At 50.1% G+C, this 115,343-nt stretch carries 102 protein-coding genes (2 of these 102 only partly in view); 16 read left to right on the top strand and 86 right to left on the bottom strand.

Annotation, left to right across the window (positions count from 1 at the left end; translation table 11 throughout):
- From fumC to AC0YNS_RS12245, 7 genes are all read right to left on the bottom strand, one after another.
- Positions 1–8 carry the start of a class II fumarate hydratase gene (gene fumC / locus AC0YNS_RS12275; RefSeq protein ID WP_475781273.1) on the bottom strand. It extends 1,372 nt beyond the left edge of the window, so 8 of the gene's 1,380 nt are visible here — the first part of the coding sequence; the start codon lies at positions 6–8; its stop codon lies beyond the left edge, outside the window.
- 209 nt (positions 9–217) lie between these two features.
- Positions 218–607, bottom strand: coding sequence for an acyl-CoA thioesterase (locus AC0YNS_RS12270; RefSeq protein ID WP_475781272.1), 390 nt, complete (start codon positions 605–607; stop codon positions 218–220).
- 329 nt (positions 608–936) lie between these two features.
- Positions 937–2,070: a galactonate dehydratase gene (dgoD, locus tag AC0YNS_RS12265; RefSeq protein ID WP_475781271.1), complete on the bottom strand. Its 1,134-nt coding sequence runs from the start codon at positions 2,068–2,070 to the stop codon at positions 937–939.
- Between the two features lie 58 nt (positions 2,071–2,128).
- Positions 2,129–2,902, bottom strand: coding sequence for an SDR family NAD(P)-dependent oxidoreductase (locus tag AC0YNS_RS12260; RefSeq protein ID WP_475781270.1), 774 nt, complete (start codon positions 2,900–2,902; stop codon positions 2,129–2,131).
- 9 nt (positions 2,903–2,911) lie between these two features.
- Positions 2,912–4,234, bottom strand: a complete 1,323-nt coding sequence (locus AC0YNS_RS12255; protein WP_475781269.1) for a carbohydrate ABC transporter permease — start codon at positions 4,232–4,234, stop codon at positions 2,912–2,914.
- Positions 4,235–4,307: 73 nt separating this feature from the next.
- Entirely contained in the window at positions 4,308–5,213 is a 906-nt protein-coding gene (locus AC0YNS_RS12250; protein ID WP_475781268.1) for a carbohydrate ABC transporter permease, read from the bottom strand.
- 80 nt (positions 5,214–5,293) lie between these two features.
- Positions 5,294–6,754, bottom strand: coding sequence for an extracellular solute-binding protein (locus AC0YNS_RS12245; RefSeq protein WP_475781267.1), 1,461 nt, complete (start codon positions 6,752–6,754; stop codon positions 5,294–5,296).
- A gap of 206 nt (positions 6,755–6,960) precedes the next feature.
- Between AC0YNS_RS12245 and AC0YNS_RS12240 the strand changes: the two genes are divergently transcribed.
- Positions 6,961–8,802, top strand: a complete 1,842-nt coding sequence (locus AC0YNS_RS12240) for a cache domain-containing sensor histidine kinase (RefSeq protein ID WP_475781873.1) — start codon at positions 6,961–6,963, stop codon at positions 8,800–8,802.
- Positions 8,780–10,375, top strand: coding sequence for a response regulator transcription factor (locus AC0YNS_RS12235; protein ID WP_475781266.1), 1,596 nt, complete (start codon positions 8,780–8,782; stop codon positions 10,373–10,375). Before AC0YNS_RS12240 ends, AC0YNS_RS12235 begins: the two co-directional genes overlap by 23 nt.
- Before the next feature lie 413 nt (positions 10,376–10,788).
- Here the strand turns inward: AC0YNS_RS12235 and AC0YNS_RS12230 are convergent, their stop codons facing one another.
- The 14 genes from AC0YNS_RS12230 to AC0YNS_RS12165 form a co-directional block, all read right to left on the bottom strand.
- Positions 10,789–11,526: a Bax inhibitor-1/YccA family protein gene (locus tag AC0YNS_RS12230; RefSeq protein ID WP_475781265.1), complete on the bottom strand. Its 738-nt coding sequence runs from the start codon at positions 11,524–11,526 to the stop codon at positions 10,789–10,791.
- 49 nt (positions 11,527–11,575) lie between these two features.
- Entirely contained in the window at positions 11,576–12,361 is a 786-nt protein-coding gene (locus tag AC0YNS_RS12225; protein ID WP_475781264.1) for a DeoR/GlpR family DNA-binding transcription regulator, read from the bottom strand.
- Positions 12,362–12,376: 15 nt separating this feature from the next.
- Entirely contained in the window at positions 12,377–13,477 is a 1,101-nt protein-coding gene (gene phnW, locus AC0YNS_RS12220) for a 2-aminoethylphosphonate--pyruvate transaminase (RefSeq protein ID WP_475781872.1), read from the bottom strand.
- Positions 13,478–13,488: 11 nt separating this feature from the next.
- Complete coding sequence (gene phnX, locus AC0YNS_RS12215; protein ID WP_475781263.1) at positions 13,489–14,289, bottom strand: phosphonoacetaldehyde hydrolase; 801 nt, start codon at positions 14,287–14,289, stop codon at positions 13,489–13,491.
- A 14-nt stretch (positions 14,290–14,303) separates the two neighbouring features.
- Positions 14,304–15,983: a putative 2-aminoethylphosphonate ABC transporter permease subunit gene (locus AC0YNS_RS12210; protein WP_475781262.1), complete on the bottom strand. Its 1,680-nt coding sequence runs from the start codon at positions 15,981–15,983 to the stop codon at positions 14,304–14,306.
- Positions 15,980–17,029, bottom strand: coding sequence for a putative 2-aminoethylphosphonate ABC transporter ATP-binding protein (locus tag AC0YNS_RS12205; RefSeq protein WP_475781261.1), 1,050 nt, complete (start codon positions 17,027–17,029; stop codon positions 15,980–15,982). The genes AC0YNS_RS12210 and AC0YNS_RS12205 overlap by 4 nt, the downstream gene beginning before the upstream one ends.
- Positions 17,030–17,115: 86 nt before the next feature.
- Entirely contained in the window at positions 17,116–18,219 is a 1,104-nt protein-coding gene (locus AC0YNS_RS12200; protein WP_475781260.1) for a putative 2-aminoethylphosphonate ABC transporter substrate-binding protein, read from the bottom strand.
- A 341-nt stretch (positions 18,220–18,560) separates the two neighbouring features.
- Positions 18,561–20,312, bottom strand: a complete 1,752-nt coding sequence (locus AC0YNS_RS12195; RefSeq protein WP_475781259.1) for a sensor histidine kinase — start codon at positions 20,310–20,312, stop codon at positions 18,561–18,563.
- Between the two features lie 141 nt (positions 20,313–20,453).
- Entirely contained in the window at positions 20,454–21,299 is an 846-nt protein-coding gene (locus AC0YNS_RS12190) for an NAD-dependent epimerase/dehydratase family protein (protein WP_475781258.1), read from the bottom strand.
- 12 nt (positions 21,300–21,311) lie between these two features.
- Positions 21,312–22,532 (bottom strand): enolase C-terminal domain-like protein, encoded by a 1,221-nt coding sequence (locus AC0YNS_RS12185; RefSeq protein WP_475781257.1) that lies wholly within the window; start codon positions 22,530–22,532, stop codon positions 21,312–21,314.
- Positions 22,533–22,576: 44 nt separating this feature from the next.
- Positions 22,577–25,267: a glycosyl hydrolase family 28-related protein gene (locus AC0YNS_RS12180; protein WP_475781256.1), complete on the bottom strand. Its 2,691-nt coding sequence runs from the start codon at positions 25,265–25,267 to the stop codon at positions 22,577–22,579.
- A 163-nt stretch (positions 25,268–25,430) separates the two neighbouring features.
- Positions 25,431–27,038: a DUF3502 domain-containing protein gene (locus AC0YNS_RS12175; protein ID WP_475781255.1), complete on the bottom strand. Its 1,608-nt coding sequence runs from the start codon at positions 27,036–27,038 to the stop codon at positions 25,431–25,433.
- A gap of 75 nt (positions 27,039–27,113) precedes the next feature.
- Positions 27,114–27,998, bottom strand: a complete 885-nt coding sequence (locus AC0YNS_RS12170) for a carbohydrate ABC transporter permease (protein WP_090977358.1) — start codon at positions 27,996–27,998, stop codon at positions 27,114–27,116.
- 32 nt (positions 27,999–28,030) lie between these two features.
- Positions 28,031–29,008: an ABC transporter permease gene (locus AC0YNS_RS12165; RefSeq protein ID WP_475781254.1), complete on the bottom strand. Its 978-nt coding sequence runs from the start codon at positions 29,006–29,008 to the stop codon at positions 28,031–28,033.
- Positions 29,009–29,416: 408 nt separating this feature from the next.
- Here AC0YNS_RS12165 and AC0YNS_RS12160 point away from each other — a divergent pair, with 408 nt between their 5' ends.
- The gene (locus AC0YNS_RS12160) at positions 29,417–29,761 is read left to right on the top strand and encodes a hypothetical protein (RefSeq protein ID WP_475781253.1); all 345 of its coding nucleotides are present in this window, start codon (positions 29,417–29,419) and stop codon (positions 29,759–29,761) included.
- A gap of 182 nt (positions 29,762–29,943) precedes the next feature.
- Here AC0YNS_RS12160 and AC0YNS_RS12155 read toward each other — a convergent pair whose 3' ends face one another.
- Both AC0YNS_RS12155 and AC0YNS_RS12150 read right to left on the bottom strand, forming a co-directional pair.
- Positions 29,944–31,731: a cache domain-containing sensor histidine kinase gene (locus tag AC0YNS_RS12155; protein WP_475781252.1), complete on the bottom strand. Its 1,788-nt coding sequence runs from the start codon at positions 31,729–31,731 to the stop codon at positions 29,944–29,946.
- Positions 31,724–33,367 carry a response regulator gene (locus tag AC0YNS_RS12150; protein WP_475781251.1) on the bottom strand — a complete coding sequence of 548 codons (1,644 nt, stop codon included), beginning with the start codon at positions 33,365–33,367 and terminating at the stop codon, positions 31,724–31,726. The genes AC0YNS_RS12155 and AC0YNS_RS12150 overlap by 8 nt, the downstream gene beginning before the upstream one ends.
- Positions 33,368–33,685: 318 nt before the next feature.
- On the opposite strand from AC0YNS_RS12150, the gene AC0YNS_RS12145 reads away from it, so the two are divergent.
- A complete protein-coding gene (locus tag AC0YNS_RS12145) occupies positions 33,686–34,759 on the top strand; it encodes a M42 family metallopeptidase (protein ID WP_475781250.1) in 1,074 nt (357 codons plus the stop codon).
- Between the two features lie 211 nt (positions 34,760–34,970).
- The gene (locus AC0YNS_RS12140; protein WP_475781249.1) at positions 34,971–35,504 is read left to right on the top strand and encodes a hypothetical protein; all 534 of its coding nucleotides are present in this window, start codon (positions 34,971–34,973) and stop codon (positions 35,502–35,504) included.
- 8 nt (positions 35,505–35,512) lie between these two features.
- Here AC0YNS_RS12140 and gntK read toward each other — a convergent pair whose 3' ends face one another.
- The 38 genes from gntK to ilvB form a co-directional block, all read right to left on the bottom strand.
- Positions 35,513–37,057: a gluconokinase gene (gene gntK, locus AC0YNS_RS12135; RefSeq protein ID WP_475781248.1), complete on the bottom strand. Its 1,545-nt coding sequence runs from the start codon at positions 37,055–37,057 to the stop codon at positions 35,513–35,515.
- Positions 37,058–37,259: 202 nt separating this feature from the next.
- Complete coding sequence (locus tag AC0YNS_RS12130; RefSeq protein WP_475781247.1) at positions 37,260–38,258, bottom strand: zinc-dependent alcohol dehydrogenase; 999 nt, start codon at positions 38,256–38,258, stop codon at positions 37,260–37,262.
- 93 nt (positions 38,259–38,351) lie between these two features.
- Positions 38,352–39,191, bottom strand: a complete 840-nt coding sequence (locus tag AC0YNS_RS12125; RefSeq protein ID WP_475781246.1) for a helix-turn-helix transcriptional regulator — start codon at positions 39,189–39,191, stop codon at positions 38,352–38,354.
- Between the two features lie 73 nt (positions 39,192–39,264).
- On the bottom strand, positions 39,265–39,972 hold the full coding sequence (locus AC0YNS_RS12120) for a hypothetical protein (RefSeq protein ID WP_475781245.1): 708 nt from the start codon (positions 39,970–39,972) through the stop codon (positions 39,265–39,267).
- Positions 39,973–39,975: 3 nt separating this feature from the next.
- Entirely contained in the window at positions 39,976–41,436 is a 1,461-nt protein-coding gene (locus tag AC0YNS_RS12115) for a serine hydrolase domain-containing protein (RefSeq protein ID WP_475781244.1), read from the bottom strand.
- A gap of 15 nt (positions 41,437–41,451) precedes the next feature.
- Positions 41,452–41,757 (bottom strand): hypothetical protein, encoded by a 306-nt coding sequence (locus AC0YNS_RS12110; RefSeq protein ID WP_475781243.1) that lies wholly within the window; start codon positions 41,755–41,757, stop codon positions 41,452–41,454.
- A gap of 234 nt (positions 41,758–41,991) precedes the next feature.
- Positions 41,992–42,186, bottom strand: a complete 195-nt coding sequence (locus tag AC0YNS_RS12105) for a hypothetical protein (protein WP_475781242.1) — start codon at positions 42,184–42,186, stop codon at positions 41,992–41,994.
- Between the two features lie 300 nt (positions 42,187–42,486).
- Positions 42,487–43,263: a DeoR/GlpR family DNA-binding transcription regulator gene (locus AC0YNS_RS12100; protein ID WP_475781241.1), complete on the bottom strand. Its 777-nt coding sequence runs from the start codon at positions 43,261–43,263 to the stop codon at positions 42,487–42,489.
- 47 nt (positions 43,264–43,310) lie between these two features.
- Complete coding sequence (gene pbfA, locus AC0YNS_RS12095) at positions 43,311–44,675, bottom strand: (R)-1-hydroxy-2-aminoethylphosphonate ammonia-lyase (protein ID WP_475781240.1); 1,365 nt, start codon at positions 44,673–44,675, stop codon at positions 43,311–43,313.
- Between the two features lie 29 nt (positions 44,676–44,704).
- Positions 44,705–45,811, bottom strand: coding sequence for an ABC transporter ATP-binding protein (locus AC0YNS_RS12090; protein ID WP_475781871.1), 1,107 nt, complete (start codon positions 45,809–45,811; stop codon positions 44,705–44,707).
- A 5-nt stretch (positions 45,812–45,816) separates the two neighbouring features.
- Positions 45,817–46,647, bottom strand: a complete 831-nt coding sequence (locus AC0YNS_RS12085; RefSeq protein WP_475781239.1) for a carbohydrate ABC transporter permease — start codon at positions 46,645–46,647, stop codon at positions 45,817–45,819.
- A 25-nt stretch (positions 46,648–46,672) separates the two neighbouring features.
- Positions 46,673–47,611 carry a carbohydrate ABC transporter permease gene (locus AC0YNS_RS12080; protein ID WP_475781238.1) on the bottom strand — a complete coding sequence of 313 codons (939 nt, stop codon included), beginning with the start codon at positions 47,609–47,611 and terminating at the stop codon, positions 46,673–46,675.
- Between the two features lie 190 nt (positions 47,612–47,801).
- Positions 47,802–49,190 (bottom strand): ABC transporter substrate-binding protein, encoded by a 1,389-nt coding sequence (locus AC0YNS_RS12075; protein WP_475781237.1) that lies wholly within the window; start codon positions 49,188–49,190, stop codon positions 47,802–47,804.
- A 132-nt stretch (positions 49,191–49,322) separates the two neighbouring features.
- The gene (locus AC0YNS_RS12070; protein WP_475781236.1) at positions 49,323–50,681 is read right to left on the bottom strand and encodes an aspartate aminotransferase family protein; all 1,359 of its coding nucleotides are present in this window, start codon (positions 50,679–50,681) and stop codon (positions 49,323–49,325) included.
- Positions 50,682–50,713: 32 nt separating this feature from the next.
- Positions 50,714–52,072, bottom strand: a complete 1,359-nt coding sequence (locus tag AC0YNS_RS12065) for an MATE family efflux transporter (RefSeq protein ID WP_475781235.1) — start codon at positions 52,070–52,072, stop codon at positions 50,714–50,716.
- A 9-nt stretch (positions 52,073–52,081) separates the two neighbouring features.
- A complete protein-coding gene (locus AC0YNS_RS12060) occupies positions 52,082–53,038 on the bottom strand; it encodes a CehA/McbA family metallohydrolase domain-containing protein (protein ID WP_475781234.1) in 957 nt (318 codons plus the stop codon).
- Positions 53,035–54,000, bottom strand: coding sequence for a PHP domain-containing protein (locus tag AC0YNS_RS12055; RefSeq protein ID WP_475781233.1), 966 nt, complete (start codon positions 53,998–54,000; stop codon positions 53,035–53,037). Before AC0YNS_RS12055 ends, AC0YNS_RS12060 begins: the two co-directional genes overlap by 4 nt.
- Positions 54,001–54,297: 297 nt before the next feature.
- Entirely contained in the window at positions 54,298–55,263 is a 966-nt protein-coding gene (locus AC0YNS_RS12050; protein ID WP_475781870.1) for an ABC transporter ATP-binding protein, read from the bottom strand.
- 1 nt (position 55,264) lies between these two features.
- Entirely contained in the window at positions 55,265–56,248 is a 984-nt protein-coding gene (locus AC0YNS_RS12045) for an ABC transporter ATP-binding protein (protein ID WP_475781232.1), read from the bottom strand.
- Between the two features lie 12 nt (positions 56,249–56,260).
- A complete protein-coding gene (gene opp4C / locus AC0YNS_RS12040) occupies positions 56,261–57,190 on the bottom strand; it encodes an oligopeptide ABC transporter permease (RefSeq protein WP_475781231.1) in 930 nt (309 codons plus the stop codon).
- A gap of 13 nt (positions 57,191–57,203) precedes the next feature.
- The gene (locus AC0YNS_RS12035) at positions 57,204–58,157 is read right to left on the bottom strand and encodes an ABC transporter permease (RefSeq protein ID WP_475781230.1); all 954 of its coding nucleotides are present in this window, start codon (positions 58,155–58,157) and stop codon (positions 57,204–57,206) included.
- Between the two features lie 67 nt (positions 58,158–58,224).
- Positions 58,225–59,961: an ABC transporter substrate-binding protein gene (locus AC0YNS_RS12030; RefSeq protein ID WP_475781229.1), complete on the bottom strand. Its 1,737-nt coding sequence runs from the start codon at positions 59,959–59,961 to the stop codon at positions 58,225–58,227.
- Between the two features lie 261 nt (positions 59,962–60,222).
- Positions 60,223–61,131, bottom strand: a complete 909-nt coding sequence (locus AC0YNS_RS12025) for an ArsR/SmtB family transcription factor (protein WP_475781228.1) — start codon at positions 61,129–61,131, stop codon at positions 60,223–60,225.
- Positions 61,132–61,284: 153 nt separating this feature from the next.
- On the bottom strand, positions 61,285–62,583 hold the full coding sequence (locus AC0YNS_RS12020) for an MFS transporter (protein WP_475781227.1): 1,299 nt from the start codon (positions 62,581–62,583) through the stop codon (positions 61,285–61,287).
- A gap of 56 nt (positions 62,584–62,639) precedes the next feature.
- On the bottom strand, positions 62,640–64,175 hold the full coding sequence (locus AC0YNS_RS12015; RefSeq protein ID WP_475781226.1) for a leucyl aminopeptidase: 1,536 nt from the start codon (positions 64,173–64,175) through the stop codon (positions 62,640–62,642).
- A gap of 178 nt (positions 64,176–64,353) precedes the next feature.
- On the bottom strand, positions 64,354–65,727 hold the full coding sequence (locus AC0YNS_RS12010; RefSeq protein ID WP_475781225.1) for an ATP-binding protein: 1,374 nt from the start codon (positions 65,725–65,727) through the stop codon (positions 64,354–64,356).
- A gap of 4 nt (positions 65,728–65,731) precedes the next feature.
- The gene (locus tag AC0YNS_RS12005) at positions 65,732–66,130 is read right to left on the bottom strand and encodes an ATP-binding protein (RefSeq protein WP_475781224.1); all 399 of its coding nucleotides are present in this window, start codon (positions 66,128–66,130) and stop codon (positions 65,732–65,734) included.
- A 183-nt stretch (positions 66,131–66,313) separates the two neighbouring features.
- Positions 66,314–67,909 (bottom strand): anti-sigma factor domain-containing protein, encoded by a 1,596-nt coding sequence (locus AC0YNS_RS12000; RefSeq protein ID WP_475781223.1) that lies wholly within the window; start codon positions 67,907–67,909, stop codon positions 66,314–66,316.
- Positions 67,906–68,727 carry an RNA polymerase sigma factor SigI gene (sigI, locus tag AC0YNS_RS11995; protein ID WP_475781222.1) on the bottom strand — a complete coding sequence of 274 codons (822 nt, stop codon included), beginning with the start codon at positions 68,725–68,727 and terminating at the stop codon, positions 67,906–67,908. Before sigI ends, AC0YNS_RS12000 begins: the two co-directional genes overlap by 4 nt.
- 109 nt (positions 68,728–68,836) lie before the next feature.
- Positions 68,837–69,262, bottom strand: coding sequence for a hypothetical protein (locus AC0YNS_RS11990; protein ID WP_475781221.1), 426 nt, complete (start codon positions 69,260–69,262; stop codon positions 68,837–68,839).
- A 168-nt stretch (positions 69,263–69,430) separates the two neighbouring features.
- Positions 69,431–69,979 (bottom strand): peroxiredoxin, encoded by a 549-nt coding sequence (locus AC0YNS_RS11985; RefSeq protein WP_475781220.1) that lies wholly within the window; start codon positions 69,977–69,979, stop codon positions 69,431–69,433.
- 19 nt (positions 69,980–69,998) lie between these two features.
- The gene (leuB, locus tag AC0YNS_RS11980) at positions 69,999–71,078 is read right to left on the bottom strand and encodes a 3-isopropylmalate dehydrogenase (protein ID WP_475781219.1); all 1,080 of its coding nucleotides are present in this window, start codon (positions 71,076–71,078) and stop codon (positions 69,999–70,001) included.
- Positions 71,079–71,300: 222 nt separating this feature from the next.
- Positions 71,301–71,960, bottom strand: a complete 660-nt coding sequence (locus tag AC0YNS_RS11975; protein ID WP_475781218.1) for a response regulator — start codon at positions 71,958–71,960, stop codon at positions 71,301–71,303.
- Complete coding sequence (locus AC0YNS_RS11970) at positions 71,957–73,327, bottom strand: sensor histidine kinase (RefSeq protein ID WP_475781217.1); 1,371 nt, start codon at positions 73,325–73,327, stop codon at positions 71,957–71,959. The genes AC0YNS_RS11975 and AC0YNS_RS11970 overlap by 4 nt, the downstream gene beginning before the upstream one ends.
- Positions 73,328–73,516: 189 nt before the next feature.
- Positions 73,517–75,061, bottom strand: a complete 1,545-nt coding sequence (locus AC0YNS_RS11965) for a 2-isopropylmalate synthase (RefSeq protein ID WP_475781216.1) — start codon at positions 75,059–75,061, stop codon at positions 73,517–73,519.
- Between the two features lie 187 nt (positions 75,062–75,248).
- Positions 75,249–76,241, bottom strand: coding sequence for a ketol-acid reductoisomerase (gene ilvC / locus AC0YNS_RS11960; RefSeq protein ID WP_475781215.1), 993 nt, complete (start codon positions 76,239–76,241; stop codon positions 75,249–75,251).
- A 179-nt stretch (positions 76,242–76,420) separates the two neighbouring features.
- Positions 76,421–76,909, bottom strand: coding sequence for an acetolactate synthase small subunit (gene ilvN / locus AC0YNS_RS11955; RefSeq protein ID WP_475781214.1), 489 nt, complete (start codon positions 76,907–76,909; stop codon positions 76,421–76,423).
- Positions 76,906–78,651, bottom strand: a complete 1,746-nt coding sequence (ilvB, locus tag AC0YNS_RS11950) for a biosynthetic-type acetolactate synthase large subunit (RefSeq protein ID WP_475781213.1) — start codon at positions 78,649–78,651, stop codon at positions 76,906–76,908. Before ilvB ends, ilvN begins: the two co-directional genes overlap by 4 nt.
- A gap of 562 nt (positions 78,652–79,213) precedes the next feature.
- Between ilvB and AC0YNS_RS11945 the strand changes: the two genes are divergently transcribed.
- Positions 79,214–79,663: a GNAT family N-acetyltransferase gene (locus AC0YNS_RS11945; protein ID WP_475781212.1), complete on the top strand. Its 450-nt coding sequence runs from the start codon at positions 79,214–79,216 to the stop codon at positions 79,661–79,663.
- A 36-nt stretch (positions 79,664–79,699) separates the two neighbouring features.
- On the opposite strand, the gene AC0YNS_RS11940 is transcribed toward AC0YNS_RS11945, so the two are convergent.
- The 6 genes from AC0YNS_RS11940 to AC0YNS_RS11915 form a co-directional block, all read right to left on the bottom strand.
- Entirely contained in the window at positions 79,700–80,101 is a 402-nt protein-coding gene (locus tag AC0YNS_RS11940; RefSeq protein ID WP_475781211.1) for a hypothetical protein, read from the bottom strand.
- Between the two features lie 221 nt (positions 80,102–80,322).
- Entirely contained in the window at positions 80,323–80,682 is a 360-nt protein-coding gene (gene rplT, locus AC0YNS_RS11935) for a 50S ribosomal protein L20 (RefSeq protein WP_475781210.1), read from the bottom strand.
- Between the two features lie 47 nt (positions 80,683–80,729).
- The gene (rpmI, locus tag AC0YNS_RS11930) at positions 80,730–80,933 is read right to left on the bottom strand and encodes a 50S ribosomal protein L35 (protein WP_090576365.1); all 204 of its coding nucleotides are present in this window, start codon (positions 80,931–80,933) and stop codon (positions 80,730–80,732) included.
- A 25-nt stretch (positions 80,934–80,958) separates the two neighbouring features.
- Complete coding sequence (gene infC / locus AC0YNS_RS11925) at positions 80,959–81,501, bottom strand: translation initiation factor IF-3 (protein WP_475781869.1); 543 nt, start codon at positions 81,499–81,501, stop codon at positions 80,959–80,961.
- A 267-nt stretch (positions 81,502–81,768) separates the two neighbouring features.
- The gene (locus AC0YNS_RS11920; protein ID WP_475781209.1) at positions 81,769–83,007 is read right to left on the bottom strand and encodes a glycosyltransferase family 2 protein; all 1,239 of its coding nucleotides are present in this window, start codon (positions 83,005–83,007) and stop codon (positions 81,769–81,771) included.
- 310 nt (positions 83,008–83,317) lie between these two features.
- Positions 83,318–84,496: a glycosyltransferase family 4 protein gene (locus AC0YNS_RS11915; RefSeq protein WP_475781208.1), complete on the bottom strand. Its 1,179-nt coding sequence runs from the start codon at positions 84,494–84,496 to the stop codon at positions 83,318–83,320.
- A 283-nt stretch (positions 84,497–84,779) separates the two neighbouring features.
- Here AC0YNS_RS11915 and AC0YNS_RS11910 point away from each other — a divergent pair, with 283 nt between their 5' ends.
- On the top strand, positions 84,780–85,337 hold the full coding sequence (locus AC0YNS_RS11910) for a phosphatase PAP2 family protein (RefSeq protein WP_475781207.1): 558 nt from the start codon (positions 84,780–84,782) through the stop codon (positions 85,335–85,337).
- On the opposite strand, the gene trmB is transcribed toward AC0YNS_RS11910, so the two are convergent.
- Together trmB and AC0YNS_RS11900 are read right to left on the bottom strand one after the other, a co-directional pair.
- Positions 85,256–86,041: a tRNA (guanosine(46)-N7)-methyltransferase TrmB gene (gene trmB, locus AC0YNS_RS11905; protein ID WP_475781206.1), complete on the bottom strand. Its 786-nt coding sequence runs from the start codon at positions 86,039–86,041 to the stop codon at positions 85,256–85,258. The two genes, AC0YNS_RS11910 and trmB, sit on opposite strands and share 82 nt — an antisense overlap.
- Before the next feature lie 192 nt (positions 86,042–86,233).
- Positions 86,234–86,419 (bottom strand): hypothetical protein, encoded by a 186-nt coding sequence (locus tag AC0YNS_RS11900; RefSeq protein WP_475781205.1) that lies wholly within the window; start codon positions 86,417–86,419, stop codon positions 86,234–86,236.
- A gap of 309 nt (positions 86,420–86,728) precedes the next feature.
- On the opposite strand from AC0YNS_RS11900, the gene mnmL reads away from it, so the two are divergent.
- From mnmL to AC0YNS_RS11880, 4 genes are all read left to right on the top strand, one after another.
- Positions 86,729–87,697 (top strand): tRNA modification radical SAM protein MnmL/YtqA, encoded by a 969-nt coding sequence (gene mnmL / locus AC0YNS_RS11895; protein WP_475781204.1) that lies wholly within the window; start codon positions 86,729–86,731, stop codon positions 87,695–87,697.
- 1 nt (position 87,698) lies between these two features.
- A complete protein-coding gene (gene mnmM / locus AC0YNS_RS11890; RefSeq protein WP_475781203.1) occupies positions 87,699–88,268 on the top strand; it encodes a tRNA 5-(aminomethyl)-2-thiouridylate-methyltransferase MnmM in 570 nt (189 codons plus the stop codon).
- A gap of 78 nt (positions 88,269–88,346) precedes the next feature.
- Entirely contained in the window at positions 88,347–88,754 is a 408-nt protein-coding gene (locus AC0YNS_RS11885; RefSeq protein WP_475781202.1) for a VOC family protein, read from the top strand.
- Between the two features lie 40 nt (positions 88,755–88,794).
- A complete protein-coding gene (locus AC0YNS_RS11880; protein ID WP_475781201.1) occupies positions 88,795–89,760 on the top strand; it encodes a type I phosphomannose isomerase catalytic subunit in 966 nt (321 codons plus the stop codon).
- Between the two features lie 157 nt (positions 89,761–89,917).
- Here the strand turns inward: AC0YNS_RS11880 and AC0YNS_RS11875 are convergent, their stop codons facing one another.
- The 3 genes from AC0YNS_RS11875 to AC0YNS_RS11865 form a co-directional block, all read right to left on the bottom strand.
- Positions 89,918–90,781 (bottom strand): hypothetical protein, encoded by an 864-nt coding sequence (locus AC0YNS_RS11875; RefSeq protein ID WP_475781200.1) that lies wholly within the window; start codon positions 90,779–90,781, stop codon positions 89,918–89,920.
- A gap of 7 nt (positions 90,782–90,788) precedes the next feature.
- Positions 90,789–91,844, bottom strand: coding sequence for a hypothetical protein (locus tag AC0YNS_RS11870; RefSeq protein ID WP_475781199.1), 1,056 nt, complete (start codon positions 91,842–91,844; stop codon positions 90,789–90,791).
- A 121-nt stretch (positions 91,845–91,965) separates the two neighbouring features.
- A complete protein-coding gene (locus AC0YNS_RS11865) occupies positions 91,966–93,240 on the bottom strand; it encodes a glycosyltransferase family 39 protein (RefSeq protein ID WP_475781198.1) in 1,275 nt (424 codons plus the stop codon).
- A gap of 120 nt (positions 93,241–93,360) precedes the next feature.
- Between AC0YNS_RS11865 and AC0YNS_RS11860 the strand changes: the two genes are divergently transcribed.
- The 3 genes from AC0YNS_RS11860 to AC0YNS_RS11850 are packed head-to-tail and all read left to right on the top strand — an operon-like array spanning position 93,361 to position 94,814.
- Positions 93,361–94,065 carry a glycosyltransferase family 2 protein gene (locus tag AC0YNS_RS11860; RefSeq protein WP_475781197.1) on the top strand — a complete coding sequence of 235 codons (705 nt, stop codon included), beginning with the start codon at positions 93,361–93,363 and terminating at the stop codon, positions 94,063–94,065.
- Positions 94,066–94,083: 18 nt separating this feature from the next.
- Positions 94,084–94,446 carry a DUF2304 domain-containing protein gene (locus AC0YNS_RS11855; RefSeq protein ID WP_475781196.1) on the top strand — a complete coding sequence of 121 codons (363 nt, stop codon included), beginning with the start codon at positions 94,084–94,086 and terminating at the stop codon, positions 94,444–94,446.
- Entirely contained in the window at positions 94,443–94,814 is a 372-nt protein-coding gene (locus tag AC0YNS_RS11850; RefSeq protein ID WP_177186508.1) for an EamA family transporter, read from the top strand. Before AC0YNS_RS11855 ends, AC0YNS_RS11850 begins: the two co-directional genes overlap by 4 nt.
- Before the next feature lie 82 nt (positions 94,815–94,896).
- Here the strand turns inward: AC0YNS_RS11850 and AC0YNS_RS11845 are convergent, their stop codons facing one another.
- Both AC0YNS_RS11845 and AC0YNS_RS11840 read right to left on the bottom strand, forming a co-directional pair.
- On the bottom strand, positions 94,897–95,622 hold the full coding sequence (locus tag AC0YNS_RS11845) for a DsbA family oxidoreductase (protein ID WP_475781195.1): 726 nt from the start codon (positions 95,620–95,622) through the stop codon (positions 94,897–94,899).
- 73 nt (positions 95,623–95,695) lie between these two features.
- A complete protein-coding gene (locus AC0YNS_RS11840) occupies positions 95,696–96,598 on the bottom strand; it encodes a helix-turn-helix domain-containing protein (RefSeq protein WP_475781194.1) in 903 nt (300 codons plus the stop codon).
- Positions 96,599–96,728: 130 nt separating this feature from the next.
- Here AC0YNS_RS11840 and AC0YNS_RS11835 point away from each other — a divergent pair, with 130 nt between their 5' ends.
- Positions 96,729–97,814 (top strand): fatty acid desaturase family protein, encoded by a 1,086-nt coding sequence (locus AC0YNS_RS11835; RefSeq protein WP_475781193.1) that lies wholly within the window; start codon positions 96,729–96,731, stop codon positions 97,812–97,814.
- 59 nt (positions 97,815–97,873) lie between these two features.
- On the opposite strand, the gene AC0YNS_RS11830 is transcribed toward AC0YNS_RS11835, so the two are convergent.
- The 12 genes from AC0YNS_RS11830 to AC0YNS_RS11775 form a co-directional block, all read right to left on the bottom strand.
- Positions 97,874–99,970 (bottom strand): DUF5054 domain-containing protein, encoded by a 2,097-nt coding sequence (locus tag AC0YNS_RS11830; protein ID WP_475781192.1) that lies wholly within the window; start codon positions 99,968–99,970, stop codon positions 97,874–97,876.
- Positions 99,971–99,987: 17 nt separating this feature from the next.
- Complete coding sequence (locus tag AC0YNS_RS11825; protein WP_475781191.1) at positions 99,988–100,881, bottom strand: carbohydrate ABC transporter permease; 894 nt, start codon at positions 100,879–100,881, stop codon at positions 99,988–99,990.
- A gap of 16 nt (positions 100,882–100,897) precedes the next feature.
- Complete coding sequence (locus AC0YNS_RS11820; protein WP_475781190.1) at positions 100,898–101,788, bottom strand: ABC transporter permease; 891 nt, start codon at positions 101,786–101,788, stop codon at positions 100,898–100,900.
- Positions 101,789–101,860: 72 nt separating this feature from the next.
- Positions 101,861–103,558 carry an extracellular solute-binding protein gene (locus tag AC0YNS_RS11815; protein WP_475781189.1) on the bottom strand — a complete coding sequence of 566 codons (1,698 nt, stop codon included), beginning with the start codon at positions 103,556–103,558 and terminating at the stop codon, positions 101,861–101,863.
- Positions 103,559–103,742: 184 nt separating this feature from the next.
- Positions 103,743–105,473 (bottom strand): cache domain-containing sensor histidine kinase, encoded by a 1,731-nt coding sequence (locus tag AC0YNS_RS11810; protein WP_475781188.1) that lies wholly within the window; start codon positions 105,471–105,473, stop codon positions 103,743–103,745.
- On the bottom strand, positions 105,470–106,867 hold the full coding sequence (locus AC0YNS_RS11805; protein WP_475781187.1) for a response regulator transcription factor: 1,398 nt from the start codon (positions 106,865–106,867) through the stop codon (positions 105,470–105,472). Before AC0YNS_RS11805 ends, AC0YNS_RS11810 begins: the two co-directional genes overlap by 4 nt.
- Before the next feature lie 77 nt (positions 106,868–106,944).
- Positions 106,945–107,730 carry a class I SAM-dependent methyltransferase gene (locus tag AC0YNS_RS11800; protein ID WP_475781186.1) on the bottom strand — a complete coding sequence of 262 codons (786 nt, stop codon included), beginning with the start codon at positions 107,728–107,730 and terminating at the stop codon, positions 106,945–106,947.
- Positions 107,731–107,850: 120 nt separating this feature from the next.
- On the bottom strand, positions 107,851–109,038 hold the full coding sequence (locus AC0YNS_RS11795) for a MalY/PatB family protein (protein ID WP_475781185.1): 1,188 nt from the start codon (positions 109,036–109,038) through the stop codon (positions 107,851–107,853).
- A 115-nt stretch (positions 109,039–109,153) separates the two neighbouring features.
- A complete protein-coding gene (gene mgrA / locus AC0YNS_RS11790) occupies positions 109,154–110,146 on the bottom strand; it encodes an L-glyceraldehyde 3-phosphate reductase (protein WP_475781184.1) in 993 nt (330 codons plus the stop codon).
- A gap of 68 nt (positions 110,147–110,214) precedes the next feature.
- On the bottom strand, positions 110,215–112,020 hold the full coding sequence (locus tag AC0YNS_RS11785; RefSeq protein WP_475781183.1) for a B12-binding domain-containing radical SAM protein: 1,806 nt from the start codon (positions 112,018–112,020) through the stop codon (positions 110,215–110,217).
- 150 nt (positions 112,021–112,170) lie between these two features.
- Positions 112,171–113,757: a stalk domain-containing protein gene (locus AC0YNS_RS11780; RefSeq protein WP_475781182.1), complete on the bottom strand. Its 1,587-nt coding sequence runs from the start codon at positions 113,755–113,757 to the stop codon at positions 112,171–112,173.
- 124 nt (positions 113,758–113,881) lie between these two features.
- On the bottom strand, positions 113,882–114,763 hold the full coding sequence (locus tag AC0YNS_RS11775) for a helix-turn-helix domain-containing protein (RefSeq protein ID WP_475781181.1): 882 nt from the start codon (positions 114,761–114,763) through the stop codon (positions 113,882–113,884).
- 183 nt (positions 114,764–114,946) lie between these two features.
- On the opposite strand from AC0YNS_RS11775, the gene AC0YNS_RS11770 reads away from it, so the two are divergent.
- Positions 114,947–115,343, top strand: partial view of a phytanoyl-CoA dioxygenase family protein gene (locus AC0YNS_RS11770; protein ID WP_090977490.1) — the beginning only. 437 nt of this gene lie beyond the right edge of the window; the window shows 397 of its 834 coding nt (coding positions 1–397); its start codon is at positions 114,947–114,949; its stop codon lies off the right edge, out of view.

Below are 115,343 nucleotides of genomic sequence, written 5' to 3'. Positions count from 1 at the left end.
TCGCTCATCGCGACTACCTCCTCATTACGGATTATTTCTGTTTCGGCTTACTCTCTATATACCCTATGAAAGAGGCGATGCATCTACGAGCATGCATCGCCTCTTTCCCATGATTGCCTATTTGCGGGCTTGCAATACGGCTTCTGTCTGAAACCTCGCAACTGCGATTCCGTGTCATTGGCTGATCCAGGGGCGAAGTTGCATTCTATCGCAACATTTAAAACTGACCTCTTAGTTCCGGAGGCAGCTCCCGGCTCTTGCGCGTGTTGGAATCCATCGTCACACAAGTAACGACCGCGTCCCCGCATAGCTCGCCTTTCTCGTTCACGATCTCCTGTTTGAGCACATAGCTGCTACGCCCGGCCCGCTCCGGGGATGTTGTAACCGTCAACCGATCGCCTTGCCTGCACTCCTTGCGATAGTTGATATTGATATTGACCGTTACCGTCTGAACACCCATCGCAAGTAACACATCATAGTGCAAGCCCGCCTGCTCATACCATGCTTCCCGTCCCCATTCGAGATATTCCAAGTACTTGGCATTGTTCACATGCCCGTTCACATCGATTTCCGTTGAACGGACGATTAGCTCCAGATTCGCTTGCATCGATCCACACACTCCTCCGTTGTTGCAGCCGCCTTGTACAGATCAGACCTAGTTGCCTTCATGTTAGCGGGCGAGAGTATGCTTGTCAAAGCGAGTGGAGAGTGCCAAATCAACTAGTCATGAAAAGGCAATATTCCGCTCCCCGCGCTAGACGCTGAGAGTGCAGAAAACGAACTCTCAGCGCAGAAAATATGCCGATACACGGCTGAGAGTCGAAATATCGAACTCTCAAGTTTTCAAACTAACCATTAAGCTTCTCTATCATTCACCATGCAAAACAGCAAGAAGACCGCTCTCTCCGAACCTACCGGAGAGAACGGCCTATCATTTTACCACTCTGCGAACGAGCCATCGTCGTACGCCAGACGAGGTGTATCCCAGTCGCCTGCGTAGCCGCGTTCAATGAGCGCTTCTTCATTAATTTCGATACCGAGGCCAGGCCCTTGCGGGATAGCGACGTGACCATCGATAACTTCAAACGGCTTCTTCAAGTAGCCTTCTCCAAGGTCCCACTTCTCCGCCATAGACGGATGCTCTTGGATCAAGAAGTTCGGCGTACAAGCATCGAGCTGCAAGCAGGCCGCAAGCGAAATCGGTCCAAGCGGATTATGCGGTGCGATGGAAGCGTAGTACGTTTCCGCCATTGCGGCGATTTTGCGTCCTTCGAAGATTCCGCCTGCATGGCATAGGTCCGGCTGAACGATTGCTACTGCGCCTTTCTCCAACGCTTCGCGGAAGCCCCACCGTGTAAACAACCGCTCGCCCGTTGCGATCGGAATGCTTGTCGATTGTGCTATGCGCAGGAGGGAGTCCACATTCTCAGGCAAGCAAGGCTCTTCAATAAACATCGGATAATAGGGTTCGAGTGCCGCGGCAAGGCGAATCGCCATAGCCGGGCTGACCCGACCGTGAAAGTCGATCGCAATGTCGACACCGCTGCCCACAGCTTCGCGGGCTGCAATGAACTTGTTCACTTGGCTCTCCACGAAAGCCAGCGAATCCACATGCCGTACCGGTGCGTCTACACCTGTTTTAATGGCGTTGAAGCCAGCTTCTACTCTACGCTTAGCGTTGGCTGCGAACGCTTCCGGTGTTTCACCGTGGCAGTGACAGTACATGCGGATTTTATCGCGCACTCTGCCGCCGAGCATTTCATAGACAGGCATGTTGTAGAACTTGCCTTTAATATCCCACAGCGCCTGCTCGATCCCGCTTATCGCGCTCACGAGGACAGGGCCGCCGCGATAGAACGTGCCCCGGTACATGATTTGCCAATGATGCTCAATACGAAGCGGATCTTCGCCGATCAAGTAACGCTTCAACTCTTCAATGGCTGTCGCCACGGTAAGAGCACGACCTTCGACGATTGGCTCGCCCCAGCCAACTATGCCTTCATCGGTCTCAATTTTCAGAAACAACCAGCGAGGTTTCACATGATAGAGCTTCAAATCAGTTATTTTCACAGCTTTCGATCTCCTTTACGTCCTATACTGGTTTCATCGAGCATTGAGCAACTCTCCGTTACCCGTTCCCCTTCTCTGCCCATACCGGGAGCAATGCGCCGCCATCCATAAACATAGTCGTTCCTGTCATATAACCCGCGCTGTCCGAAGCCAGAAATACAGCCGCTTCGCCTACTTCCGCCGGCGTACAGAATCGTCCCATAGGGATACGTGATGAGACCGATTCGATGATCTTCTGAACGCGCTCATTGCCATCGCCCCAACCGTTCTTCGTGTAGCCCGGCGCGATGCCGACAACCCGAATGCCATGAGGAGACAAATCGAGTGCCATGTTCTTCGTCAGCTTGTTTACAGCTGCCTTCGCCGCGGCATAGACGGTGGAATTCGCCCATGTTCCTTCGGCATGGTTGGAGCTAATCTGAATAATAACGCCGCTTGTGCCGTTCTTGACCATGAGCCGCGCCGCCTGTTGCGAGCAGAAGTAGAGTCCCTTCAAATCGGTATTGAACACCTCGTCGAACAGCTCCGGCGGCGTTTCAAGGAACGGCTTCATCCGCGTGATGCCCGAATTGTTGACATGTACATCCAATCTGCCGAATCGACTATTAAATTGCTCGAACAGCGACTCGACTCCCTCTAGCGTTGAGATATTGGCTTGTACGGCCTCCGCCTTCACGCCGAAGGCGTTAATCTCACGCACTACTTCCTGTGCCATCTCCGCACTGGTGTTGTAATTGACGCACACATCATAACCTGACCTTGCAAAAGCAAGTGCAATGCCTCTGCCGATCCCGCGACCTGAGCCTGTTACTAAAGCAACTTTGCGATCCACGTAAGTCCCCTACCCTTTCAAGCCTGTGAAAGAAACACCCTTCTCGATGAGTTTCTGACAGGAAGTGATGATAATCATGAGCGGAATAGTAGCGATAACTAAGCTGGACATAATGACGTTGGACCCCATGCTTTGCCGCTGCTGGAAGTCATTAAGCGCAACGGTGAATGTCCATACATCTTGCGTTCGAGCAACAACAAGCGGCCACAGGAATTCATTCCATACCGCAATAAACGTCATAACCGCGACAACCGTAAAGATCGGTGCCGACATCGGTACGATGATTCTCCAGAAAATCTTAAACTCGGAGGCACCGTCGATGCGTCCCGCCTGAAGCAGCTCGCCCGGCAGCTGTTCGAAGAATCCTTTGAACAAGAAGATAACGATCCCCCACGCCGTATGCGGTAAAATAATCCCCCACAACGAGTTGACCAGGTGGAGTTTATCCATCGTTAAATAGAGCGGAACGAGGATGGCGATCTCAGGAATCATAATCGTCGCTACGAAGAACAACGTGAGCCACGTACCGACCTTGCTCCGAACAAGATGAGCAAGCGCGTAACCTGCAGTTCCGCCGATCAGCAGTTGAAGAATAATCGTTGATCCGGTTACGATCACGCTGTTCAATAAGAAGTGCGGGAAGCCGAAATTAGCGCCTTTGCTTTCGTCACCGGACTTTTTCCATAGCACGATGTAATTGTCGAACAGCCTTTTCCAGTCCTTCACCTCAGAGATGGTGAGCACTTTACCTTTCACAACTTTCGATTCCGAAAGCCATTTCAGCGCGTTTGTCGCGTGAAGCGGCAATTCCGCTGCAATTTCAGTGGAGCCCTTATAAGCTCCGCCTTCACCTTTGAAATCGAACGTTGTAAATTTCCCGGCACGAATTTTGGCCAGCTTGTTCTTCATCACTGCATGTGTCGCTACCATGGTCGGAACGATCTGCGGCCGTCCAACCGTAAAGTTATAAGCCGGCATCGACGCTGTATACACGATGACGCCATCCTTTACGCCGGTTACCTTCATCGCGCCGACCGCTTCATTCTGCATTCTTTTCCAAGTGAACCAAATGGCCTCCATGGCATCCAGCTCATACTCTTCAGGCTTCGTAATATCCGCGCCATCGTAATTGAGCGTCACGCTTACGGTTTTGGGTACCTCAGGAACCCATTTAGGCGGAAAGCTGTAAATAGAAATGTTATCTTTCATGGATGAGCTGATCATCCAGACAAGTGGAACGATCGACGATAGAATAAAGAAAATGGCAACTGAGTAGGAGACGATTTTGACGGATAATCCGCCCTTCTCCTTAATGCGTCCGCGTCCAGCCATGAGATACTCCTTCCTGGATCCTCTAAATTAGATGAATGCTGAGTCGACCGGAAATCTCCTCAAACCACTCATCTTAATCCTTGTTGGACAATTTGAGCTGCAAGTAAGTGATCAACGCGATGATTACGAACATAACGAGTGAGATCGAACCCGCTACCCCAAATCGGAACTCCTTGAAGGAGCTGTTGAACACGAGCATGGCCAGTGTCCGCGTGCTGTTTGCCGGTCCGCCGCCGGTCATAATGTACATCGGGTCAAAGGTCAGGAATACACCGCTTATAAACGATATAAACTGAATCCCGATAACGAATTTCAAGCTTGGGAACACGATCGCTGTCATTCTGCGCCAAGGTCCTGCACCATCAATCTTGGCTGCCTCTACGTTCTCGCTCGGAATGCCCTGAAGCGCCGAATAGTAAATGAGCATCCCCATTCCGGTTGCAAACACGCCTGGCAATACGATCGACCATTTGGACATTGCGGGATCGTTGAGCCAGCCGTATGGACCAAGACCGATGAAGCTGAGCAAATAGTTCAATAAACCGTAATCCGGGTTGTAGAGCCACTTCCAAAGCAGGTAGCCCGCTACTGACGGAACGGCTGTAGGGAGCAGGTACAACGAGCGCATCGTTTTGCTGGCGAATTTAACTTCGTTCAGCAAGACGGCCTGCACGATCGGCACCCAGAATGTAAGTACAAAATAAATAAAAAAGAAAGCAAAGGTGTTCCGGAGCGCATTCCAGAACTCCGTCGAATGCCATAAATACTTATAATTATCCAGCCAGACAAACTTGCCGGGCGGGTTAATGACCTTATAATCAAAGAAACCCATATATACGGCTTGCAGCAGCGGGTAATATTTAAATACCAAGAAACACACGATAGCCGGCGTCAAAAAGAAAATAGGCGTCCACGATATCTTAAATCGGTAGGGAGTCTTTAATTGCACTTGCGGCTGCTGTCCGGTGGCTGTTTTCATCGCTTCCGCTTCCTTTCGGAATGACAGGCGGAGCAGCTCACGGCATGTTTAGCCCGCTCGCTGCCTCCGCCTGCGTCATATTATTTCTTCACGGATGCGTTATACGCATCGATAACTTCTTTCTGTGCTGCATCCTGCGCTTCTTGAAGCAGCTGTTTCGGATCGGATTTCTCATCCGTCAACGCTTTTTGAACCGCTTTAACTACATAAGGAGTAAGACGCTCTTTCAAGAAGTACTCCAGGTGAGTATCGGAAGCCGCTTTGTTTACAGCAGCAACGAGCTCAGGAGAGATATCTTTCGCGAATTGGGAAGGATCCACGTCGCTCCGAACGGACAACAAGTTCGGGAACATACCGTTGTCTTGTTGGAATGTAAGGACTTTCTCCATCACTTCTTTGGAGTTCATGTACACGATGTATTTCCAAGCTGCATCTTGTTTTTCTTTGGATGTCTTCGGATTGATAATCCAGTACGCGCCGCCGATTTGGCCTGGACCTTTGCCGCCAGGACCTACCGGATATGGTGCAAAGCCTACATCATTCAAATCCATACCTTGAGCAACATAGTCGCCGAATCCGCCGGATGCTGCATTGGACATCGCTGCGCGGCCTTGGAAAATATCATTCATGTTGTCTTGGTAGCTTTGGAGCACGTTGTTCTGAACGATTTTGTGCGTCCATTTCAAATCTTTGTAGAACTGAAGTGCTTTAACAGAAGGATCTTCTGTGAAGGCCAATTGTACAGTACCGTCCGGCTGCAGGTGCGTCAAGTCGCCGCCAGCTTGCCATACATAATACTCGAACCACCAGTCAGCCCACTCCATGCCCAGAAGCGTGATACCGTATTGTTTCTTGTCTACGTTCGTCAGCTTCTTACCAAACTCAACCAGTTGATCCCAGTTTGCAGGAGGCGTATCGCGATCAAGACCCGCTGCTTCGAACATTTTCTTGTTCCAGAACAAACCTGTTACGTACATATCATGAGGCACGCCGTAAACTTTGCCGTCGATTGTGCCGGCTTGCAACGAGGATGCGATAAATTTATCTTTGTCCGCATATCCATCCCAATACGGAGTCAAGTCAAGCGCTAGGCCTTGGCCAACCCAGTCAGCAATGATTGGGAAGTGAGCTGCGTGGTAAGCATCCGGTCCGTTGCCGCCAGCCATTGCTGTAACGAAAACTTCACGGTCATTCGTACCTTGCGGCATTAATTCATGCTTGACTTTAATGCCGGGGTTTTGGGTTTCGAACTCCGCGTAAATTTCTTCTTTCAGCTCTTTCTGTGTGTCTTCCGGTGTTGGTTGATCCCAAACCGTAATTTCGACGTTTGCTGCCGGTGTATCTGTTGTAGCTGCTTCATTTGTTGCAGCATTATTCGTGTTGTCGGTTGTTTCCGTAGTCGCTGTGTCCGTGCTTTCATTCGTTGTCGTGTTGTTAGCTGTGTTGTTGTTATTGCCGCCCCCACAAGCTGATACAACAAGCATCAAGACCATGACACATGCTAATACAGTCCATTTTTTAAGTCGTTTTGCGTTGTTCAATTGACTGCCTCCCCTTAAATGATTTCTTCTACAACTGTAGTATAGTTCCTTATTGAGAGCGCTTTCTATGTAATATCCTAACATCCTATTAGCAATATTTTAACTTTTCTCTGTAAATTCAGAATCGCCATTAAAGGAAAACTTCGGAAGTTGTCGAATATTCGGAGTAAGCGCTGTCAGTGCCTGGAGGGGTTTGTTTGAGCAAGATGTGGTCTTACTTTCAAAGTCTTAACAATCAATTCCGCAACAAAATGATATTATCCTTCTTTATTGTCATCAGCCTTACGGCTTTTATCATGGGCTATTCGTACTATCGAATTATGAGCCATGAGCTGGAAGCCTCTACCTTGGAGGGACTTGAGAAGCTGACGGAACAAACGGTGGATACCCTCGACCTCCATTTCAAGACAATCGGTAATACCGGATACAGTTATTTCAGCGATACGTCGCTGCAGAAGTTTCTGGATGCCCCTCTCAACTTTGATACCCAGCAGTATTATCGAAACAAGCTCGCCTCCCAGAAAGTACAGAATCCACTCATTTCATTCATTGCGATCACTGACCTCAAAGGTGAGCAGATCAGCAGTTACTACTACTACAATGCCAGTGTTAGGAAGCTTCTCGATCAGGAACAAGCTGTTCTTTACAAGAAGGCGCTCGAACTGGATGGCTTTCCTTTCTGGAGTGTGTCCTATACCACAATCAGCACAACGGTTACGCCAGTCAAGACTGTCAGCTACATCCAGCTGCTTAAACGAATTACGATGAATGCCCAGCATCCCATTGGTTACATCAAGATCGATATTGACCCCCGCGTGCTGGAGAAAACCTTGCTGGGCTTACAGAACGATGACGGCAGTACGTATTATATTGCGGATACAAGCGGACATATTGTGTACTCTCGCAATGAAGAGGAGATCGGCAAGTCCATTGCCGGCAGCCCTTTATTCAACGGCTATAAGGAAGCACAGACGAATACGAAATATGTGGATTTCCGGTTTCAGGACGATGACGAGAATACCAATATCGGTTTCTATCACAAGCTTGGGGTCAGCGATTGGATCGTCCTCGGCAGCGTGCCGCTTGACCGCATTCTCGAGAAGGTCAATACGTTCCGGAATACGCTTATTCTTATCGCAGCCATCAGTTTCTTGATTGCCATGCTGCTCGGTTCCCTCATTGCCGCCGGGGTTACACGTCCGCTCAAGGAATTGAATAAGAAGATGAAGCTCGTAGAGATGGGCGACTTCCAAGCGTTCATTGAGGTTAAAGGCTCCGATGAGCTGTCCACCATTCAGCATAGCTTCAATAAGATGACATCCGAAATCAGCACGCTGATTTCCAAGGTGTATGAAACCGAGCTCTTAAAGAAAGAAGCAGAGATCAAAGCACTGCAAACGCAGATCAATCCTCACTTTCTCTACAATACGCTCAGTACGATCGACAGCATCTCTTCCATTCATGGCGATGAGCGGATTTCATATATTTGTCTGGCGCTTGGCAAGATGCTCAGGTACAACCTCAATGGCGGCAGCATTGCCACGATCAGGGAAGAACTGGATCACTTGCACCAATATCTATCGATTTATAAAATACGGTTTCCCGAGAAGTTTGATTACGAAATCCATACGGATGAGCAGATCGGCTCCTACGTTCTACCGAAGTTTCTCATTCAGCCGCTCGTGGAGAATGCCATCATTCATGGTCTGGAGCAGAAGGTTGGCTATAAATTCGTCCGCGTGACGCTCGTCAGCCTTGATGAGCACTCGCTGCAAATTATTGTTGAGGATAACGGAGTCGGCATGGAACCGGCCATGATTGAGCTGTTTCACCGCAAGCTAAGCGACCCGAACGACATGATGTCCCGTCAGATTTCGTCCCGAACGATGATTGGACTTTCCAATGTGTTTAAACGCATTCAGATGTATTACGGCAGCGATCCTCAGGTCGTTATTGACAGCAAGCCGGGGGCGGGAACGCGGATTTATTTTGTATTACCAAAGCAAACGGCAGGAGGCGGTACCGATGAAAGTGTTAATCGTGGATGATGAGCCGTTGCTTCGAGAAGGATTAATTCGCAAAATCGCCTGGGAGACGCTCGGTCTGCAGCTTGCAGGAGAGGCCGGAGACGGCTTCGAGGCTATGTTTCAGCTGGCAAACTGTCAGCCGGACATCGTCCTGACGGATGTTCGCATGCCGGGGATGGACGGGCTGCAGTTTATCAACTCCGCACGGGTTAATTTTCCACGGACTAAATTCGTCATCATCAGCGGATTCGATGAATTCGAGTATGTACGCGAAGCGCTTCTCTACAATGTAAGAGACTACCTGCTAAAGCCGATCGACAAAGAGAAGCTGAATGTGCTGCTCGAGGGTATATGCGAGGAGCTTCGGAAGGAGCAGCAGGAAGCCGCCGATCGCAGCAAGCTCAGTGAACTAAGCGATATGATTCGCCAGAGCAATCTGCAGCCGCTGGATTTCCAATTGACGCATCTCATCTCCGAACAGGAACTGCGATGGGACGGCATTCCAACTAGCCTCATGCAATGCACCTCTTTCGCCGGAGCATCCGTCAAGATCGTGTACCGCAACGAATCCTCTCGCTTTCAAGAGAATGACGAGCCGCTCGCGAGGTTTGCGATTCAGAACATTATAGAGAATACATTAGCGGCCGAATCCGGCATCCAGTTCTTAGTATTCAAGCACGCCTACCACTCCGAAGAGATCGTTGTTTTCCTAGGCTCACAGAGCGAGCTTGAACTGCAAAGACTGCCTGAAACCTTGAATCAAACGGTAGAGTGGATCAAGCAGCATCTGGGTCTCGTGATCTCTATCGGCCTTGGCGGCATCAAACCGGAAATGACGCAGCTGCGCCTCTCCTGCATGGAAGCGCGCAAGGTACTGCAGAATCGCTTGCTCTTCGGCAATGGCAACGTATATACCGATATCGAAACGACTTCCTCTGCCGCAGCCGCATACCCGCGCATCTTCGTCCAGGCAGAACGCGGACTCAGCGCGATGCTCGAGGAAGGGCGCCATCAAGAGTTTCTCGATTATGCGGGCCAGCTGTTCCGTACGCTCGCTGAAACGTCCGGTGCCAGATACGAACAAGTGGAGTACCTCTATACGGATATCATTCACATGCTGCGCAAGTATGCGGCCAAGACCGCAACCGATCTGCCCAATTGGAACCTGGGCACGCCCATCGCCAGCTTAGACAATCTCCGAAGCTGGAAGGATATCATCGACATCATCGAGCAGCAGCTGCAGCGTCTGAGCGGCATGCTGAACCGAGGAACCGATCAATCCTGCGACGAAATTATCGAGAGCGTCAAACAATACATCGAGGTTCATTATGCGGAAGAGCTGTCCTTGCAGTGGGTCGGCGAGACCTATTTCATTCATCCTAATTATTTCTCCAAACGCTTCAAGACGGTCGCCGGCATCAGCTTCAATGACTATTTAACCAAGGCGCGAATTGAGCGCTCCAAGGAGCTGCTTCGGACGACAACGCTCAAGATTGCCCGAATCTCGCAGCTTGTCGGCTACGAAGATCAGAACTACTTCTGCAACGTGTTCAAGAAAGTAACCGGAACCAGCCCTTCTGTGTTCCGAGGCTAAGCGGAACACTAAAGAAGCATCGTCCCTTCTCACGAAGAAACGATCAGAATGTCGAGAAACCCAACGTCTTCTCCAACGTTGGGTTTCTTTTTGGATCTTTGAAATGTAACTCCACGATGAGCGTATGTTTTGTCGCTTTCTAGCTTTAACGGTTGTGACAGTGGCTATTTGGCGCGAATCGCCCCTTTATTATTTCTAACGGTTGCCAGCGAGCTTATATGAACGTTTTCCACTTGGAATCGACCAAATTGCTGGAAATAACCTCTGTCGCAACCGTTAGCGTTTCAAAATGGCATATTTCCATGAAATAGCCCCGCTGACAACCGTTAGCGGGGCTATTTCATGTTGTATAGACAACAAAGTGGCTGCCGAGACTTGCCCGGACAGCCACTTCTTTGTATCTTATGCTTAAACTAACGGCTACGCAGCTTCGAGAGCAGGCGCAAAATTTCGATGTAAAGCCAAACCAGCGTCACGATCAAGCCGAACGCCCCGTACCATTCCATGTACTTCGGCGCTCCGCGCTGCGCCCCTTGCTCGATGAAATCGAAGTCGAGCACGAGATTAAGAGCAGCAACTACAACGATTACGAGCGAAATACCAATTCCGATCAGACTGTTGTCGTGCAAGTACGGAACCGTTACACCGAACATCCCGAGCACGATGCTGACCAGGTAAACCAGCGCAATACCGGCCGTTGCCGCGAATACCCCAAGCTTGAAGTTCTCTGTAGCTTTGATCATTCTTGTTTTATACGCGAGCAGCAAGGCGATGAACACGCACATCGTTATCAAAGCGGCTTGCAGCGTAATACCATTAAATCTTCCTTCAAAGCTGGCCGAAAGTGCGCCGAGGAACGCACCTTCCAGCGCCGCATAGACCGGTACGAGATAGCGCGCTGTTGTCGGTTTGAAGCTAATCACGAGTGCCAGGATCAAACCGCCTATTGCTCCGCCAATCGCTAATCCCGTAACATTCTGGCCATTGAAATACATCGACCATGTGGCGAACGCAGCCCCGAGCAGAATCGCTAGTGTAATAAATGCTTTGTTCACGGTACCTTCGATCGTCATGCGATCAGCACCGAGATATTGACCTGAATTCTCGAAGGACTTGTCATTCAAAGTAGGATTGCCGCTGCGACCTAGCAAGATCAATCACCTCATCCATAGATTTACATCTATTATAGCATTCTCACTATTAGTCGGCATTAATCCAGCTTACATCTTTATCTGCCAAATAAGCATGCCATTCCTTCGGCGCTTCCACGTCGCTGACGATGATATCGACATCTTTGACATCGGCGATTTTGTAGAACTGCATGGCACCGAACTTGGAGTGGTCCGACAAGATAATGCTTTGCTTCGCATGGCTCATCAGCTGCTTGGCCAATTGACCGCGCTCGGCATCGAAGCTTGAAATCCCCTTCTCGATCATAATGCCGTCTATCGAGATAAAGGCTTTATCCGCGTAGAACTGCTCTACCATCCGCTCCGTTAAAGACCCGCTCACTCTGGAATGTTTGGCATTCACTTTGCCGCCGAGAAAATAGATTTCGCCGGAGAAGAAACCTTTATTCTGGTAATCGATAAGCAGATACATGATTGGGGCCGAGAGGGTGATGACCGTAATATTTTTACGATTGAGCAAATAATGAACCATCTGCAGTGTCGTTGACCCGTCCTCGATAAAAATAATATCGTTATCTTCCACGAGCGAAGCAGCAGCGCGTCCGATCCGCTTCTTCTCTTCAGCCCGAATGACCTCGCGTTTGAGATGAGTAGGCTCTTCGCGGGTTAGATTGATCTTCACCGCACCGCCGTACACACGCTTCAGCTTATTCTGCTCCTCTAATTCCTCCATGTAGCGACGAATGGTCTCAGAGGATACTTTTAACTGATCCACTAAATCGGATGTCCGTATTGTCCCCTTCAGGTTCAGTGCATTTAAGATATAGTCCTTACGTTCTTCGCCGATCAACGACATGTGTACGCAACCTCCTCAGAGCCAGAAGCGTCTCCGCTCCACAGCTTCGATTAAACGTTCCATATCCGCAGCATGTACATCCCCGATATTACCGATTCGGAACGTATCTGCGGCTGTGATCTTCCCAGGGTATAGCACGAAGCCTTCTTCCTTCATCTCTTGGTAGAAACGCTCGAATGTGAACGACGGCGAATCCGGAAAATAGAAGGACGTAATGATAGGCGAATGATGGCGAGCAGGCAGCAACGTTTGGAACCCAAGACGCTCCATGCCGCGAACGAGCATCCGCTGATTCGTTTCGTAACGAAGCTGACGCGCCTTCACGCCGCCTTCATCTTCTAGCTCCAGCAAGGCTTCATGGAAAGCATGCACGACATGAGTCGGAGAAGTGAACCGCCATTTGCCGCTGTACCGCTCCATGGAATCCCATTGATCATACAGATCCAGCGACAACGACCGAGCTATCCCTTTACACTGCTTGAGCTGCTCCTTGACTGCGATGACAAAACCAAATCCGGGCACCCCTTGAATGCACTTGTTGCAGCTGCTGATCAAGAAATCGATGCCTAGCTCCTGAACATCCATTTCAATTCCGCCAAATGTACTCATCGCATCGACGATCAGTACTGTTCCGTGTCGTTTCACCGTACCCGCAATGTCTGCGAGTGGATTTAACATGCCGGTAGTCGTCTCGCCATGCACCATAGCCACATGAGTGATGGACGTGTCTGCAGCCAGCACTTCGTCGAGATGTTGAGGATCTGCTGGCTCTGTTTCGCCGAAATCAAGCACAACCGTCTCAATGCCCAAGGTGTTAGCCATCTGAACAATCCGCTGTCCGTATGCACCATTCACTAACACAGCCAGCTTACCGGCCTGTGGAATTACAGATCCAATGACCGACTCGACGCAGTACGTACCGCTTCCTTGCAATAACACACTCGTATAGGATTCTGGTTGTTTGGTAGCCAGATGCACGAGCTTTGCTCGAATGTCTTGGACCAGATCATTATATTCTTTGTCCCACGTACACCAGTCCCGCAGCATCGCCGATTTGACTCGTTTTGTCGTGCTGAGCGGACCTGGTGTTAGGAGCAAATACGGGTTCTCGGGAATGTTTGTGTAGGTCATGGTTTATCCCCCTGCTCCAAACGAGCATTGATTAATGCAATAACGGTATCCAGTTCGCCGATGGTATCGATGACGTAATGTGCGCCTGCCGCCCGATATTTCAGTTCAACAGCAAGGAGCTTCTCACTTAACTCTTGAGGAGGACACGCAGCCACTTCTGCTTCCGTCATGCCGAGCTCGCTGCTGCCTTTCAAGATCCCAACCGTCCAGACTCCTGCATTGACGCCTTCTTGAATATCGCTGATCGTATCCCCGGCTTTGACAATATGCTTCATCGGATAAAGATCCAAACGAATGGCGTTCTCATAGATCATCCACGGATACGGACGTCCAGCCGGAACATCATCAGGAGTAACGAGTGAATCCGGGGCATACCCTCTCTTATTTGCTTCCAGCGCTACGACTTTCATCATTTCGAATGTGTAGCCTGTCGTGGATCCGATCTTCATTCCTTGTTTACGCAATCGTTCCATGAGCTCTATCACGCCTGGAATAGGCTCTGCATAGTTAGCCAGAATGGAGAAGAGTATGCGTTCGAAATCCGTATACATCTCATTCACATCGGCATCATTCGGGATTCTGCCGTATTTATCCTCCCACAGCCCCGCGATACGCTCCATCTCGCACAATGTTCTCAAATGATCGATTTTGAGCATCCCCATCGGCTTGCGCGCTTCATCCATTGTAATGTCGATGCCCTTATTAGCGAATACCTCTATAAACACCGCAACCGGTGCGAAGCAACCATAATCAACCGTAGTCCCTGCCCAGTCCAAAATAACACCTTTAATCGTCATCTAAATGGCCTCCTTTATTTGTGAACCTGCCATGCTTCGGATTGTCTTCTTATACGTTTTACCGCCAGCTCATAGAGTGAGCGGACAACAATGTTCGTGAGAACGATCAACGTGGACATTGCAGCTGCAGCCGCGACGTCTCCGGCATCATCCATGCTAACGATGGAAACAGAAGCCAAGTTCGTATCGGCCGACCGTAAGAAGATCACGGCAGATACAGTAACCATGGCATTAACGAAATAGTAGATCGCATTCTCGAGAATGACCGGCAGCGACAACGGAACCGTTACGCGCAGGAAGGTGCGGTAGAAAGGAACTCGCATCGATTCCGAGACAAGCTCGAACTCTTTATCCAGCTTCTTCAGGGAAGCTGTCGCCGTGATAAACGGCACGGAATAGAAGTGAACGATATTAGCAAGTACGATAATCGCCAATGTGCCGTAGATTCCGCCAAGCGGATTGCTCGGATTATTAAAGAAGAAGATATAGGCCAGACCGACGACCATGCCGGGCAACGCAACAGGCAGGATCGATAGAAAGTAACCCGCTTCTCGGATGAGCTTCAATTCCTTGGACTTCTCGATAAAATAAGCAAAAACGAACGTGACGATCGTACCGATTACGGCGGTAAAGAAAGCGGCTTTCAAGCTGTTGATATACGGCCCAAGTCCGCCTGCCGCAACTGTTGTGAAGTCGTAATGCTTCAAGCCGATGCTCAGATCATAAGGCCATACTTTGACGCATGAAGCATAGACCATCGTTACGAGTGGAATGAGAATAACTAATGCCATGACAGTGCTGAATGCCGTAAACAGGACGTCGCGCGTTAGTTTCTTCTCCACCCGGTAAGGCGTAGATTTGGCTGACAGCATCGAACGCTGCTTGCGATCGACGATGCGGTTTACGACGAAGGCAATTACTGCCGGAACGGTAAGCAGGATGCCGACCGCTGCTCCCATGGACATATTTTGCTGACCGATAACCTGCTTGTAGATGTCGGTTGCCAGCACATTAAACGAGCCGCCAACCGCCTGTGGCGCTCCGAAGTCCGTAAAAGAGGCTGTAAAACAGACAAACACGGCACTAATTAATCCATATTTGACCGATGGTAATGTAACCGTGAAGAATCTTCTCAGCTTGCCGGCTCCCATCGACTCCGCGGCTTCGTAGAGACGGAAGTCGGTAATCGAAAGTGCCGTAAGGAAAATCATATACGCTTGCGGGAAGATGTAGATGACCTCAGAGATGATAATGCCAACCGGGCCGTACAAATGAATGTTGACCCCTGGGATATGGCCGAAAAACCCGGTTGTAACCAACCCTTGATTCCCGAACAAATACGTCAAAGCGATGCCGTGCATGATGGTGGGTTCAAATAACGGAAGCAAAGCCGCGTATTTGAAGAATCCTTTGCCCCGCACAGCGGTTCGCGATATGCCAAAGGCATAGAAGAAAGCAAGTGTACCCGCGATAATCGTAGACACGACAGAGATAAAGATTGTATTCGTTAAGGATTGGGACAAGGCCGGTGTCGTGAAATAATGAACGAAATTATCAAGTCCGTTAAATTGACCATCCCGATTTAGAAAAGCTTTGCTAAACAAGGTACAGAGTGGAAATAATACAATCACCATTAAGATGAATACGACACTTACGATGATGATGCGCCGTATCCATTGCTCACGGTCTCTCATCCGAACACCAACTTCTCGGGCTGAAAGTGGATGCGTTTAGTTGTGGGAAGTTCAAGGAATACGTTGGCGTTTCTGGATAGCTGCATGTGAGCAGCGGCCTGTGACGAAATGTCCACGATCATCGTTTGGGCGGCGATCGTGCCCTGTTGCGATGCCATTTCCTGCTGCTCAACTTGTACAGTTAAGCGATAGAAGGAACCGCGGAATTCAATATTTCGCACAATGGCTGGTATTCCGTTAGGAATGGGCATCGTGTGAATATGAACATGCTCGGGTCGAATTGCCATTCCGCCTTGTGCGGCAGCAGCTTTCCCATGATCCATGAAATTGATGGCACCGATAAAATCAGCGACAAACGGGGATGCCGGCACATCGTAAACCTCTTGCGGCGTTCCAACCTGCTTGATCTCGGCATTATTCATGACCACGATACGGTCTGCCATCGTTAACGCCTCTTCTTGGTCATGGGTAACCATGACCGTAGTAATGCCGAGCTTCTCTTGCAGCTCGCAGATTTGCTCTCTCAGCTTCTCACGAACCTTGGCGTCAAGCGCAGATAACGGTTCGTCCAGAAGCAGAAAATCGGGAGATAAAACAATTGCCCGAGCAAGCGCGATTCGCTGCTGCTGTCCGCCTGACAGCTGAGCCGGGTATCGTTCACCCATATGCGCCAGGTCTACGAGATCCAGCACATGTCTGACTTTCTCGTTCATTTCTTTCTTGGATAACTTCTTGCCTTGCAAGCCGTAGGCCACGTTCTGATAAGCCGTTAAATTCGGAAACAGGGCGTATGATTGAAAAACCATTCCGAAATTCCGTTTTGCCGGCGGAAGCTTCGTGATCTCTTTGCCCCCTACAAGGACGCTTCCTTCGGTTGGCGTTTCGAGGCCTGCGATGATACGCAATAAGGTTGTTTTGCCGCATCCGCTTGGGCCTAACAAACAAATAAATTCACCTTTTTGAATCGTCAGGTTGATATCCTTGAGTGCGGTAAATGAGCCGAAATGTTTATGAATATGTCGCAGTGACAGGTAAGCTTGTGACATAAGAGCCTCCCTTTATTGGACTGAAGCTGCCCGGCATCATGCCCGCGCAGCTTCTTCCTTGCTTAGTAATAGGGTGATGTAAGGCGTTATTCCGTTTTCGGTTCGCTCTTCGCGTTATAACGTTTATCCCACTCTGCCAGCGTGTTGTCTCTGTTTTTGGCCGCTTCATAGAGGTCATTCTTAATCAGCTGCTTCACCGGATCCTGCAAATAACCTTCAGGGATTACAGTCGTATCCGCTTTTGTTGCGAGAATGGCGAAGTTCTTGTTATATTCCTTCATTGCATCATCTGTAATTGCCCAATCCAGGAAATTCTTCGCTGTTTGCTTGATGGTTGCTTTCTTCATCAAAGCATTGGCCTCCACATCCCAGCCTGAACCTTCTTTCGGGAACACAACCTCGACCGGTGAACCTTTCTTCTTCTCTTCGATACCGCGGTAGCCGAAGGAAATCCCGATCGGATACTCACCTGTACCTGCCATCTTCGCAGGCTTGGAGCCGGAATGCACATACATCGCGATGTTATCGTTCAGCTTATCCATGTACGACCATGCATCGTCTTGGCCTTTCAGTTGAACGAGGCCGGATACGGTAAGGAATCCTGTACCGGAAGAAGATGGGTTTGGCATGGTGATAAGACCTTTATACTCGGGTTTAATTAGATCCTCGTAGGATTGCGGAATTGGCAGGTTCTTCTTCTCAAGCTCAATCTTGTTCACTACAAACGCTGTTTCCCAAGCATCGATACCAACCCAGTGAGCAGGTTCGTTCTTGTCTTTGAAGTCTGGTTGGATACGCTCCACGCCTGCCGGTGAATAACCTTCCAGCATTTCGTTCTGGTCTAAGACGAGCAAGCTTGTTGCCGCTACGCCCCAGACGACGTCAGCTTGCGGGTTGTCTTTCTCTGCCAGCAGCTTCGCTGTGATAACGCCAGTTGAATCACGAACAATATTCAATTTCACGTCTGGGTACTTTTCTTTAAAAGTTACCAGGTATGCGTTAATTTGATCATCCTCAAGTGCGGTGTAGATCGTCAAATCTTTACTCTCTGTATCTACGCCGCTGTTTGTTCCCTCATTTGCCCCCGCAGATGTTTGTTCTGTATTTGCTTCCGGTTTTGCTTGTCCGCAAGCTGCCATAATGGAGATTGTCATCAGTGTTAGAACGATAAGTGCGATAAACCTTTTCATTATTCGTTGTCACTCCTTATTTATTCGGCTCGGATTAACCAAGCTTCGATACTCTAAATATAGGGGGCAATTGTAATTTCAATATTAAATACAAGTTAAGAAATTGTTTTTGTTTGTGTATTGGTTGTTTTTAGTTGTGTTTCGAGGTTGAAATGTCTTCTATGCCGCAATGCGTGGAGGCCGGGAGCTGGATGCGAGTTCAGGAGTGAGTGGATACCGGGAGGGAGATTCGACTTGCGATCGCCCCCCGTCAGTTGAGTAGCATATACTCTTCCCAACAGCAAAAAGAACCTCCTGCGCCCGATGAAGCGCAAGAGGTTCTTGAGTTGAAGGGTCAAACCTTACAGTACGGGAATAGACAGCTCGAAGTGGATATATCCCTCTACCAGTTTCACATCGATTGTGCCTTTGTAATACTCTACACGTTCTTTCACTACAGCCAAACCAAGCCCGCTGTGCTCCCCGCCGACTTTCGTGCTGAAGCCCGTTCCGAACATCTGGTTGACGCGCGCGGGATCGAAATCCTCATGCACCAGATTAGCAACGGAGAAAAACAGCATGCCCGATTCCGACCAGCCTTTGACGATGACATGACGCAGCTCGGGAGCCAAGCCGCTTACTTCGTCGAATGCATTGTCGATAAGATTACCGATTATTTTCACAATATCCACCGATTTCACACCAAGCGATAACCCTTCGAGTCCCGTAAAATGATGGTCAAACAAGATCTTCGTTCTCATCGCCTGCGCCAGCTTCGCCTGAATCAACGCAGCAACGGCAGGATGGCCGATGCGAATAATATCATTCACTTCATTGATTTCTTCAATTAACTCTTCCATGTACCGAAGCTGTTCTTCCTTCTTCCCTCTTGATAGGAGGGCATACATCGTTTGCACATGATTCAGGAAATCATGCCGCTGGCTGCGAATCTCCGTAAACATAACGTCCATATTCTGAATATACAGCTCTTGCGTGGAGCGCACGGCGATTTCCTTGCTTTTGCCCGTAAACCGGAATACGAGATACATGCATAATAGGCTGAATATCGTAAACAGCACAACGAGCAGCGCCAGTCGAACCAGTTGCACATTCAATGTTTGCTCAACCGAGCTATAATCGGACACGATCGCGATGACGTAAGGGACGTCTCTTTGCACTTCCGAAACTCGCGTTTTGGCAGGTATGTAGACGAATGTTTTGAGAACAGTCTTACCTTTCCATTTCTCAAGACTGCTTACCGGCTTGTTCGTTTGAACAGCCTCCGTAAAGCTGTCGATGTCATCGGCATGTTTAATTGCATAGCTGCCAAATAGAACCTGTCGATCATAGATGGAGATAAAAGATGCCCCGTTGTTATCTCGATACAGTTTAGGAGGTTTGCCGAAAGTAACGCCGTTTAAGCCTGAAATTTCGATAATATCGTGATTCGCCGCAACCGTCTTCTTCACAATGGTATCACTGCCGACAATTTCCTGATATTTCAGCACCTGATCGGCGTTCACAAAGACCGCAATAATATAATCCGTCGATCCATCATTATAGAAACCGAATTTACTAACCTCGCTTGCGCCGGAGGCCGGAACCTCAGCGATGCCGGACCAAAAGTTAGCTAAGCTCTGACCTTCTGCTATCGTGACATTGTGCTTCGTTAACAGCTGATCATATGCCGTGAACCAATATCCGAACGGTTTCGTGCTCGTAATCTTAAGCTCTTTGGGCTCCGAGGATTTGATAACTCCGATGTCGTCACTGCCTGCAACACGCTGCATGAGCGAAATGCCGGCAACACCTGCCTGCTTCGCAAGTACACGAAGCTGTTCGTTCGTAATCAAATTCACATCAGGGTTAATTTGTCCTTGGATGGACATCGCGGCCATGCGCAATTTCTCACCGATTAGATCCTCTGTGTAGAAAGAGCCTTCTTTGGATTGCTCAATGGAGGTTCGGATTTGAATGGCCGTTGAGGCCATACGCGCGGACAAGTCATCTTTTAATAGAGTCTTCGTATACCAATAATAGGATGCATTGTTAATTGCGACCAATAACACGGCGATACCGAAAATAATATAGATGATTCTGGAATTAATCCGCATGAAACTCACACTTTCTCTCTGGGACAATTTAGAACTCTCTTAGTAGTATAGTTCCATCCCGTGTAAGCTGTCTATGTACAGATGTCCTAGTTTTCGTCGAATACAACAAAGAGCCCCCCTGGTCAGAGGAGCTCCTTCTGTTCATTCCGCTTGATCCTTCCACGAATAGACAGGCTTCCAGTTTAATACCCGGCAGGCAGCCTCATTGCTGACCAGCGCCTCTCGTCCTTCATAGCTTCTTCTACGGTCGCGCACCTCTGGATAAAACTCATCCAGCAGACGCTCCGTATTCCAATCGCTCAGCGTATCGCTGCTCGTAATATTGAGGGAGACCGCGCCGTAACCGTCCGTCGTCATGGCCGCGATAGTGGCGGAAACCGCATCTCTTATATCGACATAGCTCCACAAAATTTTCTTGAAGTTCGCCGGCTGCTTGATGCGCTCCCCGAAAGACTTCAGCTCATCCGGAGTAGCGATCAGCGAATAGCGCATGGCCGCAACCTGCATACCGGTCCGGCGGTTGAACATCTCGCCTGTCTGTTCGTTGACGATCTTGGATAGTCCGTAGCATTCCTGCGGCTGCTGCGGATGTACTTCATCAACCGGAAAATAATCGGGATCGAACTTCCTCGGCGCCCAGGCGAAGCCGTATGAGGATTCACTCGAGCCATGCACAACTTTCCGGATACCGAGCACCGAAGCCGCTTCCAGCACGTTATACGTCGATTGCACATTGTTCGCGAATATAAACTCGTTCGAAAATGAACCCGGCGCAGGAATAGCCGCCAGATGGATGATAGCATCGGCACCGTTCACGCCGCCGATGACTTGCCCGAGGTTGCCCAGATCCACCGTGATCTGCCGGCAGCGCAGCTTGTCGGAGCGACGGTTATCCAGCGCAATGACGGTATATCCTTGATTCAGCAGCTCCGAGGCAACCCATCCGCCAAGCTTTCCACTTGCTCCGGTTACAGCTATCGTTTTCATCTATTCGCCCTCCTATGGCCTAACCAGCGTTCCATCCGGCCTGCGGTCAAGTTTGTACGGAATATGATAAGCCGACCGGCTCCATCCATCATCCACGAGCAGTGCTGCTTTCTCCTCATCGATGTCGATCCCCAAGCCCGGCTTCTCCGATAAATAGAGATAGCCGCCTCTGCGCTCCACATGACCCGGGAATGCTTCGCACTCCGCCTCCTTGAAATGATTGATCTCTTGAATCCCGAAATTCCATACCGCGCGGTCCAGATGGACGGCTGCCGCTTGGTTGACGGGGTCGTTCTCCCCGCCTTCCTGCCAGGCCGTCCGAACGCCGAAGGTTTCGCCAAGCGCGGCCAGCTTGCGGCAGGCGCTGATGCCGCCGCCCTTGGACACGCGCACGCGAATGAAGTCGATGAGCCTCTCCGTGATGAGATCGGTCCATTCATGGGGACTGGTGAACAGCTCTCCAACCGCTTGCGGCGTTGAAGATTGCTGCCGCAATTGGCGGTACCAGCCGATCTGCTCCGGCGGCAGTATATCCTCTAGGAAGAACAATTGGTAAGGGTCCAGGCGTTTGGCCAGCTGTACAGCGGCAATCGGCTGCAGATGGGAATGAACGTCATGCGTAAACTGAATATCGTTGCCAAAAGTAACACGCAGCTTCTCGAACATGGCCGGAATGGCGTTCATATAGATCGCTTCGTTGAACACATTAGGGGACCAACTCGGAACAGGTACGTTCGCTTGGTCTGCCGGCACGAAACCGCCGCCGCCATAGGAGCCAAGCTGACAACGGATAACCGTGTAGCCTTCCTCCTTATAGCGGTGAACCGCTTCAGTCAGCTCCTCTTGATCGCGTCCATCCGCATGGCCGTAACAGGGAACGGCTGATCTGCACGCGCCGCCGAGCAGCTGATACACCGGCAAATTAGCCTCTTTGCCTTTAATGTCCCAGAGCGCCATATCGATGCCGCCGATCGCGGTTTGGGTAATGGAGCCGTGCCGCCAATACCCGCTCGTATGCATCATTTGCCAAATGTCCTCGATCTGGCCTGCCTCTCTGCCGATCAGCAGCGGGGCAAACAACTGCTCCACGACCTGCACGACGGCTTCCGGATTAAACATATCCGTCGCCGAGCCGATGCCATACAATCCGTCTTGATCTGTCGTTACTTTTACAATCGTCCAGCTGCCGTCATGCCGTGTTCGGATACATTTCACACCTGTGATCTTTGCCACTGTTTGCTCCTCCGATTCTTGGACCTATGATTAGTATGATCTGCTCATAGGTGCATTTCGTTATAGATTGTGACCGTTCCCAAGGATGTCGTACCGTTATAGCGCATCAGATTCATCACTTTGACCGTGCCGCTGTCCACCTTCACGGTGTATCCGCCTGAGCCGAGGTTATCCGTTCCTAAGTTGAATGCGTTTACCGTTCCCGACTGCACAACTACACCGTTCTTGGAGCCGTAGGCAAACACGTTAACCAGCTTCTCATCGGAAGCTCCGTTCACGGTTACAAGCGTCTCGTTCGGTCTCGTAAACGCATCGATGACCTGCGAGAAGACGTTGCTCTCCACGACCCAGCCGGGAATGTTGTAGCCGGTGCGGCATACGGCGTTACCGTTCGTGAGAATGCCGGTTATATAGCCGGACGTACTGAGCCCTACCGTAATACCATTCTTGAACAAGGTCCCTTGTACCTTCTCGACATAGTGGTTATCGTTACGATTTGTCATCAAATCGATGGCGTTATACGAGTTGGGCAGTCCCACATTGATGATGTATACGCTGCTGCCGTTGCCTCTAATCGTATATGGGAAAGCTTTAATGCCTGCCGCAGGGTTGTTCTCCGGATAAAATACACGCAAACCGCGCAAGCCGGCTGTATTCCCATTCAGCGTAATAAACGCCGTGCTGGAATCCGGTGTTGTCGTATCTTTGCCTTCATAAGCGAATAGCACTGTGCCGGCACTCGATCCGCCTTGATCCCTCGTCGGTGACGATGCCGAGCCGCGCAGCTCTACATTGGCCGGAACGGTCAAGTGCGTGCTGACTTTGAACCAGCCTGCAGGCACATAGACCACACCGCCGCCGGCTGTTCCCGCAGCATTGAGCGCGGATTGGATCGCGGAAGTCGCATCCACCGTTGGCAGCGCTGGGCCGCGCGAGGAAGTGAACGGCGCATTGTACGGCGCTTTGGTGACATCGTACAGCACAGCCCGGCTGACCTTCGGCGTCGCCGCAGAAGGGGACACGACCGGCGATGTGCCCGTACCTGAGATCGTTACCGTGCCTGATGTGGCGCCGGTCATATCGGAGTCGGTAACTTTCACATAGCCAGCGGTGTTGTTCTGAACGGAAGCCGTACTGCCTTTAAGCACACTGCGCAAGAACGATACGCCCCAGCGAGTATCGATATTATCGACCTTCACGGCGATATTCGTGTTCTGAATATACGCCCAGATAAAAGCGCCCGAGAACTGAATCCGCTGGCCTGTCACGATGTTGATTCCGATATTGAAGTCGGATGCCTCCATCGCATAGAACTGATCCCACTCCAAGTCGCCAATCGTAAACGCAGTGGCGTTCGCACGCGTCCAGTTCTTGATCGTTGTCGCACTTGGAGCATTGTAGGATGCGCCTGCACCGGCCCAATACGAGCTGTTGAAATTCACATGCTCCCATGTGCCGACATCTGCGCCGTTGTAAGCTTCCACGCCTCGGTAAAGAATCGTGCCCTTCACGTTCTTCACCGTCGCTTGCTCATGAACCTGCGAACCGCCGGTATGGTCGGAGGCCATCGTGCTGATGCCTATTCCGCGGTACGAATTGAGCATGGTCACGTTCATGATGGACGCTGTCATATAATTCTCGCTGCCGATCCAAGCATTCCCCGGAATTTCGAAGGTGTAGTTATAGTGAACCGGACTTGTCGCATTCTGGTTCGGATAATACACCGTCAAGCCCTGTACCGATGCGCTGCCCCCGATACGGAACAGCAGCGATCCCGAATCACCGGAAGCCAAGTTCGCCGAAATCACAGTGCCATAACTCCCGCTCCCGCTGTCCGCATCCCGGTAATCGCCTCGGACCGAGCAGAAAGCTCGTACCTGAATCGTACCGGATACCTTGTAGGTCCCGGCAGGCAGCCACACCGTGCCGCCGCCGTCGTTATAGCAGGCGTCAATCGCACTCTGAATAGCTGTGGTCGCATCGTTCACACCTGTGTTATCAGCGCCGAACCCCGTGACGGCATTGTAATCCGAGATCACAATGTCGCTCGTTGGATAGACTGTACTGACGATAACGCTGTTACGGACAGAACTTGTCGTCGTTGTATTGGAAATCGTAATATCGTCGATGTAGCCGCGGTAGTTGCCCGTACTGCCAGCACGGTCGTAGGCGACCCAGATGCGGTCGATTGTCTTCCCGGCATTCTGCACGCCGAAGCTCGAATCGATCTGCGACCAAGCATTGAGCGGAATCGTGCCGCCATGACCGCCGGCCGGATGAACGGTGTTCCCGTTTTGATCCACCGATCCGCTGTCACGCAGCGTCGACCCGTCCGTGAAATGGAAATCAACGGCCATGTACCTCCCATTATCCTGCTGCGGATAGATGAAGTATTGCAGCTTGGATGCCGATGTAACGGGAATACTCACGGTGAACACTTTGAAATACGCATACGTAGTAGAGCCGCCGTTCGCGTTGCCTGAATACATAAGCGCCGAGGTGCCTGAATGCGCCTGCTCACCGGTACGCGGCGAAGCCTCCGGTGAAACGCCTGACGTAATACCGCTCACATTCGATGAGAAATCAATGGTGTCCACGAAATTCGGTGCGGTTTGTCCGGATTCCAAGCCTGTCGTGAACAGGACGGTATCCGCCGATGCGACGAGCGGTAAGAACGGAAAACAGGATACAGCGAGTAAGAAAGCCATGATGAGCGGAGAAAACCTCTTCTTCATGATCTACACCCTTCCATATTTGTAATCGTTTACAAATAGAGTATAAGGGAGTCCCGCTGCCACTTGTAATGAGTCAATCCAATCGTTATCTGGGGCAACCTTATCTGTTTGCTCCTCAGCGTCAGCAAAAATCCGCGCCCGGTGAGAGGCGCGGATTTCTCGATTATTTCTTCGTAGCCAAGTAAGCATCGATTTGTTTTTGCGCTTCCGCGATGATTTTGTCAAGGCCGTTTGCTTTCTGCTTCTCGATGTAATCCGCTACTGCTTTATCCACATCTTTGGCATTCCCGTACTCGATCGGTTTGTGGAATTCTTCGACTGCTTGGTCGCGTTTAGCTACTTCGTTCTTGATATTGTCCTCGGAGATGAACAGTCCGTCTACCGGGGAGTTTACGTTAACCGGCAATGCTGCGAATTCGGCTTCATGCACCCAGAAGTCTTTGCCATAGGCTGGGTTTGGACGCATGAACTGCGGTTTCCACAGTGCCCATTGGCCGCCCCACTCCATGTAGTTGGACGTCGTCGTTTGCATGCCTTCCGGATAATTCGCTGTTTCGCCGTCAATCACGTAGGTTTTGCCTTCGATGCCGTATTGCACGAGATCATAGAGCGTTTTGTCGGTTTCAAGCATATCCAGGAATTGCAGCACACGGTCAGCATGCTCGGAGTTGCGATTAATTGCTACAACGTTAGCCAGCGCTGTACGGTTGACATATTTCTTGTCTGGGTAGAGAAGCGAGCTGGACAGCTTGTAGGACGGATCCGCGAAGCCCGGGTTTGCGTTAACCCATTCATGCGAGGAGTCGGTGTAGAACATTTTGCCGTTTCTCCATTGTGCCGCGCCGTCTTCTTTATCGATCATGGCATCTCTGTTGATGATACCGTCGTCGTACCATTTCTTCGCCATAAGCGCTGCTTCTTTGTAGAACGGTTGTTGTTCAACCGGTTGGATCTTCACAGCCGGATCGTTCAGGTAAAAGCCCATGCCGTGGAAGCCAAGGTCAACCCACTCATCGCGCTCCATGTAGATGCCAAGCGGCGTGGAACGGGACAGCTTATCTTTCGGGAACGCTTCTTTCAGCTTGTGCAGGAACGCATCGAGGTCTTCGATTGTTTTAATGGAATCCACAGCCGGCGTGATGCCTGCTTTATCGGTCAGATCCACCCGCCATACCGCATATTTGCGTTGGTTCATGCTCATCGTCCAAGGAAGGCCGACGATTTTGCCATCCACTGTTGCAGCCGTTAGCGTACCTTGTTCTTGATACTTGGCAAACAGGGTTGGTGCGAATTTCGGAAGGAGATCATTGAGCGCCATATAGGAGCCTTTGGCAGCCATTTGCTTATAGGAGAGCCAGTCGCCGTCAAAGTTCATATCCCATTTATCGCCGGAAGCGGCCATAACGAGCATTTTGTCCTTAAAGTCGCCAAACGGGATAAAGTTGATATCGAATTTCACGTTAAGCCCTTTTGTTTTCACATAATCGCTGACTGCAGACCATACTTCATCCGTAGCTGCTTTCTTATCTCCGCCAAAATAAAACTTCAACGTTACTTCCTCTTGCTCCTTAGCTGTATTGTCAGTCGTAGCTGCTGTATTGTTCGTATCATCTGTGGTTGCATTGGATGTATTGTCGGTCGCCGTATTCGTCGTGCCGGATGAATTGTCCTTCGAGTTGCCGTTGTTGTTTGAACTACATGCTGAGAGTAATAGGCTAAGCATAAACACAATCGTGAGCAGCAGTGGAAGCTTGGCATGCATCTTCTTCATCGTGTACCTCTCCCCTTGAGCTTGTTTTTTATACTATCCAGCGCTACCGGTAGCGCCGTTATAGCTGTCTGTCTGTTACCCTTTCACTGCGCCAACCATCAAGCCTTGGACAAAATACCGCTGCAAGAACGGATACAAGAAGATGATCGGCCCGATCGTCACTACCGTGAGTGCCATCTTGATGGACTCGGACGGCAGCTGCGCGGAGATACGCTGCATATCGGCGGCATTGCTGGAGCTTCGGAGGAACTCCACGTTTGAAACGAGTGTGCGAAGAAGCAGCTGCAGCGGCTGCAGTTCTTGTTTATCGACGAACATGAGGCCCAGGAACCAATCGTTCCAATACCCCAGTGCGACGAACAAGCCGACCGTGGCGAGAACCGGTTTGGATAAAGGCATGATTAGCTGCCAGTAGATACGGTACTCGCTGGCTCCGTCCATTTTGGCGGATTCATAAATGTCCTCCGGGATGGAGAACAGGAAGTTGCGGATCAGAAACATATTGAACGCGTTCGCCAGCGGTGGCAGAATCATCGCGAAGATCGTATCCTTCAGGTGCAAGTAGTTGACGCATACGATGTACCAAGGCACCAATCCGCCGCTGAACAGCATCGTGATGATGACGTAGATCGAGAGAATGTTGCGGTATTTAAAAGAGCGCCTCGCCATCACGTACCCGCCCAAGCTGGTCAGGAAAACGGAGAACACTGTACCTGCAACAGTGACGAGTAAGCTGATGCCGTACGCATCCACAATTCGATTGGAGCCGAGCAGCAGAATCTCATACGACATGAACGTGATATGCCTTGGGAATAGCGAGTAGCCGTTGTTAATAATATCGTTCTCCGTTGCAAGCGAGCCGGTAATGACCATGAGAAACGGCAGCAGACAAGCAAGGCTGAACAAGGAAATGATGACGATAATGATCGTTTGCGAGATGGATATACGTTTTACCGGCATGGTGCCCTCCTTATGTTCGTCACGAAGTGAAGTTAGAAAATCGCTGAGTCCTTGTCGACTTTCCTTGCCGCATAATTGCTGCCAAGCACGAGGACGAAGGCAACGACCGATTGGATGAAGCCGGCTGCTGAGGCCATTCCGATATCGCCGGATTTCCGTAAGCTTCGATAGACCAGCGTATCGATAACATCTGTTGTCGGATAGAGGAGCGAAGCGTCGCCGACCATGGCGTAGAACATGCCGAAATCCGCATTCATGATTCGTCCGACGGCGAGCAAGGTGAGGATGATGATCGTCGGCTTCAGCATCGGAATGCTGATGAACCGAATCTGCTGCCAGCGGGATGCACCGTCAATGGAAGCGGCTTCATAATACGAGTTGTCAATGCTCGTTAGCGCGGCCAAATAAATAATCGTGCCATATCCGGTTACTTTCCAGCGGATGGCGATGGTCAGGATCAGCGGCCAAAGCCCTGCTTCGCTGTAGAAATCAATGGGCTGAAAGCCCAACCATTCTACAATGCGATTGATCGCGCCATTCTCGTAGTTGAGCAGGTTATATGTAAAGACGCCTACGACGATCCAGGAGATAAAGAAGGGGAGAAACGTGATCGACTGTGTAATTCGTTTAAAATATTTGTTACGCACCTCGTTCAGCATCAGCGCAAGTCCCACCTCGAAGATCAGCCCCACTGCGATGAACAACCCATTGAGCAGTATCGTGTTCCGGACTGCACGCGAAGCGGCATCCGACGATAGCAGGTAATCGAAGTTGTTGAGAATGGGCTGGGCCCATGGACTGCCGAAGATCCCTCTGGCGAAGTCGTAATTCTTGAAGGCGATGATGAGACCCGCGAGCGGCAAATAGTTAAAGACAAGGAGCAGGATGCCGACCGGGAGGAACATTACGTAGAGCGAGTGGTTTCGCATGAGATCGGAGACGAAGCTCGACCTCTTGCGATAGACAGCTGCAGATATCGGTTTATTCCCAACTTCGCTGCTTGGTTTCATGGGCGTCCTTACCTTTCTTGTTCATGTTTGGTAGCTGCTTATCGTTGCTATAATCATCATAATGGATGGCCCGCCTAGCTACTATGAGCCAAAATTAAACTTTGTGGTGTAAACTTGGCCTCTGAATGGGAAAGTGCGCGTTGGCGTATTGCGTCACGGTGCGACGAGCTGCGCTGCGAGCTTGAGCAGCAAGTGTTGCTCTGGGAGCTACTCTTGCTCTGGTATCGCAGACTAATTGCTAATGTGTGGCTCTGAGAACTACTCTTTCTCCGAATTCGCTCATTCTCCTCTCATGTGTGGTTCTGGGAGCTACTCTTTCGCTCATATCGCCGACTAATTGCTGATGTGTGGCTGTGGGATCTACTTTTCTGCTGATATCACCGTTTTAGCACCCATGTAGACTTCCTGATGGGCTTCATCCGCTCAAAAACACTGGTTTCCTCCCATGTAGACTTCCTGGTGGGCTTCATCCGCTCAAAAACTCTGGTTTCCTCCCATGTAGACTTCCTGATGGGCTTCATCTGCTCAAAAACGCTGATATCCTCCCATGTAGACTTCCTGGTGGGCTTCATCCGCTCAAAAACACTGGTTTCCTCCGAAGTAGACTTCCTGGTGGGCTTCATCCGCTCAAAAACGCTGGTTTCCTCCCATGTAGACTTCCTGGTGGGCTTCTTTATCTCTACTTCCTACTACTGTGCGGTAACTTTATCTCTCTTGAAGCTACTTTCTCGAAGTTCTACACATGTGCGGTAGCACGTACCTCTCTCGACGCTACTTCGCACTTATCCCGCACATGTGCGGTAACTGCTGCCTCTCATCTGCACCACTAGCCGCCCAAACAAAAGGGCACCTATTCCAACTCCGGAATAGTGCCCTCCCTTCCCTCGCTCAGCCAAGCACGCAAGCACTCCCTCACACACACAACCCGCCGACCGCTAACCCTGCTCCTCCTCCGGCTCCATGATCGGGTGGCGCAATACGATGCGCGTCCCGCTCCCCGCTCTGGCCTCGATCTGCAGCGTATACGCCTCGCCAAAATACAGCTTCAGCCGGTCATTCACGTTGCGCAGGCCGACGCCGCGGCGTTTGGCTACAGGGGCTGCCTTCTCCTCCGGATGGGTCAGTTCCTGCAGCACCGCCTCCGGAATACCTTGTCCATTGTCGCTCAGCTCAATGACAATATCCGTCCCCTCGCAGCGCCCGGTCAGCATGATCTTCCCTTTCTCCGGATTGCTCCGAATACCATGATGAATCGCATTCTCAACAAGCGGCTGCAGCAGTAAGCGGAGAAACGGCGCATGCAGCACCTCTTCATCGATCGAAATCAAGAACCGTACCTGGTTGCCGAGGCGTGCCTGCTCGATGCGGACATAGGCCTTCACCTGCTCGATTTCCCTCGATACCGTCGTAATTTCCTTGCCTTGATTGAGACTCAAGCGCAGCAAGTTACCTAGAGAGGATACCATTTCGCTTATATCCGGCATGTTATGGTACTCCGCCTTCCACCGGATCGACTCCAGCGTATTGTACAGAAAATGCGGATTGATCTGATGGCTCAGCACTTGAAACTCCAGCTCTTTCTTCGTCCGCTCGGCTTGCGTCGTTTGGTCGAGGAGCTGCTGGATTTTGCCCGTCATGTTGTTGAAGCCCCGATACAGCCAGCCGATCTCGTCTCTTCGGTCCGATGGCGGCAGCATGAACTGGAACTCGCCGGACTCCAGCTTACGCATGGAACGAACCAGCCTATGCAGCGGATGAGTGAAATACAGCGTCATATAGATGATGACCCCGATGCAGCAGATCAAATAAATAATGAGGAAGAAAACAAGCAGCTTATCCATTTCCTGAATGGGGTGCGTCAACTGCTCCAGCGGCGTCGTGCTTACGAGCATCCATTGCTCCGTATCCAGCTTCACATAGGTGACCAGCTGCTTCTCGCCGTCAATCGTGAGCGTCTCCGCTTTCTGCGTCGAGGCCGCAATCGAATCGATAAGCGGCTTGGACGGGATGAGCTTGCCGGCCAGCGCATTGTCTGCCGTATCATAGAGCACATACCCGCTGCGCGTCATCAGAAACATGCGCTGCCCCTTCATCCGCTGCGAAGGCGAGAGATACCGTTTCAGCTGATCCTCGGTCAAATCCGTAATGACGATCCCACGCGGAATTTGATCATGCAGCCCTGTAAACCGTTTGATTTTGGACAGCATCGGTCGAAAATACGTACTTTCCGCAGGCATGAACAGATGCCACGTCGGCGTAATCGTCTTCTGTGCCGCCTTGAACCAGTTGCTTGTCTGAAACCCCTTCTGTTCATCCAGTGTGTTGATATACATGGGATGTTCGTTCGGATCAATCGGAAATACACGTACTCGAAAAGCATCCACCTGCGACTTCGATTGATCGAGCAGCAGCATCATGCCGGAAATAAAAGCACTCTCATCCTCCGCCCTAGTCATCGAATTCTCCATCAGCTGCTGAAACTTCGTATTGCCGATAATGCCGTTAATCTGCTCGTTCAGCTGGTTGAGATAGCGATCCAGATTCTGCTTGGATTGGAGCATGTAGTCCATCGAGAAGGAGGCATTGGCATTCGAGATGCCTTCAACCGACTTGATATGCGCATAATAAGCAAAGAGCAGAAACGGCACGATGATAATGATGAAGAAAATGCCAATTACTTTATTGCGTAAGGAGGCCGCTTGCTGAAGCGAATAGCTACTCATCGATGATTCCTCTCAGCTTCCGATATTCTTTGGGCGTATGGCCAACGTTCTTCTTGAACAGCTTGGTAAAATGTACCGGGTCCCGGTAGCCTACCTCTTGCGAGACCTGATAAATTTTGCTCCCGACATCCCCTAACATTTCCTTCGCCTTCTCAATCCGCACCTCGGTCAAATATTCCAAGAAGGTCTGCTGCTTCTCCTTCTTGAACAGCTTGCTCAGCCACACCGGCGTAACATGAACCTCCAGCGAAACGGTGTGCAGCGTCAAATTATCCCCATAATTCCGCTGAATCACCTTCTCCGCCTCCGAAATAATTTGGCTTTGCGGCACCCAGTTTTTCCTGAAATCCGCGGCAATGGATACCAGATAGCTCTCCACCTGGATTCGCAGCGATTCGAGTGTATCGTACTGCTCCAGCCGATCCCAGATGGCGATGGGGTTGCGTTCCCAGCCCCTTTCTTTCCATCCGCCGGCGGCCGCTTTCTTGAATAGCTCAAGCAGCCATTCGAATATTTTCTGCTGAATATCTTTGATGTTGGTCGCGCCCCATGTCCGTACAAATTCAGGGAAGGACTGCATGACAGTCCGGATTTCAAGGTCGGATCCGTAACGAATGAGATCGAACATTTCATTGACGTTGCCAATCGACAGCTCCGAGAACTCCGCATCGACGCCGAGATCCTGACGAAGCAGCAGCCGATTGCCGCCGTAGACCGCCTTCTGCTCCAGAATATCTGCCGCTTCCTGCCGCATATCATGCAGCTGCTTAATGCCGCCGACCGTTGAGGCTAGCCCGATGCTGACCTTCACTTTGACATAGCCGTTAATCCGGTCGATGCACGTAACAGCAATATCCTTAATGGAGCAAAGCTGTTCCTGATGATTGCAGCTGAGAACGATCGCAAATCGAGACTTCGCATCGCTGTACATGCAGGCCGGATGCCCATATTCCTCCTGCAGAGTCTGCTTCACGACATTGCTGATGCCGAAGAGGACAAGCTCCTTCTCCTTGCGATACAGCTTCCCTTGATCGATCGCCTTCAGATCGTCTACTTCTATGAGCATGAGCGCAAGCTTGTGCTGCGTCAGCCACTCCAGCTGCATATTGCCGAGTCTGTGCATCATGCGCGATTCCCAGTACGGGTTATACTCGTTCTCCGCCGCTTCGCGAACGACTTCCTCTTGCATCTTCGGCAACGCAAAATGCACCTGATTCTCCAGCAGCAGCTTATTCTGCTTGTCGAGCCGCTCCTCGCGGATTTGACTAAGAGCCTTGTGTATAACCTGCGACAGCTCCTCGATATTAATCGGCTTCAGCACATAATCAATGGCGCCAAGCTGCATCGCATGCTTCACCAGATCAAAATCATCATAACCGCTGATTACGATCGACTTGCCCGAGAAATTACCCCGCTGATGCAGGGACTGAATGAATTCGAGACCCGACATGCGGCTCATTTTGATATCCGTCACGATAACGTCCGGGTTTAACTGCTCCGTCAGCTCAAGCGCCGTTTCACCGTCGTCAGCTGTATATATTTCATCCATTTCGATGCCAAAATCCATCCAAGGAAAACGAAGCCGAAGCCCCTCTCTGATTTCCTTCTCATCATCTACAATCAGCACTCGATACATGTTCTCTCATCACCCTTTACCGAGTATGTATGCGACTTCAACATGAACGTACCGTTATCTTATCGCTCTTAATTCCAGGCAGGCAATGGGGGAATATTATCTTTAACAGGTCAATCGAAACCAACTTGGAAGCGCTTCATTACAGTTCGACAACAATTGTCCTTTCCCTTCCACATGGTTTGCCAAAGAAACTTTGAGGCGATTATGAATAATGGCTTGGACGCCTCATTTACCTTCGTTTGGAAAGGCGGTAGAATAGGGGTGTTTGGTTTACCTGAATGCATATCCCCCATCCCATTACGATAGCGAGGAATTATCATGAACCAAGAAACAATGGAACTGATGCGTACGTTAACCGAATTTCAAGCGGCTTCCGGATTTGAGCGGGAGCTGCGGAGCTTTGTGCGCGGTGAGCTTACGAAATATACAGATGAAATCGTGCAGGATCGGCTAGGCAGTATCTTTGGCGTTATGCGCGGCGATGCGAGCGGTCCGGTCATTATGGCGGCTGGTCATTTGGACGAAGTCGGCTTTATGATTACGGGAATAACAGAGAACGGCATGCTCAAGTTCCAAACGCTTGGCGGCTGGTTCAGCCAAGTGCTGCCTGCACAGCGCATTCAAGTGATGACCGAGAACGGGCCGATTGTCGGCATCATCGGAACGACGCCTGTTCATCTGCTCGATGAAGCAGCGCGCGGCAAGCCGCTGGATGTGAAAGGTATGTATATCGACATCGGCGCGGACAGCCGCCAGCATGCGGAAGAAGTCGGCGTGCGCATCGGACAGCAGGCTGTTCCGTATTGTCCGTTCACTCCGCTCGCGAATCCGAAGAAAATTATGGCGAAATCATGGGATAACCGCTACGGTGTCGGGCTTGCCATCGAGCTGCTTAAAGAGCTGCATGGTCAGAAGCTCCCGAATGTGTTGTATGCAGGGGCAACCGTACAAGAAGAGCTCGGACTTCGCGGTGCCAAAACAGCATCTGCCATGATTAAACCGGATCTGTTCTTCGCCATGGATGCCAGCGCGGCGAACGACATGAACGGCGACAAGTCGCAGTTCGGCCAGCTTGGTCAAGGCACTCTGCTGCGTCTCTATGATCCAAGCATGCTGACTCACCGCGGTATGGTGGAGTACGTGCTGGATATGGCGCAAACGCACAACATCCCGTACCAGTATTTCGTATCCCAGGGCGGAACGGACGCCGGAGCGGTACATACGCAAGGAATCGGCATCCCTTCAACCGTCATCGGTGTATGCGCAAGGTACATTCATACCTCGGCTTCCGTCCTGCATACGGATGACTACGATGCAGCTAAAGAGCTGCTCGTGAAATTGGTACAGCATTGCGACCGCACGACCTACCAGACGATTATTGACCGTTCGTAAGAGGCGTTATTAAGAAAAGACCAGTGAATCGTTCGTTAGCCGAACGATCACTGGTCTTTTTTGCATCACCTGCATGACAAGCGCATCTCCGCTAGGAAGGAGAAAGCCGTTTCATCTGGATTAGTACAATTTTCTATTTAGCAGATCGAAACATTACGCTGTATCTATTCGTCCATAAAGTGAAAGCATAAAGGTAGAAAGGATGATGGTAATGCAAGCACATATTGGTAAGCGTTCAAATGTCTGGTACAGGCTGACTTCAGCCGTTCTCATAGCCGTCACCGTCTTCGCTGTAGTTGGCTGCAGCCAATCGGATCAAAATAAGAGCACGACGGAGCATCAAGTCCGTAATTTGCCAACGATCACGAGTCAAATCAAAGCCGGAACCAATCCGTTCGAAGTAGCCGGCATCGAGGATCCGCAGGCATTCTTCGACGTATTCGATGAGGTCAAAACAGCCATCGCCCAGGACGATAAGGTCACTGTAGCGAATCATATTCTATACCCGCTCAGAGTGAACAGCACATCTGGCTCGCAGCTGATCAAGACACGCCGTGATTTTGTCGATCAATACGACACCATCATCGACAAGTCGATCAAACAAGCGATTGCCGAGCAAGAAGCGGATCAAGTATTCGTGAATTATCAAGGCGTCATGGTCGGCAACGGCGACATCTGGTTCGGCGGCAGCGCGGATAAGCCTCAGGTGATCGGGATCATCGCCATTAATCACGATATTCGCTGACAGTCGAGCTACTGAAACAATTTGCGCTGATAATCGGCAATACTAGCGTATTCATCTGTCAGCTTCTCCGATAGGCGCAAGTAGATAGGCAGCAGCTCCTCATAGTGGGCTGCTGCTTCTTTATTAGGCGTAAGCTCGAACGTCGAGCCCATCATCTTCGAGACGATCGACAATGAATCGGCACGGCCGATCGCCATTAATCCGAGCACAACCGCCCCTAAGCAGGAGCTCTCGAAGCTCTCCGGAATGACAATCCTCTGCCCCAATATGTCCGCCATCATCTGACGCCAGAGCGCAGAGCGTGCAAATCCGCCGGTGGCATGGATTTTGGCCGGCTTACCGATCGTTTCCTCCAAGGCATGAAGAACCGAATACAAATTGTAGTTGATGCCTTCCAGCACAGCACGCATCATATGCTCCTTGCGGTGATGCAGCGACAGACCGAAGAAAGAACCGCGCGCATCGGGGTTCCAGAGCGGTGCTCGTTCACCCGTCAGGTACGGGTGGAAAATCAATCCGTCCGAGCCGGGACGTACCTTCTCCATCATTTGCGTCAGCACGTCGTAAGGGTCTAACCCCTTACGACGTGCTTCTTCCGCCTCTGCAGAAGCCAGCTCATCTCTGAGCCAGCGGAAGATGACGCCGCCGTTGTTAACCGCCCCGCCGATGACCCATTTGTCCGCCGTCAGCGCATAGCAGAAGTAACGGCCCTTCGGATCCGTTACGGGTTTATCTACAATCGTACGGATCGCGCCGCTTGTTCCGATCGTAAGCGCCACGACGCCGGGAGCAATCGCATCCACGCCTAGATTGGACAGCGGACCATCACTCGCACCTACAACGAATGGTGTGCTCGGCAGCAAGCCGATTTGTTCCGCTGCTTCGGCTTTCAGCCCGCTTAGTACATGTGTCGTCGGAACGAGCTCCGACAGCCGCTCACTCGTAATGCCCGCAATACGAAGCGCTTCCTCATCCCAATCCAGCTTCTCCAGATTCATCATCCCGGTTGCCGAAGCAATCGAATGATCGACGACATAGAGGCCAAATAGCTTAAAGAACACATATTCCTTAATCGAGATGAACTTCTTCGCAAGGACGAACAGTTCCGGTTCGTCGTGTCGCAGCCAGAGCAGCTTCGTAATAGGCGACATCGGGTGTACCGGTGTGCCTGTCCGCAAATAAACCTCATGACCGCCCATTTCATTCTTGAACTTTGCTGCCCATACTGCGCTGCGATTGTCCGCCCAGGTCAAGCATCTCATGATCGGCTTCCCGTCAGCATCAACCGGAATCACGCTATGCATGGCCGAGCTGAATGAAACGAACAGCACATCCGCCGCATTCACGCCTTGCATGATTTGCTTCATTGTCGAAACTACCGCGGCATAAATCTCATCCGGATCCTGCTCCGCCACTTCCGGTGTCGGCGTATAAAGCGGGTACTCCACATGTGCCGAGGTGACGATACTGCCGTCCTCCCGGAACAGCACGGACTTCGTGCTCGTAGTCCCAATATCCACGCCAATCATATAGTTCATCTGTTCGCTCTTCATCGTTAAGCCTTCTTCCCCGTCAACACATACAAGCTTCGCGCGCTTAGCCCGAGTATGTATTTCGTTTATCATCACTTTCCATGTAGTATATATTCCCTGCCTTTAGAGCGCAATGTTGGGAGATGCGACCTGCCGCAGAAAAAGCCGCCCAAGCCCCCTCATAAGAGGAAGCCTGGACGGCTTGCAATTACACACTCTATCTTTACAGCAAATCCCAGTCAAACATAACGCCAATCGCCGAGGTGCGATCCTTCATCAGGAAGTCATATGCAGCAGGCGCCTCAAGCGGCGAATAGGTATGGGTCATCAAATGTTCGAGGTTCATTCGACCTTGGAGCAGGTAATCGTAGAATACGGCTGTCATTTGATCGCCGGTCACGCCGTTGTAGTTGCGCGTCATGCTGGCATGAACACCAAGAATAGCTACGGAGTTCGAAACGACGCGCGGCCCGATTACTTGCTGGGACGGCTGAGTTGTATCGCCGAGCAATACGACACGGCCCATTTCCTTCGCAAGCAGCGTTGCCGGCGCCAATACAGCCGGATGGCCCGTAATATCATACACCACGTCGCACATGCTTCCGCCCGTAATTCGGCGCACTTCTTCAGCCGCTACATCAGCAGCAGCGCAGATCGTATGCGTCGCTCCGCTCTTGCGGGAGAACTCCAGGCGCGATTCCGCCTGATCAATCACAATGATATGTCTGGCTCCGGCGGCTCTCATATACTGCACGACCAGCTGGCCGAGCAAGCCTTGGCCGATGATGGCAATCGATTCGCCGAGCTTCAGCTCCGCGCGGCGCGTGCCTACTTGCGTAATTTGTCCAAGCGTCAGCCAGGAAGCTTGCTCATCTGTAATGCCGTCCGGAATCGGTTTTACGTTGCTCGCTTGGGTATTGAAGTATTGTCTGTGCTGCATATTGGACGTGACTCGATCGCCAACCTTAAATGCTTCGACGCCTTCGCCCACTTCCATAATTTCAGCAGCCATGGAGTACCCCGGGTAGAACGGATACTGCACCCAGGATTCCCAGTTCGTATTCGTATCGAAAATTCCGCGCAGGCAAAGCGTTTCCGTGCCGGTGCTGATTAGCGATTTTCTGGCTTTGCAGCGCACCTCGCCGGGCTGCAGAGGAGCTAGTTCTTCCTCACGTACTTCAACGACCTGCGCCGCTGGAAAAATAATATTCGTGGAATTCATGGAACTGTTCCCTCCCATTCGTCTATACGGACATTGTAGGAGAAAAGAGTGCGCTTACAATAGAGCAGTTTTATCGCTATAATGATCATTTCTTTAGGTTATCGTTTCCTGCATGAACCGGCGGTACTGAATGGGCGCCATACCGGTATACTTCTTGAACAGCCGTGTAAAGTTCGTCACCTCAGAGAAGTGAAGCGCCTCCGCTACCTGCGTAACGCTCATATCCAGATCGGTAAGCAGCAGCGCTTTGGCCTTCTCAATTCGCAGCCTGCGCTGCAGTCCGATCGGCGACATGCCGTACAGTTCCTTGAATCTGCTGCTTACATACGCCGTGTTCAAGTGCAGCTGCTGTGCCATCTCCGCTAACGAGAGCGGCTTCTCCGGCTGCTGCACGATTTGGCATAACATGCCGAGGAAGCTCTGCTGCCCGCCTGCTGCCGTATCGGCAACCGCTCGCTGTCCGATCGCCTCATCAAACAAGAGATACAACAGCTCCAGCGACTTCGCTTTCTGCAGAATCGCCGCCGGCAGCGATGAGGCATTGCGCCTCGATTCCATGAGCTGCTCGAAGACGGTCTCGAAGCGTTCCTTCTGCTTCAGCTGATAGATATACGGAATTTGAAACAGCGGCAGCACATCCAACACCCGCTCCACTTTGTATGTAAAATGCCACCATAGAATAATCGCCTCATCATCCGTGTCTTTATATTGATCATGGATCAAATGAGGCGGAATGAAGATTACACTGCCTGGCACAATCTCATAGACCGCATCGCCAATACGCAGCTTTGCCGTGCCTGTTTTGTGATAGGACATCATGTACTCGCTCGCGAACGCTCGCTCGCGAAAGTTCATTTCCCTGCGTGTATGAATGGCAAACTCCGACACATTCAGCTCCGCTTGTTGAAGGAGCTTAATCAAGTACTGATTCACTTGTAATCCCCACCTTACTATCTGTCTGCCTTCCTAGCTGCATAGTCGCCGGTTACCTCACATTTATCTCAGGTCACGGGATCGTGGGATTACCATTCTTCAAACGGTCGAATTCATAGATCGCTTGCAGCTTATACTCACTGTTCTCGTCATCCCGATGATAAAGGCCCATATAGCCGACATCGGCGAAAATCATCGTTTCCACGTCAGTCCGCATCTCATCGCTGCGGCTTGATTGCCAGTAATAATGCAGCTGAATCGGTGCTTCATACCACAGCCAATCCAGATCTTTGATGGTCTGATTGTGATGCGTCAGTACCCAGATTTGAAAAAGCACATGCGGATCTTTGATATCAATTTGCGATGCCAGATTCACGGTCTTTAAACGTTCCGCTTCCTTTCGCAGCAGCTCATGAATCTCCGAATCCGCTGTAATGGTCGTTATGGAACGTACTTCATTGAACTGTGCCGCATATTGATCCGCTTTGGCATGTACGCGCAGCTCGTGGAACGAGAGGGTAGGCAAATAGAAATTTGCCGTTACCGTAACCAAGCCGAAGATCAGCGCTCTCAGCAAGAATCCTTGCTTCTTCTTGTTCATGTAGGACAGTCCGATGAGGAACCCGACCGGAATCAATACCTTACTAATATTGACGTAGAAATTGCATAAGCAATAGAGCGCGACGATCATCAGCCACATCCGTACAGTCATGGCTTTACGCTGATCGAGATAGGAAACCAGAAGGAGTGCCAGCAAGCCAACCCAAATCATGATGTTCATGATTTAACGGATTCCGCGAACGATGTTCGTGTCGGTCGATACGAAAGAAACATTTTGCCGGTAACGAAGCTCCAGCTCTTGATCCCCCAATTGAATCTCGAAAGTCACCGTAAAAGGTGCTTCGACGAAACGCAGCGTTATGATTAGCGTGTCTTGCTCCTGCCAGGTAAAGCTGGCCATCGTCCGCTGCCTGTCACGTGCATTCGGTTCCGGTTGGAGGAGTCTGCCGCTGCCTTCCTTCCACGTACCGCGTCCGCCATTCACGAGAAACTGGCCTTCGGCTCCTTCGAATGTAATGACAGCCTCATCGCGCTCGAATTGGAGGGTAAGAAATTCCCACTGCTGCGAGTTCTTATCCAGTCGGTATCTATTGCCGGACACAAGTTCCTCTCGTGCAGAGCTAGTTTTGCCGATAGCCGGCGGATGAAGAGCTAAGGATGCGAGCCGCTCGGATAGCTGTGCGGCTTGTTCGCCATTTGCTCCCAGTGGGAGCGGTTGATCCAAGGCAGCGGGCAGGATATGCGTCCAGATAGCATCCAAGACACCTTGCATGTCATTCGTGCTGCTTGTGATCGCGATTACCATGTCTTGCTCCGGCATAACGATGCAGAACTGACCGAATGCGCCGTCCCCGCGGTACGCACCGTGACGGCATTGCCAGAACTGATAGCCATACCCCTGTGCCCACTCGTTGTCTCCGCCATCGCCATTGTCAATTTGCTTCGAAGTTGCTTCCTCGATCCAAGCTTCGGAGATCAGTCGCTTGCCTTCCCAGAGCCCTTTCTGCAAGTAAAGCTGCCCGAACTTCGCAACGCCTTCGGTGGTCAGCGCCAATCCCCATCCACCTACATTGATTCCAAGAGGGCACTCTCCCCATGTCGCGCCTATAATCCCAAGCGGGCCAAACAATCGTGGTTGCAAATAATCGATCAGCTTCTGTCCGGTGACCTTCTGAAGAATTGCCGACAGCATGTAGGTGGCTCCACTGTTATAGACGAAATGAGTACCCGGCTCCCGCTCCACAGGTAGATGCAGGAAAGTTCTTGCCCAATTGTCATCCGTGCCGGTTATGAGGTTAACAATGGTGTCCGTTTCATTGCCGGTTCCCATCATGAGCAAATGGCGAATACGCATCGCTTGCAAATTCGGTGATGGTTCCTGCGGCGTCTCATCCGGAAAGTAGGAAATGACGCTGTCATCGATCGATAGCAGCCCCTCCATCACGGCCATTCCGATTGCTGTAGAGGTGAAGCTCTTGCTTAGCGAGAACAGCATATGCGGAAGCTGACGCGAGTAAGGCGCCCACCATCCCTCGGCTGCTACTTGACCATTCCGCATCATCATCATGCTATGTATTTCGATTTGACGCTCCTGCCATTCATTCAGCAGGGCCGTAATCGCCTGCGGATGAATGCCCAGCTCTTCGGGCCGGCTTCTGGGCAGGCGCAGCTCTGTTCTTGTCATAGGGGGAACCGCCTCTCAAAGTTGTGGCTTATTATCCTGATTTTCATTACTGCCGAACTCTTTCCAATTGGTCTTAATCTGGTTCATCAGCTTGGAGAGCGGCCGTTCAAACTCTGCAGCAACCAAATAGCAGATGCCCACAATTAAGGCGAACCTGCTCATGACTAAGGGTCCGTTGCCTACATAATCCAGCATGGCATTGAATAATTCACGGTTCCAGGAAGTGACGTTCGAGCCGAATATAGCCGCTGATACGTACCGGATGCCATAGAGAAAAGCTGCGATGCTGATGAGAATAATACCGACTGATCTCCTGTTCATACATACCTCCTGCGAGTTGATATGCTGAAGTTTACTTCAGCAGTTCATGGAAATAGCCTCGTTTTCGAAGTAGTTGTTGCAAATTGTGCAACATTTTCCCATATAGATGAGCATCTGAGAGAAAATGTTGCAGATTCTGCAACACATGCTGTCTAAATCGGCGGGAAAGTCCCTATTTGGGAATAATTGTTGCATTTTTCGCAACATTCACATGTTTGGAACGCAAAGTAGAGCTCAATGTTGCATAATGCGCAACATTTTTGAATTGAACCAGAAGTGCTTAATCCAGGAAGAAGTCATCTGCGTTTCGCCTTTACCCGCATGCCCGATCGGCATCGGTCCGGCATTGTCAGGCGGATACGCCACATATTTATCGATGCCTCCAACCTGGATCGTTTCGAAAACAAGCGGATTCGGCAGCTCCTCCATCGCCTTCCAGCCCCAGGAATGCCCCCACTCCAGCGTTTCCTCACGTGTCAGCTCTGCCGCCGCACGTCAAAGACTAAGCGCCTGCAGCCCTTCCATACCCTGATGATGCTGCACCTCGAATTTGCTCAGGACGCATTCTCGTCAAATACATCTTCCTATCCTCCCTGACCGACTGGCGGCATTATCACTATTAATTCTTATTCTGCTTCGCCTCTATCGAAACCTGTTAGATTGTGATATCCCTACGAATAAAAAAAGCGAATGCATTTCCCGCAAAGGAGATGCAATCGCTTATTATGATCAAGCCAACCAACTAACCCCCATCTCCTCTAACGATCCCCTCCAGCCGGCAGGGGGCTCATTATCAGAGACTATGCAATGAATATCCGTCAGGTCGGCGATCTTCGCGACCGTTCGTTTGCCGATCTTCGAGGAATCGGCGACTACGATCGACGTTTCCGAGCAGCGGATCAGCTTGCGCGTGAATAAGGCCCGCTCGAAGTCGTAGCTCGTAATTCCGTTCTCGAGCGAGACGCCATCCACGGAGAGGAAGGATTTATGCACATAGAAGTCCTCCATCACTTTCTCTGCGATCGGGCCTGACACCCGCATATGCTTGCTATTGACTTCTCCCCCGATGAAGATCATTCTACCGTCGAACAACCCTCTCTTCTGATAGTCGATAAGAAGAATAAGCGTCGGAATGGAGCATACGAGAATGGTAAGATTGCGTTTGTCTGCCAGGTGGTGAAGAATCTGCATAGCCGTGCTGCCTTCATCGATAACGATAACGTCATCATTCTCGATTAAATTCGCCGCCAGCATACCGATTTTCCGCTTCTCTTCGGCATGAATGACCTCACGTTCGTGATAGGCAGGCTCGAAATCGGCCTGTACCTTAACCGCCCCGCCGTAAACCTTCTTGAGCTTGCCGTCCTTCTCGAGATCATCAAGGTCGCGCCGAATCGTCTCCGTCGTCACCTCGAACTTCTGTGCAAGCTCGTTCACTTGAACCTTCCCTTGGATGACCAACAGCTCAAGAACGCGTTTCTTTCTTTCCTCACTTGCCAGCGACATGCTGTTCACCCCTTGATCTTATTAGTGCCATTATATCAAAAGGGGATTCATTCGTAATAGCTTCCACTTGCAACCTCATGAATCGACAGCTCAATTTGCTCAAGCGCCCAGCGCATTTGCTCGATTGTAATCAATAGAGATGGCCGCAATGTAATGACATTGCCCTCAATAATCTTGAACGCGACGCCTCTTTCCATCGCCTTATACATGACAGCTTCGGCTTCCGTGACGGCTTTCTCTTTGGTCCGCTGATCTTTCACGAGCTCGACGCCAAGATGCAAGCCGACCCCGTTGACATTGCCCGCCATCGGACAACGCTCGCGAAGCCCTTCAAGCCATTCCAGCGTAAATTGGCCAACTTTCTCTGCATGCTCAACAAGCGAGTGTTTCTCCAGATATTCAATCATGGCCAGCCCCGCCGCAGCAGACAGCCCATTCTTCTCATGTGTAAAATGCCCGATGGACAAGTGGCCCAGCACGTTGAAGCTCTCTCTGGTTACGAGGGCAGCCATAGGAAGAAGCCCGCCGCCAAGCGACTTGCCAAGTACAAGAATATCCGGCGTCACACTGTGCTCACAAGCAAACATTTTGCCCGTACGACCGAAACCTTCAATAATTTCGTCAAAAATAAGCAGTGCCCCGTGTTTCTCGCACAGCTCCTTCACCCGCTCCCAGAAACGACGGCTTGGCACGATCGGAGTAGCCGAGATCGGCTCACCGATGACGCACGCGATATCACCTTCGCGCTCGAACAGGAGCTCCATCTGGCGCAGAATTTCATGATCCACGGCCTCATCTGAATCGAAGCCCCACGGGTTACGATAGTAATTCGGGAACTCCACATGGAGCGCTCCCGGCACCATTGGACCGTTGCCTGCTTTGAACAGGCGTTCGCCACCGACGCTTGAAGCCTGAAATCCGTTTCCATGGTAGGAATCCCAGAACGAGATCGTCTTCCACTTGCCCGTAATCTGCTTCGCCAGCATAACCGCCATCTCAATGGCTTCCGAACCGCCGGGTGCAAACAGCACGCGATCAAGCCCAGCCGGCGTGATTTCGACAAGCTTCTTAGCCAGCGCCACCGCATATTCGTTCGTATACCGCCTTGGCGTGAACGTTTGCTTGTTCCGTAGTGCCGTAATCACCGCTTCGATCACATCATCATTATTGAAACCAACGTTATGGACCCCGTTCCCGTGCATGTCGATGTACGCTTTGCCGTCCATGTCATAGATATAGATGCCTTCCGTCTTCGACAAGACGTTCATGACCGGAGTAGACAAGCTTTGATGTAGAAAATAGCGGTTGTCATCCTCGAAAACAGCCTGTGCCGCTGCACTCAAGTTGCGTTTCCAATAACGGCTCCGCGCGTCGGTTTGGTTGATGTCCCCTTGCTCCCTGCTCATCTCCATGACCTTTTTCCTCCGCTGATCATAATCGTCTATCGGTACTGCATCAGATTGAGCCCGTTATCAGTCGAATCAAATACATGAAACTTATCGTCACGGAATCGAATGTAAACAATGTCACCGGAATGAACATCTGCCTCGTTATCGACCAGGAAACGGATCATTCCCTCAAGCTGGTTCCGCGCATCGATGACCTTCACCAGCTTGCCGCTGCCCAGATGCTCGATGAGGTCAACCTTCATCGGAATCCCCAGCGCGTCCGCAGCATCGGTCAACGTGATATCATGCGGCCGCACGCCTAAATGAACCTGCTTGCCGATATGTTTAACATCTACCTTGCGCGCTTCCGGAACGGTGTATTGGAATCCCTTCGTCACGATTATTTGCACACCGTCACGCTGTTCGATTTTGCCCGCAATTAAGTTCATCGGCGGGTTACCGAGGAAGCTTGCGACGAACAGGTTCACCGGGTGGTTGAACAGCTCCTCCGGCGGCGCGTATTGCTGGATCTTGCCACCGTTCAGAATCGCGACACGGTCGGAAATGGCGAGTGCTTCCTCCTGATCATGCGTCACGATAATCGTCGTAACGCCGAGCTGACGCTGCAGCTTCCGGATCTCATCGCGAACGTCCAGCTTCAGCCGCGCATCAAGATTAGACATCGGCTCATCGAGCAGCAGAATCTCAGGGTCTTTAGCCAGGGCACGCGCCATCGCGACCCGCTGCTGCTGACCACCGGACAGCTGCGATGGCTTGCGATCGAGCAGATGGTCGATCTGCAGAATACGGCCCATTTCTTTAGCGCGTTCATACGCCTGCGCCTTCGGCACTTTACGCTCCCTCAGCGGGAAAGCGATGTTGTCGCGAACCGTAAGATGCGGATACAAGGCGTAGGACTGGAACACCATCCCTATGTTGCGATCCTTGGGCTCCACGTGATTGACCATCCGGTCTCCGAAGAAAATTTCACCCGAGGTAGGCTTGAGCAATCCCGCAAGCATCATCAGCGTTGTCGTTTTGCCGCAGCCGGAAGGGCCAAGCAACGCAACGAATTCCCCTTTTGGAATTTCCAGGTCGAGCCCGTCTACGGCTCTTCCGCTTTCTTTTTTGCCATCGTAGGATTTGACGATATTCCTCATTGTAATCACGATTGTTTCGCCCCTCCCATATTGACCTTCATAAACATCTTCTGCGTGAAAATATAGAACAGCACAACCGGCAGCGTGTAGAACAAGCCAATCGCGGTAATTAGGCCGTAGTTGATGATATGGTTCTCCTTCGTTACGAGCTTCGCCAAGTAACCGGCAAGCGTCAGCATTTTATCATCGAAGATGAGCAAGGTGAAGAGGAACCACTCGCCGTAGGCGCCTAGGAAAGCGAATACCGCGATCGCTCCTATACCGGAAAACACATAAGGAACGAGCACCTTGCGGAATGCGCCGAATCGGCTTGATCCGTCAACCATGGCCGCCCACTCAATATCCCAAGGCACCTCATCGAAGAAACCTTTCATGATATAAACCAGACCCGGAAGGGAGCCTGTTGTTGCCACGAGCATAACACCGAGGTAGTTGTTCACCAGTCCCATTTTGACAAGAATGAAGAACGTAGCAATGATGAGCGTAATACCGGGAAACGAACGCATCAGGAACAGAAACTTCAAAGCCGCCCCTTTGCCAACAAAATCAAGACGCGAGAACGCATAGGCGGTGGGCACGGAAATCCCAACCTCAATTGCGACAATAAGAAAGGAGTACACGATTGTATTGAGCACAATCGGCCAGATCATCGGCAGCTTCACGCCTGAGTATTCCACCGGTTTGGTAAAGAAGGAGAAATTGTCGAGCGAGAACTCCCCAGTCGTGAAATTCATCGTCGCGGCGAGAAAATACCATACGATCATGGCAGCAATCGGAAGCGTAAATAGCGTCATATAGGTGTGCACTAGCACTTTCTTTAACGTGCTGGTCGACATCGGGATTCACCACCGGTCTCCTAGATTAGTCTTCGATTCGTGAAGGCTTGATCATCTGATCGAAATCGAACAGGCGGATCAATAGCAGCGTCAGCACGAAGGAAATGAACACGACGATCAGCGATACCGCTGCCCCGTAGCCATAATATTTGAGATTAAATGCTTGCTGGAAGGCGTAAAGCGATAATGTCGTCGTATCTCGCATCGGTCCGCCATTCGTAAGCAGCATAATGAAGAAATACGAGGATACGAAGCCGATCAAATCCGAAATCGTGATATACATGAGCGGCCATTTGAGCGTCGGCAGAATGATTTTCAGAATAACGGACTTCTCACTGGCACCATCGACGCGCGCCGCCTTGTACAAATCCTCCGGAATCGAGTTGATTGCCGAAGACAGTAAGATCATGCCGCCTGACACCGTCGATACGATCGTCGCCAGAATGACGATGGCCATTGCGCCTTTCGTGAACCAAGATACCGGCTCCGAGATAATGCCCATATTTTGCAGGAATTCGTTAATCAAGCCGCCTTCGGTCGGGTCGAAAATAAACTTCCAGAAGGTGACGTACACGACAGACGGAATGATGCTCGGGATGAGCCATAACACTCTATAAATGACAGCCGTCACTTTGCCTTTAAGAAAATATTGCGTCGCAATGGCAATCACAAGCGCAAAGAGCAGCGAGATGACCAAAGTTAGAATGGCGAATACGGCGGTATTGCCCAGAATTTGCGGCAAGTTGTAGTCAGTCATTATTCGTTTGAAGTTGGTTAGCCCAATGAAATGGGGTTTCATGGATGCGTTTAAATCCGTGAAAGCCATCCCTACCGTCGCAATCGCCGGCAAGACGAAGAAGACAAGGACGAGTAAAGCGAATGGCATGATGAACAGATAAGGATAAATGATTTTGCGAACAGGTTTCTTGTATGGCTTTGATTCGAGTGCTTGTGCTTGAGTCATTTCGTTGCGGCCTCCATCCGTTGTGCGGCGTTACTTAGAGACAAGGTGAAACGGCTGTCGCCGTGCTACCGGCGGAGAAGCGCGTTTCATTCCGGTGAAATATAAGCATGGTATAAGGTGAAACTTATACTTTCTTATATTTGAGGGTAGGCGCCCTAATCGGGATTTGAGCGCCTATTCCTCTTATGCCTTATTCCTCAATGATTAGATGATCCGCTGGTACGTTTTGCTTTACTTCCTTCTCGAACAATTCATAAGCTTCTTCAGCTGTTGCGTTTTTGGTCAGGATCGCATCGATGCCAAGTGTGTAGCCTTTCGTGAATACTGCATAATCCGGTAGAGCCGGACGAGTCTTCGTGAACTCGACCAGGTAGGCGTGATCCTTGTAGAAGGACATTTCTTTGAAACGTGCATCCTCTTGTGCTTCAGGCGTTACCGGCAGCTTGCCGCTTACAACCGTATGGTTGATTTGCAGGTCAGGCGCGAGTACATTCTCGATCAGCTTCTGCACGTAAGGCATTTTCTCATCGTCAACGGTTGGGCCAACGAAGATCATAGCCGGGTTACTGTAGGAAACAGGCTTGCCGCCTTTGGTCGCGGAAGGAACCGGGATCCAAACTACGTTCTGATCGAACCAAGTGTTATAAGCTTGCACATCATCTTTCATGCCGTTTGCTTCACGCATCATTTGGTAGAATTCCGTACGCGCGAATTGGGCGAAGATCTCGCCTTTCACGAACATTGGCGCGGACATGTCAGTGTCAACGTCACCGATATTCTCTGCAATAACGCCGCGTTTCTTGGCATCTGCCCAGAATGCGTATACGTCTTTCGCTTTCGGTGTCAGCATCATTTTGTTCTGCGCAGCATCGTAGTTCACGAAGTCAAACGCGTAATTCCAGCCTTCGAAACGCGTATCTTCTACAGCGAAGCCGGTCTTCACGAGCTTCTTCTTCTTCGCTTCATCAGCCAAGTTAACCAGATCCGGGAACGTAAACTCGCCGCTGTCGACTTTGGCTTTCAAGCCATCGATTTGGTCCTTCGTCCAGCCGATGCCTTCCAGCGCCTTACGGCTGATGAATACAGGAGAAGCATCCATATCTTGAATCGCGCCATAGTAATGGCCGTCGTAGCTCATAATGTTCGTGTAGGATTCCGGTACGCTCTTGAACACGGCAGAATCCTTCACCCAGTCGATATCGCGGATCAGACCTGCGTCCTTCTCCCAACCGATGTCAACGCTGGAGTTGATAAACACATCTGCAACTTTGCCGGCTTGTGCTTGCAGGACAAGCTCATCGTCACCGATGCCAGGCCACCAATCGAGCTTTACTTGCACGTTCTCGGAAGCCAGCTGCTCGTTTGTGCGTTTCTCCGCTTCAATGAAGTTATCTTTACGTGCTCCCCATGTATTCTCGCGAACCGAAATCGTCACGACCTTAGGTTCTTTATTTCCCGCCGAGTTCGCGTTGTTAGCAGGAGCATTAGCGGATGTGTTACTGTTGTTGTTTGTTCCGCACCCCGCCAAGACACCCACACTCATGACCATTGTCAATGCAATACCAGCAAATTTCTTCACAGCTTATACTTCCTCCTTCGAGTCTCTTGAATGGATACCTTACAAGATTGAGTATAGAGCTCGTTTGTAAACTCGCTATAAAAACAACGTTAAGATTTTGTTTATTGTTGTTTTATTTGTTATTTCATTGTTTTAATCCTTGAAAACCTGTTGAATCGCTTCTTCTACGATGTCCAAAGCCAGAAGCAGCTGTTCCTCGGTTGCAATTAGCGGCGGCACCAACGTAAGCACATTCCCGCTGGAAACCTTGAAGCTGAGCCCTCGCTCCATACAGCGGTACATCACTTTCTCCGCTTGATCGCTCGCCTTTTCCTTCGTATTGCGGTCATTCACCAGCTCGATCGCAGCCATCATGCCGATGACTCTCACGTCTCCGATCGGCATATAACGCGATTTCATGTCTTCAAGTCTGGCTTTAAGCACCTTCTCCATTTGGCCTGCGTGCTCTACGAGACCGTTTTGTTCGATATATTCAATCGTGGCGAGCGCCGCGGCGCAGCCGACCGAGCTTTTCTCATGCGTATAATGACCAAGTGAAATGTCTTGCGCGACATCCAGCCCTTCGCGAACGATGATGCCTGCCATCGGGAACACGCCGCCTCCGAAACCTTTACCGATTACCACGATATCCGGCACGATGTCGTAATGCTCATGCACGAACATCTTCCCGGTTCGGCCGAACGCCGTCGGAATTTCATCCAATATTAGAAGCACGCCATAACGATCGCACAGCTCACGCAGTCGTTTGAAATACGCCTTAGGCGGAATTTGCACATCCGTGCTTCGGACCGGCTCCATCACAATCGCGCCGACATCACTTTCCCGCTCCAGCATGAACTCCAAGTAATCCAAGCATTTCAAGCCGCAGCCATCGCAATCCCCCATGAAACATCTGTAGCTGTTGAAAGGCATCATATGTTCCGTACCCGGAAGCAACGGGCCCATGGAGTTGCGGAATACACCTTCCCCGCCGACCGAGATCGCATCGAGGCTTGCACCGTGGAACGAATCCCATGTCGAGATGGTTTTGAATTTGCCCGTAGCTTTTCTCGCGAGCTTCAGCGCCATGCCTATCGCACTCGTGCCGCCCGGCGTGAACAAGACTTTGTTCAGATCGCCGGGTGCGAGTTCCTTGAGCTTCTTCGCCAGTTGGATGGCGACGGGGTTCGTGAATCGGCGCGGTAGGAACGGCAGCTCGTCGAGCTGGTTCTTAACCGCATCGATCACATATCGGTTCTTGTAGCCGACCTGATGGACGCTGTTTCCGTGGAAATCCATATATTTGCGGCCGTCCATGTCGATGAGGTAGATGCCATCCGCATCGGTAACGACGTTAAGGCATGGGGTCGACATCGATTGATGGATAAAATATTGGCTGTCTTCCAGCAATACATCCATCGTTTCCTCGCTTAAGTGCGTTTCTTGCCAGAGCTTCCGCTCAGAAGTAAGGTTAATGTCCCCTTCCGTCTTCATAAAGGCTTTTAATTCCAACTAGTCGCTCCCCTTTCATAGGTGCTAACTTGCTACATACTTTGCGCCAAATTTTTGGCCCATTTATTCGATCGATACCGGAACCATCCGATACAAGCTTTCGATACTTCTTCGAGCGCAAACACGAAGTAGACCCATTCGACCGGCCAATGAAACACGTAAACACCGGCAAAAACAAGCGGCAATGAAATGAACCAGGTCGTAACCAGAATCAACTTCATTGTATAGACGTTATCTCCACCTGCGCGGAACAGGCCGACGATCCACACATTATTGAGAAAATAGGCGGTGAGCACGAGCGATTGGATCAGCATGACATGTCCAAAAGCCGTCTTTACTTCCTCGCTCGTGTTGCCGAACAACTTCACGATATAAGGACTGGACACGGCGACAGCAACACTAACCAATAACGAGAGAATGACCGTTATCTTCGTAAATTTCCTTCCATAGAGGATCGCTTCACTCGGATCCTCTTGGCTTAATTTCTGTCCAATCATGACTTTGGCCGCATAAGCGAAACCGAATATTCCCATCATAAAATAACCATTGAATGTCCGAGACAGCTGAAAGGTAGCGAGAGCAGTCACGCCCATGTAACCGAATGCCACAGCATACAGCATGTTGCCGACTGACCAGAGTCCTTCATGGAGAACAAGCGGCATCGTCGTTCGGTACAAGCTTCTTGCGAACGATAATTTGAACGAGAACAGCGACTTGATAGGCACGTTGAAAGCAGCTTTCCTCGCATAAACGTACCCGATAAGCGCAACAGCGCTGATGACGGATGATACAAGCGTCGCCCAAGCTGCTCCTTCGACCCCATAGGCGTGAAACCCGAATTTGCCGTAAATCAATACGTAATCGAGACAGACGTTAACGGACATCGAGATGATGCCCACGATGAGCGTCGGTTTAACCAAACCGATGGACCCAAGCGCTTGGCCGAACGTGTCCTTTACCGAATTAATGAGATAGACCACTAACAGAATGGTAAGATAATGCACACCATAGGCCACCGCTGTTGGATCATTAATGAAAGCCGTTAACATCCCATGACGGAAAACAAATGCAACCCCTGCCAGCACTAGCGTTATGCCAATGCTGGAGGTGAGCATCAAGGAGAACGCCTTCTGCGTGGACTCCCGATCCTCTTTGCCATGGAACTGGGTGATGAAAGCTGTAATGCCATATACGCCCGATAAGATCATGCTCAGGATGAATCCAATCTGACCGACAGCAGCAACGACCGCAATGGCCGTATCGCCAAGCCCGCCGACCATAAGCGTATTTACAAGAGAGAACGAGTTGCCTATCAGCATCTGAAGCACAGTCGGAATGACCAGCTTAATCAGATTTTGACGAAATTCAGTATGCAATGCTGAGTTGCTCATAGGTGCTGTCTACATCCATTCTTCGGGGAAGATAGGATTGGACCAAGCGACATTGCCTTCGAAATCCATGCATTCCACCCGAACGTATCGCATCCCGGCGTCCAGAAGGAATGCCCCATCCGTTATTGCTGAAGCATCCCGATTGAACACCGTACGGCCATTGAAGGGATGCGTAATAAATTTGATGAACTTGACGGGCGAGCATTCAATCTTGAGATAGCCATCTTCCACTCGCAGATCATGAATGGCAGGACCGTTTGAGGAGTAATAACTGCCGGCTTTCAAGGCCTCAATAATTCCCTCTTGTCGCAAGCTCTCTGCCTGAACCGAAATCCATCCCCCGAAAAATTCCGAAATCGCGCTGTCCATGGGACCGCCATGTGCATCGTCTGCAGCGATTCCGAATACTTTACGTCCATTGCTGAGCAAGTAATCCCAATGCCTTACTCCATAACCGACCGCTTCGTCGAGCTCGGACTGGTGATTGTAGATCTCGACGGCAAAATAATGCTGGAGCTCAAGCAAGTCCTCCGGTTTGTTGCGCGACCACGTTGGATGATTCATGATGACGAGATTACCTTTGGCCCTCATCTCGTCGATCAGCTCTTGAATCGTATCCAGGCTTGTATAATCCGGCTTGGCGTGTTCTTCATCATGCTCGAATTCGGACGTGGAGCCGAGCGACGGATCAAGCAGGCCATGGATATGGTATTGCTGCCCCGTCTCTCTCCAGCTCATCTCGCATGCCATTTCGTACCCGCTCAGCATCAGGAAATTCTCGTCGTCATAGGCTTCCGATTTCCAATAGATCTCGTGATCGCTCAGGCACATGAAATCGTAGCCTTTCTCGCGATATGCTTTGATTACCGTTTCCGCCTCGTATTGTCCATCACTTCTCGTCGAATGGGTATGAAGATTGCCTTTGTATTTGCGTTTGCTGCCATCCAGAAAAATCATCGGTTTCATAGTAGATCCTCCACGAATACGGGATTCGTCCAAGCCACATTGCCATCGAAGTCGACGCATTCCACGCGGATATAGGTCATGTCCTCTTCAATTTCCATCATTGCTTGTGTAAGCGGCTCGCCGGTCATAAAGTTGCCGAAGAATGGCCCGCGTTGCGGGAATGCTTTGAACATAATGAACTTGCACGGGGAGCACTCGATCTTAAGTCTGCCGTTCTCCACCCGCAGATCGTACACTTCCGGACCAGAGCTTGAGTAAAATTGACCTGACTTGAGGCTGCGAATCACATCCGTATGCGTGAGCGAGTCCGCTTGTGCTTGAACCCAACCTCCGCCGTACTCCGGAATTTGCCAATTCGGGTCGTGGCTGTGGGAATCATCTGCGGCAATGCCGTACACGCGTTTGCCGTTCTGCAGCGCATGGTCCCAATAAGCGGCACCGTATGAGCTGGCTGTCGACCATTCCGTAGCATGATTGTAGATTTCGACGGCGAAGAAACCATCGTACTTCACCATGTCCTCGAACCTCGTTAAGTGCCATTCCGGGTGGTTGAAGACGACGAGATTACCATGCGAGCGAAGTTCGTCGATCAACAGCTGCGGCGAATGGTCGCCAACCCATGGCACAGGCGTAGGGAAAGCGTGAAGATGCTCGTAGCGCGGTTGCTCCGGTTGAGCGGTTGGATCGTCCAATACCCCAAAGTGATATCCTGGGTTCTTGTCCGGTACCGGATTCAGCTCGCCTCTCTCCGTTCCCGGGAGTGTAATAAAGTCTTGCGTGTTGAACTCTTCTGTACGTGTATAAATATCATGATCGCTCAGAGAAATGAAATGATAGCCTTTCTCCTTGAAAACTTGAACGACATCCGCGGCAGGCAAACGACCATCTGACCAGGTCGTGTGAAGGTGTAGATTTCCTTTGTACATCGGTTTATTGCGGTCGAGCAAGATAATATTCTTCATATGCCTTACCTCCACTTGGTTTGTTGTTGTTTTATAAATTGTTTTATGTGGTTTATATCAAGGATACATCGATAAACCGTACGATTCAATCGATTTCGGTAAAATTAACACGGAGTTAATACTCTTTTACAATCGAAAACAAACAATAAACCACATCATAAAAAAAGAAGCGATGGCAGCGCCGTAGTGGCGTGTCATCGCTTCTTGATATGTTCATCAAAGTTTACGGATCATGGAGCTCGTCGAAACAGAAAAACCACTCCTAATGGAGTGGTTTCTTAATTAGTCCTTATACCCTTATACCAGATGGCAAGCGACGCTGTGATCGTTCCCTACATTTCTGAACAGCGGCACTTCCTCACGGCAACGGGCTACCGCAAAGGGACAGCGAGTATGAAACTTGCAGCCGGACGGTGGATTCGCCGGATTTGGCAGTTCCCCGCTCAGCACGATCCGCTCGCGCTTGAGTTTGGGAATCGGAATCGGCACGGCCGAGAGCAAAGCCTTCGTGTACGGATGCAGCGGATTGCGGAACAGCTCGTCGCGCGAAGCGGTCTCCATCATCGAGCCAAGATACATTACGCCGATATGGGAGCATAAATGCTCGACGACACTTAGATCATGAGAAATGAATAAATACGTTAATCCCTGTGTCTCCTGCATTTTGCGAAATAAATTAATAATCTGTGCCTGAATGGATACATCCAGTGCAGAGACCGGCTCGTCTGCAATAATCAGATCCGGATTCAAGACGAGAGCGCGGGCGATGCCGACACGTTGGCGCTGTCCGCCTGAGAATTCATGCGGAAACCGATCGATGTGATACGACGACAATCCGCAAGCGGCAAGAACATCCATGACCCGATCGCGTATCTCTTCCTGCGGCACGAGACCATGATCGAGCAGCGCCTCGCCAATCGCATCGCCGATACGAACCCGGGGATTCAGCGAGCTGTATGGATCCTGGAAAATAAGCTGCATTTTCGGGCGAAGCCTGCGTAATTCCTCCGGAGGCAAGTTATAGAGATCAACGCCTTTGAATTTCACTTCACCGGCCGTTTTGTCCGTCAGTCGCAGGATCGTACGCCCTACCGTGCTTTTCCCGCTTCCGGATTCTCCGACGAGCCCGAAGGTTTCGCCCTGCTTAATCGAGAAGCTGATATCATCAACGGCCTTGACGTTGCCGACTGTACGGCTGAGCAGACCGGATTTGATCGGAAAATATTTCTTTAGCCCGTTTACCTCGAGCAGTGGTTGTTGTATCTCAGACATAAGCAATCGCCTCCTCATACAACCAGCATGCGACCTTTTGCCCATTTCCGACTTCCTTTAATTCAGGCTGCGTGGTTCTGCAAATGTCCATGCAGTGCGCGCACCGGTCGTGAAAGTAGCAGGATGGAACGAGCTCCAGCGGATTCGGAACCTGACCCGGAATGGAATACAGTTCTTCTTGGCGCTGGTTGATAATGGGCTTGGATTTCAGCAAGCCTTGCGTGTACGGGTGCTTCGGACTTTCAAACAAGGCAACAACTTCGCCTTCCTCTACGACTTTCCCCGCATACATGACCACGACATAATCCGCCATCTCCGCCACGACGCCAAGATCATGCGTAATGAGCAATATGGACATGTTGGATTCATCCTTGAAGCGGCGCAGCATATCGAGAATTTGCGCTTGAATCGTAACGTCTAGTGCCGTCGTCGGTTCGTCGGCGATAAGCAGCTTCGGACCGCACGAAATCGCGATGGCGATCATGATTCGTTGGAGCATGCCGCCGCTTAGTTCATGCGGATACGAATCCGCAATTTGCTCCGCGCGCGCAATCCCTACTTCGCCGATGAGCTCGATTGCCCGCTTCCGCGCAGCTTTCCTGCTGAGCTTAAGATGCTCCATCAACGGCTCCATCAGCTGCTCCCCGATTCGGAGCACAGGGTTGAGTGAGGTCATCGGTTCTTGAAAAATCATGGCGATTTCATTGCCCCGAACGGTACGGAGCTCATTGCGGCTTAGTGTTAGCAAGTTTTCGCCATGAAAAGAAATCCTTCCGCCCACCACCTGACCTGCCGGTGCTTCGACCAAGCCCATCACCGACATCGCTGTGATGCTCTTCCCGCTGCCTGATTCTCCGACGATACAGACGATCTCACCCTGGCGGACCTGCAGGCTGACATCATCTACAGCTCGAACGACACCCTCCTCGGTTTTGAAAATCGTGCTTAAGTGCTCTATATCAAGTACGTTCTCCATGCTCACGTACACCTACCTTTTCTGCTTGGGATCCAAGACATCCCTTAATCCATCCCCGAAAATATTAATAGCGATGACAGTCGCGAATATCGAGAAACCGGGCGGAATCCAAAGCCACGGATGGTCTTGAAAGTCGATCATATTGTTAGCGGCATCGATCATATTGCCCCATGTTGGTGTTGGCGCCATGACCCCGAGTCCGAAGTAACTGAGGACGGATTCGTATAGAATCGCCCCGCCGATGTTTAATGTGGCAATGACGATGAGCAGCGGTACCAAATTCGGCAGCAAGTGATTGAATAGCTTCCTTCGGTCACGAAGTCCGAGGACGACGGTTGCTTGCATATATTCTCGCTCGCGCAGGCTAAGCATCTGTCCTCGAACCATCCTGGCAAGCCCGGGCCAACCGACAATACTAAGCATCAGCATGACGATATACATGCGATAGTCCGTCGGTATTTTCCACTCTGACAGCAGTGCACCTAAGATGAATAGAAGCGGAAGGCTTGGAATCGTCAACAGCAAATCCGCCAGACGCATGATGATTTGATCGGCGATCCCCCGATAATAGCCGGCAATAACCCCAAGCAGTGAGCCGACGAAAACAGACAGAACCATCGAAGCCAAGCCGACGGTCAATGAAATTCGTCCCGCTTGCAGTGCCCGGGTCAGTACGTCGCGTCCCAGCGCGTCCGTTCCCAGCCAGTGCTTGAGATTCGGCGCTTTATTCATAAAGGCCATATTGATTTTGTTATCCGTGTACGGCGAGAACAACGGACCGATGAAACATGCCGCGAACATGAACGCCACGACAACAAAACCAAACACAGCCAGCTTGTTCTTGAGCAGTCGCCTCAAGGATTGCCTCCATAGCGACGTATATACAGGTTTAGCTTTAGGGGCCGACAAAACCGCAGTCCCCTCACTATGAGTCGTTGACATCCGTTTGGACCTCCTACAGCCTGACCCGCGGGTCGGCGACATGGTATAGAATGTCGGAGACCAACGTGCCGATGACGGTCAATATAGCAATAAACAAAGTGAATCCCATGAGCAGCGGATAATCCCGCAAGCCGAAGGATTGCATATAGAGCTGCCCGATTCCCGGCCAGTTGAAAATTTTCTCGATAATCAACGACCCTCCGAACAGCGCGGGAAGCTCGAAGCCGACCAGCGTAATGGCTGGCAGCAGCGCGTTGCGCAGCGCATGCGTGAACAACACCTTACGTTCTTTTAACCCCTTCGCGCGGGCCGTACGAATATAATCCTGCTTAATAACGTCAATCATATTGCTGCGGAAGTAACGCGTCAAAGAACCGACTCCGAGCAAGGTCATGACCATCACCGGAAGAATCATATGGTGTACGACTTCTTTGACATAGGCCAATCCCGTTGCATTGCTGCCCGTCGTCATCATGCCTCCCGGAGGCAGCCACTTCCAATCGACGGCTAGAATCTTGATCAGGAAGAGGCCGATAAAGAACGAAGGTATAGACATAGCGGCGAAGAGCGCCACCATGACGAACGTATCGAACCATGAATACTGCTTGTACGCGGCGATTACGCCGACGACGACCGCGATCAACCAAGTCAGAAACGTGGAAACGGCCGCAAGCAGGAATGAATTCCAAATATATTGGTTAAACAAAGTGAGAACCGGTTTCTGCTGCGACAACGAATAACCGAAATCGCCGTGGAACGCATTCTTCATCCAGATTGCATACCGCTCAATCACAGGCTTATTCAGCCCATAGATCTCCCGAAGCTCTGCTTTGCGCTCCGGCGTCAGCTTGATATTTCCCGTGATAAAATCTCCGGGCGTCAACGCGTACAAGCAAAATATCAAGAATGAAGAAGCGAACAATATGACGATGATATATAAGATACGCTTGGTAATGTAAGTGCTCATATGGACTCCTTAACCTGCTATTCCCTGCCCGGGAAATCCGAGCAGGGAATAGCATTCGTTTGTATCGTTATTGGCTCAGCGTCCAATTCGGCAAGCTTGGAGCAAGGCCGTTGAACGGGCTAACGCTTAGATTCTGAATCCGACCGTTATAGGCGTACACGCTCTTCTTATAATTCGTGAAGATGATTGGCAACTGGTCGTTCAGCAGCTTGTAAATATCCTTGTACACGGCTTTGCGCTCATCAATATTCGAAGTTGCCAAGCCTTTCGCGTACAATTCCTTAAAGGTTGCATCATCGTAGCCTGGAATCTCTCCGTCAACGAATTGCAGTAAGCCATCCGACGGATCGGTCAAGAGCGATGTCGAGAAGGAAGCCATATCATAGTCGCCGCCTTCCACCTTAGATACAAGCGCGTTGAAATCCGCGAATACTTCAGGCTCGAATTTGATGCCCAGTGCTTCGAAATCTTCTTTGGCTACAGCGATAAAGACATCCGTTTCCGGCTTTTTGTAGCCCAGGTAATGGATCGTCAGCTTCTTGCCGTCTTTCTCGCGAATGCCGTCTGCACCTGCTTTCCAGCCTGCTTGATCCAAGAGCTCCTTCGCTTTCTCCGGATCGAACTTATAGGAATTGATCCCATCCTCCGTATACGACCATGAGATCGGAGAAGAAGGAATGTTCGCTACTTGGCCAGCCCCTTGAGCAGCATCCACATAAATGCTTTGACGGTCTAAGCCGTAGGTGAGCGCTTGACGGACTAGTTTATCCTGCAGTGCCGGATGTTTCAGGTTCAATTGCAGATAGCCATACGTGCTTGGCGTATAAGGAAGAATATTCACGAAGCCAAGTGCTTTCAGCTTATCGATATTTTCCTTCGTAGCCGTGAACGACGCATAATCGACCTCGCCTGTTTCCAGGTACTGCCACGTATCGCCCTGTGCTGTTTTGTATATAAAATGCTCTGTTTTTGGTTTGCCATCGAAGTAATTCTCGTTTGCGATCATGCGAACTTCCTGACCCGGAATAAATTTCTCCAGCTTATAGGGTCCGGTGCCCAGCGGACTGCCGCTTAACTTCTTCATGTAATCCAATTGACCTTGTTTGTAGTCCTTGCCGTAATACGCCTTGGACAGCACGTCTGATCCGAGCAGGGTCAACGCACTGGCGTTCGGCTTCTCAAGCACGACGGATATCGTCTGCGGGTCGATGACCTTGATCCCCGATATACTGTTCGCCGTACCTGCTTTATAGGCGTCGCCGCCTTGGACATGCAGCGTGTTGACCATGGAGTCGCCGTCGTACGACTTGTCGTACAGAATCGTCCACGTAAAGGCGACGTCTTCAGCCGTAAGCGGCGAACCGTCGCTGAATTTCAAATCCTTGCGAAGATGGTACGTATAAGTCAAGTTGTCCGCGGATACTTCCCATTTTTCGGCTAAGCCGGGAATCGGAAGTCCTTTGTCGTCGACTTTGACTAGCGGCGTATAAAGCAACGACGAGACGTTGCCGTCATATCCGCTTTGTTGGAAGTACGGAGTGAACGCGCCGCTTGGATCGGTTAAGCCGACGATGATCGTATCCGTGCGCTGCTTGGCGATGTCCGGAAGTTTAGACATGTCTGACGCTGTGAAGAGGCCGGAAGCATCCTCTGCCGGAGCGGTTGTGTTCGCTGCATTGTTCGTTGCAGGCTGATTCACTTCCGTCCGGTTGGCAGCCCCCGTGGTATTATTATTGCCGCAAGCAGATAACAAGATGGCGCTCGCAAGTATGGCTGTTGATAAGGTTGCAATTTTTCTCTTCATGATACCCTCCTAGATTAGGCAGCTTTTGGCGCCTCTTTAATTCCGATAGAATTACTCGACTTTCTTCGTCCTTATTATAGGATCGATTTTCGGTTCTGTAAATAGAGAACTCAAAATTTATTCTTTATCTAAAGAATATATAAAGAATTGACTAGAAATACCCCCTCGTTCGGATAGGCTGCAGCAAACGAAAAAACCGCTTCCCCACCGTGAAATCACGTGTGTGGAAGCGGTTAATTTATGAAAGCTGACTTTCTATCCTCAGCCCTGCTCGATATAACCCAAGATTTTGCTATGAACCTGCTCCAAGGCGCTTGTCCTCAGGCTATAAGTAGTAAGCGTCTCCCCTTCGAAGTGCGCCGATAACATGCCGGCATATCGAAGCTTTGCAATATGATCATGGGTGATCCCCTTGGATAATTCCATATGGCGTACGATTTCGATGAACGAGCGCGGCCCTTGGTTGAGATATCTCAAAATCTTCAACCGGCTCTTCTCTGCCACGCTTCGGATCATGCGATACTCATGCGGCGCCAGAAATTCTTCGTCCTCCGCGTAAATTCTGGCTGCGTAATGGCAAATGGTAACTTTGCCAAAGCTGAAAATAACGTTAATCGGTTGAAAATGATACTGCGGCATGAGAATCAACTGTTCCAGTCCGTTGATCGGTGCGAAAGACAGTCCATTCGTCGTCTCATCGATGAAGGCATTCGGATCCGTCGACTGAAGCGCTTCCTTGCGAATAAGCGCTTGTTCGCGAAGCCCTTTCAGAATAAAGGGATCGATATGTCGAAAATATTGATCATTCCACTGCTCGAACAGATTGATGGTATGATCCCGAAATTCACCCATCTGGTCCGGGAACTGGTTACCGTAAGTCGACATTAATTCATACAGGTCTCCCGCCGACATCCCTTTGAGCCACTCCACGAAATCGACGACATCTTCTCCCGGGCATAAATGTACGAGTAAATACGTTAGTTTCCAGTCGCCGTCGATCTGAACACGATCCAGTACATCCGCTAATTCAGGCGTGATCATTTGACGGACCTGTTTGGACCAGGACGGAGTTAAATCGAGCTTTTTATGCGATTTACGGCAAATATAGGCATGCAAGCTGCCCATGATTTCGTATAATGGTTTGAATCTCACGTCCAACCTGTATTCCATGACGTAACGCCCCTCTCTGTCCTATCATTATAGCAACTGATCTTCGCTGAGCACCACTTCGATTTTCTCGGTTCCCCTTTACAAAAAAATAACCTTCCCGGCTGGGAAGGCCACTAATGCAATGGTTGCATAGCTAATATGCAGATCAGATCATCATGAATGCTCCGTCAACGTCTGCTGCTCGCTGCGCTCCGCTCGAAGCACGATCGGACCTACAGTAAGCGCAAGCAGAAGCAATGCTGCTCCTGTAATAAGGGAGATGCCATAGCTTTGCAGCCAATACGGGCTGTCCTCGATTTGCTTATATACCCAGCCTCCGAAGAGTGGCCCGATAAACCCTGTCACGCCTGTAAGTGCGGAGAATACCGCAACATACATCGGTCGATCAGACTTTGGCGTATCGCCGATAATAAAGTTGAAGACAAGCAAGTTGTAGCCGCCAAGCCCTGCACCCAGCGCGATATTAACGATGGTCAGGACGAGCAGGACAGGCATGATTTCTATCCCTACCCAGAGGACGCAGGAAGCGGCAATAATCGGCAGCGCCCACAGCAGCAGCGTCCGCGAGTCAAATCTACTATTGAGATTCCCCCAATAATAGTAGCTGAACATCGTCGTCAGCATCTGAACCGTCGTGAGTACCGTAATGCCCCACTTGCTGATATGCAGCGTCTCTAGCATCACATACGAGAATAACGGGACGACCGCATTTTGCAGCAAAATAAACACCGCAATGAATAGCGTCGCTTTCATATAACCTTTATCTTTAAGAGGCTTAAGGAAAAGTGCTGCCGAGCTCGATGCTGCTGATTTCTCGAAAGGTGGATTCGGATAACGCCACAGCTCCAGCCCGTTCCATACCGCGCATAATGCACTGACAATGTAAAGAACGGCAAATCCGGTCTCTGCATTCATTCGCTCCAGGATCTGACCGCCAACAAGCAGCGTTATACTGCCAACGGCCCAATGAATGGTGTTTCGGATGCCAAAATATCTTCCGCGCACTTGCGGCGGTACCATATCCGCAACGATCGAGGTCCAGAAGACGGAACTGGTAGAAGCGCAGATAAAGGAGATTAGAAATAAACCGATGAAGACCTCAACCTGCAGTCCTTCCGAAACGAAGAACGGAATAAGCCCGGTCGCAACCCAGAAAAGTCGATGGACCGTTCCGAATATCGTGAGGAGCAGTTTACGATTATTTAACCGCTGCATGTAGAAAGCCGCCAACAGCTGCACAAGATTGGCAAGCGCCGGAATAGCCATGACCAGCCCGACATCCGATGCCGAGCCGCCCAAGTATACAACATAAATCGTTAAGATAGGACCGCCAAGCAGGTTCGCGATAATGACAGCCGGTATTCCTTCCATGATGGAAGTTAACAACCCTCTGCGCTGATCGGACATTTGTTTTCGGCGAAATACAGACATTAAGTGATTCCAGAAATTCATGCGGTTATCTCCCTCGTGATGTTACCCCTATAAATGGCCGCGCTATATCAAAAGTGTTAAACGAGCAGTTCGCCAAGCGTGCGCACCATGACTCCTGTACCGCCTTTAACCTCCCATGACCGATCCCGCTCCAGCCATGCCGTACCGCCAATATCCAAATGCACCCATGGCTTCTCCTCTGCGAAGGCGCCGATGAACAACCCGCCGATGCTTGCGCCACCGTATCGTCCGCCGCCATTCTTCATATCCGCAGCATCGCTGTCCAGCTGCTTGCGGAATTCCGGGTATGCAGGCATCGGCCAAATGCGTTCGCCGGCTCGCTTCGATGCGAGAATAACCTGCTGCTGAAGCGTCTCATCATTCGTGACGACGCCTGTAGCAACATCCCCAAGCGCTACCATAACCGCCCCGGTTAAGGTCGCAACGTCAATCAGCTTCGTTGCGCCGCGGCGGATTGCGGTTGTGAGTCCGTCCGCAAGAACGAGCCGTCCCTCTGCATCGGTATTCACGATCTCAACTGTGGTGCCGTTCATCATCGTGAGCACATCGCCCGGCTTCATCGCACGATCGGATGGCATATTCTCCGCGGTCGGAATGACGATGACCGCGTTTAGCTTCGGCCGCAGCTCGCCTAGAATACGTACCAAACCCAGTACGGCAGCAGCGCCGCCCATATCGGAAATCATCTCTTCCATGCCAAGGCCCTTCTTCAAGGAAATGCCGCCTGTATCAAACGTGATGCCTTTACCAATGATGCCCCATTTGTCCTCGTCCCCCGGAGCGCCTTCATACTGGATAACAATCATACGCGGCGGGTTAATACTGCCTTTGCCGACGCCGATAAGTCCACCCATGCCGAGCTTCTTACAGGTCTGTTCATCCATAACTTCAACGTTCAGGCTATAGGCTTGCGCCAGCGTCCGTGCTTCGTTTGCCAGCACTTCCGGTGTCAACGTGTTACCCGGTAAGTTGGTCAAATCCCGAGCAAACACAACGGACTCTGCGAATACGACACCTCGGCGGGTACCGCTCTCCCATTGATCCGCTGCTGCTGCTGCCAGCGGCTCCGGTAATGTCTGTGTCACTGTGAAGGCGACTTTACTCACAAGCGACTGTCTCCGATTATCAATCTTCTTCGCCGTCTTACGTGTGAATAAACCAAGAATATAACCTTCTGTCATCGCCTGCGCAGCTTGACACACCGTAAACACGGGCGTTCCGATTGCCAGCACTTGAGGCAGCTGCTGCTGCACGCTCACTGCCTTTAACCGTTTAGCCGCTTTAGCTGCAGTCGCTGCCGCATCTCGCAGTCCGTCAACCGTGAGATGGTCCTGCGAAGAAATCCCAACGAAGATGATATGCGACTCCGGCCGCAGCCCTAATGTCGGCAGCACCAGCGTTTCACGGAGATCACCTTTGAACAGCTCCTTCTCCACATGCTTGCGCAGCGCCTCATCTAGCTGTGGATGGATGCCCGCTACCGCCCCTCCGGGCTGCTTTAGTTCTTCTTTACTGATGAAGGATACGACAACATCGGCAGCATCTGCTGCATTCCGCGCGCTCTTCGTCTCATATATAAATGTAATGCTCATCGTGTGTGAACAACTCCTGTCTTGAAACTCGTATGCTGCACAAAGCTAATCAACACAAAAAAACCGGGTTTCCCCGATTTCCTGGTTCGTCCTTGTCATGCAGCTCTGAGGCAAGCATAATCAGCCTCTGCAAGACAACTTCTGCAATTAACACGGGTTATACCCCGATTCTAATCCTTTATTCCGCCAATGGCAAATAGATATTAAACTCCGTACCTTCACCGCTGCTGCTCGAAACACGGATCTTCCCGCCGTGGTTGCGAACGATGCGGTAGCTAACTGAAAGGCCTAGCCCGGTACCTGATGCTTTCGTCGTGAAGAAAGGGTCGAACAGCTTGGATTTGGTCACAACATCCATACCCTTCCCATTATCGCGGATCGTAATTTCGGCGTCTTTGCCGTCTCGCCTTGTAATAATGTCTATTCGGCCGCTTCGCTCACCGCCCATTTCGTCGATGGCTTCCATGGCATTGCGAACAATATTCAAAATAACCTGCTTAACCTGCTTCACATCAATGGAAGTGGAGAGATCCTCGTCATACGTTTCCAGATGAATTTGGCAGCCCTTCATAAGCGCCTCGCTGTCGGATAGGAGAATGACTTCTTTCAGCAGCGAATTAATAAGCACCTTCTGCTTCATCGGAGCAGATGGCTTCGAAGAGTTAAGGAACTCATAAATAATATCGTTTGCGCGATCAATTTCAGTCAAGATGATGCGGGAATACTCTTCTTTCCCTAACTGGGTGAGGTGAGGCTTCAAGAGTTGGATAAAACCACGGATGGAAGTAAGGGGATTGCGAATTTCATGCGCGATAGCAGCAGCGATCTTACCCAGCATCGCCAGCTTATCGTTCTGATAAGCCGATTGCTCAATCTGCTTGTATTCTGTGACATCCTTGACACTGAATAAATAATCACCGTCCAGCTGGTCCCCGTACGTAACGGTTACGAGCAGAAAGCGACCGTTCACATCTTGAAATTCCAAGTAACGGCTTCTTCGCAGAAACATTTCTTTATAGAGCCTGAGAATAATGCGCTTCTTGCTCCGACCAAGTTGATTATGCCATAGTATATCGGTCAAATTACAGCCGATTAACGTTTTGCGGGGAATATCGAGCAGCTTGGCCATCTGAACATTGATAAAGGAAACAATCCCATCGCTATCCAGAATCGCAATGCCGCTGTCCATATGCTGCAGTACATTCTCATACTTGTTCTTCACCATACGGAATGACCGGTGCGAGCTGAGCAGCATGTCCCGCATCTCGCTAAAGCGCTGCTCCGGCGTTTGCTCCGGCTGGAGTCGGAATCGGAAAGCAACCATTAGCTCAATCAGAAAAATAAACGACCGGCTGTACAGCTGGAGCGCTTCCTCTGATTCGACGTTGGCAACGAGCATCTGCATCGATTCTTCATGAATCGCAATGATATCCTCCGGATGAATGCCGTGAAGCTGCTTGCCGATTTCAGTCGCTTCAAAAAGCGATGCCTCGCTGCCGCTTCGAATATATTCAGCAAGCGCCGGGAAATATCGCTTTCGAATGGCTTGCATTGATTTACTCCTCTCCTGCTGCACAGTTCGGCGAATCCATGCGCAATGGAGAAACAATCCATTTACGGAGTGTGATCATGGTTCCTCGTAACTGATCATGGGACAGCTCAATATCGTCTGCCAGTTTTTCTACCAACTGAAGATGGATTCGACTGGCTCCGCGAAAATGATCGAAAAGTCTGACTTCAATGCCGCTCGCGGGTTCCCCTTTGGACGGACTGATTTGCCGAATGGTCACATGTCCCTTCTCCGAGAAAGAAATAAGCTGAAGGGCTAGTTCGGAAATCGTATACGCAATTACCGTCTGATCAACAAGACTGAAACCGATCGCCTTCGCGATGTCTCTTCCTCTTTGTCGTGCCTTAATCGCATCAGCCTTTTCCCGAATATGGAGCATTTCCATTTTTTTCTCGCCTCCGCACATCAAAAAATTGCTTTCTTTATGCAGGTTCCGAGCCCGAGATCGCTTACAATAATCATAGTTATGACGTCCATTTTCTGTCAACAGGAGATCCTGTCGAATGATATCGAATATACGTAGTACGAAAGGCGCAGCTCTGATGCCTGCGCCTTTCGTGGTCCTATACTAATTCTGTTTTCCTTGTCCGCGGCCGTTCTTCCCCTCGTTGTTCCCCCTGCCGTTGCTGCTGTCTTTTCCTTGATTGCGATCATCATTCTTACTGTCTTTGTTATTGTCATTCTTAATGTCATTCTTACTATCCTTGTTATCGTCTTTATTATTGTTCTTGCGATCGTCCTGCTTCTTATCATCCTTAGAAACGCCATTATGACGACCATTGGAAGTGTTTTTCACTTCGCCCTGGCCGCCTTTTTGGTCGTTGCTGCGATCATCGTTCTTGCGATCGTCAACGTTTTGCTTATTGTCACTTTTTCCATGGTCATCATCACGACTGTTTTCTTTGGGTTTATCATCCTTACGAATGACATTCTCCTTCTGTGGCGGGTTCTGAGTAGGCGCTCCGACTGTAATGCCTCCACCTGAGGAATGATTCCAGCGATTCCAGCCTTTGTTGATGACTTTATTATCATCATTGACGTTGCCTTTATTGTTACTTTTGTTATTGTTCTTATTGCTTTTATTGTTTCCTTTGTTATCGTCCTTCTTGGTCTCCGCGCTAATGACCTTGCCTATGCCAATGTTCGCGTGACCCTTGTTATCGTTCGATCCTGATTTGTTGTCAGAACCCGAATGATTGCCGCGGTGATCATCGTTCTTCCTATCCCGCTTCTCTTGCTCCTTCTTCAGCAGCTCTCTTAACTGCTCTCTCTGCTGTATCTTCTGCTGCTCCCAGGACTGCTTCGCTGGAGTAGTTGTCGATTGTTCTGACTTTCTCACCGTATCCCCTTGCTCTTGATCGCTCTTCGCAACAGTTGCCGGCGGCTTGTTGTTCTCGTTAATGACCGCTTTTACGCCGCCCCACGGCTTCGCTGTCTTGTGAATCGACTGCGTCTTAAGCTGCTCAATCGACACCTTATGGCCCTGCTTCTTCGCCATTAGGTAGAAGGCCAGCTTGCCCGCAGACAAACCATCCTGCTTCGCCTCTTCTCGAATCTCTTCAGGCGCTGAAAGTGTGGTCACTTCGACCTTCAAATTGCGTCCTTTATCCGTCTTCGAAAGCGATTTGCGCACTGCCGTATCCATATGCGTAGTTACCGTATTCTCGTACTCTGAAGCTGTCGGATTAGCTACCAGTACACTCGTAATGATGACGTCGCCTTCACCGCTGTTCAGATACGGGCCGGCACTAATTCGATCCATAATGGCTTCCGTAACTTGCTCAAGCGTAAGCCCCTTATACGTCAAACCTTCCGTAACATCCTTGCCATCGTCATTGATCGCGCGCAGCTCTTCTACATGCTCATCTTCCGTGATGCCAAGCTCGATACTTGGATTCACATCCATCGTCAGATAAGCGACAACCTGCGGTCCCTTATTCACTTGATTTAGCAGAAACGGAACAAAGAGGAGAAGCAGAATCGCTGCTGCACCTGCACTAAAGCTGTACAATTTACGCGGCTGGGCGAATCTTCGCTGCTCGGTGAAACTAAACTCTTCGCCAATTTGTGGCTTCCGGCTTGTCGGCACCTTGCGGAATTGCCCATCCGGCATTAGTAGAATGACGTATTTCTGGCCTGTTTCCATCACAATTCCACGACTCATGCTCTCACTCCTTTCACCTGGGGTTGTTCCTGCTGCGGTGGCTCTTGGGGCTGTATATATTCCTGCAGGTAAGGATAATCACCGTTATGTAGTAGTGCAATGGCTATTATGTATTTACGATTTCGCTCGATCGTCTTGCGAGACACGCCTGCCATTTCGCATAATTCTTTAATGGGCAGCTTCTGCTTCGTCTCCATGATTTCGTAGAGCTCCGGAGCGTTAGCGAGCAGCTTGCTGATCGAGATCAGCAGAACCCTTGAATCGGAGTGCTTCGGTGATAAATCCGGCAGTTCGCCAAACGAGATGCCAAACTGCTTGAGCCGGCTGTCATACTCGCTGATTTCAAGGCGCCTGGCCTCCACATCCTGCGAAACGGAGTATCGCTGCAATGCTTCCTTCATCTCTATAGGATTGACGGTCATTTCTTCCTCGTCATCCTGATCAAAGGCGCTGTATGGAACAGTGCCCGAATGCCTTTGTTCTTTTCGCACATAATCAATAAGCCTGCGCCGAATGACCGTTTCGGCAAAGCCGAGAAACGATTTTCCTGCCTGACTTGAGAATTGTTCTACCGCTTCGTCGAAGGCAGCCAGCGCAATGCTGAACTCATCCGAACGAGTAGGATCTATGTATCTCTTGCAGAATCGACTTGTCACCTTCGCAATATACGGCTTATACGACGCGATAAAATCATTCCGCGAAGCTTCGCCGCTGCGAATCATCTCCACCATATCTTCCGGAGTGATCTTGGTATCTAAGGTGACAGCGGACGTAACGGGCTTACCGCCAAAAATCCGTTTGAACAGAACAAGTAACAAACCGCTCCACCTCACATTTACATTTTTCGTGATGTCCCTTTAGCTTGAGGGGGTCGAACACATGGGTATATAAAAGAAAAAGCCTCCTTCGTCAGGAGGCGTTGCGTTCTTAACAATATCCTTCGGAGGTTCGTCGCTGCAGTAGCTTATTACGCCGCTGGTTTAATACGCCGAGCCGCTTTTTCAATTCCGCTTCCCAAGCCTCATCCGCGATTTGCTTCGCGAAGCTCAAGAGATCAAGTGCCATATCGATTTGATTCGTGACGACTTCCATAGGATCTTCGTTCTCATTGTTTACACAGTTCTCGAACAGTTCTTTATCTTCCTGCTCCACATATTCGATAAAGTCGACTTCCGATGCGCCGTCGCCGTGTGCATACTCAGCAAGAATCTCATATTCATTCTCAATCATGTGATGAATTTCAACGCGATGACATACTGGACAGAAAAGAATAGGAACATTATGAATATGCGTGCGAAAATGCTTCAGCGTGCCATTCGTGCCGATCATGCTTGCTCCACAGCAAAAGCTCATGTCAGTCTCCTCCTTAGCCTCCATTACCCTTCATCAATCACATCTGAAACTTTGTATAACTTATTCGCGTCTCTCTGGCAAAATTCCTGCTTTCCTGCGTTTCCAGAGTATAGAAAAACCCGAGGCCTCTTGGAGGTCCCGGGTTGATCGTATGCAAGATGTCGATTCTTATTTCGCAACGAGGTGCTGATCGCCCGGTTTCCAGTTGATCGGGCACAGACCGCCGGATTGCAATGCTTGCAATACGCGGAATGTTTCTTCAACACTTCGACCTACATTGTTGTGGTTAACAACTTGGTATTTGACTTCGCCTTCCGGATCGAGAATGAATAAACCGCGAAGCGCGATCCCTTCTTCTTCGATCAGTACGCCGTAGTCACGAGCAACGTTCTTGGTGAGGTCTGAAGCAAGCGGGAAGTTCAGTTGGCCAAGACCGTTATCCGTAATCGGTGTGTTGATCCAAGCGCGATGGGAGTGTTTGCTGTCCACGCTCACGCCAAGGATTTCTGCGCCGACTTTGCTGAATTGATCATAAGCCTCGCTAAGTGCCGTAATTTCAGTCGGACAAACGAACGTGAAATCGAGAGGATAGAAGAAAAGGACCAACCATTTGCCTCTGAAATCGGAAAGTGCCGCCGTGCTGAAGCCTTGACCGTTGCCTGTTGCCGTCTCCATCGAGAAATCCGGAGCAAGGCGACCTACCAAACGTTCTGCCATGTTGTCGTTACCTCCACTATTACTTCTTCAATGCCGCGATGATAAGGTCGCCCATTTCAACGGTACCGATTGCTTTGCTCTTATCGACTGCAATGTCACCTGTGCGGTGGCCAGCGTCCAGCACGGATTTAACTGCATCTTCGATAGCTTGTGCTGCTTCTGCGTAGCCAAACGTCAAACGGTACATCAGCGCAACCGAAAGGATTGTTGCGATCGGGTTCGAGATGCCTTGTCCGGCAATGTCAGGAGCGGAGCCGTGCACCGGCTCGTACAAGCCGAAGCTGCCTTCGCCTAGCGAAGCGGAGGAAAGCATACCGATGGAGCCGGTCAGCATCGCTGCCTCGTCACTGATAATATCTCCAAACATGTTCTCTGTTACGATAACGTCGAAGCTCGAAGGACGGCGAAGCAGCTGCATGGCGCAGTTGTCGACCAGAACGTGCTCAAGCTCTACATCCGGGTACTCAGGAGCAATCCGGTTTACTACTTCACGCCATAGACGGGATGTTTCAAGTACGTTAGCTTTATCTACCGACGCCAATTTCTTTCGGCGAGTTTGTGCGATTTCGAAGCCTTGGCGAGCGATACGTTCCACTTCTTGCACGTTGTAGACACAAGTATCTACAGCTTCTTCACCGTTAGCGCCTTCGCGGCGGAATTTCTCACCGAAGTAGATGCCGCCTGTCAACTCGCGCACAACGATTAGGTCTGTGCCTTCAAGAACTTCCGGCTTCAGCGTAGAAGCTTCCATCAAGCAATCAAATACGTTAGCCGGGCGAATGTTCGAGAAGAGGCCCAGTGCTTTACGAATGCCGAGCAAGCCTGTTTCCGGGCGAAGCTCTTTGGAATTGTTATCCCATTTCGGGCCGCCAACTGCGCCAAGCAGAACGGCATCGGCATTTTTACAAATGTCGAGCGTTTCTTGCGGAAGCGGAGTACCTTTCTCGTCAATCGCGATACCGCCGAACAAACCATGTTCAAACTCGAACTGGAAGCCGAACAGCTCCTCTGTTTTCTTCATTACTTTAATCGCTTCGCCAACAACCTCCGGTCCAATACCGTCACCGGCGATAACTGCAATCTTTTTCACGTCTGCCATGTCTGATTGACTCTCCCTTTTATTCAGGACTTGAGAAGAATAGTTGTCACCAGCCTTGTGCGGCACAGTAAGTTTCTTCTATCGTCGTCCTTTGATTATGATTCTCAGTCTACTCCTAGTTGTACCATAAGAAACCGACATTGACAAAGATATGAAAGCTATGACTTTTATAGGCTGAGCGAATAAGTCGTCAAATATGTACACGCAAACCAATCAGCTGGTTCAAAACAAATCATTATCTTTCGCTCGCTGCGCTGCTTCTTTGCTGCTCTTGCCGCCAAGCTTGCGCAGGATGTTATTCACATGGTTCTTCACTGTACGGAGCGAGAGGAATGATTTCTCTGCGATTTGCGTCTGGCTGTAGCCCTCGTGAATCATCGACAGCAGCTGAACCTCCGATGGAGTCAGCATCCGTTTGAACTTATCCGTTTCGTATTCGCGCTCGAGCTTCTTGAGCCGCCTGAACTCTTCGAGCATCAGCCTTGCCGCAGAGCCGTCGATTGCCGACCGATCCTCAGCCGCTTTGCGTACCGCGCTTGGAATGGAAGTGAAATCCGACTTCACCAAGTAATTGACCGCTCCTGCACGGAATGCCTCCACGACAAAAGCACGATCCTCCATCGAGGTAAGCATAATAACGCGCGCATTCGACGCGACAGACAGCTCCGCTGCCAGCCGTAAGCCCTCCGGACTGTCAGCCAGCATAATATCTAGCAGAATGACATCCGGATTCCTCTCTGCCACAACGGTGAGTGCCGCATCCGCATGATCGGCCTCGCCAACAACCTTCATATCAGGCTCACCGTTTAAATAGGCGATTAATCCTCTGCGCCAATCCGGATCGTCCTCGACCAGCACGATCGAAATTACTCCCTCGCTCATCTCTCTGCTCCTTTACCCCGTTTGACCGCTCTAAAATGAAACCGAACCACCGTGCCCACTCCCGCCTCGCTGCTGATCCGCAGCTCCCCGCCTTGGCGGCTCATCAGCTGGGCACAGTACGCCAGTCCCAGCCCGAAATTCATCGCTTTGCCGCTCTTCGTCGTGAAGAACGGCTCAATCACTTTCCTCAGCTGCGAGCGCTCGATTCCTGCACCTGTATCGCTGATCTCAATCGTGCTGCCGCGCTTGCCGCCGATTACGGTGACGGATAAACTACCGCCGCCAGGCATCGCATCGATCGCATTTTGCAGTACATTATGTATCGCTTCCGACGTTTGCGCCGCATCTGCCATTGCCATTGCCGTCACCTGCTCGTCATAGTGCACGGTTACACCTATGCCGCGGCTGCTTGTTTGCTCCTCAAGCATCGCCAGTTGCCCGCGCACCAGCTCCGTCAGGCGAACCTCCTGCAGCTGCAGACGCAGCTCCTGCGTCCGTTCATGCACGCTGCGTATCATCGCCTCAATATGCCCGGCCGCTGTGCTGATGACGCTCAGATCGCTGCGCAGCTCCTCATTCGCTCCGGCTTCGCGGTTCATTTTATCGGTAAACAGTTTGATTTTCCCGATATCGTTCTTGATTGCATGATTCAGCATTGCCGTTCCGCTCGTAATTGCTCGCAGCGAGTAATTCAATTGCCTGCGCTCGATGAGCAGCTGAACACCAAGGAACCCGAAATTGAACAGAGCAAAGATGAAGATGACAAAAGCAATGCTGATTGGCCATACGTTATACCGCCAGAGTCCATATAAGCCGAACAATGGCATAATGAAATTCATCGTCAGCGCAATAAGTACAGCCGGCAGCACCGCGATTAACAGCACCGCATGAGCGCGGCGCTCCGCCGGGTGCACATGGGACTTTGTCAGCACCAGTAACGCTCCGAGAAGAAAATACGGAATCGCCCAAATGGCGAGTATATTGTAATGCACGGGATACGACTCCGCTATTGGCAGCGCAAGCATGCCAATAGGCAGCACCGCTGCTATCACTGGTATTCTACGCGAGAGCATCACCGGTATACGTTCCGAATTATAAGCTGCCCCGAAGCAGAGAAACCCGAAAGGCAATCCGTAGTAGCTTGTCCAGGAGCACGTACGTTGGATGATCCGAAGCACTTGCTCGCCTGCCGCATCGATATCTTGATTGGCCAGCATCGTCGTGATCCAGCCTTCCAGTACGGATGCCAGCGCTCCCATTCCCCCGCAGAAGGCGACTAAGCTGAGCCAGCGACCCGCAGCATTCCTCCGGTTAGCCGTAACTAACAGCACAGATGTAACCCATAACACAATCCACACGAACAGCATCTATTAGTGTTCCCCCAATCGGCACTGCGCGCGCATCCCAGTTACAGACCGAGGCGACTACCAATGTCGATTTTTCCTATAGTATAACATGGCTGCAGCTGATTGGTTTGCGTCCAACTGCGTCCCAACAACAAAAAACGCTCCGGCAGGCCATAATAACGGCCGCCGAAGCGTTGTTAAGTATCAACTCTAGATCAAGCTCATTTTGTCGCGTCTGCCAGGTGACTTCCGCTTCTCCACGAGACGGTTAAGTGCATCGATGTAAGCACGTGCGCTCGCTTCCAAAATATCCGTGCTAAGGCCGCGGCCTTGAGCGGATACTTCATCTTGCTTAAGCACAACATGCACTTCGCCAAGCGCATCTTTACCATGCGAAACGGACTTGATGGAGTAGTCCTCCAGCTCCACGTTTTCTGTCGTCAATGCATCAATAGCGTTGTAAATCGCATCCACAGAACCGTTGCCTTCTGCGGATTGCTCTTTCACTTCGCCTTCTGCAGTGCGCACACGGATCGTTGCATTAGGTACGGATTTGTTGCTATAGCTGACTTCGATCGTCTCAAGCGAATACACCTCAGGCGTATCGGTGAGCTTCTCTTCCAGCATCGCGCGAATATCTTCGTCCATGACGTTTTTCTTCTTGTCCGCCAGGTCTTTGAATTTCGCGAAAGCGGTGTTTACTGCTTCGTCGTCAAGCTCGTAGCCTAGGTCAATCAGCTTCTCACGGAACGCAGCGCGTCCGGAATGCTTGCCAAGCACAAGCTTGGAATCACGCAGACCGATTGAATCCGGAGAGATGATTTCGTATGTCGTTTTCTCTTTCAACATGCCATCCTGATGGATACCAGACTCATGCGCAAACGCATTCGCGCCTACGATGGCCTTGTTGCCAGGGACAACCATGCCCGTCAGTTTGCTCACGAGACGGCTTGTTTTTGCAATTTCCTTCAGGTTGAGCGTCGTTGTCGCACCGAAGTAATCCGCACGCGTAGCAAGTGCCATCGCAATCTCTTCGAGTGCCGTGTTACCGGCGCGTTCGCCGATTCCGTTGATCGTACCCTCGATTTGATCCGCACCGTTAAGAATCGCTGCCAGTGCATTGGCTGTCGCCATGCCAAGATCGTCGTGACAGTGTGCGCTAAGCTGAATTTTCTCGATGCCCGGCACCTGCTCCTTGAGCGTCTTGAAGATATGACCATACTCGGACGGGTTCATATAGCCAACCGTATCCGGAATATTAACAACCGTTGCGCCTGCGCGAATCGCCATGTCCGTTACTTGACACAAGAAATCAAGCTCCGTACGGCCCGCATCCTCAGGCGAGAATTCGATTTTGCTAAAATATTGCTTCGCATAACGGATCGCACGCTCTGCTGTCTCCAGTACTTGATCCTTCTCCATACGCAGCTTGTGCTTACGGTGAATTGGGCTCGTCGCAAGGAACAGATGCAGGCATGGATCTTGAGCGCCTTTCAGCGCTTCAGCAACCGCATCGATGTCCTGTTCGCGAGAACGCGCCAGGCCGATGACAGAAGCATTCTTGACGGCACGCGCAACGGCATTAACCGCTGCAAGATCGCCCGGGGACGCAGCCGGGAAGCCGGCTTCGATCCGATCGACGCCAAGTTTCTCCAACTGGTACGCAATCTCAACCTTTTCCTTCGTGTTGAGGTTAACGCCAGGAGATTGCTCGCCGTCACGAAGCGTCGTATCGAAAATATAGATTTTACGCATTAGCTACACCTCGGACTCAAGAATAATCCCGGATAGCGAAACGGCCCTGACGCCTCCAGTAGGAGACGCAGGGACCGGTCACTTTATCCGGGTATGCATATTTATACATTCAACCGCAGAATGCTGCCTCCCAAAGAACCTGGAAGTCAAACCAATCTGCATAACCGGTTAGGCGGATAATGCCTTATTATTTCTTGATCCAGTGCATCAATTCACGAAGTTGACCGCCGACCACTTCGATTGGGTGTTGAGCTTCGTTACGGCGAGTTGCCGTCATGAATGCATTGTTGGATTGGTTCTCCAAGATGAAGTCGCGAGCGAATTTACCTTGTTGGATATCTGTAAGAACGGCTTTCATAGCTTTCTTCGTCTCGTCAGTTACAATGCGAGGACCAGTTACATAGTCACCGTATTCAGCTGTGTTGGAGATGGAATCACGCATAGTGGAAAGGCCGCCTTCATACATCAGGTCAACGATAAGCTTCAGCTCATGCAGACACTCGAAGTAAGCCATTTCCGGTGCATAACCTGCTTCAACAAGCGTTTCGAAGCCGGCTTTAACAAGTGCAGTTGCGCCGCCGCAAAGTACAGCTTGCTCGCCGAACAGATCTGTTTCTGTTTCTTCGCGGAACGAAGTTTCGATAACGCCTGCACGAGTACAGCCGATCCCTTTTGCGTATGCAAGACCGATTGCTTTTGCGTTGCCTGTAGCATCTTGCTCGATTGCGATAAGACCAGGTACGCCAAAGCCTTCAACATAAGTACGACGAACCATGTGGCCCGGGGACTTAGGAGCAACCAGCAATACATCTGTGTCTTTACGAGCATTGATTTGGCCAAAGTGAACGTTGAAGCCGTGGGAGAACATCAAAGCAGCGCCATGTTTCAGGTTCGGCTCGATTTCTTCTTTGTAAACGCGAGCTTGCGTTTCGTCAGGCATCAAGATTTGAACAACATCAGCAAGTTTTACAGCTTCGCCAACGGACAATACTTCAAAGCCGTCGTTTTTAGCTTTCTCAGCAGATTTACCAGCGCGAAGGCCGATAATTACTTTCAGACCGCTGTCGCGAAGATTTTGTGCTTGAGCATGACCTTGGGAACCATAACCGATAACTGCGATTGTTTTGCCTTGCAGAACGCTTTGGTCTGCATCTTTCTCATAGTACAATGTAACTGCCATGTGAATGTTGCCTCCTTTAATTTAACCCTTTTGAGCGGGTGTTACAGAAGGGACTTGACCCGAGCATTTCGTTGTGTAAACAACCCCGGTTCCCTCGCTCTAACCCCCGCTCAAAAGCGGTGTTGACCTTATGATTTGGTCTGAAGATGTACGTGCTTGGGGCGTTACCTATGATCTAGTTATCTAGCGTTTCCACGGATCATTGCCGTCACACCTGTACGAGACAGCTCGCGAATGCCATAAGGCTTCAGCAGCTCGATCATCGCATCGATTTTCTCCGTATCGCCTACTACTTGCACCATCAGCGACGTTGTGCCGATATCGACAACAGCAGCACGGAAAGTTTCCACTACGCCGAGAATTTCAGGACGGGACGTTGGTTCCGCACTTACTTTAATAAGCGCAAGCTCGCGGCCAACCATCGGATTGGCGCTTAAGTCTACGACTTTAATAACGTCAATGAGCTTGTACAGCTGCTTGATGACTTGCTCAAGCATCTTGTCGTCGCCTGTAGTGACGATGACCATCCGGGACAAGCCGGTTTCCTCGCTCGTCCCTACTGTGATGCTTTCAATATTGAAGCCACGGCGTCCAAACAAACCGGAAACGCGCTGAAGGACGCCTGGCTGATCGTTTACGAGAACTGCTACCGTATGTCTCTTCATCATTCGGAATCCCCCATTAGCATTTGGTCAATTGTGGAGCCTTGTGTAACCATCGGATACACATTCTCATGTTTGCGAACGACAAACTCCACTACTGCCGGTCCCGGATGATTCATCGCTTCTTGCCAAACGGCACGTGCATCTTCTTTATTAGAAGCGCGGAATCCGCGTACGCCGTAAGCATCAGCCAATTTCACGAAGTCAGGGCTGCCTGAGAGATCGATGTGGCTGTAACGATTGTCATAGATCAGCTCTTGCCACTGACGAACCATGCCTAACACCTGGTTGTTAATGATAACGACTTTTACCGGAATGTTGTTGATGGCACAAATCGCAAGCTCTTGCGCGCACATCTGCATACCGCCGTCACCATTAATTGAGATAACAAGACGGTCCGGATTCGCCATTTGGGCACCGATTGCCGATGGGAAACCAAAGCCCATCGTACCTAATCCGCCGGAAGTTACCCACGAGCGCGGCTGATTGAATTTGTAGTACTGTGCTGCCCACATTTGGTGCTGGCCAACGTCAGTCGTTACAATCGCTTCGCCCTTCGACTCTTCGTAGAGCATCTCGATAACCCATTGCGGTTTCAGCTCTTCTTCGGAATCTGTGTAGCTGTAAGGTACTTCCTTACAGGAAGCTGCAAGCTTCGCACGCCATGCATCAGCTTTCTCCGCATATTTCACTTCTTTGTTTGCGATTTGAAGTACAGTCTTTACATCACCAACAATCGGAATGTCCGTCGGAACGTTCTTGCCGATTTCCGCCGGATCGATATCGATGTGAACGATCTTCGCCAGCGGCGCGAAGCCGGACAATTTGCCCGTTACGCGATCATCGAAGCGTGCTCCGATATTGATTAGCAAATCCGCCGATTGAATGGCTGTATTAGCTGTGTAGGTACCGTGCATGCCCGGCATGCCGAGCCATAGCTCGTTACCGCTTGGGAATGCGCCTAGTCCGAGCAATGTCGTCGTAATCGGAATACCTGATTTCGTAATGAACTCGAGCAATTCCTCATGACCGCCGGAGTAAACAACGCCGCCGCCTGCCAATACGATCGGACGTTCAGCTTCCGTGATCGCTTTAATCATCTTGTCAACTTGCAGTTTATTCGGCGTCACCGTTGGGTTGTAGCCGCGGATGCTCACTTCCGTTACCGGCTCGAACAACGCAAGCTCGGCGGAAACATCCTTCGGAATATCGATCAATACTGGACCTTTACGGCCGGTATTGGCGATGTGGAACGCTTCATGAATGATACGAGGCAAATCAGCAGCCTTGCGCACCAGATAGCTATGTTTCGTAATCGGCATCGTAATGCCGGTAATGTCAGCCTCTTGGAAAGCATCCGTACCGATAAGTGAAGTCGCTACGTTGCCGGTAATGACGACAAGCGGCACCGAGTCCATATACGCAGTTGCGATTCCTGTGACGAGATTCGTAGCTCCCGGTCCTGATGTTGCGATACATACGCCAACTTTTCCGCTAGACCGCGCATAGCCGTCGGCCGCATGAATGGCGCCTTGCTCGTGACGGGTCAGCAGATGCTGAAAATCCGAAAATCCGTGCATGGCATCATAAATGTACAACACAGCTCCGCCTGGATAGCCGAACACACACTCCACATCCTCGAGCACCAAGCTGCGAAGCAAAATTTCTGAGCCGGTAATAACCTCCGGTTTTCTCAGGTTTTCCTTAATTTCTTCTTTTGACCTTAACGTTGCATGTTGAGCGACCATTAAGTCGTCCTCCCTTCCTAGGTGAAACGAGTTGGAATTGTAGAAAAACAAAAAAACCTTTCGTTCCCAGACGTCTATTGCGTCTAGGGACGAAAGGTTTAGCTTCCGTGGTACCACCCAAATATGTTATACGCCTCACAGCGCATAACCTCATGAGGTAAGAACGAACCATCGTTCATTACCTTGGCACAATAACGTGTGCCTTACGATTTCCCCTAATACGATCAATCATGATCTTTTCAGGGAAACAGCTCCGAGGTGAGCTCGTTGGAAAGGGGTATTGGCGTCGGTTTCAGCAGATCCGATCGCTCTCTGGAGCAAAAGAGCCCTTAACACTTCGTCCTCTTCATAGCCGTTTACTTATTAGCTTATCGTTTATTATATGCTCCCCAATTTCATTCGTCAAGGACTTGCGCCAGCATAATTATAAAAAGTTATGTATACGCCATTCTTAGGCGCGCCGCTCCGCTATTTGCTACATAAGATGAAGAATCATGCGCCAAGGTGAAACGGCTGACGCGCAAACTTAATCATCTATAAATTCCGGAAAGCAGGATGTCCTATGATTCGAGCAAGACGAGCACGCACGGATGACGAGGAGATCATCCGTCTGATCAAAACCGAGCTCATACCGCTTTCGTATACAGCTTCGCCCAGAGATGCGCAAACCATTCGCGAGCTGCCCAAACGTCTAAGCGACGGAGTCTCGCTTGTTTATTCCCGGTCAAAAAGAAGCATACCGCTTGGAGTCATTCATTACTATACGCGCGGCGACATGCTCCTCTTCGATATGCTCGTCGTCCATCCGCAGCATCGCGGTAAGCAGATCGGCACGCTTCTTATATCCAAAGCGGAAACAAACGCCAAAGAAAAGGGCTGCAGCTACGCCAGGCTGTTCGTCGATCACGGAAATCCAAAAGCCCAGCGGCTCTATTCGAGGCTGGGCTATCAGACCGTCCGTTTCATTCATCAGGTTCGCTGCTACGAGATGGTTAAATCATTAGTAACTTAATTCGCTGGTTAAGACAGACATGAATCATGGGTGCGATTAGTAGTATGGCGTGTTATTGTAACCGGCAATAGGCTGGCAGTCGCAGCCTGGTCCGCCGAAGCCTGGTCCGCCGAAGCCCGGACCACCGAAGCCTGGGCCACCGAAGCCTGGTCCGCCAAAGCCTGGTCCACCGAAGCCCGGTCCGTAGCCCGGTCCGCCGAAGCCGCCGCCCCAGCCAAAGCCGCCTCCGGCAAATAGACCGATTGCTAGCAGATCGAATAATACAAGTGCTATGATCGCTCTTGTTTGAACCTCTTTACCATTGCTAAGCGGCATAAGCTGCAATTGATTGTGATGGGCGCGAACGAGTTTGCCGGTGACAACAGAACCGTCTTTGCGAACCGCATAGACCGTTTTGCCGACCATCTTCTGAACTTGTTCTTTCGTAACGCGTTGCATAAGGATTTCCCTCCTCGACATAGCTTACAATGCATGTGATTTGCCTCCGCCGACAAATGCTCATAGAGGATATTTATCTCGGAAGTATAAACGGCGTTGTCCTATACTCTATTCACTAGCATCCTCATGCGATTGTACCGCTGTCCATATCGATCAAAACAAAAAAAGCGCCTTTCCGCAGAGCGGAAGAGCGCTTTTATCATAAAACGGTAATCCGAAGACTACGCGTTTACTTTTTGTTTTGCAAGGTTTGCAAACGTGTTGAACGAGTTGATGTCGTTAACTGCAAGATCAGCAAGCATTTTGCGGTTTACTTCGATACCAGCAAGTTTCAAACCGTACATGAATTTGCTGTAGGACAGGCCATTCAGACGAGCTGCTGCATTGATACGAACGATCCACAGTTTGCGGATGTCACGTTTGTGTTGACGACGGTCACGGTAAGCGTAAAGCAAGGATTTCATTACTTGCTCTTTCGCTGTTTTAAACAGGCGATGCTTTGAACCGAAATAACCTTTTGCTAGCTTCAAAATTCTTTTACGACGACGTGCGCGGACGAATCCGCCTTTAACTCTTGCCATGAGTAGAAACCTCCCGAGTAATAGTTATACGAATTAGATCGATCTAATTAACCTTTGATGTTTGCTAGGCCTTGTTGCAGACGTTTGAAATCGCCTTTAGCCAGGTTTGGTTGAGTGTTCAGTACACGCTTCTGACGGGACGATTTGCCGGAAAGAAGGTGGTTTTTGTACGCTTTATAGCGAATTACTTTACCAGTACCCGTAATTTTGAAACGATCTTTCAAGCTGCTGTGAGTTTTCATTTTAGGCATGTTGGTGTATCCTCCTCAAAGAATGTTAGTTAACCTGTTTCGGTGCCAAAATCATAATCATGCTGCGGCCCTCAAGCTTAGGAAGACGCTCCATGACGCACAGATCAGCAACCTCTGTTGCAAGCCGATCAAGAATCTTCTGACCGACAGAAGCATGTGTAATTTCACGTCCGCGGAAACGAACCGAACATTTCACTTTATCGCCTTCACCCAGAAACTTTACAACATTGCGGAATTTCGTTTGGTAATCGTTCTCGTCGATGTTAGCACGGAACCAAACTTCCTTCGTGTCTACAATCTTCTGATTCTTGCGAGCTTCTTTTTCTTTCTTTTGCTGCTCATAACGGAATTTGCCATAGTCCATAATCCGGCACACCGGCGGTTTCGCTGTCGGTGCAACGTTCACTAGGTCCAAGTTCAAATCGATTGCCAATTGCAGTGCCTCGCGGAATTGCTTGATGCCTAGTTGTTCGCCTTCAGCACCGACTACACGCACTTCTCTGGCCCGAATTTCATCGTTGATTTGATGTTCCCTGCTAATAACCTGCCACCTCCAAAAATTATGAATCACGCAAGCAAAAATCAAAAAATGCGGATCCGCTCGGGACCCGCATTCCAATAATCAAGATTGTTGGCTGTTCAAGCAGCTGTTAAGCTGTAGCCTGTTCAATCATCGATCGCGAACCATTCGGCCATCGCCGAGTAGGTGAGAAGCGGGTGCCTCTACTTGTGCGTATACATGTTTAAGTTACTGTAAGACATGTTACTGAAATACTATAGCATAGCCTATTCAGGAATGTCAACCATCGATTGACGAGGCTGCCCTAGAAGCTCATTAAACCTGTTTGCTCTGCACTTCTTCCAAGCGAAGTACACGCGTATGCTGCGTATGGCTCCATTGCTTGTTGTTTTGCGTGAAGAACGCGTAGCATGTAATCGGCAGCCAGGAAAGCTGGAAGAAAATCATCGAGAACAGATGTGCATACATCTTCCCAGAGCGGATGCCTTCAAGCATCATAACGAGCGGGAACATGACTACTGTAGCCGCAATCGCAACACCTGCTACCCAATACGGCATGTAGTAGTAGATGGATGAAAAAGCATTCTTCGCCGGGATGATATTATCCATCCAGAGCAGCGCAGTAACCAGGAAGCCGATAAAGGTGTTGTACACCGAGATGGAGTACAGCGCCGCATCGAACTTCACGAAGCTGCGTTCTTTGATACTTGCCCATAGCAGCGGGAAGAAATAACTGCGAGCTACGGTAAAGTGTCCTTGCATCCAGCGCAGACGCTGTCTGGAAGAAGCTTTGAAGCTAAGCGGCTTCTCGTCGTATACTTTGGCATCGTAATTCAAGACCGGATGAATGCCGCGTTTCACGCAGCGCATCGAGAACTCCAAGTCCTCAACGAGACTTGTTGCACCCCAGCCCATTTCCTTCATGAGCGCGGTATCAAAGCACATGCCCGTGCCGCCAAGATAGTTGGCCATGTTCAAGTTTCTGCGGGACAGCTGCCACAACCGGTTGCAATACCAGTATGTGATCGCATAAGACGCCGTAACCCAAGAATCCGTCGGGTTCTTCGTATCCAAGTAGCCTTGGATAACCTTGTGGCCTTCGCATAAATCATTGTTCATATGAATCAAGAAGTCATTGCCGACCAAGTTATCTGCGTCGAACATCACGATGGCATCGTACTGACGGGGCATGGCCCACAATTCCTTCAGCATCCATTCGATCGCATGGCCTTTGCCGCGCAAATGCGGGTTCTTACGCTCGCATGCCTGCACGCCATAGCTGCGGACGATCTCTGCCGTGTTGTCCGTGCAGTTGTCGCAAATGACGAAGATATCGTAAAGTTCCTTCGGATAATCCAGCTTTTTTAAATTTTCAACAAGCGCTCCGACTACCTGTGCTTCATTGTGTGCAGCGACCAGAACGGCAAAGGATTTCTGAGGTGCATGCTTCACTTCCTTACGTTTCCTTACAATACCGAACAGGGAAATGCTGAATTGATACAAACCGACAAACGCCAAAAAGATTTGAAACATAATAATGATTGTATTAACCATTATTTTTTACTACCCCCTTGAGACCCCATTTTTATATTCTCTCTAGTTTTGTTTGATCTCGCTGTCAGTGAATCGCGGCCGTTCTTTTTGTTTATTCCGCAACCCTACTGATTCTCCACACATTGTGTCCTTTTGTCAAAAGTAGAAAATGTCGCTTAACCGCCAAGAAGTCGGAGAAAAGCGCTTGCATTGGGTGCTGACAGGACTGATACCTTGTTTTCGTCCGTCTCACCCTTATTTTCAGCCATTTACGATAAAAACATGTTTCTTTTTCAATAAACGTATAGAACTGGCAAAGGTTTCATGTAAATTATCCCCTAGTGTGACGATTTGTTGAACTCGGGACTTCGCTTTCCGCTTGCCGGAACCTCATGAGAAGTTCTTCAAAGATGGCATCCCAGGATTGTCTTAGGCTATGTGCCAACCCCCTCGCTGTGAAACGCTTGCGAAGCTCCGGGTTTCGGTACATGCGTTCCAGCGCTGCACTGAAGGCGTTCACATTGCCGGCCTCGCACCTCAAACCACTCCACTCGTGGACAACCGTGTCCACCACACCTCCCGTATCTGCACAGATGACAGGCGTACCGCAAGCCATCGCTTCCAATACGACATTGCCGAAGGTTTCGGTAGGTGACGGAAACAGCATGACATCCGCTGCTGCATACCATTGTTGAAGCGCAGGCATCGCAGTAAACCCAAGAAAGCAAGTCGAAATCCCTTCACGCACAGCTTGCTGCTTCAAGGTATTCATGGATGGACCGTCGCCGGCTATAACGAAAACGGCGTCTTTGCACACCTCTCGTTGAAACTTTGCAAATGCGGCAATCGCACAATCCACGTTTTTTTCAGGAGCCAGTCTGCCTACATAAAGCACGATGAAGCGATCCTTCGGTATTTGATACTGCGCCAGAAGCGCGGCTTTATCCACATTCGGATGAAAGCTCTTCGTATCCATACCTCGCGTCCAAATGGCTAGACGATGCTCATCCCACCCCCGTCCCTTCAGCTCAAGAAGCGTCGATGCGGAGGGTACGAAAATGAACCTGCATTCCTGGTGAAACCATTCCATATACCTCCATAACATCTTAACCATCCAACGGGTATTGTAAAACGCCAAATAGCGGTCAAAATGTGTATGATAGGATGCAACCAGCGGTATTCGGTGTTTATGCGCATAATGAATGCCGCAAAGCCCAAGATTGAACGGGGTCGCAACATGAATAAGTGTAGGCCTGAACGCTTGCAAGGTGCGATTGATATGAATCGGATTTGGCAATGCCAGGCGGCATTCGGGATAGAGGAAGAAAGGCATGCTGGCAAACCGAGTAACCATAGGTTGAGGTTCTTCATGCGCGGCGGCTGCAGGCTGTGGAGCGAAAACAAGACATGGAATATCGCGGCGGCGCAGGTACTGCTCCCACCGTTCAAGCGTTCGTGCCACTCCGTTAACCTCAGGAGTGAAAGTATCCGTAAATAATGCAAGACGCATCGGTCATCGCCTCCATCTGCTAGAACCGCCTTAGATGCGCGGCCAGCTTGTGGAGCCAGTTTACATGAGTTGTATTTCCAGTGTATTAATGGAAAATGAAGAGTGAGTGAAGAAGCATTCGCCATGTATCCTTCATAAACATGTATCCTTCATAATCGGTTATTTATTTGTTAATACCGCAGAAACAATTCCAACCTATACTTGATTTGCAGGTGGCAAGTGATCGGTGGCTTGCAGCTGATGAATAGGCGTGACATTTGCATACAACCAGGAGGGGATTCATGTGGTTAATGTCGTGTTCTGGGCTTTAACACAGGAGCAACGCTTATTATTATGGGCAAATCGCAGATCGGCGCACAGAGCTGTCAATCGCTTGTTAGGAGGATGGCTGGGGACGATTACCCATGCAGGCGGGGCAACGTTCACGTTACTGACTGCTTTGCTTTGCGGATTGTCCGCACCTGGCATATGGGGTACCGCCGGCTGGCAAGCTTTCGCAGCCATCATTATCAGTCATATACCCGTTGCCATCATGAAACGTAAGTTCAGCAGACTTCGCCCTTATCAAGCACTTAGCAGTGTGCATGTATGCAAAAAACCGCTGCGCGACTCCTCGTTTCCTTCGGGTCACACAACGGCTATATTCGCTTGGCTCTTGCCTTGGCTCGTGACGGAAACCGCTATGCTGCCGATCATTCTTCCTGCAGCAATCATCCTCGGTGTATCCGTTGGCTGGTCAAGAATGTATCTCGGTCTCCATTACCCTTCCGATATTGCGGCAGGTGCGGTAATTGGCTCGTCTGTATCATTATCCGTTTCCGCAGCTTGGTCACTCTTCTGAGCAGCTGCAAGCTTAGCCTCTCTATGAGCCGCAATCGCCTTCTCACCGATCACCACTTCGACGCGGTGAATATTATTGCCCTTCTCAACGAACTTGGCTTCATATTCCGTCAGCACAAGATCATCGCGCAGCGTTTCTTTATGAAGATGCAGTGAAATATTACGCATATGCAGTTCCATATCCGCGAAGCTGTTAAGCGAGAATTCGAATAGCAGCTGCGAATCGGTCTTGAAATGAATTTCGCCGTATTCGTTTAGAATCTCCATATACTTCTTCACGAAGCGCGGGTGCGTCAGTCTTCTGCGCCCGTGCTTTGCTTTGGGCCATGGATCGCTGAAATTCAAGTGGATGCGCTGGATTTCCCCTGGTGCAAACATCTCTTCAATTCCTTCAATATTCGCACGCAGCAGTGCCAAATTCGGCGGCTGTGTAACGCCTTCCTTCTCCCATGCCAAACGCGCTTTATCACTTGCACGGCGGATCAACTCATCGTACATGTCCACGCCGATGTAATTAATATGAGGATTCCGAACGCTCATATCGCTGATAAACCGGCCTTTTCCCATGCCAAGCTCAACATAAATCGGGTTATCGTTGCCGAAAAATTCGCGCCAGCGTCCTTTATGAGGCGCTGCATCCAGCACCACCAGCTCCGGCTGTGCTTCCAAGCTCTCCAATATTCCTTTTCTTCCTCTAAGACGCATAATAATTGATTCCTCCACTATCGCTAAATGCTGAACGAGCATCGTTCAATCTATAAACTTATTCTGCCCGAATTCCGCATCACTTGTAAAGTCTACGGTAATGCAGGCCTTTGCCAGTTATTGTGCATATAAAAAGCCGAGGGCACAGTTAGCGCCTTCGGCTGAGGTTGTTTCTGATGCGAATAGCAGAGTTTAGTTGAGCAATTGGTTCTGAGCAGTCTCTTGCGACTCCAAGATGTCATGCAGCTTCTTCCGGGCGGAAACCTCAACATTATGATTACCGTAAAAACGGATCCCTGCGAGCGACATTAATTCTTTTCTCGTTAATTCGACCGTAACTTTCTCGTCACCATGTGGAATTTTAACTTGTGAATCCATTCCTCATCACCTCAACTTGATTATTTTCAAGCACATTTCCAGAAAATCGACCTGCTATGACAAGTGGTTGGAAGAGGGTTAAATGTGGTGTTTTTGCTGTTCTGTCGCACTTTTAATATAACACTTCATGTTAGGTTTAGCAAGCCCTTTTCTAATCTTTTTTACAGCATCGCGCCTATTTTGAAACCGTTTTTTTGGATCTAATGAAGTGCGATTAGGTGGCCGTTTACTGCCTCAACGTAGCGTTTTGTCTCTTTTTTCGTTATGATTGGGGATATAAGATTTCATAAAAGCAAGAGGAGCCTACCCATGAAAGTTCAAACTCAGCCGGATGTCGACTCCCTACAGCCTAGCCTGTGGAGCGACAAAAGGTTTCATACATGGAATTACGAAATGCGAGAGCAATTCGGGAGCAAAGTATTCAAGGTCATGCTGGATGCCGGATTTACCTGCCCGAATCGGGACGGGAAGATCGCTACAGGCGGCTGTACTTTCTGCAGCGCGAGAGGTTCAGGTGATTTTGCGGGCAGCCGCAGAGACGACTTAGTGACCCAATTCAATAAGATCCGAGATTTGCAGCATCTGAAATGGCCGGAAGCGCAATATATCGGGTATTTCCAAGCGTATACGAATACGTATGCGCCGGTAGAAGAGCTGCGGGAATATTACGAAGCCATCCTCGTTCAGCCCGGTGTTGTCGGCTTGTCCATTGCAACGCGGCCGGACTGTTTGCCGGATGACGTTGTCGATTATTTGGCCGAGCTGAATGAGCGGACTTATCTGTGGGTCGAGATGGGACTCCAAACGATCCATGAGTCCACTTCCACCTTGATTAACCGCGCTCACGACACAGCCTGCTATGAAGATGCTGTCAAGCGTCTTCGGGCACGCGGCATTCGCGTTTGCGCGCATATTATTTATGGCCTGCCTCAGGAAACGCATGAAATGATGCTTGATACCGGCAGAGCTGTGGCCGCCATGGATGTGCAGGGGATCAAAATTCACCTGCTTCATCTTATGCGCAAGACGCCGATGGTCAAGCAATATGAAGCAGGCCTGCTCCGCTTCCTGGATCAAGATGAATATGTGAAGCTGATCGTTGACACGCTGGAGCTGCTGCCGCCGGAGATGATCGTTCACCGGCTTACGGGCGACGCGCCTCGCGATCTGCTGATCGGTCCGATGTGGAGTCTTAAGAAATGGGAAGTGCTGAATGCGATCGACCGCGAGCTGACCACCCGCAACACCTGGCAAGGCCGCTTGTGGGAGGCGCAGTAGAATGGGGTTCCTGAGCGTACTCAGCATGGCTCACAAGCTCGTGAAGGAACGAGTGACACCAGGCGACATCGTCATAGACGCGACCTGCGGCAACGGCATAGACACGCTGTTTCTGTCGGGGCTGGTTGGCCCCCGGGGAAGCGTCTATGCCTTCGACATCCAGGAGGAAGCACTGGAACGAACGCGGCAGCGATTGAACGGCAGTGCAGCAGATGCGGCGCTAAACCTCGTTCATGCGAGTCATGCCGATATGGTGGCGCATATCTCCGCCGAGGCATGCGGACAGGCAGCCGCCGTTATGTTTAACCTCGGCTACCTGCCCGGCGCGGATCAGTCCGTGATTACGACTCCTGATGGCACGCTGGCCGCTCTGGAGGCCGCTCTCTCGGTCCTTCGGCCTTCCGGCATCGTAACCGTCGTGCTTTATCCAGGTCACCCCGGCGGCGCCGAGGAAGCCGAAGCTGCCGTGCAATGGGCTTCCTCACTGCCTCAGTCGCTTGCGCAAACGGTACTGTATCGTATGGCACAGAAACCTGAGGCACCTTATTTGCTTGCAATCGAGAAACGGTAGTGTAGTCTTCGTTGTGGGACAAGCTGGCTTCTTGAAGAAGAAATCCTGAATAGCTAAATTATGAGGAGGTAATTATTCATGGCAGTTCGTAAACTTGAGCATGTAGGCATTATGGTATCTGATTTGGAGAAATCGATCGCATTCTATACCGAGATTGTTGGTTTGAAGTACCTGTACACGTTAAACCATTCCAACAATGTCATCCGCCTTGCTTTCCTTTCCGGCACAGATGGCGGTGAGTCCGAGGTCGAGCTGATCGAAGGTTACAACGGTCAATTGTCAGATGAAGGACGCACGCATCATGTGGCATTCACTGTAGACGATGTGGACGCTGAATTTAAGCGCATCACGGATCTTGGCGTTCCGCTGAAAGATACCGAAATTACAATGCTGCCGAATGGCGCACGTTATTTCTTCTTCTATGGCCCGGATGGCGAATTCTTAGAAATGTTCCAACCTGCTGCACAACCGCAAGTCTTATTGTAGTTTGAGGAAACCAGGAAGTTTAGACAGAGGAGTGATTGAATTGACACAGACTTACCCCTTGCAATTTAAACCCGAAATGAAAGAACGGATCTGGGGCGGCCGCGCACTGGAGCAATTCGGCCTTGAACTGCCGGAAGGCGCTATCGGCGAAGGCTGGATGATCGGCGATCATCCGAACGGCACGACCAAAGTCATGAACGGCGCACTCGCCGGACTTGGATTGGATGATATTCGCGAGAAATACGGCCATGAATATTTCGGTACGAAAGGCTACGCCGAGAACGGTCGTTTCCCGCTTCTGATCAAGCTGCTGGATTGCAATGATGATCTGTCCATTCAAGTGCATCCTACCGATGCTTACGAAGGACTGCCTGAAGGCGAGCTTGGCAAAACCGAAATGTGGTACATACTGGCTGCAGAGCCCGGCGCCAAAATCATCTACGGCCTCAAAGAAGGCGTCGATCGCGCTGCCCTCGCTGCTGCAATTGAAGAAGGCCGCGTCATGGATTGCCTGCAAGAAGTACCGGTTGAAGCCGGAGATGCGTTCTACATTCCGGCCGGCACGGTTCACGCGCTGTGCGCAGGCGTTGTAGTCGCTGAAATTCAGCAAAACTCCGACACTACTTACCGCGTGTTTGACTACAATCGTCCGGGTCTGGACGGCAAGCTTCGTGAGCTGCATGTGGAAGACTCCCTCAATGTTACCGCTTATGAGGGCGCTGGCGCGAGCCGCATGAAGACCGATGCGATCGGCGACAATGAATGGCTCACTATTGCAGAGTCCCCTTATTTTGTCGTTGAGAAAGGTCTTGTACGCGCTCCTTGGAAATTGACAACGACACCTGAATCTTTTGTCATTATTGTTATTGCAGAAGGAGCTGGCTCGCTGAGCTGGGATGGCGGCACACAAGCCGTTAAAGCCGGCGAATGCTTCTTGCTTCCCGCTAGCCTTGGCAGCTACGAGCTGGACGGCAGCATGACCGTTCTGCGCAGCGTTACGCCTTAATACGAACAAACAAACGAAGAAGCCCTCTCAAAAGTGTGCAAGACGACTTTTGAGAGGGCTTCTTAATGACTAGAGCTACGGCACATTCCAAGCTAAAAATGCTGCTTCATGTACGGAGGTGCGCGCCTCCAAAATACATCGAGGTAAAATGCTGCTTTTACACCTTAATCACAAACGGAGCAACGAGCACCTTCCCCTTATATTGAAATTGCGCCCATAGCTTATACTTGCCCGCCTTGGGGAACTGCGTATGGAACATCACACTCGAACCAGAGTCAGCGCTCATTTCAGATACGGCATGCACATGCAAATACTGCGTGGCACTCTCGTCCAGAATGACGCAATGTCCCGCTGTTCCCAGATAGGGCTCCAGCTTTATGGACTCTCCTGTAGCGGCATCCTTCAACGTAAAGTTGAGCATCGCCATCTCCCCTGCCTTCATTTCCTTCAAGTCAGGCATTCCGCTGAGAGTAACCTCTACGCCGGAAACGATCGTTTGCATGGGCTCGCTAACGGAAAGCTTCTCACTTGCCGGCTCCGCACCGCCAACCGTGATCCATTTCTTATATACCGTGAGCCCGGCGTCATCCGGCATAAATTCCGAAATAAGCAGAAACCGACCGCCATGCGGAAAGCTCAGCTTTACTTTGAATTTCCCCTGGCCCTCTTGAACCGGATGAACATGTGAGAACGTGGATAAGTCAGAGCTGACTACGATCAGATGCATCAGCTTTGTCATATCTTCTGTAAAACGCTCGACCGGTACACCTGACGGATCAAGCACCTGCAGCTCTAATTCAATCTCTCGCCCGCTCTGGGCCGACTTCTCCTCCGCTACGATCACTTTATATCCCCGGTCAGATACGTTAGTCATTTGATCCTGCTGCAAATAGTGAAGCAGTCCTCTGGTTGGGGGATCGATCTCCACATTGCGAAGCGGTTTGGCTGTACAGCCGCCCAAGAGAAGCGCTGCTAAAACGGCAATAACCAGACCTCTTATTCTCAAACTCTTGTGCTGCATCCGACTTCTATCCTTTCCCTTTCGAAGCAGACAGGAAATGAACGCCAAGTGAAAGCAAGGTCGCCTCTACAATCGAGCCTGACCATAGCTCTGCCGACCATCCGATGCCATCCACAGCATTCATGTACCCGAAATAAAAGCCCCAAAGTGCAATCGGCAGTGCCCCTGCTATTATTCGCTGAGCCCATATTCTGCCTTCACCAGCCTTCAAATATCGGTAAAGCAGATCACCCAGCAGACCTGCGGCACCTGCAATAATAATCGACTGGTAGTACACGAACCCGTCCAGTACATTCATCATCGTCGTGATCATCGCAAACAGCAGCGTCATAGCGCCGAAGGGCAGCTGCCATCTTTTCATAAGCAGAAAAACCGGATACATGTAGATAAGCGTATCCAGCAAGATGTATGTAAGACCGCGCATTTCGTTACTTTCAGCAACAATCCCATTACTAAAATGACTGACATACCAATCTACCACAGAGGCTGACGGCAAATTGTAGCGGAACGCCCAAGCGTACATGAGAAAGAAGCTGACGGCGCCGACTGTGATGACCAAGGATAGAAAAGCAGGCGCGAACTCCAGCCAGCTTGGTTTTGTCATTTTCTCATTATGCCAGCTGGCCCGAAACGGACTCGATAAAATCAATAACCCGCCTAACAGCAGCATCAGATGTGACGGACTCAGCAGCGCTGCCGTGTTTTGCTCAATGCCGAACACAACATGCCAATACATATCGAACAGTCCGCCGAGCAGGAAGATGACAACGCCGGTTAATCCGAGCCCATAGCCTACAGGCGCAGCCTTGAGCCAAGGCATGCCGGTAGTCCGTTTGGAACGGTACAGCAGCCAGCACATCCACATCGCTGAAACCATAAAACCCGAATAAAGAATGGCATGCCATGGGGTAAAGAACGTTTCGACGACCCCGTGATTATGAGCAAATCCATCCACGAAGATACCGCCGATCAGCCAGATGCCAAATACAATCGTCCAATAATCTTTCGCCGTACTTACTCGCACTACACGTGTATTCATAGCTTGAATCGGAACTGCTTGCATGGCGCGTCCCTCCGGAGTTGTCATTTTGCAAAGGCTGTAAACGCCTTCACATTCTTGTTTTATTGTACTATGCCGGTTTGTATTTCCACTACTGGACCAGCTAAAAAAAGAAGACCGCCGATTAAACGGCAGTCTCCTCTTCCTTCTTCCAAACGCCTCTTCGCTCCAGCAGTGCCACAATTGCCGCAGCAGCAAATATCGTTAATAGACATACGAGCGGATAACCATAGCGTCCGAAGGTAATAAATGGTAGATGAATGAACCAATAATAGAGAAAGGGCAGCAGCACCGGCAAAATCAGCTTCAACCGTCCGCGAATGCCAAGTACGATGAGTCCAGCAAAACCAGCGAGCACGTACAGCCAGTGCACCACGTTGATCGCCGGTCTAGGCAAGCCCGGCACCGGCTTGGAGTAGAAAGGGCTCTCGAAGAGCTGGATGGACTTCCCGACCGTAAACCAGTACGCATAATCGAACGTGTGATGCTTGAAGCCATAAGCAATGACTCGCTGCGCGGCCAGCTTCTCCGCACTGTCGCTGCCCACGAACAGCTTCTGATCCTTGTATTCCGGATATTGCTCGAAGAACCCTTTTGGCGGATTGGCCCGTTTGATCAGCGCTCCCAGCAGCATAGGGTTACCGGTAGACTTGGTGAATGGAATAAATTCATGAAAGTCGAAGTAGTTGCGAACCCACCATGGTGAGAGCAGCAGCATGCTGCAAACGCCAACGATAGCCGTATATTTAAAAATATCCTTCCAGTTGTAACGCTTCACCAGCCATATAATCAACAAGCAGATCGGTATCAGTGCACATTGCGGTTTGACGTAACAGGCGAGCCCCAGCATGATGCCGACAAACACATAGGCAGATGCCTTTCGGCGCTTCAGCGCATAAATAATGCTGCAAATCAGCAACAAAAAGAGCAGTTTAAACGTCGATTCCGTTAGAATCGCACCAGAGGCAAACAAGTTCGGCACATAAAGCGCATCAAGCAAGACAGCCACAACAGCGACGCGCCTGCCCAGCATTTCACGTGCGATGATGAAAATGAGATAAACCGATGCCGCCTGCATCAAGCACTGAAGCAAACGGAAACTCATCACTGCAGCATCGCGATCCAGAAACGACAGAAATCCGCTGAGCACAACCGGAACCACCGGCATGATGTAGTTGGTCGGGTTCATTCCGCTGTTATAAACAAGCGTATGATGCTCGAGCAGCACTTGCGCGGCATGTACATATTTGACGTCATCATTGTTGCGTTTCTCATAGGAGCCAAGCAAGAAATGGTCGCCGAGCGACAAGACCGTAATCACATGGATGAGTAAAACCGCCGCCATAAGAATCCAAACGAACTTCCGCATCCGGGACGTTTCGGACCGTAGTGAAAACAAAGCATAACTCCCTTTCCATTTAACTGGTATTCTATAAAGAACCGTTTTCTATTATACTATAAAAGATTTGTTGAAAAGCAAGACGCGCAAGTAGAAGGATGGGAAAGAAGGTAATACAAGATGCAGCAGCAACGGAGCAGCGATATATTGGTCATTATTCCTGCCTATAACGAAGAAGATACTCTAGCCCGCACCGTGCAGGAGCTTAAACGTCACACACCCTATGATTTTGTCGTCATAGATGATGGCTCTAAGGACCGCACGCCTGAGATCATTCGCAAAGAGGGTTTTCCTTCCCTTCGCCATGCCGTGAATCTCGGAATTGGCGGCTCGATGCAAAGCGGCTACAAGTATGCAGACCGAGGCGGTTATAAATATGCGATTCAACTGGACGCGGACGGGCAGCATCGTCCTGCGGATATTGAGAAGCTTGTAAACGAAATAACAATTAATGACTATGACATGGTCATCGGCTCGCGTTTTGTGGAAGCAAGCAGCTACAAGGGAAGCCTCTCCCGCCGACTCGGAATATTTTACTTTCACTGGTTGATTCGGATGCTGACAGGCGTTCCGGTCTACGACCCGACATCCGGCTTCCGCATCGTCGGACGCCGAGCGATCGAGCTGTTCTCACGCACCTATCCGACGGATTATCCGGAGGTCGAAGTGCTCGTCAGCTTGTCCAAGCGAGGCTACAAGCTCAAAGAGATCAGTGTTGAAATGCGCAACCGTCAAGGCGGCTCCTCCTCCATCAACTGGTCCAAATCGATCTATTATATGATGAAGGTTACGATGTTCTCGCTCATTCGCAAAAGCTTCTCCTAAACGAAAGGACCCGTCCAGATGAATCAGCTTGTCGCTATTCTCATTACGTTGTTTTTCCTCGGGCTTATCGTTTCCTTCACGGTAACCCATAAATTAAAGGACCGCTACGCGTTCCTCTGGCTGATTACAGCCGTTGCCGGCGTGCTTGCCGCGGCTTGCATCCCGCTGCTTAACCGGTTTGCCTTATGGATCGGCATCGCCTACATGCCTACCTTCGTGTTTCTGGTCACCATCATCTTCATCCTTGCGCTGCTCGTGCGGCAGACGATGAGTTTGTCGAACCAGTCGGAGAAAATGAAGACGTTGACGCAGGAATTCGCCGTCATGGAGAAGAAGCTGCTCGATCTTCAGAAGACAGTGGAAGGACGTGAGACCCTGTGAATCTGGTCCAATTCCTTCTCATTCTCGCCAATACGCTCATGCTTGTAAGCGGACAGTTTCTATGGAAATACGGACTCATGCAGCGCGCGAAACCTTTCGAATCGCTGCGTACGATTGTGGAGCTGATGTTCTCGCCTTACATTATGGGCGGATTGTTCATCTATGGCTGCGCAACGGTATTGTGGCTGTTTATCGTATCGAAGGTTGACCTCAGCTTGGCTTATCCCATCCAGAGCCTCGCGTACATAATCTCCATCATCGGCGCTTATTACCTGTTTGGAGAATCGTTGTCCGCCCTCAAAATCATCGGCTGTCTGCTCATACTTGCAGGTGTCGCATGCATCGGCTTGTCAGCTCGTTATGCGTAGAAGCTAAAAAGCACGGTAAAGCTCAGGAGCGATTGCCTCCTGCAGACTTTACCGTGCTTTACTTGTTTAACATCGCTGTGCTTTAGTTCTGCTCGTTCTCGCCGATTCCGCAGGCGTCATCGGTGCAAACACCGGTGCTGAAGTTCGAAGAAGGATCGAGAATGATCAGCGGCTTCTCCTCTTCCCAGCCCTTCTGCAGGACATCGAGGAACACCTCGCTTTGAAGCGCGCCGGCTACCGCGTATTTGCGGTTGATCACGAAGAACGGTACGCCATTCGCGCCAAGCATGCTAGCTTCGCTGGACTCTGCTTGCACTTCGGCTATGAACGCATCGCCGCCGAGCATCGTTTCCACTTCATCCGGGTTCAGTCCGGCTTCAACCGCGATTTCGCGGAGCGTATCCATCTCAGCAATATGCTTGGAATCTGTAAAATACGCCTTGAACAGCAGCTCCGCTACCTCAGTCCGTTTGCCATGTGTGCCTGCAAAATGAATCAAACGATGCGCATCAAGCGAATTCGCGGGAATCGCATGCTCGAAGTTGAACGTAAGCCCCTGCGCCGCAGCTTGCTGCACCAAATTCTCATGAAGCTGGATGGAACGCTCACGGCTTACTCCGTATTTGTCCGCTACCAATCCATAGACATCATGCTTCGGATATTTCTCCGCATTCGGGTCCAGCTGGAAGCTGCGATAAACGACCTCCACCTGATCTTTATGCTCGAACTGATCCAGCCCCTTCTCGAAGAGACGCTTGCCAATATAGCAAAACGGACATGCAATGTCCGACCAAATTTCCACTTTCATCTTCACTTCACTCCTTCATCTGATAAGCCCATTATAGCCGCTTCCTCAGGTGTAGGACAACGTTTGGAAGCGTTCAACTGCTCGCCTCCCGCCGCCTCCATTCGCTTGGAGGACATCCGATCAATTTCCGGAACACATTCGTAAAGTGCTGGCTTGTCTTAAATCCAAGCTCAAGAGCAATTTCAATGATGGATAAACTCGAGTTCAACAGAAGCTCACAGGCATGTTCAATCCGAACACGTTCCATGTATGCAGCAGGCGATTGTCCGAACAGCTCTTGAAACAATTTATAGAAATGCGATTCACTCACCTGCACCTCCTGCGCCATCTCAGCAATCGATAATCGTCTCTCAGGTGTTTGCTCCAATCGCTGAACAAGCTCAGTCATCTTGCCCCACCATTCAGGTTCAATCGTCTTCAGTGGAACCGGCTGCAGCAGTCCAAGCAGAATATCCAGCATCTGATGATGGGCAAACAGCCTCTTCGCCGGTCCATCCGATTCTAAGGTCGCCTTTAGCCGCGCGAATTGCTCATGCACCCGATCATCGGCACGAAATACATGCGGCAGCTGCTGCAGCCCGGCCACGATGAAGTTACGCTCTTGCTGTCCTAAGTTAAACCAACTTGAGTCCCGCTCAGGGTCCGTTATGATAAACCACCAAATGCGGCTAGGCTCGATATGGTTGAATCTAGCCTTGTGCAGCTCTCCCGGAGCTGTGAAGAACCATTGGCCTGCACTAGTAGGATATTGCACACCATCTACTTCCCAAGTAACGCTGCCATGCTCCAAGTAGACAAATTCGTATCCGATCATGTGACGATGCAAGGTCAGCTGATAAGCTTCCGAATACTTCTGACAGCCAAGCACGATCAGCTCCGGAATAATGCTGGTTCCGACTGCATCCATCCCGTGACTTTCATCATAATCAGGCGGGTAAATCCAGCGCATCGATGTAGAAGATTGTTTTCTTGCCATGCCCGTTCCCCCATCTCCATACAATCGTTATGTGTCTAAAACTATTTCGTATTTTTTGGAAAGCCTGTCGAGCTTCCATCCCTTACACTTAGAAGCAGGAAGCTATTCTGCGCCAATAAGGAGTAATCATATGAGCGAAACTTCACAACGGGATTACAGCATACTAGGACCGGAAAGAGAGAAAGCGATCGCCAAAGGACTTGTATCCGCCGAGTGGTACAAATGTCCCGTTCCCCGCAAACGCATGAAGGAGCTTATGGTCCGCAGAAACGGTCCAGCAATAAGAGACACCTTGCTATGGTTTATGTTTCTAGCAGCGTCAGGATATCTCGCTTATTTATCCTGGGGAACCTGGTGGGCGATCCCCGCATTTGCCCTTTACGGCATCATCTACTCCACTCCCGCCGTCTCGAAGTGGCATGAATCCTGTCACGGGACACCTTTTCGAACACCATGGATGAATGAAGCTTTGTATCAGCTGTGCTCCTTCCTCATTCTCATTCAAGCGACGAATTATCGCTGGAGTCATGTTCGTCATCATACCGATACGATCATCGTCGGCAGCGACCCGGAAATTATGGAGCCGCGCCCCCCAATGTGGAGCAGACTGCTCAAGATGATTTTCCGATTCGGCGATATCTTCGGGACGTTTAAATCTTTGTTCCGACATGCTTTCGGCCGCCTTACCAATAGCGAGAAGGAACTGATCCCTGTAAGCGAGTATCGTTCATTGTTCTGGGAAGCTCGCATTTTCATTCTCGTTTATGCTGCTATTATCGGGCTGTGTTTCTATATTCAGAGCCTATTGCCGCTTATGTTTGTCGGTTTACCTGCGTTCTACGGCTTCTTCTTGATGACCGCCCTGAACTCTACTCAACATCTTGGCTTATACGAAGACACGCTTGATCACCGGTTATGCGTGCGCACTTTCTATACCAACCCGATCATTCGGTTTCTGTATACCAACATGAATTATCATATGGAACATCATATGTTCCCGATGGTGCCTTATTATAACTTACCTGCCCTGCATCAAGAGATTAAGAATGACTGTCCGCCCGCCGCATCAAGCTTCACAGCCGCTCTTCGTGAAACGGTTTCCGCCTTATGGCATGCACAGAAAGATCCGGCCTATGTCGTACCGAAATACCGCGCATTTGCCGAACAGCGCGCGAATAACCAGCCTATTGAAACCACCCTCGCATCCAATAAATAAACAGAGAAATGTACGTGATGAAGGACGCAGCTAACGTCCCTTATCACGTACATTTTTTATTATCCCTCTGATTTCAACCGAATCACGAATCTAAACTTGGTATTCTCCTCGTACCACATGCGGAAATTAGTACCCCAAACATTGTTGTGCAGGTTAAAATGCATGCCGCCATCCAATGGAGCGAATGCTTGATCGAATTGAAGCATTCGCTTCTCTCCCGGAGCTAATACCGGAGCATCCAACGTTTCCAAATGGACAATCCCATCACTGCCTTGGTAATGCACGCCGGAATGAACGGCATGAAGACTGCGGTTTCCGTTCTTAACCACTTCAAGCGGCGAAACACGTTCCCCCAACTTATCCATCTTCCACAGGTTCGGGTTATCTACGTTCAAAGCAAAGGAGAACCAGCTTGCCTCCGGCAGTCGATAGGCTTGTTTATCGAACCAGCCTAATTCGACCTCGATCTTACTCTCCTGTTTGTAGAACCGATACTGCATATGAAGCTTCTTGGGAGCGCCATGTGTCTGCGAGGCTTCTTGGCTCATGTTAAGCTGCAAACTGACTTCATCATACTGCTCCTCTTCCCGGACAACTGCCCCATTGACTCGGGGTGAATATCGCTTATGTTCCGGTTTAGGCTCTGCAAACTCCATGCCTGGCTTGCCGAAGTCCGGCTCCGACCAGTAATACGTTTCAGCCCAATTCACAACATAATCTCGATACCAATTATGGTAGTCATCCATGCCAAACGTTTCATATTCGAATACGCCTAACCGATGCTGATCATCAGCCCAAACTTTACCCCGCCCGTCGACAAGCTGAATAATCGAGCCGTCGATTCCAAACTCGACATCGAAGCAGCCTAGTCGTTGCGGCTGTCCGAAGGGGAGCTCCCGGCCATTCGCATGAAACGCTTCATTCGGAGCCAGCATCAACAGTGCCTGACGTGCTTCGTTCTGCAAGTCCGACGATAACATGGATATCGCCTGCGTGAGGTAATTCCGTTGTTCCTCCCATGAACTTTCGATCAGGCTGAAGCTTTTCCCCGAATCTGATTCGAACTTCTCCGAGTGGTCGCCGCCATAAATGCCGAAATAGCCATAACGAGGATGGATGGCATCCTTCGTGACGACATCGGCTTGCCTTGCCGCATGGAAGTCATGGACGGAATAATGCTTGAAATCGGTCAAATGTGTCTTCTCGTCCATCCCCCATGTATGTTCGGGAATGAGTATGAGCTGATCGCAGAAGTCGGCATATTGCCTGCTGCTTGCGTCCAATCGACCTTCACCTACCCACTTGCTGCGCAGCCTTAAGAGCTCCCGATAATGGGCGATTTTCAGCGGATCGGAGGCTGCTCCGTGAATCCATGAATCACCGATTTCCTCCGTAACGACGGGGAATTGATCTTTCATAGCTACTAATTTCTCGGCGAACGCATCCATTGTTGAGGCTTCTATAACGGCTCCCGGAAATTGTTCGGCAAGCTGTAGGAACTGCTTCCGAATATCCTCTGCCTTCGGCGGCCCCATATTATCGTTCGTATGCGCAAACACCAGCACTTCATCCAAACCGTCAATGAACGTGATATTGCCGTAACTGCCGGCATAGTTAACAACGATTTCCGATCCGTCCTTCGCTCGCCAAACGAATACTTCCGGAACGCTCGGCTTCGTCGAGGCATAGTTAACGCCAAGGTGCAGGTATTGAATACCGTACTTCGCCATATAGGGAACCATGCCAATCGTATGTCCGGGTACATCCGTCATCTTGGCCGCGATCGTACGTTTGCCATACTTCTCATCCAGCTTGCGCGCGATCGACAAACCATGCTCGAATAACGCAGGATCCATTAATTCCGTGTGTGTTGTAAAAGGTAGTCCGTGCCAAACGATACTGCCGGCAGCAATCCCATCTTCCATGCGCTTACGCTGCTCCGAATCAGCCGTTTTTAGAAATTCATGAATCAGCCAAGAGCCGGTTGTCCACACAAACCTTACCGGGCCCTGTTCGCGATTGAATGCGTCAGCCAGCTCGAGCGCTTGAGGAATAAAGGAGTGAAAGTATTGATCCACGACATGACTTGCCAAGTCCGTAAACCCGATATCAAGATGCGTTTTAAATACAACATGAACTTTACGTATGTTTTCCATCCCAAGCGTACCTCCTCTTATTCCTTAACGGATCCAAGCACGATACCGTGAACAAAATATTTCTGAAGAAACGGATAGATCGTCAATAGCGGAATCATCGCTACGATCAGCTTGGCTGAGTTCAGCGTCTTGTCAGACGCCTTCGACAGCTCAATTAATTGATCCGTCGTCAGCGATTTCATCAACTCTGGATCAATCCGTACGACAAGCTGTTGAATGTAGGTCTGCAGCGGATAGAGAGACGGCTTATTCATGTAGATGAGTCCGTCGAAGAATGAATTCCAATGGCCGACAATGCTGAATAGCGTTACAGTCGCCAAGGCCGGCATCGATACGGGAATAAAGATACTCGCTAGTGTCCGCCACGGACCGGAACCGTCAACGATTGCAGCTTCTTCCAGCTCTTTAGGTAAATTTCGAAAGAAATTCATAATGAGAATGACATTAAAGACAGGTACTGCCCCTGGCAAAACGAGCGACCATAACGTGTTCTGCAGATTCAGTTCCGTCACAGTCATATACAGCGGAATGAGTCCGCCGGAGAAGAGCATGCAGAACACCAGATACCACATATAAATTTTTCTGCCCGGAAACATCTTGTTATCTCTTGCTAACGGATAAGCCATGATGACGGTCAGTACGAAGTTGATCACACCGCCAAGCAGCACTCGTTTTACAGAAATGTAGAAGGCTGCAAAAAATTTATGGTCTTCCAAAATAATTTTATACGATGTTAAATTGAAGCCAACAGGCCATGCAAATACTCTACCGGCATTTACAGCAGCTTTGTCACTAAAGGATAGTGCAATCGTGTACCAGAGCGGGAACAACGAAATGCACGCAATAAGGATCAAAGCCAAATAGATAAACATATCAGCGCTGCGGCTGCTCCACGATTTTGAGGAAACCATGCCTAGACCCCTTTTCTTAGAAGATGCGGTAGTTAGCAAATTTGTCGGCCATTTTATTGGAGAGCGCGATCAATATAATAGCGATCACAGACTTCATTAACCCGACAGAGGTGGCGAGTCCGTATTGTTGATCCACAAGGCCCATGCGGTATACGTACGTATCGATAATATCGCCAGACGAATAAACGAGCGGATTGTACAGATTAAACACTTGATCGAAGCCGGCGTTCAAAATATTGCCAAGACTTAGTGTCGATAGCAACACGATTGTAGGCATAATGCCGGGAATCGTGACATGCCATAGCTTGCGGAACCTTGATGCGCCGTCGATCTCGGCTGCTTCATAGAGCGAAGGATTAATGCCTGCAAGCGCAGCCAAATAGACAACAGCGCTAAAACCAAATTCCTTCAGCACATCGCTCCATACGATAATATGACGAAAATAATGATTGCTGGCGAGGAACATAATAGGCTCCATGTGAAAAAATCCAGTAATCTGGTTGACGATTCCGTCTATAGATAGCATCGCAATCAGTATGCCGGATAGAATAACCCAGGACATAAAGTGCGGCAAATATACGATAGTTTGAACTAACCGTTTGAACGCGCGCGCTCGAATTTCATGCAGCAGCAAGGCGAACGTAATTGGAATAATAATGCCCAGAACAATCTTCATGGAAGCGATAACTAATGTATTGATGAACACCTGTCTACTGCCTGGAAGTTGAAGCATGAATTTAAAGTTATCCAATCCGACCCATGTCTGCTCAAAGATCGGAATACCCGGTATAAAATCCTGAAACGCAATAACGGTACCAAACAGTGGAATCGTACTGAAAATGATGAGCAGCACGATGCCCGGAAGCAGCATCAGGTGATAGTTTAGCAGCCATTTCTTCGATATCATCGGTGTTCCACCTGTCCTATGGAATGATATAAGGGAAGCGCCAGCATATCGCATTGGCGCTCCCCCATCTTACTATTTGCTTATCTCTTCTTTCACTTCTTCGCTAATACGTTTACCGCCAAGCGTATTCCATTGCTCTACAAACTTATCGAAGCTGTCTAGAGGCTGCTCGCCCATAATAATTTTCAGGAAGGTTTCGTTCTCAAGCTTCTCCAGAATGGACCACTTCGTTTGCATCGACTTTGTTTTTCCGAAGTACAGGTTATTCGAGAATACAACATTGTCTGCATTCATAAGCTTTGCGCCTTCGAATCTTGCCGTAGCGTTAGCCCAAGCGGCTATATCCTTCTTCGGATTAGCTTGATTCGTAAAGTAATCCTTGTACCAGCCTTTAAGCTCCGTATCCAATGACGAATCATCTTTTGCGTCTACAGCGGCTTGAGCTTGTGCATGCGTATCATATACCGTAGTTTCCGGGCCAACTTGAAGCGAGAATGGCCACAGCTCCCATTTCTGCTGAACGGCAGGTTGATCCTTATACAGATCAGCCGCTTCCGGGTCAATCTTGCGAATACCGTTATATTCCACATTCAGTACGCGAACAACCGCATCCGGATGCTCATAACCTTTTCGTACGACAAGGTATTGGCCTGTTGGGTCCTGGTCAACCGTGTTGAACTTGCCTTCGCTGTCAAGTGGAGCGATAAACGGCTTCCATTCCGCTTTCGGATCATTCTTAACAGAGTCGTTCAGCGGCCAATAGGAAATCCACCATGGACCAAAGACGATACCGACTTGGTTGTTCGCTACAACTTCAGCCGGATCTTTACGGATCGCGAACTCTTTGTCGATTAAGCCTTGCTTATACATTTCACTCAATTTGCCGAGTGCCGTCTTCATTTCGGGCAATGTCGAGCTGTACACGACGTTGTCAGAAGCGTCCTTCAGCCACTGGCCTTTAAACGCGTGGAATGTGCTCATAATGGGGTCGAAGCCGGAGAAGTTATTCCAGCCGGCAAGCGAAGGAACACCGCTAATGCCAAGCGTTTTGCCGTTGCCGGCAGCATCATTATCGATAAATGTTTTAGCTACCGACATCAGCTCGTCAACTGTCTTAGGCGCTTGCAAGTTATATTTGTCCAGCCAGTCCTGGCGCACCCACATAATATTGTATTGCTGACCGATATTCGTATTTGGAAGCGCCATCAATTTACCGTCAAATGTCGCTCTCTTAAGCACTCGTTCGCCATAGGAATCGTAGTAGCCTTTGATGAGCGGGCTAATGTTGCTGTTATAAGCATCCGTCAAATCTTCGATCAGATCGGCAGCTACGAGCTGCTTAAGCTGCTGCTCATTCACGAGGAATGCATCCGGCAAATCTCGGCTCGCCATCGATACACCAAGCTTCTGCTCGTAAGCTTCAGGCGTTTCCACCTGCCATGCATGCGTCACCTTCACATTCAATTTCTTATTGACCCAGCGAGTGAACTCGTTATCCTCAACCGTATCACCGTTTTGGAAAGTGACATTTTTGGAGTTAATCGATTTCGCAATTGAAAGAGAAATAGGTTGATCGAATTTACCGAACGGGTCTGGCTGTGCAGCGTCCGATGCCGTATTCGTTGCAGTATTCGTTGAGGAATTGGCTGTGTTGGTATTCTCACTGCCTGCTGAGTTGCTTGTGTTGTTCCCGTTATTGCCCCCGCAAGCGCTTACCAAAAGCATTAACGATACTAAACTGAGTGCTGCCCATTTGCTATTGCCCTTCATCTTTCAGCCCCCTTGATGATCTATATCACTACGTCTTTATCTTACCTTTGGCAGGGCAAATAAAGTGAGAGAAGCCTGCTGTTGCTGGTTAGAATTTGGTTCTTCATTCGCTGAGGTTGTACATGGATAATCTCATTTTCTCACCTGTTGTAACCATTTTCGCACCTTTCTTGCTCCCAATACGCTAAAAAGGGATCTTCAACGTTACCGTCGTTCCTTGCCCAATCCGGCTGTCTATAGAGAATAGGCAGTCATCGCCGTAATGAGCCTGAATGACTCTCTTTACATAATCGAGTCCAATGCCAAGACCGGAGTCCCGCAGCGGATTTTTCTCTTCCAGCATGACTTTGGCTATCTCGTCTGCTGTCATCCCTTCGCCGTTATCGATGACTTCGATGATTAAGTAATGATCGCTGACTTTATGAATGTCGAGCGTTATTCGTCCATCCTCGTCGCTTAGGCCGTGATAGAGCGCATTCTCAACGATCGGCTGCAGAATGAAGCGGGGAACGTCCGTATCGAGCAGCCCCTCATCAATGTCGGCAACGACCTTGAACTCGCAATCGTACCTGACACGCTGCAGCGCGATATAGTCATGTATGGCTGCCAATTCATCCCGGAGCGGAACGATTTCTCCTTTTTTTCCAAGGTTATAGTGAAGAATGCGGGTAAAGACCGATACAAACTGGTCGATCTCCGTTTGGCCCTTCATCCGGGCAAGCCATTGGATCGTATTTAAGGTGTTGTGAATAAAGTGCGGGTTGATTTGATACAGCAGCTTCTCCACCTCTAATTGCCGCTTGTTCGTTTCTCTCAGCTCGATATCGCCGATCAGATCCTGAATCCGGGTTCTCATCTGATAGGATTTTTGCATGACAATATCAAACTCTTTGATGTTGGTATAGCTAACCGGAGAATCGAATTTGCTGCTTGCGAGCAGTTGAATGTCATGGCCGACCTTCTTCAGCGGCAGATAAACCGTTCGCCACAGCACATAGGCAAACAACAAGCTGATGAACAAGCTGCCGGAACCGATCAAGAAATATTTGACTAACCATTTATGGAATTCTCGCTCAAAATCTTGTTTCGCGATGACGACCATCAGCGTCCAGCCTTGCTCATTATGCTGACCGAAGATATAGTAATCCCCTTGCTTTTCTTTAAAAGTACCGGCTGTGCCAGATCTCGCAAATGCTTGTCCAAGCGGGAACCTCTCCGGAAAATCACTGTAAACAATGTTTCCTTGATCGTTAATCAATACATTCGAAGCCTTCATTCCATATTGCTGCTTGTCCATGATTTGCTCGAACAATTTATTATTCGTTTCCACGTACAGGTACACTTGGTCTTCCCCCGTTAAATACACAGGCCGTACCAATGAAAATACAATCTTCTTCTTTCCGTAACGATACAGCGTCTCATGCGGCCCGTAGAAGGTCACGGCTTTCCCGGCTGCCAGACGAGGCAGCTTATCGAAGCTGAATTTGCGATCTACGACCAAATTCTCAAACTTCACTTCTTTATTTTTCGGAAAATAATAAAACATAACGCCAAGATTGGGGTTCGTAAAGTTAACCAGGTTCAAGTTTTGCTGGATATCTTGACTCAGCTCCAATTGCTGATAAATACTCTCCGTCGTCAGATAATCCGTCAATTTCTGACCGACGTTGCCTTCATTGGTGAGCTGAAGAGATGCGTAATCCATATTATTCAGCGTACTGTTCAAGTTGTAGCTGCCCTGGTTGAGCGAATTGAATAAACCGCTTTCAATTTTCTTGCTTGTGATTTCCTCAATGGACAGATACGATACCCATCCTAACAGAGCTAATGGAATGAATGCGCTGAGCAGCAGAATGAGAATGAGTTTATTCTTAAGCGATCGTGCTCTTCGCAGTTTGGGTATAAGTGCGTTCACAATATCCTCCCGCTTTTCTTCCCGAACTGTTTGCGATGATCCAGCGGATTTCTCCCGAACTGTTTGAAGAAGACGCGGCTAAAATACTTTTCATCTTGAAAGCCCGTTTTTTCGGCAATGGTGTAGATTGGCAGCAGCGTGGACTCGATCAAGGCAACTGACTTCTCCAAACGCAAATGTTTGGTGTACTCGCTATAAGGCTTCCCTACGATATCTTTAAAGCACCGGCTGAAATAGCTGCCGCTCATTAAGAACTTTGCCGCCAATTCATCGCGATTAAAATCATAGTCGCTGCTTTCATGGATAAGGCGGATTGCCTTCATGACAAGGATGATGATGTCGGTAGAGTAAGGAAACGCTCCCGTTCTATTGCGCAAAGCTTCTCGTAAAGCTGTGAGCCACGCTGAGGTTTGATGCCAGAAGTAAAGCCTATCTTTATCTGCCAACAGGTCTCCAAATCCATCCTCGCTCAATACCGAAAACCAAAGGGCAAGATGCTCATCGATCAGCTTCATGATCGTATCGCGATTGGGTCTTAAATCGGTGATTTCTCCGAGAAGCGCATGGAAGGCTTCGTCCTCATAAATCCAGTTCATCTCTCTCCAATTGCAATACAGCTTGTCCCCGTCATTCGAAAGTTTCGTCTCGTCCGAGGTTGACAAGTTTAAGGAAATGAAACCGAATTTCTGACCAGGCTGAAAGTCATAATAGATTTGCTTGGGTGTTTCAAACTGGACTGCTTTGCTGATCGCATTCACCGATTCTTGACTTGCGCCTTCAATATCCACCCATAGCCAGTTCTCTTGACCGATTATAAATTGCCGGGTGACGCTGTCGATTTCTTGATGCTCCTTGCGGAACAGCCACATGCCGCTGCTTAGATCAAGGACATGCTCGGATCTGTTAATCTCGCCTGGGAATGCACGTTGATGCGGCGTGCCGGCAGCAGTCACGTCAACTAACAGCCCGAAATGTTGGACTGCCGGTTTCTCCTTGCGATACGAGCCTGTGCTCTCGTGTTCAATACGGTCCACGATCCGGCCGATGATTTCTTCGATCTTCTCTGTGTCGAGCTGCGTCTTTACGATATAATCCAATGCGCCTAAGCGAAGTGCCTCCTGAATGTAGTCAAAGTCCTGATGGCAAGTAAGCACAACCATTCTGGTCTGGTGAAATTGCTCCCGAATGGCTTTCATAAGCTCAATGCCGTTCATTACCGGCATAGTCAAATCAATAAAAATAAGGTCAACCTGATGCTGATGCATAAACTCGAGCGCTATTTTTCCATTGACCGCTTCACCAATGATTTCGATCTCAAATTGCTCCCAAGGTACGATCGAAATAAAGCCTTTTCTGGCCAGTTTCTCATCGTCTACGACGAGTGCTTTAATCATTAATACTCCCCCCTTTTGCTGGAATCTATAGAAAAGCCGCCTTATAAATAGGCGGCTTCCGTAACTCCCTCAGTACACTATAGACTTCGCTCTATTTTTCGTGCAGTTACTATTGGCTGATAATACCCTGAATCGGATGGCAACAACCACTCGATTTCCGAGAATCCCGCTTTCATCAACATCGTAGTTAATTCTTCGCGCAATAAAGCTCTGTACGTTGTTTTATTATGCTTTGTTGTCCAATTCCCGTTTATTTCTTGCAGAATAAACTGGTTCGTCTGATAGGTTGTCCCATCATCTGCCCAATCCCAAACCTGAAATACAATACGCTTGCCCTGGTCGAAAATGCGCGGTTCTGTGGCTCTTGGCTTTTCTCGTGCCAGCTCATCGTAATCCCTGATTGTGATCAGAAGAACGCCGTCATTGTTAACTTTCGCGTACATATTGCTTAGAGCGAGAAATAAATCTTCATCCGTCAGCAGGTGCGGGACTGCGTTATCTGCGGAAAGAACGACATCAAACGTGCCTGAAACCTCTTGTGCCAACGAACGAAAATCAGCGACTCCAAACTTTATTTCAACCCCGAAAGCTGCTGCTTCTTTGGCTGCTCTTTCAATTGAAACTGAACTTAAATCAGTACCCGATACTTGAAATCCGTGATTAGCAAGCCCAATGGCTTGTGTGCCGATCCCGCAGGAGCAGTCTAAAAGCGAGGATCCCGCTTGGTCCCGATCTGCCGTCTTTGAATGAATGATTTTGCTTAAAATCTCACCTTGTCTAGCAATAGCCTGATGCCAATCCACGAAAATGAGGTGATACGTTTCAGCCAGGTCATCATAAAATTCTAAAACAGAATCATCCATTGTTCACACCACCTATTGGTATTCGTCATTTTCAAAGAGTTGGACCTAATTATAGTGATAAAGTGCAATCATGTATACTACATAAAACGTTATATGATATAGATCAAAAGCTATCTGTAATCAAAAAGCTATCTCCTTCAGCGAGTTCACGGCATCTTCGATTTGATTCAGCGCCTGTATCAGAACGGAGCGCGGACATGCCACATTCATACGCATGAAGCCTTCTCCGTTTGCTCCGAACGAATAGCCTTGATTGACGGCTACCCTCGCATGTTGAATAAAGAGTCGATCCAATTCCTCTCGTGTCAGACCCCATTCACGGCAGTCCAGCCAAACCAAATAAGTAGCCTCCGGTTCAATTACTTTGATCTGTGGGATCCTCCCTTCCATAAAGCGCTTCACCAACTGCACGTTCTCTTGCAAATAAATGAGCAACTGATCCAGCCATTCTCCGCCATATCGGTAAGCGCTTTCTAATGCGATAACCCCAAACGTGTTAGGGGCGTTCATGGACAGTCCTTCCATGGCTCTGTTGAATCTATCTCGTATTTCAGGGTTCGGAATAATAACGCTCGATGTATGTAGACCTAATAGATTGAAGGTTTTGCTTGGTGCAATACATGTGATGGATTGGTCGGCAAATGCAGCCGATAGGGATGCAAATGGGAGATGGGTATGGTTATTGTAGACAAGATCACAATGAATTTCGTCCGCAACTACGAGGATGTTGTGCTTGATGCAGATCTGCCCCAGACGAGTGAGCTCTTCCGGGCTCCATACTCGGCCTACCGGGTTATGCGGGCTGCATAGAATAATCATCTTTACGCTTGGATCAAGCTGTGCTTCCAGATCATCAAAATTCATTGTATAGCGCCCGTTATTCAGCATGAGCGGATTATCGACAATCTTGCGGCCTTGCGCCTCTATGAGCCGGAAGAAATTATGGTAAACCGGCGATTGCACCACAACTTTATCGCCCGGATTCGTAAACGTGTTTACGATGACCGATAAGGAGGGAACGACGCCGGGGCTGTGCGATAACCACTGCTTATCAATCGTCCAGCGATGTCTTTGCGTGAGCCACTCCACGATCGCATCCAAATAAGACTCCGGTCTGAAGGGATAACCGAATACGCCATGCTCAGCCCGTTTCGATAACGCATGAACAACTTCAGGCGGCGATGCAAAATCCATATCCGCAACCCACATCGGTATAATGTCCTTCATGCCAAAGAAGTTCTCGAGCTCGTCCCACTTTAAGCTCCCACTGTTCCGGCGATCAATAACCTGATCGAAATTATATTTCATTTTACCCACCTCTAGTAGAGTACTCAGAATTATTAATCATTATATTGGCACTCCTTTGAACCTGTCAAAAAGAAAAACCTAGGAGGCATGCCTCCTAGGTTTCTTATAAGTTTGATTAACGACGCAGAATATCTTCGATGCTTGCCAGCTCTTCGCTCGTAAACGAGAGATTGTTCAGCGCTGCCACGTTGTCTTCGATTTGGCTGACGCGGCTTGCGCCGATCAGAGCCGAAGTGACGCGACCGCCGCGAAGCACCCATGCCAGAGACATCTGAGCCAGCGACTGTCCGCGCTCTGCTGCAATGGCATTGAGCTTCTGCAGCTGTGCTATACGCTCCGGTGACACTGCGCTTTCACTCAGGAAGCCTGTTGCGCTTGCCGCGCGCGAATCGCTTGGGATACCGTTCAAATATTTGTTCGTCAGCAACCCTTGTGCCAGTGGACAGAACGCGATGCTGCCAACGCCGTTCTCTTCCAGCACATCCTGCAAACCGTTCTCCACCCAGCGGTCAAACATGTTATAGCTTGGCTGGTGAATAACAAGCGGCGTGCCGAGCTGCTTCATGATTGCGATGGCTTGCGCCGTTTGCTCTGCACTGTAGCTGGAGATCCCGACATAAAGCGCTTTGCCGGAGCGAACCATGTGATCCAGCGCGCCCATTGTTTCTTCAAGGGGTGTTTCCGGATCCGGACGGTGCGAATAGAAAATATCAACATACTCCAGGTTCATCCGTTTCAAGCTTTGCTCCAAGCTTGCCATCAGATACTTGCGGGAGCCCCATTCGCCGTATGGACCAGGCCACATATAGTAACCGGCTTTGGAGGAGATGATCATTTCGTCACGGTACGGTTTAAAGTCCGAGATCATCATTTGGCCGAACATTTCTTCTGCAGAACCTGCCGGAGGACCGTAGTTGTTCGCCAAGTCAAAATGCGTAATGCCCAAATCGAAAGCACGGTGAAGCATCGCGCGGCCGTTCTCATACTTGTCCACGCCGCCGAAATTATGCCAAAGCCCTAACGAGATCGCAGGCAGTTTAAGGCCTGTACGTCCACAACGGTTATACTTCATCGTCGCATAACGCTCTTGATTAGCTGCATATACCATGTTCACTGCTCCTTAGTAGTCCGGATTATATAAAACCTCTTAGAGTTTACACCATATGCCAACCCGGCTCAAGTTAAGCTGGAAGGAACCAGCGATAGAGTAAAGAATTCAGGTGACTTGGAATCTCCCTTGCCGCCTCCGCTGTAGATGACAACCAGCAGCGTTTCTTCTTCCGTCGAAACGACGCCTTCCTCCAAATACCGCTTCAATTGGAATGGCAGTCTCTCAATGACAGCATGTTTCTGAAGCTCTCTCTCGCCAAGCCCCAGCGCTGCAAAAGCTTCCGATACATCGTCCGGGCGCTCAGCAAGACGCTGCATCCAGCCGCTCCACTCCGACTTCTCCATGCTGAAATCCCACCACACCTTGCGCGGCTTATAGTTGTGATTCAAGAAGTAATCCAGCTTCATTAGGCCAAGCGCGACATCAAGCTGCCAAGTTGCAGATTCATCCTTCTTGTGGGCTTCCGTGAGAAAAGCCCACAGCCGTGAGAATAGATCCTCCAGCTGGTGACCGATCTTCTGCCAGCCGCGGCCTTCCCAATAATCGCCGAACTGCTGGAAGAAGTCGAAGGCGGACGGGAATGCCCGCTCCACTAGATAAAGGAGCGTATGATCCATCCGATGCGCATTCCAATACTTCTCGAGCACGTCTTCAACTCGTTTGATCCGAACGATGTCCGAGAACGGCATAATGTCATTGCCGAGAATCTCGTATGGCGCACGGTCCATATAGATATAACCGTGTTTCTCCGCGTCAAGGCGCATGCCTGTACCGCGCAGCATCTTGAGGAAGCCCAGCTGCAGCTCCTCCGGACGCAGCTCAAACACGTCGTTGAACGTCTTGCGGAACGAATCGTAGTTCTCGTGCGGCAGGCCGGCAATCAAATCGAGATGCTGATCGATTTTGCCGCTTTCCTTGACCTTCATGACCGTTCGCGTCAGCTTCATGAAGTTCTGGCGGCGCTGCACGGCTTCGTTGGTCAGATCGTTGGTCGATTGAACGCCGATCTCGAAGCGGAAGATACCCGGCGGCGCGTGCTCCGCTAAGTAATCCAGCACTTCCGGACGCATAATATCCGCCGTGATTTCAAACTGGAATACACAGCCGCCATGATTCTCGATGAGAAAACGGAAAATTTCCAGCGCGTAATCGCGCTTGATATTAAAGGTGCGATCGACGAATTTGATCAGCTTCGCACCGGCATTAATGAGGTAGAGCAGATCCGATTTGGTTCGCTCCATATCGAAGTAACGAACGCCGACCTCGATGCTCGACAAGCAGAATTGGCAGCTGAACGGACAGCCTCGGCTGGTCTCGAAGTAGACAACACGACTTGCAAGGCGCGGCACATCTTCCTCGAAACGATGCGGCGAAGGCAGCGTTGCCAGATCAAGCTTCGGACGAGGCGGGTTCACGATAATTTCCAGTCGGCCGTCTTGGTGCTCCTTGCGATAGGCAAGGCCAAACACCAGATGGAATTTGCGCGTATCCGCAAGCTCCGTGAGCAAGTGATGGAAAGTCTCTTCGCCTTCCCCAACGACGATATAGTCGACCTGAGGCAGACGCTCCAACCAGAATGCGGTGTCGTAGCTCACTTCCGGACCGCCGAGGACGATGCGGATTTCAGGTTTGATTTTGCGCAGCATGTCGATCACTGTAATCGTCTCTTCTATGTTCCAAATATAGCAGGAGAAACCCACAACATCGGGGTTGCGGGCAAACAAGTCAGCGACGATATTCATCGCAGGGTCCTTAATCGTAAACTCCGCGATATCGATATCAAAATCCTTCTCCGCATAGGCCTTCAAACAGCGCAGCGCGAGCGAGGTGTGTATATATTTAGCGTTTAAGGTGGAGAGCACTACTTTCATTGAACGTCATTCCTTCATTGGCTTGAATATGAATCTGGACTAGCCTAACTATCCCATTGTAACGAAAATCAACTTAAAAAAGAAGAGCAGCCCCTTGGGCTCGGCGGCTGCTAACGCATCCTGCCTGGCTCAACCGGACTGCTCCATCCGCTATGCGCGGACGCTGACGAATACTTTGTCTTTGCCTTGATACGAAATAACAGGGAATTTCACGCGCCATTTGCCGTTGCCAAGCGCGGTTACTTCATCCTGCGCGAAGCCGCGCGGCTCGAAACTAAACTCTTGATCATAATACACAAGCAGTTGGATCGTATCTTCCGGGAGCATGCGACGCAGCTCATAGCCGGTATTCAGTGCCCATGTGCGCAAATCTTCACTGGACGCATGACCATACTGCATATAGATAGCCGGATCGATCACGGCACTTACGACGAGCCAGCCTTGCGCATCCCGTTTCACGTCCACTTGACCCAGCTCGGTTGTGCCGCCTGTTGTTTGCAGCTCCGCAAACTCATCCTTGATCAGCTGCTTAATCGTATCGGTTGATTCCCCTACCAGTGTCGCCGGAAGAGTAGGAGGCAGAAATTCGATCTTCTTCGGTGGCGTTTCTTCCAAATCGTATTTCAGCATTAAGATATTCATAGAAGATACCGCGAAATTCAAATCAGCCTGCGTAGTATCAATACCCGCAGCCGTAATCCCGATCAGCTCGCCGTAATCATTGAACAAACCGCCGCCGGAACTGCCATGATCAATTGGCACGCTGATTTGATAATATTGTGCGCCATCAAAGGTAATGTTGCTGATTACGCCGTCAGAGATCGTATTCTGCAAACCAAGCGGACTGCCGATCGCAACGACATGATCGCCTTTGGATGCGCCGACTCCGATATCAACAGGGTCAACCTTCAGCGCGGTTTTCGTCTTCACGATAGCCAGATCGTAATTCTCGTTATACCCGACAACGCCTTGGATTTCCAGTTCTGTCCCATCCAGAAGCAGCGCGCTTCCTTTGGTCGCATCCGCAATGACATGATAATTGGTCAATATTTCATCTTTGCCAATGACAACTCCACTGCCTTGCGCAGTGTCCGTCATGATCATGACGACCTTATTATCGTTCTTCGCGACGATTTGTTTGGTCATCATGAGCACAGGGTGTTTCTCTTGCTCAGCCAGATCCATGGCATGCTGCTGCTTCTGTTCGATAACCTCAGCTGACGTGATGCGAATCACATGTTTCGCTTGATCGAACTGCACATCGGCTCCAAGCGCCTCTGCAATGAAACGAAGCGGCACCATAGTAGCGCCATTCAGCTGCTGCGGGGCTTGCGTAAGCAGAATCGTCTTGCCATTCTTGACCGCTTTCTTATTGCCAAGCTGCAAGGAGATCGTTGTACGTCCCTTAACAGCAATAATGGTCTTGGTCGTAGGTTCCCAGGTAATATTTGCTCTTAACGCTGTAAAGATCACTCGCATAGGAACAAAAGTCGTACCTTTCAATGTTAGCGGCGAGGGGTTGGTCGATAGCTTCTTCCCGTCTACGAAGACAGAAGTTGTTTGGTTATTCGATTTAGCAGCGGTTGCGGAGGCATAGGCTATCGGAGCTGTTACTGTTCCTGCTGTTGCGGCTTCAGCTGAATTCAGTTTCACGTTCATGGAAAGCGGTGCTAATACAAGTCCTGCGGATAAGACGGATAAGAGCCATTTTTGCTTCAATTTCATAGTCAGACTCACGCGTGTTTCCTCCAATAATCCCTAAATCTTACATCAAACCATCGTATCATCCACCCTCTATTTTGTCTATCAAATGCATATTGCTAGATGCTAGAAAACCATGGGACAACTTGAAAAACTTGTGCTACTGCTGTTTAAATTCCGTTGGCGTGAGCCCCGTCTCTTCTTTGAAATTCCGCGAAAAATAATGAACGCTCGCATAGCCGAGCCGCTCCGCAATAACCTCCATTTTGTCCCCGCTTAGCAAGTAGTACTTGGCCTTGCGAATTCGCTCGGAGATGAGATACTGCTTCGGACTCTCTCCGGTGCATTTACGAAATAATGAAGAGAAGTAGATCACATGGTAACCGCACAGCGCAGCGAGCTCGGCAACGCTCCAGTTCTTCTCCGGTTCCTTATTCATGGCATGCAGAGCCGGATCGATCTTGCGCTGCTCCTGCGACTTCGGACGTTTCGTCAGTTGGTTCCGCACAATTGTGGCCAGCAGCTCTGTCATTAGAGCGCGCATCACGATCGTGTAGCCGGGCTGCTCGTTTAAGTATTCTTTTACAATCCGCATCAGTATCGGTTCAAGACCCGGAATGGTGAAGAAAGGCGGCAGCTCCAGCCCCTCTTGGCCTGCAATGTCGAGCTTATAGCTGCTTCTTCTGCTCGCTAGAAGTGTCTCCTCACTGCAGCTCTCAATTGTAAAAGCGGGATGCACGGGCTCCAGTGTTGATCCGCGATAAGTAAAATGGATGCCGATAAAGACGACCTCGCTGGTAATGGTCAACTTATGTGGACAATGAGGGCCATAGAGCGCGCTGTCTCCCGGTCCCAGGATGCAGCGTTCTGATCCGATACACACTTCGGCTTCTCCTGAGAGGATGTAGAATAGCTGGTAATCCGGGATGATTCGGGGTCCGAATACCATTTGCGACTCTGCTTGGGCATGGCTTGCGAAATTAACGGTAGGCAGCAGCTCTTCGATCGCTCCGATGACATATTCGGGATGTGGCAGCGACAAGTGGGGCTCAACTCCTTCATCACAATAGTTGAAACAACAGTTGAAACAATATTAGAAACAATATTAGAAAAGTGCAAAGCCCTGTTGTGTATGTGTAAATACACCGCTTTCAATCTGCTATATGCTTAGCACATAGCAGTTCAGGCAAAGCAAACTAACTAGGGGTCAGGGAGGAATTATTCTATGTTAAGTCAAGCACAAATTGAGGAATTTGAAAACAACGGGTTTCTGAAAGGCGACGTCGTGCTCAGCGATTCGGAGGTTGAGGCGCTGCGTGAAGAATTGGATAAAGTCATGAATGGTGAAAGCGTGACGAAGCCGGTGCTGAACCACAATATGCTCTCATCGGACTCCCCCTACGACAATATGAAAATGATTGCGAGCGAGAAAGTCGTTCAAATCGTGAATATTTGGCTCGCGAGTGATCGGTTCTTGCAGCATGCCGCTCATCCGGTCATCTGCGAGGAGGTTGCACAGCTGTCGCACACCAACTCGCTGCGGATCTGGCATGATCAAATTCAATATAAGCCTCCGGTTACCGGCGGACCGACTGCTTGGCATCAGGATCATCCGCTGTGGC

It is taken from the genome of Paenibacillus sp. J22FR21 (assembly GCF_056269135.1).
The sequence above is the reverse complement of the archived record's forward strand: the minus strand, read 5'-3'. Positions and strand labels throughout refer to the sequence as shown.

Bases quoted from the DNA above. Each gene is read 5' to 3' on its own strand.
- AC0YNS_RS12250 (WP_475781268.1), bottom strand. From the start codon at position 5,213: ATGAAAACAGCCACCGGACAGCAGCCGCAAGTGCAATTAAAGACTCCC.
- AC0YNS_RS12110 (WP_475781243.1), bottom strand. From the start codon at position 41,757: ATGAACAGGAGATCAGTCGGTATTATTCTCATCAGCATCGCAGCTTTT.
- AC0YNS_RS12195 (WP_475781259.1), bottom strand. From the start codon at position 20,312: ATGCGGATTAATTCCAGAATCATCTATATTATTTTCGGTATCGCCGTG.
- AC0YNS_RS12035 (WP_475781230.1), bottom strand. From the start codon at position 58,157: ATGAGCACTTACATTACCAAGCGTATCTTATATATCATCGTCATATTG.
- AC0YNS_RS12115 (WP_475781244.1), bottom strand. From the start codon at position 41,436: ATGACAAGAACAGAGCTGCGCCTGCCCAGAAGCCGGCCCGAAGAGCTG.
- AC0YNS_RS11965 (WP_475781216.1), bottom strand. From the start codon at position 75,061: ATGCGTAAAATCTATATTTTCGATACGACGCTTCGTGACGGCGAGCAA.
- mnmM (WP_475781203.1), top strand. From the start codon at position 87,699: ATGGGGTTCCTGAGCGTACTCAGCATGGCTCACAAGCTCGTGAAGGAA.
- AC0YNS_RS12090 (WP_475781871.1), bottom strand. From the start codon at position 45,811: ATGAGGAATATCGTCAAATCCTACGATGGCAAAAAAGAAAGCGGAAGA.
- AC0YNS_RS12270 (WP_475781272.1), bottom strand. From the start codon at position 607: ATGCAAGCGAATCTGGAGCTAATCGTCCGTTCAACGGAAATCGATGTG.
- leuB (WP_475781219.1), bottom strand. From the start codon at position 71,078: ATGGCAGACGTGAAAAAGATTGCAGTTATCGCCGGTGACGGTATTGGA.
- AC0YNS_RS12145 (WP_475781250.1), top strand. From the start codon at position 33,686: ATGAACCAAGAAACAATGGAACTGATGCGTACGTTAACCGAATTTCAA.
- AC0YNS_RS12020 (WP_475781227.1), bottom strand. From the start codon at position 62,583: ATGAATTTCTGGAATCACTTAATGTCTGTATTTCGCCGAAAACAAATG.
- trmB (WP_475781206.1), bottom strand. From the start codon at position 86,041: ATGCGTCTTAGAGGAAGAAAAGGAATATTGGAGAGCTTGGAAGCACAG.
- AC0YNS_RS12000 (WP_475781223.1), bottom strand. From the start codon at position 67,909: ATGAGTCGTGGAATTGTGATGGAAACAGGCCAGAAATACGTCATTCTA.
- AC0YNS_RS11815 (WP_475781189.1), bottom strand. From the start codon at position 103,558: ATGAAGGGCAATAGCAAATGGGCAGCACTCAGTTTAGTATCGTTAATG.
- mgrA (WP_475781184.1), bottom strand. From the start codon at position 110,146: ATGGTATATGCAGCTAATCAAGAGCGTTATGCGACGATGAAGTATAAC.
- AC0YNS_RS11885 (WP_475781202.1), top strand. From the start codon at position 88,347: ATGGCAGTTCGTAAACTTGAGCATGTAGGCATTATGGTATCTGATTTG.
- AC0YNS_RS12160 (WP_475781253.1), top strand. From the start codon at position 29,417: ATGGGCTTCATCCGCTCAAAAACACTGGTTTCCTCCCATGTAGACTTC.
- AC0YNS_RS11970 (WP_475781217.1), bottom strand. From the start codon at position 73,327: ATGCTGTTCGTGTGGATTGTGTTATGGGTTACATCTGTGCTGTTAGTT.
- rplT (WP_475781210.1), bottom strand. From the start codon at position 80,682: ATGGCAAGAGTTAAAGGCGGATTCGTCCGCGCACGTCGTCGTAAAAGA.
- AC0YNS_RS12030 (WP_475781229.1), bottom strand. From the start codon at position 59,961: ATGAAGAGAAAAATTGCAACCTTATCAACAGCCATACTTGCGAGCGCC.
- AC0YNS_RS12140 (WP_475781249.1), top strand. From the start codon at position 34,971: ATGCAAGCACATATTGGTAAGCGTTCAAATGTCTGGTACAGGCTGACT.
- AC0YNS_RS12065 (WP_475781235.1), bottom strand. From the start codon at position 52,072: ATGAGCAACTCAGCATTGCATACTGAATTTCGTCAAAATCTGATTAAG.
- AC0YNS_RS11845 (WP_475781195.1), bottom strand. From the start codon at position 95,622: ATGAAAGTGGAAATTTGGTCGGACATTGCATGTCCGTTTTGCTATATT.
- AC0YNS_RS11800 (WP_475781186.1), bottom strand. From the start codon at position 107,730: ATGGATGATTCTGTTTTAGAATTTTATGATGACCTGGCTGAAACGTAT.
- AC0YNS_RS12255 (WP_475781269.1), bottom strand. From the start codon at position 4,234: ATGGCTGGACGCGGACGCATTAAGGAGAAGGGCGGATTATCCGTCAAA.
- AC0YNS_RS11860 (WP_475781197.1), top strand. From the start codon at position 93,361: ATGCAGCAGCAACGGAGCAGCGATATATTGGTCATTATTCCTGCCTAT.
- pbfA (WP_475781240.1), bottom strand. From the start codon at position 44,675: ATGGAGATGAGCAGGGAGCAAGGGGACATCAACCAAACCGACGCGCGG.
- AC0YNS_RS11900 (WP_475781205.1), bottom strand. From the start codon at position 86,419: ATGGATTCACAAGTTAAAATTCCACATGGTGACGAGAAAGTTACGGTC.
- AC0YNS_RS12100 (WP_475781241.1), bottom strand. From the start codon at position 43,263: ATGTCGCTGGCAAGTGAGGAAAGAAAGAAACGCGTTCTTGAGCTGTTG.
- AC0YNS_RS11840 (WP_475781194.1), bottom strand. From the start codon at position 96,598: ATGGCAAGAAAACAATCTTCTACATCGATGCGCTGGATTTACCCGCCT.
- AC0YNS_RS11855 (WP_475781196.1), top strand. From the start codon at position 94,084: ATGAATCAGCTTGTCGCTATTCTCATTACGTTGTTTTTCCTCGGGCTT.
- AC0YNS_RS12080 (WP_475781238.1), bottom strand. From the start codon at position 47,611: ATGACTCAAGCACAAGCACTCGAATCAAAGCCATACAAGAAACCTGTT.
- phnX (WP_475781263.1), bottom strand. From the start codon at position 14,289: ATGACGATTAAAGGTGTTATTTTGGACTGGGCAGGGACTACGGTTGAT.
- AC0YNS_RS11805 (WP_475781187.1), bottom strand. From the start codon at position 106,867: ATGATTAAAGCACTCGTCGTAGACGATGAGAAACTGGCCAGAAAAGGC.
- AC0YNS_RS12175 (WP_475781255.1), bottom strand. From the start codon at position 27,038: ATGAAGAAGATGCATGCCAAGCTTCCACTGCTGCTCACGATTGTGTTT.
- mnmL (WP_475781204.1), top strand. From the start codon at position 86,729: ATGAAAGTTCAAACTCAGCCGGATGTCGACTCCCTACAGCCTAGCCTG.
- AC0YNS_RS12205 (WP_475781261.1), bottom strand. From the start codon at position 17,029: ATGTCACAAGCTTACCTGTCACTGCGACATATTCATAAACATTTCGGC.
- AC0YNS_RS11975 (WP_475781218.1), bottom strand. From the start codon at position 71,960: ATGAGCGAGGGAGTAATTTCGATCGTGCTGGTCGAGGACGATCCGGAT.
- AC0YNS_RS11830 (WP_475781192.1), bottom strand. From the start codon at position 99,970: ATGGAAAACATACGTAAAGTTCATGTTGTATTTAAAACGCATCTTGAT.
- ilvN (WP_475781214.1), bottom strand. From the start codon at position 76,909: ATGATGAAGAGACATACGGTAGCAGTTCTCGTAAACGATCAGCCAGGC.
- AC0YNS_RS11940 (WP_475781211.1), bottom strand. From the start codon at position 80,101: ATGCAACGCGTTACGAAAGAACAAGTTCAGAAGATGGTCGGCAAAACG.
- AC0YNS_RS11820 (WP_475781190.1), bottom strand. From the start codon at position 101,788: ATGATATCGAAGAAATGGCTGCTAAACTATCACCTGATGCTGCTTCCG.
- AC0YNS_RS12240 (WP_475781873.1), top strand. From the start codon at position 6,961: ATGTGGTCTTACTTTCAAAGTCTTAACAATCAATTCCGCAACAAAATG.
- AC0YNS_RS12045 (WP_475781232.1), bottom strand. From the start codon at position 56,248: ATGGAGAACGTACTTGATATAGAGCACTTAAGCACGATTTTCAAAACC.
- AC0YNS_RS11825 (WP_475781191.1), bottom strand. From the start codon at position 100,881: ATGGTTTCCTCAAAATCGTGGAGCAGCCGCAGCGCTGATATGTTTATC.
- ilvC (WP_475781215.1), bottom strand. From the start codon at position 76,241: ATGGCAGTTACATTGTACTATGAGAAAGATGCAGACCAAAGCGTTCTG.
- AC0YNS_RS12235 (WP_475781266.1), top strand. From the start codon at position 8,780: ATGAAAGTGTTAATCGTGGATGATGAGCCGTTGCTTCGAGAAGGATTA.
- AC0YNS_RS12165 (WP_475781254.1), bottom strand. From the start codon at position 29,008: ATGAAACCAAGCAGCGAAGTTGGGAATAAACCGATATCTGCAGCTGTC.
- AC0YNS_RS11915 (WP_475781208.1), bottom strand. From the start codon at position 84,496: ATGCGTCTTGCATTATTTACGGATACTTTCACTCCTGAGGTTAACGGA.
- AC0YNS_RS11785 (WP_475781183.1), bottom strand. From the start codon at position 112,020: ATGAAAGTAGTGCTCTCCACCTTAAACGCTAAATATATACACACCTCG.
- AC0YNS_RS11875 (WP_475781200.1), bottom strand. From the start codon at position 90,781: ATGCAGCACAAGAGTTTGAGAATAAGAGGTCTGGTTATTGCCGTTTTA.
- AC0YNS_RS12055 (WP_475781233.1), bottom strand. From the start codon at position 54,000: ATGAAGAATATTATCTTGCTCGACCGCAATAAACCGATGTACAAAGGA.
- AC0YNS_RS12025 (WP_475781228.1), bottom strand. From the start codon at position 61,131: ATGGAATACAGGTTGGACGTGAGATTCAAACCATTATACGAAATCATG.
- ilvB (WP_475781213.1), bottom strand. From the start codon at position 78,651: ATGGTCGCTCAACATGCAACGTTAAGGTCAAAAGAAGAAATTAAGGAA.
- AC0YNS_RS12060 (WP_475781234.1), bottom strand. From the start codon at position 53,038: ATGAAACCGATGATTTTTCTGGATGGCAGCAAACGCAAATACAAAGGC.
- AC0YNS_RS11835 (WP_475781193.1), top strand. From the start codon at position 96,729: ATGAGCGAAACTTCACAACGGGATTACAGCATACTAGGACCGGAAAGA.
- AC0YNS_RS11795 (WP_475781185.1), bottom strand. From the start codon at position 109,038: ATGAAATATAATTTCGATCAGGTTATTGATCGCCGGAACAGTGGGAGC.
- AC0YNS_RS12120 (WP_475781245.1), bottom strand. From the start codon at position 39,972: ATGAACATCATGATTTGGGTTGGCTTGCTGGCACTCCTTCTGGTTTCC.
- AC0YNS_RS11985 (WP_475781220.1), bottom strand. From the start codon at position 69,979: ATGGCAGAACGTTTGGTAGGTCGCCTTGCTCCGGATTTCTCGATGGAG.
- AC0YNS_RS11990 (WP_475781221.1), bottom strand. From the start codon at position 69,262: ATGAGCTTTTGCTGTGGAGCAAGCATGATCGGCACGAATGGCACGCTG.
- AC0YNS_RS11920 (WP_475781209.1), bottom strand. From the start codon at position 83,007: ATGGTTAATACAATCATTATTATGTTTCAAATCTTTTTGGCGTTTGTC.
- AC0YNS_RS11945 (WP_475781212.1), top strand. From the start codon at position 79,214: ATGATTCGAGCAAGACGAGCACGCACGGATGACGAGGAGATCATCCGT.
- AC0YNS_RS12150 (WP_475781251.1), bottom strand. From the start codon at position 33,367: ATGTATCGAGTGCTGATTGTAGATGATGAGAAGGAAATCAGAGAGGGG.
- AC0YNS_RS12155 (WP_475781252.1), bottom strand. From the start codon at position 31,731: ATGAGTAGCTATTCGCTTCAGCAAGCGGCCTCCTTACGCAATAAAGTA.
- AC0YNS_RS12210 (WP_475781262.1), bottom strand. From the start codon at position 15,983: ATGAGAGACCGTGAGCAATGGATACGGCGCATCATCATCGTAAGTGTC.
- gntK (WP_475781248.1), bottom strand. From the start codon at position 37,057: ATGAAGAGCGAACAGATGAACTATATGATTGGCGTGGATATTGGGACT.
- AC0YNS_RS12190 (WP_475781258.1), bottom strand. From the start codon at position 21,299: ATGAAAACGATAGCTGTAACCGGAGCAAGTGGAAAGCTTGGCGGATGG.
- AC0YNS_RS12085 (WP_475781239.1), bottom strand. From the start codon at position 46,647: ATGTCGACCAGCACGTTAAAGAAAGTGCTAGTGCACACCTATATGACG.
- AC0YNS_RS12200 (WP_475781260.1), bottom strand. From the start codon at position 18,219: ATGAAAAGGTTTATCGCACTTATCGTTCTAACACTGATGACAATCTCC.
- AC0YNS_RS12005 (WP_475781224.1), bottom strand. From the start codon at position 66,130: ATGGAAATGCTCCATATTCGGGAAAAGGCTGATGCGATTAAGGCACGA.
- AC0YNS_RS12130 (WP_475781247.1), bottom strand. From the start codon at position 38,258: ATGAATTCCACGAATATTATTTTTCCAGCGGCGCAGGTCGTTGAAGTA.
- opp4C (WP_475781231.1), bottom strand. From the start codon at position 57,190: ATGTCAACGACTCATAGTGAGGGGACTGCGGTTTTGTCGGCCCCTAAA.
- rpmI (WP_090576365.1), bottom strand. From the start codon at position 80,933: ATGCCTAAAATGAAAACTCACAGCAGCTTGAAAGATCGTTTCAAAATT.
- AC0YNS_RS11870 (WP_475781199.1), bottom strand. From the start codon at position 91,844: ATGCAAGCAGTTCCGATTCAAGCTATGAATACACGTGTAGTGCGAGTA.
- AC0YNS_RS12170 (WP_090977358.1), bottom strand. From the start codon at position 27,998: ATGCCGGTAAAACGTATATCCATCTCGCAAACGATCATTATCGTCATC.
- AC0YNS_RS12010 (WP_475781225.1), bottom strand. From the start codon at position 65,727: ATGCAAGCCATTCGAAAGCGATATTTCCCGGCGCTTGCTGAATATATT.
- AC0YNS_RS12180 (WP_475781256.1), bottom strand. From the start codon at position 25,267: ATGAAGAAGAGGTTTTCTCCGCTCATCATGGCTTTCTTACTCGCTGTA.
- AC0YNS_RS12015 (WP_475781226.1), bottom strand. From the start codon at position 64,175: ATGAGCATTACATTTATATATGAGACGAAGAGCGCGCGGAATGCAGCA.
- AC0YNS_RS12105 (WP_475781242.1), bottom strand. From the start codon at position 42,186: ATGGAGGAGCTGCCGAATCCGCTTGTTTTCGAAACGATCCAGGTTGGA.
- AC0YNS_RS12225 (WP_475781264.1), bottom strand. From the start codon at position 12,361: ATGTCGTTGATCGGCGAAGAACGTAAGGACTATATCTTAAATGCACTG.